This is a genomic window from Cobetia sp. MB87 (assembly GCF_011319755.1).
Taxonomy (GTDB): domain Bacteria; phylum Pseudomonadota; class Gammaproteobacteria; order Pseudomonadales; family Halomonadaceae; genus Cobetia.
The window spans coordinates 56,020-170,662 of sequence record NZ_VFBC01000003.1 but is presented as its reverse complement, the minus strand read 5'-3'; the positions used below and the strand labels follow the sequence as shown (position 1 = coordinate 170,662).

The following is a 114,643-nucleotide window of genomic DNA, read 5'->3' as shown; positions in this document are numbered from 1 at the left end:
GGTTGAGTGCCTGACGGGCCACGTCGCGTGCCTCGGCGTAGGCTTCCGGCTCGCGGATCCTGTCCGAGCGTCCGTCGCACCACCAGGAGAACTGACAGCTGCCGCTCTCGCCGCCCTGTTTGACCACGCCGCACAGGCTATCGGGGAAGCGCGGATCGGCGGCGCGGTTGATCACCACATTGACGATGCCCTGCATGCCGCTTCTGCCTTCGCCCTTGGCTTCCCAGTAGGCGGCGCGCGCCAGGCAGGTCAGCGGGTCATCCACCGGCCGCTGGCCATTGGGGTCGATCGCCTTGGCGCCGGCCTTGCTGAGCAGCAGGTTCCTGGGCACATCGCTCTCGCCTTGCACCAGCAGACTTTCCAGTCGTTCGGCCTTGACGGCTGCCTTGGCCGCGGTGGTCGGTGCGGCAGGCGCGTCTGAGGCGTGTGGCGCAGAGCAACCCGCGGCCAGCGTCAGGCCGAAGACCAGTACCAGATGACGAAGAGTACGTGCACTGCTGATGGCGTAGCGCCCCGTGTGAGTCAGTGGACGGCGCGATGTAAGGGGTAAACGCATGCAAGATACCTGTGAACGTGGCCTGGGAAGCGCAGCAAGGCGTGATGGCGCGCAGGGTCAATCCGGGTTGATCGCACACCTTTGGCTGGCGAGTCACTGACGGAGACTGAAGCGTTGGCCACCGGCTTCCTCGGTAGCGACAGTCGACGCGCAAGCGCATCAGTTTGCCTGACCCTGATCTTCGATGGTCCAGAGTGAGCTTCAACGCAACTCTGACGCTTTGCCGCGCAAAGGGTTCCGCAAGTGGCATCACGCGGTTGCGTGGCGATGACGCGGGCAATGCAGCATACCTGTCAGCGCATGATCAGGCTTGTCAGAGGCGGTCAGTTGGCTTGCTCCAGCGGGGCAGGTGAGCCGGCGCAGTGGATCAGATGCGCTGGCAGAAAGCGTCAAGGAGCTTGGTGAAAAGCATCAAATGATCTGCTGAAGTCCCCCGCGCCGATTTCCGGCCACGCAGCCTAGCATCTTCAGCGCGTCTCGTCCGTGCCATCCTCGGCTCATGCCGTTATCATGGCGGGCCAGCCTTGATGACCCTGTCAGGCGTCCCACTTCTTTTCTATCTGCGCTTCTGCGTGCTGCTGCTCTGCCTGTTGCCTGCGTCGCTGCCTCGAGAGTCCCCATGACCGAACCCGTCCGTCTTTCCAAGTTTCTGGCCCATCAGCAGGGCATCTCGCGCCGTGAGGCCGAGCATCTCATCGCCAAGGGGGTGGTTCGTGTCGCGGGCGAGATCGTGGAAGCGCCTTTCTTCAAGGTCACCGATGAGGAAGTCACCGTCGATGAGGGCGCCAGCATGGCCCCCATCGAGCCGATGACCCTGGTCTGGTATCAGCCGCCGGGCACGCCGCTGCCGGACCCGCTGACCCTGCGTGACGGTGCGCCGCGCAGTGCGCTGGACAACAGTGGTGCCGACTGGCTCAAGGTGCATTTCCTGTCTCAGCAGCCGCTGGCCGAGCTCGGCGAGGATGAATCCGGTCTCGCGGTGTGGTCACAGAATCGTGGTGTGATCCGCAAGCTCGGTGATGACCTGGACCAGCTGGAGCAGGAATACGTCGTCGAAGTGGAAGGGACGCTTGATGACGACGGCCTCAAGCGTATCGGCTTCGCGCTGTGCGCCGACATCCGCGGGCGCAAGCCCAAGGTCAGCATCAGCTGGCAGAGCGACACCCGTCTGCGCATCGCCATGAAGCGAGTGCCGGTGAGCGGTATCCGCGGTGCGGTCGAGGAGCAGGGCCTCAAGGTCATCGAGGTCCGTCGTCTGCGCCTGGGCGCGATTCTGCTGGGCCGCATGGCGCCGGGCGAGTGGCGCTTCCTGCCGGTCGACGTGCGCTTCTGATTGCCCCCGTGGGCATGGTTTCCTGGGACATGGTGCATCGGCTTGGCCCGTATCGCGGTGGCAGGCATACTGTGCCCATCGTGTTCCACGGCTTTTTTCGCTGACAGTTCAGACGCCTGCGCGCCACGTTCATCGCGCCGCGCAGGCCGTCACAGGAGTTTCAAGGTATGGAAGGTATCAAGCACATTGTCGCGGTCGCTTCCGGCAAGGGTGGCGTCGGCAAGTCCACCGTCACCGCCAATCTGGCGCTGGCATTGGCGGCGGAAGGTCTCAAGGTCGGCCTGCTGGACGCCGATATCTACGGCCCGAGTCAGGCGCAGATGTTCGGCGTGCCGACCGGCCAGCGTCCGGAAATGGCCGGTGAGCAGGTCTTCAGCCCCATCGAGGCGCACGGCATCAAGACCATGTCGATGGCTTATCTGGTCGACGTGAAGGACCCGATGGTCTGGCGTGGCCCGATGGTCGCCGGTGCCTTCCAGCAGCTGCTCAACCAGACTGCCTGGGGCGAGCTGGACGTGCTGCTGATCGACATGCCACCGGGCACCGGTGACATTCAGCTGACCCTGTCACAGAAGGTGCCGGTCTCCGGCGCTGTCATCGTCACCACGCCGCAGGACATCGCGCTGCTGGATGCCCAGAAGGGCATCGAGATGTTCCGCAAGGTCAAGGTGCCGGTGCTGGGCGTGGTCGAGAACATGAGCACGCATACCTGCAGCCAGTGTGGCCACAGTGAAGCGGTCTTCGGTGCCGGTGGCGGTGAGCGTATCGCCGAGGAATACCAGACTCGTCTGCTGGGCCAGCTGCCGCTGACCCTGAGCATTCGCGAGAATGCCGATGGCGGTCGTCCCAGCGTGATCGCGGAGCCGGACGGCGAAGTGGCCAAGTGCTTCCTCTCCATCGCGCGTCAGGTCATCGAGACGCTGGATACCGCCGGCGCGGATGAAGGCCCGAGCATCAGCTTCAGCTGAGCCCGGCGCGACAGTCACAAGCCGCGCGTCGCGAGGTTTCCAGCGACACAGCGGGCCGGTATCATGCTGGCCCGCGTTTCATGGCGCTCACGCGTCTCTCCCCATCAGTCAGTCAGGTACGCTCGATGAGCATCAAATCCGACAAGTGGATCCGTCGCATGGCCGAAAGCCACGACATGATCGAACCCTTTGAGCCCGATCAGGTGCGCTTTCACGATGAGCGCCGTGTGATTTCCTACGGCACCTCCAGCTACGGCTACGATGTGCGCTGCTCGGATGAGTTCAAGGTCTTCACCAACATCCATTCGGCGACGGTGGACCCCAAGCACTTCGACGAGAAGAGCTTCGTGGACGTGAAGGGCGACTCCTGCGTGATTCCGCCCAACTCCTTCGCGCTGGCCCGTACCATCGAGTACTTCCGCATTCCGCGTAACGTGCTGACCATCTGCCTGGGCAAGTCCACCTACGCGCGTTGCGGCATCATCGTCAACGTGACGCCGCTGGAGCCGGAGTGGGAAGGACACGTCACCCTCGAGTTCTCCAACACCACCAACCTGCCGGCGCGTATCTACGCCAATGAAGGCGTGGCGCAGATGCTGTTCCTCGAGTCCGATGAAGTCTGCGAGACCAGCTACAAGGATCGCGGCGGCAAGTATCAGGGCCAGCGTGGCGTGACACTGCCGCGTACCTGATACCCCTTGCTGCGCGCCTGGGGACTGCGTTTACGCAAGTGACCTGCGCGCGGCAAGACAAGAGTGTGGAAAGTCAGGAGCGCCTCCTTCGGGAGGCGCTTTTTTGTGCCTGCTCGTGGCGATGTGTGCCGAGCTGTGATGATGGTGGCAAGAGAGACGCCGGTGGCAAGTAGCGAGAACGTGGCACGCTTGCAAGGCGCTGAGTCTTAGCCGGAAGTTGAATAAAACATGTGATTCAATCACCTGTTTTATTGCCTATGCTTGTCTGCAGGCCACCCTCAGAGTGGCTGCAGGACGGATACCTCCCACAAGCAAGGGGCACGCCATGCCATCGCGTTCACATCGCGCTGTATTCCCTCCGGCCAGCGCCAGCGGTCTGGTCCAACGTTTCACCCTCAGCGGTCTCGCCCTCGCCATCAGCACCACCTTGCTGGCGACTCCCGCGCAGGCCTATTCCAATCTCTATCTCTTCGGCGACAGCCTGAGCGATTCCGGTCAGTTCCCCGATACCACCCTGGGCGGCCTCAACAGCCTGCGCTTCACCAACCGCAGCGGTCCGGATTACGAGAACTCGGCCTATGGCAGCGTCTCGACCCAGTTGCTGGCCACGGAACTGGGGCTGGCGGCAGAGCCTTCCACCTCGGTGATCTATCAATTGGCCGGCTTCAGTGACGGCACCAACTACGCGGTGGGCGGCTATACCACGGCGCAGATTCTGGCCTCGGTGACAGATGAGGATGGCTCCGAGGTGGTCATCCCCGCGGGCAGCCCGGGCGCGGGCACGGTGCTCAGGGTCGAGGATGGCTATCTGGTCAGCACCGGCGGCAGTGCCGACCCGGACGCCCTCTATTACGTCAATGGCGGTGGCAATGACTTCCTGCAGGGCGTGATCACCTCACCGGCCACGGCGGTCGCCTCCGCCGGCAATCTGGCCTCCGCGGTGGAGGCACTGGCAGCGGCGGGTGCCACCACTATCATGGTTTCCAACCTGCCGGATGTCGGCAGCACGCCGGCAGGTCAGTCGGCGGGTGCCGCGCAGGCGGCGGGGACCTCCGCGCTGGTAGGCGTCTTCAATGATGCGCTGGGCGAGCGACTGGCGGCACTGGATGGTGAGGTCAACATCATCCGGCTCGATACCGTCGGCATTCTCGAGGAGGTACTGGCATCGCCGGCCGAGTTCGGCTTTGCCAGCGACGTGCCGCTGACCCAGGTGTGCTTCTCCGACAGCTGCAACGTCACGCCCTACGGGCTGGGCGGCGCCGCGGAAGATCCCGACAAGCTGCTGTTCAATGATGGCGTGCACCCGACCACCGCTGGCCAGGAGATTCTGGCCGACTACGCCTATGCGATGCTCGCCGCGCCCTCGGTACTGGGGCTGGCGCCGCAGCTGGGCACGGGGGCGCTCAATGCCAGTCAGCGCTCGCTCTCCGATGAGCTGCGCCCCGGTGCGCAGAAGCAGCGCTCCGGCGATGGCGAGGACAAGGGCGTGCGCGTGTTCGCCATCGGCTCGGCCAGTGGCGGCACCGGCGATGGCGAGACTTCCAGCGGCCAGCAGGGCTTTGATAGCGAACAGCGCGGTGCGGCTGTCGGCGTGATGCTGCCGCTGGACAACGCGCTCGGCCAGGCCTGGGGCGGTGTTGCGGTCAGTCAGCGCAATGCGGACTTCGATGTCGATGATGGCAGTGAGCTTGAGCTGGAAGGGCAGGTGTTCAGTCTGTTCGCCCGTCAGCAGCTGGGCAGGTTTGGCGTCCAGGCGGTGGCCAGCTACGGCGACTTCGATTACGACCTCGACCGCCATGTCGCGCTGGGCCAGTCATCGCGCACCCTGTCCGGTGAGACCGATGGCGATGGCTTCAGCGCCGAGGCGCGTCTCGATTATCGCCTCACCGCCGCCGACTCGCTGTGGTACAACGCGCCCTTCGTGGCCTACCGCCACACCGAGTCCGACATCGATGGCTACACCGAATCCGGCTCTGCCGCCAACGCCCTGAGCGTCTCGGATCAGACGCTGCGCGATCGCCGGGTCGAGGCCGGTTTCATGGTCGACCGCGCCATCGCGGAAGGCTTCGGCCTCTATGGTGAGCTGGCCTACGGCAAGCGACTGGATGATGACGCCGACAGCGCCGAGGTGCGACTGGCGAGCCTGCCGACCAATGCCTACCGCGCCGAGGACCTCGATCGCGGCAGCGACAACTACCTGCGTGTCGACGGTGGCTGGCGCATGCAGCTGGGCCGCAATGCCATGCTGCATCTGGGCGCCGGCATCGAGACCTGGGATGAGGTGACGGCGCGCGGGGAGGTGGGGGTGAGTTACACCTTCTGAACGCGAAAGTCGCCGAGAGAGAAGTGAAGCTTTAGAAACAAGAAGCCCCCGCGACATTTGCATGTCGCGGGGGCTTCTGTTTTCAGCTCGCTGTCAGCGCGCTATCAACTTGCTATCAGCTCAGTCGGCCTTGCCAGCAAGGCAACGTCACTGATCAGTCTTCCTCGCCTTCCGGCAGCTCATCGCTGAGCTCTTCTTCCACATCGGCGTGGGAGAGGCGCAGGCCGCCCACCGGCAGATTGTGGCCGTCGAGCTTGGCCACTTCCCCGTCGAGCGTCAGGCGGCCTTCGAGGAACCAGCGCACCGCGATCGGGTAGATCAGGTGCTCACGCGTGTGCACGCGCTCCTTGAGGCTGGCTTCATCATCGCCTTCCAGCACGTTGGCGACGGCCTGGATCGCGACCGGGCCACCGTCGAGCTCCTCGGTGACGAAGTGCACGCTGGCGCCGTGTTCCTTCTCGCCGGCTTCCAGAACCTTGCGATGGGTATCAAGGCCCGGCCAGGCCGGCAGCAGTGACGGATGGATGTTCATCAGTCGGCCGAAGAAGCGCTGCACGAAGATCGGCGACAGGATGCGCATGAAGCCGGCCAGCACGATGAGGTCCGGTTCGTGGCGCTCGATCACCTTGATCAGGGCGCCATCGTAGTGCTCGCGGTTCTCGTACTCATCATGCGGCAGCACCACGGCATCGACGCCGGCTTCGCGCGCACGTACCAGGCCGTAGGCATCGGCCTTGTTGGAGATGACCGCGACCACATCACCGCCCAGCTCGTCGTGTTCCTGTGCTTCCAGCAGCGCCTGCAGATTGCTGCCGCTGCCGGAAATCAGTACCACGACGCGCGGGCGAACCGGTGCATCGTCTGCCTCGAAACCGTTGCCGAAGCCGCCGAGAGTGTCACCGTTGGAGGCGTTGGTATTCGGTTCGATCATGCGGACAGATTCTCCAGCTGGACCTGCTCTTCCATGCCGTTGCGGGCGCGGATGCTGCCGAGGGTGAAGACGGTCTCGCCCTGGGCTTCCAGGTGGGCGCGCGCGGCGGTGGCGTCGGACTCAGCGACCACCACGACCATGCCGACACCGCAGTTCAGCACGCGGTGCATCTCGTGTTCTTCGACGTTGCCCTGTTGCTGCAGCCAGTCGAAGACCGCCGGACGCTTCCAGCTGGCGACGTCGATCTCGGCGGTGCAGTCTTCCGGCAGCACGCGCGGGATGTTCTCGAGCAGGCCGCCACCGGTGATGTGGGACATGGCGTGCACGGACAGGCCGCTTTCCTTGAGCAGCGACAGCAGCGGCTTGACATAGATGCGCGTCGGCGCCATCAGGGCGTCAGCCAGCGGCTGGCCGTCGATTTCCTGCTCGAGCAGGGAGGCATCGGCGACTTCGAGAATCTTGCGGATCAGCGAGTAGCCGTTGGAGTGCGGGCCGGAGGAGGCCAGACCCAGAATCACGTCGCCTGCGCCGACCTTCTTGCCGTCGAGGATCTCGGACTTCTCGACCACACCGACGCAGAAGCCGGCCAGGTCGTAGTCGCTGCCCTCGTACATGCCCGGCATTTCAGCGGTCTCGCCGCCGACCAGCGCGCAGCCGGACTGCAGGCAGCCTTCGCCGATACCGGTGACGACGTCAGCGGCGATGTCGATGTCGAGCTTGCCGGTGGCGTAGTAATCGAGGAACTGCAGCGGCTCGGCGCCAGCGACCACCAGGTCATTGACGCACATGGCGACCAGATCGATGCCGATGGTGTCGTGACGGTTGAGGTCCATGGCCAGGCGCAGCTTGGTGCCCACGCCATCGGTACCGGTGACCAGCACGGGCTGGCGGTAGCCTGCCGGCAGTTCGCACAGGGCGCCGAAGCCACCCAGACCACCCATCACTTCCGGGCGGTGAGTGCGCTTGGCGACACCCTTGATGCGTTCGACGAGGGCGTTGCCTGCATCGATATCGACACCTGCATCCTTGTAGCTCAAGGAAGTCTTGCTGGGCGAGGAGTCCTGGGGGCGTTGCGTCATGTGAGGTTCCTGTCGGTGCGGCCTGGGCGGTGAGACACGATCGATCGCGGGAAAAGAAAGGCGGCCATTGTAGCATTGCGCTTCGCAGCTGACACTGTGCCGATTCACAAAACCGCATCAAAATGTGAAAAGTCCGCCACGCCAGTCATGGCAAGCCTTGTCGCACCTTGGGTGGCGCCGGGGAAGGCAATGTCAGACGCGTGAGCGGCGCGTGTCTTGTGGGTGACTCGGCGACAGGCAACAATGGGTGATGCGTGCGCCGTCGGCAGTCAGCCGTCACGAGTGCCCCACGGCTTGTCTCAAGGAGTGAAGATGCAGCGTAAATGGTGGTTGCTGGCCGCAGGTGTGGCCTTCCTCGGCCTGTTGGTGATGCTCGAACCGATTCTGATGCCGTTCTTCATCGGCATGATTCTCGCTTATCTGGGTGACCCGCTGGCCGATTGGCTGGAAGACAAGGGCCTGTCGCGCCATCTGGCGGTCACGCTGGTGTTCAGCGTGCTCTCGCTGGTGCTGTTGATCGCGCTGCTGGTGCTGGTGCCGCTGCTGGGGCGTCAGCTGGCGCAGTTGATCAGTTTCATGCCGATGGTCTTCAACTGGATACGCGAGACGGTGCTGCCGGAGATCCAGGCGTTCACCGGACTGGATTTCAGTGCCGACTTCGATCAGGTCCGCTCGCTGCTGCTGGGCAACTGGAAAGAGACCGGCACCTTCGCCGCAGCACTTCTGGGTACCGTCTCCAAGTCCGGGCTGGCGATGGCCATCTGGCTGGGCAATCTGGCGCTGATTCCCGTGGTCACCTTCTATCTGCTGCTGGACTGGGACCGCATGAAGGAGAAGCTGCAGGGCCTGCTGCCGCGCTATATGGAGCCCACCGCCACTCGTCTGGCGCATGACTGTGATGAGGTGCTGGGTGCCTTCCTGCGCGGGCAGCTGCTGGTGATGCTGAGTCTGGGCATCGTCTACGCAATCGGCCTGGCGATCATCGGACTCAAGTTTGCGCTGTTGATCGGCCTGGTGGCGGGGCTTGCCAGTATCGTGCCTTATCTGGGCGTCATCGTCGGGATCCTGATCGCGGCCACGGTGGCCTTCTTCCAGTTCGGCGAGTGGTGGGCGCTGCTGGCGGTCGGTGGAGTCTTCGCGCTCGGTCAGCTGCTGGAAGGCGTGGTGTTGCAGCCGCTGCTGCTGGGCGACAAGATCGGCCTGCATCCGGTCGCGGTCATCTTCGCGGTGATGGCGGGCGGCCAGCTGTTCGGCTTTACCGGCATTCTGCTGGCTCTGCCGGTGGCGGCCGTGATCATGGTGCTCTTGCGTTATCTGCATGATCGCTATAAAAACAGTACTTTATATGACCAACAGCGTGATTCTCGCCCCGCGGTGGCTGCCGATCAGCCAGCACCGCCGGCGGCAGAGGATACCCAGTGATCGAGAGACGAGATCACGGCAACAACAATCAGCATGACGGATGGCAATGACTCAGGGACAGATGGCACTCGGCGTCGGGGTACGTGACGCTGCGACCTTCGACAACTACCACTTCACCTCGACCTCGCTGGCGGAGGCCCTCAAGGGCCAACTTGCCGACGGCGGGGAGCCCTTCGTCTATCTGTGGGGCGGCGAGCAGAGTGGACGTAGCCACCTGTTGCAGGCGGCCTGCCATCTGGCGGGCGAGCAGGGCAAGCGTGCCTTCTATCTGCCGCTCAATGAGCTGGGCCATTTCCCGCCGCACATGCTCGAAGGGCTGGACGAGATGGACCTGGTCGCCATCGATGATCTGGATGTGGTGATCGGTCGCCAGCGTTGGGAAGAGGCGCTGTTCCACCTCTACAACCGCCTGCGCGATGGCGGGCGGCATCTGCTGGTCAGCGCCAGCTGCGCGCCCCGTCTGCTGCCCGTCATCCTGCCGGATCTCGCCTCGCGCCTCTCCTGGGGCGTCACCTTCCATCTCTCGGGGCTGGATGACGCCCAGCGCCTCGAAGCGCTCAAATTGCGTGCACGTGACCACGGCCTTGCATTGCCCGACGAAGTCGCCCGCTACATTCTGCATCGCGGGCCGCGTAGCCTGCCGGGCCTGTTCGCGGCGATGAGCGAACTCGACAACGCCTCGCTCTCCGCCCAGCGCAAGCTGACCATTCCCTTCGTCAAGCAGACGCTCGGCTGGTAGGCAGCGCCTGCGCGGGTCCGGTGGCCCACTCTTGCCTTCATCACGACCGCGGCACCGATATTGCAGTCTCTTTCTCATCATTTCTGTCTGAGGACACGCGGCATGAACAGGCTAGACAAGCATCGGGAGCGCATGCACAAGCAAGCCAACTCGATCGGCAATTTCCTGGTCGAAGGCTTCCACTATCTCGGCCTGTTCGCCATCGGCGGCGCGATTGCCATCGCCTCGGTATCGGCCTTCTTCGAGATGTTCGCCAAGGGCTCGGCCAGCGTCGATGACATCCTGCTGCTGTTCATCTATCTCGAACTCGGCGCGATGGTCGGTATTTACTTCAAGACCAACCACCTGCCGATCCGCTTTCTGCTCTACATCGCCATCACCGCGCTGACGCGCTACCTCATCGGCGACGTCTCCCATCACAAGGCCCCCGATATCGGCCTGCTCTACCTCTGCGGCGGCATCTTCTTCCTCGCCCTCTCGGTGCTCGCCGTGCGCTTCGCCTCCTACAAATACCCCTCCAGCCGCGCCATGGACCCGATGGGTGGCACGGTAGGGGACGAGGACTCGACGCGATAAGCCCGTGTTTTTTAGTAACTTCTAAAGTTAAAAGGCCGCGATCTCTCGCGGCCTTTTTTCATTCTCCATTCAGCGTCAGACACAACCTGCGGCTACCGCCGTGGTCGCGGTGTTCACCGAGCCAGATGCCTTGCCAGGTGCCGAGGGCGAGGCGGTTGACAATATAGTTGTGGTGAAAGCGAAAGACTATTTGTGACTGGACTTTTTATTTCTCTGATCTTAGATTCAAGAAACTGTTAGTGTGCTCACGCTTGAAAATGTGTTCTATGGATTATGCTCAAAGCGTTGAGCTGCTATCATTCTAGAAACGTTTAAAGTTTTTGGATTAAGCTGGCTGCTGTAATAAAACAACTCTAAGGTTTAAGGGATTAAACATGCCATCAAAAGTATTTATTAGTTACTCTCATAAAGATGAAAAGTTTAAAGATGAGCTGGTTGAGCATATATCAGGGTTGGTAAGGAACGGAGATATAACAGAGTGGAATGACCGAAAAATTATTCCCGCCTCCGATTGGTCGGCGGAAATATCTAGCCAGCTTTTAGATTCAGACTTGATATTATTTCTTGTCAGTTCATCTTTCTTGAGTTCTGACTACTGTATAGATATAGAAGCTAGCAAAGCTATTGAAATGCATGATGCTGGGCAGGCTCAACTTATACCAATTATTGTCCGCTCTACAGATTGGTCAAGCTCCCCTATAGCTAAATTCCAAGGCTTGCCTAAAGATGCTAAGCCTATTGACACATGGGGTAATTTAGATGAAGCTTGGTTAAATGTTGTTTCTGGTATACGAAAACATATTAATGAATTTGTTCCAAAAGCAGATAAGTCGCAAGCTTTTATTTCAAGTGATGAAGACGGCCTTGTTGTTAGTCCTTATATAAATGAATGGATCGAAGATACCGAAATCACTCTTACCCATCGAAATGTTAAAAAAGTCAAGCTCTCAGATGTGTATGTAGTACCAGATGTAGAGTTGTTAAACGAAAATAATAAAGAATTAAAGTCTTTTAGAAGTGCTGAGGATGTTATAAACGATTGCTCTCGCATTGTTATTTCTGGAGATGAGCAACAAGGGAAAACCTCATTGTTGAAGTATTACTATAAAAGCTTGCTGATTTGCTCAAACTTACCATTGATAATTAATGGTGAGGAAGTTAAAGATTCGAGCGTCCTAAGCTTGATTGCTAAAGAGTTAGCGCGTCAATATGAAGGCATAACTCTAGACAACTATTTGGAAACCCCTGACAAGGTTGTTATTATTGATAACCTTGATAAGGTTCCTTTGAATAAAAAATTCCGTGACAAGTTTATTTTTGAACTTTGTAGTATTTTCGAAAAATGCATATTTACAGTACAATCGTCATTTTCTTTGCTTATGGACGAGATCCCAGCCTTAGATGACTTTGACAAAATTGACATTCTGGTTTTTGGTAATAAAAAGCGCGAAGAATTAATTCGTAATTGGATCTCACTCGGTGTAATTGAGACCATATCGGATGAAGAGCTATACTCTAAATGTGACGAGCTGAAAGATGCTATTAACTCTGTAGTAAAGAAAAACATAGTTCCGCCAAAACCAATCTACATACTCATGCTTCTGCAGATGTTCGAGGCTAACTCTAAGCTGAGTCTAGAGCTTTCATCACACGGACATTGCTATCAACAGCTAATCTATCAAGCATTTTCTAATGCTAAAATACATGATAATGAATACGATAAATACTTAAATGTATTGACTGAGCTTGCTTGGAAAATCTTTATTAATGAAGGCGGGCTTAATAATCAGCAGCTGAGGGTATTTTTCAACGAATATTGTGATTTGTACTTGGATATAGAACAAGAAGTCGTAATGCCAAAATTGGTCAAGCACTCTATATTGTGCCACAAAGATCTCGGTATAGATTTTAAATATCCATATATATATTATTTTTTTGTGGGTAAGAAGATCTCTGAGGCGTATTCTGAATATGAAGAAGTTCAGCTTAAAGTAGACTATCTGCTTGATAACATGCATCGCGAGGATTGTGCGAATATACTGATATTTGTGACTCATCATACAAAAGAAACATGGGTCATAAATAAGATTCAAGATGTACTTTCAAACTTGTTTAGTGAGCATCTCTCGGCAACTCTTGATAGACGACAGCTTGCCTTCATGGATGACTTCATGCGTCAAATACCTGAGTTGATTATTGAGCAACGTGAGATACAGCGAGAAAGAGATGAGTATAATGAAAAGCTAGATAAACATGAAGTTACATCTGATGAAGAATTCCAAGATGAGTCGCCGGATCTTCTGGCAAACATCAATAAAACATTTAAGGGGATGGAGGTTGCTGGCCAGATAATTAGAAATAGACATGCATCTTTACGTAGGGACTCACTAACCCTATTGGCAGAGTCTGGAATCAATGCTGGGTTAAGATTCTTGAAATATTTTATTGTAATCTCAGACGCATCTAAAAAAGAAATTGTTAAGGTGATATCTAGTCACTTAGAAGAAAATCCTGAATTAAGTAATAGTCAGGTTGAAAAATTTGCGGAAAATGCATATCTTCATTTAACTTATGGGGTTATTAATGCTGTAGTCAGAAAGATATCTACTTCTGTCGGTTCTAAGGAAGCCATGCAAATATATAGAATGATTGAAGATCGAGAGCCCACACCCGCATTACACTTGTTGAAGTTGTCTATAGAGTTATATTTTTTCAAGAAGATTAATATTGATAGTATTGAGACTTGTATGACTAAATTAAGCGATAATACTGTCTGTGCTCGTATAGTTAAAGAGCTTGTTGTGCGCCATATTTATATGTTTCCGGTCAACTTTAAGGATAAGCAAAAATTGTCTTCATTGCTAAATATTTCTGTTAGAGGACAAAGCCAAATAGAAATGAAGCGAAAAAGAATAAGTTGAAGTATTAGTTTTAATGTAGATTTATATTGCTGTTTGAATGTGAGAGGGGGGATAGTCAGTCTATTCTCCACTCAGTGTCAGACACAGCCTGCGGCTGCCACCGTGGACGCGGTGTTCGCCGAGCCAGATGCCTTGCCAGGTGCCGAGGGCGAGACGATTGACGCCGCGGCGGGCTTCGACGGGCAGGGTGAGCTGAGTGCCGAGCAGGCTGGCGAGCACGTGGGCGGGCATGTCGTCATCGCCTTCAAGCGTGTGGCGGAAGTAGGGCAGGTTGCCGGGTACCAGGCGGCGCAGGAAGGCGTCCATGTCGTGGCGCACGTCGGGGTCGGCGTTTTCGTTGAGGGTTAGTGAGGCGGAGGTGTGCAGCAGCTGTACATGCAACAGGCCGACACTGACCGGCGGCATTTCGGCCAATGTCTGCTCCACCTCGTCACTGATGAGGTGAAAACCGCGCTTGCGGGCGGAGAGGGTGAGCGTGTCGCGTTGCCACATGAGAAGCCCTGCCTGTCGTTGATTCAGTACATGCTAAACATGACAAGCCAGAACGCAAAAGGCCAGCCCCTGAGGGCTGGCCTTTTTGCTGTGGGCTGCGCTGGTTCATCTCAAGCGAGAGGAGGGCGACAGCATGGCATCGCTGCCATCAACCGGTGGTGGTGGCGGCTTCGCTGACGGTGCGACGGGCGGCCTTGGCGGTGACGCGTTCCGGCTCTGTCTTGCCGATCTCGCGGGCGAGCCAGTCGGCGAGCATGCGCACGCGGGTCGGGATCGGGCCGCGCGGCAGCAGCATGCCGATCTCGACCGGCGGGATCTCGTCGCATTCCAGACGCTTGAAGGACTGGCCGTTGCGCTCGCTGAGCGTGTTGACCCAGTCGGTCGGCAGCACGGCGCGAATCAGGCCATCGGCCACGTAGTCGGTGAGGACTTCGAGGTCATCTGACTGGATGTGATTCGGGCGCGGGTCTTCCGGGTGACGCGAGAGGGAGGTGCCTGACACCAGCGGCTCCAGCTCGCCCCACGGCAGTTCTTCCGGGTTCTCGACGTGAGAGGCCGCGTAGGCCGCCTGATGCCAGTGGGTCAGCGGGCGGAAGACATGGGTGCTGCCGGCCAGATGCGGGAAGCCGATGACCAGGTGCGGCTGGTTCTCGAGAATCTCGCGGCCGTTGTGCCACAGCTTCAGCTTGATATCGACGCCTTCGTGTTCCGACAGGAAGCTGGTCAGCGCGTGACCCAGGAAGTGACGACCCAGCGACGGCGTGGCGTGGATACGGATGGTACCGGTGAGGTCTGACTGGCGGTCTTCGATGGCGCGGTGCGCTTCATCATCGAGATTGGCCATCGAGCGTGCGTAACGGTAAAGGGTCTCGCCGGCTTCTGACAGGCGAATGCCACGATGACCACGCTCGACCAGGCGGGTGCCGAAACGGCCCTCAAGGGCGTCGAGGCGACGGCTGACGGTGGACTTGGGCAGGCGCAGACGTTCTGCTGCGCGGGAGAGGCTGCCGAGGTCTGCGACCATCAGGAAGGTGTTATAGGCGTCGATATCGCTCATCGAATAGGTCCGGTTGTTCAGAGGGTCGGGGTGTGCCGTCAGGGAAACACCCACCTTGTACGGGCCAAACGGGCCCGTTGCAGCGCCAGTCGCTGCACAACGGATTGCCTGTCGATGACCGTGCCCCTCAGGCCGCAGGGGGATGCCCCCGGGCAAAGACGCGCTCATCGATCAACAACCGTCACTGCCGGCCGAGCACCTCAGCGCACGGCGACAGGTCTTGCATCTGCTGCAGATATCTTCAGGGCCGAGGCCATGAAGGGGCACTGTCCTGGCGTGACAGCAAGCGCCCTTAATCTGAGCACGCTAACTATATCACTCTGCCCGTAGTGTTGCATCCAAAGTCGCACACATTGCGCAAATCCGATCTCCGCAGGACGAAACCCTGCCGTGAAGCGAGAAATTTGCGTGGGCCAGCACTTGTCGAGGCATGTCGGCTAAGACGTCAGTGGCTGGCGATGGTTCCGTATCTGATGACAGACAGGTGATAAAAAAGCGAATCTGGTGGCTGCACGGGTGAAAAAATGTGCAAATCGGACCGTTCTTGGCAGTTCAGGCACCATCTGGCGCTGCAGAAGGCGAGAAGTGACGCGCATTGATTGCAGAAATTGCAGAGCGGCGTTGCAGGGAGTGTTGATGACGCAAATGTGCAAACGCGTGCATTATCTCGTTCGCAAAAAGAATCATTATTATTATTACTCTTGGGAACTCTCCGCTCATGACCGATCGCCTCTCTCCGTGCGTGGCAGCCAGCGCTTCCCGCGCCACTGCTTTCACTCCGCGTCCGCTGGTGGCAGCCATTGCGCTGCTGTGTGCCAGTACTGCCCATGCAGAGACGCTGCAGATGGACACGCTGCAGATCGAGGACGATCGCCTCAATGCCACGGCGGTCATCGATAGCGACGAGATCGCGCTGCATCAGGCGCATGATCTCAAGGATGTGTTCCGTGATACGCCGTCCGTCACCGTCGGGGGCACTACCGCCTCTTCCGAGAAGATCTACGTGCGTGGTCTGGAAGACACCAACCTCAACATCAGCGTCGATGGTGCCAGCCAGAACGGCTACCTGTTCCACCACAGCTCCAGCTTCAACATCGAGCCGGAACTGCTCAAGCGTGCTGAAGTGCAGGCCGGACCGGGCGCCGCCGACAATGGCCCCAACGCCCTGGGCGGCAGCATCAAGTTCGTCACCAAGGATGCCCAGGACATGCTCAAGCCGGGCCAGACCTTCGGTGGCATGGTCAAGGGCAGCACCGAGTCCGCGGCAGATGCCGTCAAGGGCACGCTCTCCGTCTACGGTGAAGTCGCGCCGAATGCGGGCCTGCTGTTCTCGACCAGCGCACGCAACAGCGATGACTACCGCACTGGCGGCGGTGATGAAGAAGAGGGCACCGGCGGCCATCAGCGCAGTTACTTCGGCAAGTTCAGCCTGCTGGATCAGGGGGCTCACAGCCTGCGCATCAGCGCCGAGCACAACGAGGACACCGGCATCTATTGCGTGCGCCCCAACATGGAGTGTCAGGAGTTCAACAATGCCAAGGTCGATACCGACCTGAGCCGTGACACCTATACCGCCAACTATGACTTTGATCCGGGCTCGCGCCTGGTCGACGTGCACACCAACGTCTTCCATACCAAGACCGAGCTGGAACGCACCACTGTCTCCACCGGCGCCGAGCTGAACGCCGATGTCGAGAGCTATGGCGGCGATCTGAACAACACCTTCCGTTTCGGCCCCGAGGACATGGACAACCGTCTGACGCTGGGTAGTGATTATGTCTACGACGAATCCAGCACCGGTGGCTTCGACGAGAAGGCGCGCAACCTCGCGCTCTACGCCCAGCACCGCATGACACTTGGCGCGGTGGACCTGTCCTTCGGCGCGCGTGTCGATGACTACAAGACCGAATACGCCAATGGCGAGACGCTGGATGACACCGATGTCAGCCCGAACGCGAGCCTCAACTGGCGTGTCGGCGGCGGTGTCGAGCTGTTCACCGGCTACTCCACTGCGGTACGCGGCAACAAGGGCCGTGAAGCCATCCTGGTCGATGGTGGTGTCGGTCCCGGCGAGAGTCTGGTGGTTGAGCCGGGGCTTGAGGCCGAGACCTCGCGCAGCACGGAAGTCGGCGCGCGCTGGAAGGGCAATGACCTCCTCACCCAGCGTGACCGCGCTGGCCTGGAAGTCACCTACTTCGATACCCACTTCGACAACTACATCACCGAAGAGAGTTCGGGCGGTGTGACCACCATCACCAACATGGAAGGTATCGTCACCAGCAAGGGTGTCGAGGCGCGTGCCACCTACGGCATCGGCGGCTGGGACATGACGCTGGGCTACCTGACCATGGACCTGGAAGACAATCAGGGCGAGACCGTGGTCGATGACATGGGCCTGGGCAACCAGACCGGTGATCGCTGGAGCCTGGACAACCGCTATACCTTCGCTGACCCGCAGATGACGATCGGCTGGACCGTGACCGCCTACGAGCGCCTCACCGACCTGCCGGATGATCAGAGCGAGCGCGCCGGTTACGCCACGCATGATGTCTACGCCAGCTGGGTGCCGCGTGACATGCAGGACCTGACCCTGACTGCCGGTATCTACAACCTGTTCGACAAGGAATACAGCGACCAGAACACCTACTTCCTGGAAACCAACAGCGCACGCGGCATCACGCCGGGCGCCATCACCAGCCCGGGGCGTGACGTGCGTCTGTCAGTGGCGTATCGCTTCTGATCAGAGGCTCTGAGCCAGCAAGTTCGCAATTGACAGGGTTTCATCGCCAGCTGTCGTGATCCAGGCTCGCAACGCAGGATGCTTCACTGGCAAGACCCTCGCAGCGCCATCGTGTTCTTCACGGTGGCGCTGTTTCGTTTGCGGGGCGCACAGAAGGGCTCTGCCAGCTCCTGCTGCCTGCGGCCACGCTGTGCTATCGATTCATCAGGCCAGGCCCGCTTGCTGCCTGCGTCTCGCGGCCGCGCTGTGCTATCGATTCATCGCACCAGGCCCGCCTGTTGCCTGCGTCTCGCAGGCGCGCTGTGCTACCATCGCGACCAAATGTCGGAGAGCGTCTGCGCGACTCTTCGCACTGCACTCACGTTCCCGCCACTGGCGGGTGATCGTTCGAATAAGGAAGGATGCATGGCGCTTCTGAAGATTTTTGTCGGCACGATGTATGGCGGTTCACTGGATGTGGCCGAGCAGGTGCAACCGTTGTTCGAGCAGGCCGGCTACACGGTCGAGGTGCTCGACCAGCCGACACTGGCCGACCTGACTGACGCGCGCCCTGATCTGGCGCTATTCGTCACTTCCACCACCGGCAGTGGCGATGTGCCGGGCAATCTGACCGGCTTCCTCAATGCGCTGTCTGCCGAGTCTCCGACGCTGGATTGGCTGCGTTATGGGCTGATCGCCCTGGGCGACAGCTCCTACGGCGAGACCTACTGCGGTGCGGGGCGTCATCTGGACGAGCGTCTGGCGGATCTGGGCGCGACACGCCACGGCGAGCGTCTCGAGATCGACGCCATGGAAACCTTCATGGCCGATGATGCGGCACTGCCGTGGGTCGAGAGCTGGATTCCGACCCTGCCGGCCACGGCCTGATCCTGCGGCGGTGGGCTGGCCCGCCGCCTGCTTCTTCTGTTGTCCGTTCTTTCATCGAGACTGCTTCACATGCCGAAACTGAATCCTGATCATCCGCGTGCCCGCAACCTGACGCCGCAGCGCGTCTCCGTGCTGGCGGGTCTGGCGGTGGTAATGGTCGCCAATATTCCGCGTTTCCTGATCAGCGGCGAGAATACGCGGCTGATGCTGATCGTCGGCTTTGCCGTCGCCGTCAGCGCGCTGGGCATCTATATCTATCGTCAGCTGTCAGAGACCGCCAAGGCCAAGGTGCCGACGATGATGCGTCGTCTGCTGGTCTGGCTGGTGGTGGGGCTGGCGGCGATGGCGGCCTTCAACTTCGCCGCGCCGATGCTCAACCGCCCTCAGGAGGGTGCGCTTGAGGTGTTGGTCGATGGTCTGACGCTGGGGCTGCTGGCGCATGTGATCAGCATGTGGATGCAGCGCCGTCGTGGTGAGGAAAGCTGAGCCTCGATTCTTGATGCCCTTGAGATCCTGTCAGCAAGATCATCCTTACCAACAAGAACGCCCCGATCAGCGATGATCGGGGCGTTCTTGTGATGGCTTGTGAAGTGACGGCACGCCTGGGCGTGCCATCAGCCGGCCATTACTTGCACAGGGTGTAGCAGGGCACGTAATCGCTGCCCGGCAGCTTCATGCGGCCCTGGGCGACGAAGGAGGTGAGCAGGGCGTCGAGACGCTCCATCAGCTCGGCCTCGGCGGTCAGGCGGAAGGGCCCGTCGCGCTCGATCTCCTCGATGCCTTCCTTCTTGACGTTGCCGGCGACGATGCCCGAGAAGGCGCGACGCAGGTTGGCCGCCAGTTCGTGTACCGGCTGGTTGCGGTGCAACGCCAGGCCCGACATGTTGGCGTGGGTCGGCGCGAAGGGCTGCTGGAAGTGCGGGGCGATATGCAGGCGCCAGTTGTAGTAGAAGGCATCCTGATGCTGGCGACGGAATTCCGCCACCTCGTCGATGCCACCGCGCATGGTGCGTGCCACCTCGACCGGATTGTCGATGATGATGGTGTAGCGCGAGCGCGCTTCCTCGCCCAGGGTGTAGGCGATGAACTCGTCGATCTGCCTGAAGTACTCGGCGCTGGACGCCGGGCCGGTGAAGATGACCGGGAACGGCAGCTCGCTGTTTTCCGGGTGCAGCAGAATACCGAGCAGATAGAGAATCTCTTCGGCGGTGCCCACGCCGCCCGGGAAGACGATGATGCCATGTGCAGTGCGCACGAAGGCTTCAAGGCGCTTCTCGATGTCCGGCATGATGATCAGTTCATTGACGATCGGGTTGGGCGATTCGGCGGCGATGATGCCCGGTTCCGAGATGCCCAGATAACGGCCCTGCTTGCGACGCTGCTTGGCGTGCGCGACGTTGGCCCCCTTCATCGGGCCCTTCATGGCGCCCGGGCCACACCCGGTGCAGATGTCGAGATCACGCAGGCCGAGGTGATAACCCACGTCCTTGGTGTACTCGTATTCCTCGCGGTTGATGGAGTGACCGCCCCAGCAGGTGACCAGACTCGGCTCACGCGAGGACTTCAGCGCCCCGGCGTTGCGCAGGATATGGAACACCGCATTGGTGGTGCCTTCAGTGGTCGTGAGATCGAAACGCGGAGTGTTCTGGATCTCGTTGGCCACGTAGACGATGTCACGCAACACGCTGGAGAGATGCTCGCGAATACCGCGGATCATCTTGCCGTCGACGAAGGCATCGCCGGGCGCATTGTCGAGCTTGAGGCGAATGCCGCGGTCCTGCTGCAGCACCTCGATCTCGAAATTCTTGTGTGCGTTGAGCACCGCGACGCTGTCATCGGTCTGGCTGCCGCAATTGAGCACGGCCAGCGCACAGCGGCGCAGGATGTCATGCAAGCCGTTGGAGGAGGTATCGCGCAGGCGATTGACCTCATCCTGGGAGAGCACTTCCAGGCTGCCTTCCGGCGAGATGATGGTCGAGACCAGCATGGAGCTGGCATCACGTGAATAGGTCGTCGCTTCGCTGGTGACAGAATTCATGACTGTCTTCCTTGTGTCAGGCGCCCACGGTGGTCTGGGCGCGTTTCCGGGCTTCTGCCCAGAGTTCAGCAATGCGCTCGCGGTCGTCCACGCTCATGCTGTCCTGGGCAAAGGCGTGCTGCATCCACTCTTCAAAGGTGGCGTCAAAGTCTTCCGCGACCACATCCTCGGGATCGTAATCGGCGTTTTCCAGCACCAGTTCCACCTGGGGAATCATGTACCCCAGCGGGAACAGGTCATTTTCGGCACACTCGCTTTCCATGGCGAGCAGCGCCTTGTGAATGGCTTCGCCGCGTGCAGCCAGAGCATCAGACATCTAAAGCATCTCGTGTTTCGGGCCAGTGTTGAGACCGGCCAGGACAGGGGTAAGCGCCGGGCCCTGGCGCGTCGCCGTGGCGTTGAACACGGCAGACGCAGCCAGGGTGGCAGCTGGCATTGTCCCTGATGCTAACACGCGAGAGTGGCGGGGCGCAGCGCTGCGCATGGCGGCCAGCTCTGGTAGAATCATGTGCTTTGCGGGTCGGTGGCACCTGTGCAGACATGGCAGTTGCGTCATGCAGGTCGTCGCCGGCAACACGATGCGCCGAGTCGCGTCCCCCGTTCGTGAGTGGTCAGTGCCTTCATGTTCAACGCCCAGTATTTTCGTACCTTCATCACACTGGTGGAGACCGGCAGCTTTACCCATACCGCGCGCAAGCTGGAGATGACCCAGCCCGGCGTCAGCCAGCATATTCGCAAGCTGGAGCAGTATCTGGGCCGCTCGCTGCTCAATCGCCAGGGACGCAAGTTCTCGCTGACCGCAGCGGGGCGTCGCTGCTATGACTACTCCATCAAGCTGTTCGCCGAGCACACCCAGTTCATGCACTCACTGGATGATGACTCCCCGGACAGCGGCGAATGCCGCGTGGCCAGTCCCTCAAGCGTCGGGCTGATGTTCTATCCGTTCACCCTGGGCTATCAGCAGCAGCATCCGGGACTGACGGTCAGCTACAGCTTCGCTTTCAATTCCGAGATCGTGCAGGACGTGCTGGCGGGTCGCTTCGACCTGGGTATCGTCACCGAGCCGGTCAAGCATCCGGATCTCAACTTCGAGCTGTGGCATCAGGAGCCGCTGTGCCTGGTGGTGCCCGCCGACTTCGCCGGCAACAGCCTCAACGAGCTGATGGCGCTGGGCTTCATGAATTACGCCGATGGCGTCAACAATGCCAGTGCCTTGTTGCGTGAGAACTTCTCCGGTGAATTCCGCTCCATGAGCCACTTCCCGCAGCAGGGCTTCACCAACGATATCGGCATGGTGCTGGACGCCGTGGCACGTGGTCTGGGCTTTACCGTCGTCTCGCGTACGGTGCTCGAGACCTCGCCGTGGCAGCGTCAGGTGCGCGAGATGCCGCTGACCGAAGCCGTCTACGAAAATCTTTATATCGTCACGCGTGACAATGCCGAGGTGCCACGCCGCTACGAGCAGCTGCTGGGCGAATTCCGCCTGCAGCGTCGCAACACGCTCTACGGCTACGCCGATGCGCCGGAAAGCTTCGACAACATGGACTTCGACAGCATGGTGTAACGCCTCGCGTCATCATCTGCACTTCCCGAAAGCCCGCTCCTCATGAGCGGGCTTTTTCGTGTCTTGCCGTCGCCATTGGCGCCACGCGCAGCGTCGCCCTTTATGCACCGTCTGGTTCCAGCCGCTGCCGCTGCCTTGCGACCAAGGCCTGATGCGGGGGCGGCGTGCTGCGTGGGATGCTGAAAGCCAGCGCCTGGTTCTTGAAGACCTGGTTATTACAGACCTGGCTATTTCAGGCTTGGCTATGCTTGATCTGATAAGCATCTTGCCAGCCCCTTGCTTGCTTATTTCGTGGTGTCTTGCCCTTCAGGAGGTTCTGCCGTCGTGTCTTCATCCGGTTCTCGCTCCAGTGTCACGCCTCATGCCCAGGCGGTCTTTGCAGAGCATGTGCCAGCCTCCGCAGCTGCCGAGGCATCAGCCACGCCTGCCGCAACAGCTGCATCCAGTGAGGTGTTCTCGCTGCTGGCGCGCATGGAGGTCGGCGAGCTGACCCCGGAGCAACACGCCGAGATCGCGCGTCGCTGTCGCTGGACTGACTGGCAGTCTCGACAGATGAGTGCCAGCCAGGCCGCCGAATTGATTCACGATGGTATGACGGTGGGCATGAGCGGCTTCACGCGGGCGGGGGAGGCCAAGGCCCTGCCGCTGGCGCTGGTCGAGAAGGCGCGTCGCGAGCCGTTCTCCATCACGCTGATGACCGGTGCCTCGCTGGGCAATGACCTCGATGGCCAGATGGCGGATGCCCACATGCTGGCGCGGCGCATGCCGTTTCAGGTCGACCCGGTGCTGCGGCGTGCGATCAACGCCGGTGAAGTGATGTTCATGGACCAGCACCTGTCCGAGACGGTTGAGCTGTTGCGCAACCACCAACTGAGCGACATGGACATCGCGGTGATCGAGGCCAGCGCCATCACTGCCGATGGCGGCATCGTGCCGACCACCTCGGTGGGCAATTCGGCCAGCTACGCGATTCTCGCCGACAAGGTGATCATCGAGCTCAACCTCGAATCGCCGGCAGCGCTTGAAGGGCTGCACGACATCTACATTCCGCAGATGCGCCCCAGCCGGCAGCCGATTCCGGTGGTCGCACCGGATTCGCGCATCGGCACGCCCTATATCCCGATTGACCCTGCCAGGATTGCCGCCATCGTGCTGACGCGTGGCAGTGATAGTCCCTCGACCTGTACGCCCCCCGATGACGATACCCGTCGGATGGCGGATCACCTGGTCGAGCTGCTCAAGCAGGAAGTCGCGCTGGGGCGTCTGACACCGGCATTGCTGCCGCTGCAGGCGGGCATCGGCAGCATGGCCAACGCGGTGATGAGTGGCTTGAAGGAAGGGCCCTTCGAGCACCTGACCATGTACTCGGAGGTACTGCAGGATTCCACCTTCGATCTGCTGGATGCCGGCAAGCTCGATTTCGCCTCCGGCTCCTCCATCACCGTCACCGAGGAGCGTGGCCGCACGCTGTGGAAGGACCTCGAGCGCTATCGTGACCGCCTGATCCTGCGCCCGCAGGAGCTGTCCAATCATCCGGGCATCGTGCGACGGCTCGGCGTGATCGCGGTCAATACCGCGCTTGAGTTCGACATCTATGGCAACGTCAATTCCACCCACGTCTGCGGCACGCGGATGATGAACGGCATCGGCGGTTCCGGCGATTTCGCGCGCAATGCCCAGCTGTCGGTGTTCATCACCAAGTCATTGGCCAAGGGGGGTGATATCTCGAGCGTGGTGCCGTTCGCCAGCCACGTGGACCACACCGAGCACGATGTCGATATCCTGGTCACCGAGCATGGGCTGGCGGATCTGCGCGGTCTGGCGCCACGCGAGCGGGCGGTGCAGGTAATCGAGAACTGTTCGGACCCGAGCTATCGTCCTGCGCTGCGCGCCTATTTCGAGGAGGCGTGTCAGCGTGGTGGCCACACGCCACATTGTCTGGAGCAGGCGCTGAGCTGGCATCGCGAGGTAGAGGTGAAGGGACACATGCGTGCCATGCGCACGGCAGCCGAGCCAAGCCCAGGTCTTGCAGCAGCGGCCCCGTCGCTGCCGAACGCCACTGCCTGATGCACATCAGCCAGAGCGCTCTCAGACAGGACACTCTCAATAAGAACACTTGGGAGAGACAACCAGTAGCGACAACCAGGACGAGCGCTGGCAGGCGGCCTACTGATCGAGGCCGTTTTCCAGGCGCTCGTCTTCGCATTCCGGGCTGCCCATCTCGTAATCGCGGCACAGCTGCGGGCGCCGGTCGTAGATGGTGCACATTAGCGTCTCGCGGTCGACGGCGGCACACCAGCCATCGTCGAGGCGGCGCATGACTTCGCCGCCCCATTCATCCTCGTCGATCAGGTAGTCCGGCACGCCGGTATCGGTGAGCAGGATGACCTCTAGCCGGCAGCAGCAGGCCTGGCAGTTGCTGCAGGTGATCTCGGGGTTCACAGGTATCATATCGCCGCCATGGAACGGCGATACGTCGGTAATCGGAATATTCATCAGGTCAGGATCAGCCACAGTGAGTCAGGCGCCAACATCGGCACGCTTCAGCCGGAAGTGAAACACACTCACGCACGGATTACTTGTAGACCTTGTCGATGCCATCCCAGTACGCCTCGGGGTCCCGATCACTGGTCATGTCGTAGAGCTGATAACGGCGGTTGAGGCGTGCGCCACCATCACGGGTCAGCGGTGCCCAGGCAAAGCCGGTGCTGCCCTTGCTGGAGGTGGTGAAGAAGGCATCCAGCGGGATGCTGACGTAGAGCCCCTTGTCGAAACTACCCTCGCCGTAGTCATCGCCGGCATCGGTCATGGTCGCCCAGGCGCCGACACTGACCCCGTTGGAGAAGCTGCGCGACAGGTCCAGCGTCGCGCCGACATCGCCGGCCAGATAGCGCCCCACCGAGCCCTTGACCAGCACATCGTGCCAGCCGGACTGCCAGTAGGCAGTGGCGTGACCGGTGGTGACCGAGTAGTCACGCAGGCCGAATTGCTGGTCGAACTCGCGCTGGCGGACGCGGTTGATGTCCAGCCCCAGCGCCAGCGAGCTGTTCATTGGGCGATAGAGCAGCTCGGCGCCGACCCCGGCATACATCATCTCGAGAATGCCGCCGTAGGCCTGGGCGTACCAGTCGCGCCCGAACTGGTGGGTGCGGTTGTACTGCAGGCTGGTGATGCCCAGGTCGGTTTCCTTGATGTATTCCCCGACATAGGTGCGCACGCGCGGCAACTCGGAGTCGGCGATGTACTCGTAGCTGTCGAAGTTGTCGGCGAGCTGATAGGTCGCCACGCCGGTGAACCAGCCATTGCGGTCTGTACGCCACAGGGCGTCCAGCTGCAGGTTGAGCTGATAGAGGTAGCCATCGGGGCCGCCGAAGTTCTGCTTGAGGCTCGGCGAGAAGCCCCAGCTGAAGCCGAACGGCTCGCGTGCCAGCTTGACACCATCCCCTGACGCCTGACGTGCCGCATCATCGGCGCCATTGGGCGAGCTGGCACGGGGCGAGGCAGCATGGGCGGTGATGGAGTGCTCGTATTCGGCGCCGAAGCGACGGTCATTGGCGGCGGCCACGAAGGGCTGACGCGGATGACCGTCTTCGCGCAGCGCCAGACCATTGCTGCTCAGGCGATAGCGGAAGGTGGTGATATCGGCGGGCAGACGGTTGTGCAGCACGCGGTTGGCGCGGCCTTCGGCCTGCAGATCATCACGGAAGCGCGTCGCCTCGGCCTCGACGATCAAGGTGTCGCCCTCGACCCGCAACTGTAACACCTCAAGGCCGCTCTGGGCACGCAGGGTATCGGCCAGCGCGTCCCAGTCGACCTCGGCAAGACGCGGGAGCTTTTCTGCCTGGGAGCCATCAGTCGTACCCGGCTCGAGCGGGGAATCCGCGGGCGCGCCGCCGAACGAGCTGAGTGTCAGCAGGGTGCCTTGTTGTTCAGTGGAGGGCTCTTGACCTACTGACGGCTCTTCATGGGCCGACGGCTCTGCCGCCACGCCTGCCGGTTGGGCGGCGCTGGCGGTGTAGGCGGAGGATGCCGTGCCCGAGGAGGCGTCCGCATTGAGCGAGCGCACGCGGAAGGCCTCGGGTGTCTGGTCGTTGCGATAACGGCTGTGGGTGCTGGGGGCGACCGCTTCCGGTGTGCCGTCGTCCTTGGCCTGGGCAAGCCCGGCCAGATTGGTCGACAGCGATAGCCCCAGCATGGCGGTGTTACCTCGCTCCCAGCCGCCATGCAGCGACAGGTTGTCATTGACCTTGACGGTCGCGCCCAGATTGACCGGCGAGTCCTGTTCGATCTCCACCGTCAGTGGCTCGTCGGAATAGTCGTTGCCTTCGTATTCCAGCATCAGGGTCAGCGGGTCCCAGGGCGTCTGGTATTCGATGCCGCCGAAGACGGCCGGGCTGCCGCTGAACATGCTGCCGAGCTGGAAGTCACCGCCGTCATCGCTGGTCGAGTCGCTGCGCGTCTCGAGGCTGCTTCTCACCACTGCCAGCGGATTGCTGAAGTCGCCACGCGTGCCCAGATAGCCCCAGCCGAGGCCCAGACTGAAATCGAAGTCGCCGTAGCGCTTGCTGGCGACCAGATACTCGGAGCTGAACAGGCCCGTACCGCCGAGATCTCGCAGGCCCACCGCGACTTCGGGTTGATAGCGGCCTTCCTGCATCAGGCGGAACTTGGTGTCGAAGGATTTATCCAGGTAATCGCGGTCTGGGGCGGCCGCGCCATAGCTGACGGTCTCCACCGAGACATAGCGAAAGCCCAGCTCCATCCAGTCGAAGGGTGCCGCGTTGACGCTGAACCGCTTGTAGGGCTGGGTGCGGCTGTAGGTGAAGCTCAATTCGCCCTGGGGTGCAAAGCGCGCCGTGGGCGTCTGCATCAGACCCACACCACCGAAGTCGCTCTGGGATTCACCGGTCGCCGCATGGGCGATCTGCGCGCCCAGCAATCCACCCGCCATGCCGAGTGCCAGCCAGCCATTGCGTGCCAGGGCAGGGCGCTGCTCGGGGCTTGAGTGCGTAAGGTGATTGGCAGGGCGAAAAGGACTCGACATGGGCGTCTCGCATGCACGCAAGCCAGGGGCTCACGTACGTGAATAAGGGATTGGGTTCGCGGGGCAGGCGCAGTGTGCTGCGCCGGGGCATCCTCGACGGCTAGCGCGGCGGTGTCGAAAGCTTCGCGGCGTCCAGCTGCCAGCTCTGGCAGGCATGGCCCGGCAGGCGGCTGGCAAGCCAGGCCGGTAGCGCCTCGTTCACCCACTGCTGCGCGGTGTCGATGCCCGGCGTGCTGATCACCACGCTGGCGCCGGGGGCGACGGGGAGGTCGGCATCGCCGCTGGTCAGACGATTCCAGCTTGCCACCGGGCGGGTCAGTACCTGGCCCTGCGGCGTCACCAGGCTGACCTCGACGGCTGGCCCGATACCGCCGGCAGCGGCGCGCTCGTCGATCAGCGCGTCCAGACTGAGATTCGGCGTCCACTTGCGCTCGTGAACGCCGGTGGCGTCCAGAATCACCACGCTGCGCGGTGCCTGACAGGCACCGACCACCATGCCCGGAGCGATGCGGATCGCCTGCGGGCCATCGCGCATGTCGCGGCGCGGGTCGAGCTGACCCGGCAGGCGCGCCAGCACGGCGTCAGCATCAGGTGAGTGGGTGCCTGGCGCGCGGCCCTGCTCGACATAGGCCTGCCAGGCCTGCAATGCCTCGGCGTAACGCGCCTGAGAGCTATCTTCCTTCGCGCCGACGGCGTAGCGCGCCGCGATCAGTTCGAGCTCGGCGCTGACGCGGTTGGCCCGCGCGGCCATCTGCTGGCGGACCAGCGGCGTGCTGACGAAGCTGTAGCGCCAATCCAGCGCTTGGGATGGCGTGAGGCTATCCCATTGCGCCTGCAGCACCTGACTGGCCAGCGGCGTACTCGCGGCGCTGAACGGCAGCGGGGTGTCATCAGCGCTCGACAGGGGCGCGGCCAGCAGTGTGCTCAGCCCGAGTGGCAGCAGGATGGCGGCCCTGTTCAGACGGGCCAGCGATGAGAAGACGGGAATCACCATGCCTTGGCGACCTCCCAACCGAACCGCGGGCCATCGGGCCAGGCCGTCATGTCGGCCGCCCAGATGCGATTCTCGTCGCGCCACAGGTCATTGCGTGTGGTGCTGCCGTCGTCCCAGTTCAGAATCTCGCGGCAGTGCTGCAGCGGCAGTTTTGCCAGCGGCAACGAATAGGGGGCGGCGGCCTCGCATTCGAGTCGCGCCGTGGCCTCGTGTACCTGCATCACGGCGACGTCGTCCTGGCGCTGGCTGCCGGTGGAGGCGGCATCCTGACGCTCCAGCCGACGCGGGTAGGGGGACAGCGCACTGACACTGACCTGATAGGTCGTGCCACTGGCCATCAACCAGGCCGGACGCGCCAGAGCGCGCCCGGTAGTACTTTGCTCACGCCTGTCCGCCACATCACGCGCAAAGCCTGAAGTGGCGGACAGGACGCCATCACGCAATTCGAGGATGCCGCGGTCGCGACTCTCGAAACGCGCGATGCGCCCATTGCCTTCAAGCGTCGCCAGCACGACCAGCGCGGTGCTGTTGGCATGCTTCAGCTTGAGAGAGGCATAGGGCAGCTCGCTGGCACGTGTGGCGTCAAACTCGTCCTTGCCCATCACGTCACCAAGCGAACTCGAGACGATCTGGGCACAGCCGGAAAGCGACACCAGACACGCAAGGGTGCCGAATGCCGCCAACGACCTGCTGCGCAGGGCACGGGAGACCACCGAGGTGGCCGCCGTGCCCCGCGCAGGGCTTGAGAACGTGAAGCGTTGCGTCGCACGTGCCGTCTTCATCAGCGAGTCCCGGTTGAACCAGTGGTGCCGGTTGTTCCGGTGGTACCGGTACCACCGCCGACGGTGCCGGTGGCCGCACCGGCAGCGACGCTGCCGCTGCTGGCGCTCGGCGTCACACTGCCGGTGGCATTCTGGCTGGCAGTGCCGGTGCCGGCTGCGCTACCTGTCGGCACAGTACCGGTGGTGCCGGTGGTGCCGGTGGTGCCGGTGGTGCCGGTGGTGCCAGTCGTACCAGTGGTGCCGGTCGTGCCGGTAGTCCCAGTCGTACCGGTAGTCCCAGTCGTGCCGGTAGTCCCAGTCGTGCCGGTAGTACCAGTCGTGCCGGTGGTGCCAGTCGTGCCGGTGGTGCCGGTCGCACCCTGAGGTGCTTCTTCTTCCGCGATGGCATTGCCAGCGAGAAGCAGGGCACCTGTCAGGCCGATGATGGCTCCGAGATGTGTCTTGCGCATGGATAACTCTCCTTGATGAGCATTGTCGGCGGTCAGCCGACCAGGAAGGGATGTCAGACCACGACGTGATGACTCAAGGACTGAGGCATCGGCGTCGAGGCTGCCAGCAGATGCTGGCGATCATCCAACCTGCTGCTGAAGATATCGATAGAGGAGAAGAGCGCCGTCCCTGACGCCATCCCTGGCATCCTCCGTGGCGCGACCTCGTCCTGAGGTGTTCCTGTCATGCCCATATTCCCTGGTCATGTGCTTGCCGACATTCATCGTTGCGCCTCGCTGTCTGCGCCTGACAGTCCTGTCAGGTGTCAGCCGCTGAGTGGTTGATGCAGGAAGTCCTTCTCCGCACAGACATGAAGCCGATGAGTCACGGCAAAGCGAGGCTCATGTTAACGAGAATATGTGAACTGTCTAGCGGGAAGCCTTGCGTATTATTCGCGTTGATCGCTTGAGGATTATTTATGTAAAAAAGAGTAATTGGGGTGTGGATGATTGGCGACGTGACTGTCGATGATCCACCGAGCGCTACGCCAGACGGGTTCCGCATGGCGACTGGAATCTTGCGCTTGAGTGTGTCGCATTGCCGACGAAATGGGGGTTGGGGTGTCTGTCATCGGCAACGCGTCTTTCGTGGAAGTGGCGACATCGAGCGTACTTGAGGCGCTACAAACCAATGTTTTTATTGGATTTTTGTAACAGAGCGCTGATTGGCGGGAGGCGTGTATCAGGTAAAATGCACGGCAGACAGGGTTTGGTCACCTTGTCAAAAACGCCACGAATGGCGTGAACCAATGCTTGTCGATACCACGGCATTGGTGTTCACGATTCATCGGCAAATCTTCTGGCAGCTCCATGGGTCGTGGGGTGTGGTCGAAAGAGGTGTGCCGAATTTCGGTAAAAAAACTACAGAAAGTTCGCTCTGCAATGGCGCTGAAGATATTGCCCAAATGACAGCAAGAGTGGCATGAAGGCCGCCATGCAGAGAGTGGTGTCAGAGCCGCAAGTGGAAAGCACATTGAATGCACCTACCGTCTGAGCATCGTCGATTGCGGTTCAGGGGCGTGTTCTGAGCATCTTGAACGATGCGCCTACATTCTGACTGGGGATGACGGCGGGATATGACAAGCCATGTGCATGATTCATATGGCGGAAATATCGCTGTAAGCGTTGCGGATCACACTGGTGCAGCGTGGATGAGATCGCAGCAGTCAGTCGCAAATCGCCAGTCGCAAGACGCCGAGACCGCCAGGGTCCGGTATCCAAATGCACGAGGGTCCACCCTCGGCAGCCGCGTGAACGCCAGGCAAGGCCGGCGACACGCATGACGCAGCAGGAACTGAAGACGTTATCGAATCCATCCCGGCGGCCATGTGCGGCGGGGGAAGGCGCGATGATCATGGCACTGGGGTGCCGGGTCGTCGGGCCTGTCGACTCAACGGACTTCAGATGAAAAATGCACTGATAGCACGACTTCTGGGCGCCAGCTTGAGCATCGGCGCCCTCACCGGGCTCGCCGGGTGCGTCTTCGCCCCCGGTGGCAACATCGACTACGACACCAGCGCTGCGCCGGTGGACGACATCGTCGATGTGGAGCCCATCACCTTTGGCCTGATCAAGGCCCAGGCGCGCGCAGACGCCGAATCACGCCAGTCCAATGGCGATGACAGGCAGCGTCGTGAGCTTGAAAAGGCGCTGACCCAGGAGCTCAACAGCAGCACGCGCGCCAGCCTGGCACCGGACTATCAGTACCGTGTCGGCCCCGGCGACATCCTGACCATCATCGTCTATGACCATCCCGAGCTGACCTTGCCGACGGGTTCCGAGCGCAGTGCGCAGGAAGCCGGCAACGTCGTGCACGCCGATGGCACGCTGTTCTATCCCTATGTCGGTCGCGTCAAGGTCAGTGGCATGACGCTGGACCAGATTCGCCGTGATCTCGGCGAGAAGTTGCAGCCCTACCTCAATGCGCCGCAGATCGACGTCAAGGTCGCCGCCTTCCGCAGTCAGAAGGTGCGGATCACCGGCGAGGTCCAGTCTCCCGGCGTGCAACCGATCAGCGATGTGCCGCTGAGCCTGCTGGATGCCATCGCGGCGGCGGGCGGTCTGTCCGAAGACGCCGATTGGCACAACGTGGTGCTCAAGCGCAATGGCGAAGAGACCACCATCTCCCTCTATGAGCTGCTGGCCGAGCGCAATGGCGCCACCGATGAGGCGGGCAATGACCGCCTGCTCAAGGATGGCGACACCCTCTACGTGCCGGATGTCGGTACCCAGAAGGTGTTCGTGATGGGCGAGGTGGACAAGTCCATCAGCCTGCCGCTGGGCAGAAGCCCGATCTCGCTGACCGATGCCATCGCGCGTGCCGGCGGCATCAAGGAAAACTCCGCCGATGCGTCGGGCATCTTCGTCATCCGTCGTGATCGTGAAGACCCCGAGAAGCTGGCCACCGTCTATCAGCTGGATGCGCGCAATTCCACGGCGCTGATTCTGGGCGCGGACTTCGGTCTCAAGCCGCAGGACGTCGTCTATGTCACCGCCGCACCGGTCTCGCGCTGGAATCGTGTGATCACCCAGCTGCTGCCGACGGTGAGTTCCATCTACTACAGCACCGAAATCCAGGACAACCTCGATACCCTCGGCCAGTAAGGCGAGGGGTCGTCAAGGCGTCCCTGCCCGGCACCGCCGTGGCCGGGCAGGACACCAGGAGAGTGACCCAACGATGTCGAACCGCAATTCCCACACCACGCGTCAGGCCTCGGCCAGCGAGTCGTCAAGCGTGCCCGCGCGCACCAGTCTTGATCTCGGCCGCATGCTGGGCCAGCTGTATGACAGCCGTCTGACGCTGGCGCTGATCACCGGCACCTTCACCGTGCTGGCGGTGCTCTACGCGCTGCTGGCCACTCCGATCTACAAGGCCGATGCGCTGGTGCAGGTCGAGGAGGGCGGCGGCAACATGAACCCGCTGCGTGATGTCTCCAGCCTGCTGCGTGGCGAGGCGCCACCGTCCGAGTCCGAGATCCAGATCATCACCTCTCGTCTGGTGCTGGGCGAGACGGTCAAGAAGGAACAGCTGGATCTGGTGGTCAAGCCCTATCAGTACCCGCTGATCGGCACCTTCCTGCGCACCCACGAATTCGCGCGTCCGAGCTGGCTTGCCGGTTCCAGCATGGTCTGGGCTGGCGAGTCGATCGACGTGGACAGTCTCGAAGTGCCGGCGGCCTGGGACGATGTGCCGCTGACGCTCGTGTCGCTGGGAGAGGGCGGTGAGTACGAATTGCAGTACGACGGCGATGCGCTGGGCACCGGTGTGGTCGGTGAAGCCTCACGCTTTGATGGCCCGCTGGGCGAGGTGACGCTCAAGGTCAACGCATTGGACGCGGCCAGGGGCGCTGAATTCACGCTGATGCATCAGTCGACTCTGGAAGCGACCAACGCGCTGCGTTCGCGCTTCGCGGTGGCCGAGATGGGCAAGGAAACCGGTGTGCTGGGCCTGGCGCTGGTCGGCGAAGACCCGCTGCGCACCCAGCAGACCCTGCAGCGCATCACCGATACCTACAAGCAGCAGAACATCGAGCGTCAGTCCGCCGAAGCCGAGAAGTCGCTCGAGTTTCTCAAGAAGCAGGTGCCGACGGTGCGTGAGCGCCTCGAAGTGGCCGAGAACCGTCTCAATGCCTATCGCGGCAAGAGCGATAGCGTGAATCTGGATCTCGAGACCAAGTCGGTGCTCGAGCAGCTGGTCAATATCGACAATCAGATCAACGAGACCCAGCTGGAAGAGGCGGAGCTGTCCGGCAAGTTCAATCCCAGTCACCCCAATTACGTGGCGCTGCGCAAGAAGCGTGCGGACCTGCAGCAGACCCGCAAGGAGCTGGAGAAGCAGGTCGGTGACCTGCCGGACACCCAGCAGGAAATCCTGCGTCTGGAGCGTGAAGTCGAGGTCAATCAGCAGATCTACGTGCAGCTGCTCAACAAGACCCAGGAAATGAACATCGCCCAGGCCAGCACCATCGGCAATATCCGCATTCTGGACGAGGCTGTCGCACAGCCGCATCCGATCAGCCCGCGCAAGGCGATGATCGTGGTGATCGCGACCCTGCTGGGCGGCATGCTCGGGGTGGTCTTCGTGCTACTGCGCTCCATGCTGCATCGCGGTATCGAGACGCCCTCGGAGCTGTCTGATCTGGGCCTCAACGTCCACGCGACCCTGCCGCTCTCCGAAGAGCAGGCACGCCTCAACCGTCGTCTGGCGCGTGGCTTCAAGCGCTTCACTGGGCGTGGTGTCGCCACCGCGTCCAATGACAATGTCGCGCCGGGGCTGCTGGCGATTCGCAATCCGGCGGATCTCTCCATCGAGGGCCTGCGCGGTCTGCGCACCAGCCTGCACTTCGCGATGATGGAAGCCCCCGACAATCGCCTGATGATCTGTGGCCCCAGCCCGGGCATCGGCAAGAGCTTCGTGTCCGCCAACCTGGCCGCCGTCTGCGCCCAGGCCGGCAATCGGGTACTGGTCATCGATGCCGACATGCGCCGTGGCCATGTCCACCAGAGCATGGCTGGCGTACAGCACAACGACGCCGCGCCGGGCCTGAGCGACTTCCTGCTCGGCAAGGCCGACCGCGACAGCATCGTGCGTGGCATCACCGATCCGAGTCTGGCGATGTCCGAGCCCGCCTCTGCGGCGCTTGGCGAAGGTATGGCCGCCAATGGCGCGCCGAGCAACCTGTGCTACGTGGCGCGTGGTACCTCGCCCTCCAATCCGTCGGAGCTGCTGCTGCAGTCACGCTTCAGCGACCTGCTGTCGTGGGCCAGCGCCAACTTCGACATGGTCATCGTCGATACGCCGCCGATCCTGGCCGTCACCGATGCCGCCATCGTCGGCAAGCAGTGTGGTGTCAGCGTGATGGTGACGCGCTTCATGCATAACTCGCCCAAGGAAATCGAAGCGGCGCTGGAGCGCTTCGCCTCCAGTGGCGTGCAGGTCGATGGCGCGATTCTCAATGCGGTCGAGCGCAAGGCCACCACGACCTACAGCTATGGCTACAGCTATCACGATTATCAGTACCAGGGTGGTGCCAAGGGTTAGCAGCCACTTGCAAAAGAGCCCGCGAACCCGATGTCTGAGACTGCGTGCCTCGTTGGCAGTGGGGATCGGCAGTCGAGGCGAGAGCCGAGGCACTACGGGTGAAGCATCGGGTAGCACGCCGTCGAGCGACGGCACCAGCGGCTCCGAGCGTGATGAACGGAACCACAACACGAACGCAAGCCAAGGGGGTAACGGCATATGAATACCACGACGAACCATGCAAGCTCCGGGCTGGAAGGGCGTCAGCGCCACTCCCGCATGTACGAGCGACTGATGTTCAACTCGCTGTGTCAGGCCATCGTCGGTCTGATTCTGGCAGTGGGTGTCCCGCTGCTGCTGATCAATGGCCTGCGCCCGTGGGTCAGCGAGATGCGCATGCACAGTGTCATCGCCGCCAGCGGCGGTTTCCTGCTCGCATTGCAGGCGATTCGTCACATGTCGCGCTACCCCGGCGCCAAGGCCTTCGCCTACGTGCTGCCGGCCATCACCATCAGCTATCTGCTGGCGATGAGCGTGCTGATCGCGCTGGATCTGCGCTTCAGCCGCATCGTGCTCGGCAGCTCCTGGCTGGCGGCGATGCTGATCTGCTCCATCGGCTTCTGGGCCGAGCAGCGCACCCGCATCCGCAAGCTGGCCGTGGTGCCCTTCGGTGACTATCGCAGCCTGTTCACCACCCGTGGGGCACGCTGGAACCTGATGCGCGCGCCGGACCTGGGCGAAGAGCGCTACAACGGCGTGGTCGCCGACCTGGAAGCCGAGATGCCGGCAGAATGGCAGCGTTTCCTGGCCAACTGCGTGCTGCATCGCATTCCGGTCTATGACGCCAGCGAAGTCCGCGAGTCGCTGACCGGGCGTGTCGAGCTCGATCAGGTGCGTGAGAACAGCTTCGGTCAGCTGGCCCCCAACAGTGAATATGAGCTGTTCAAGCGTCTGTTCGACATGCTGGCCGTGCTCGCCGTGGCACCGTTCGTGCTGCCGATCTGCCTGGTGACCGCCGTGCTGATCCGTCTCGATTCGCCGGGTGGCGTCTTCTTCGTCCAGGAGCGTGTCGGCCAGGGCGGTCGTCCGTATCGCATGTTCAAGTTCCGCAGCATGTGCCACGACAGCGAGAAGACCGGCGCCCAGTTCGCTCAGGCCAATGACATGCGCGTGACCCGCATCGGTCGCGTGATCCGCAAGACCCGCATCGATGAGCTGCCGCAGTTCATCAACGTGCTCAAGGGCGAGATGAGCCTGATCGGCCCGCGTCCGGAGCAGGTCAAGTTCGTGAATGAATTCGCCGAACAGATTCCGTTCTACAACTACCGTCACGTGGTCCGTCCGGGCATCACCGGCTGGGCGCAGGTCACTCAGGGCTATGCCTCTGACGCCGATGAGACCCGCGAGAAGCTCGAGCACGACTTCTACTACATCAAGCGTTTCTCCGTGTGGCTCGACCTGCTGATCGTCGGCCGTACCATCAAGACCATGCTGACCGGCTTCGGGGCACGCTGAGCATGCTGACCGTCAGTGGCTATTACGTCGGCTTCATGGCCCTGCTGGTGGCAATCCTGCCGCTGGCCGCCAACGAGCGCACCCGCCTGGTGGGTGCCTGGTTGGCCGGTGGGCTGTGTCTGGCGTTCATGGCATTGCGTTACGACGCAGGGTACGACTACTTCTCGTACCGCCAGATGGCCACCTGGCAGGTCGACCTGAGCTTTCTCGAGCCCGCACCTGCTGCCTTGGCACGCATGGCGCGGGCCTGGGGCGAGCCGCAGCTGTTCTTCATCATCACCGCCATCCTCTACGTGTCGTGCTTCGTCTCGGCACTGGTGATGAGCCGTCGCAATCTGGCCTGGTGTCTGCTGTTCTTCGTCTGCCTGCCGCTGATCTATCTGTCGGCCTTCGGGTTCGTGAAGCAGCACGTGGCGATTGCGCTGTTCATGTTGGCGATGGCGTGTCTGGAGCGTGGCATGCGGCTGCCCGCGCTGGTGCTGATGCTCGTCGGCACCAGCTTCCACTACACCCTGGCACTCTATCTGCCTCTGCTGGTGATCTATCCGCTGCTGCGCAGTGCCTACCCGTTCTGGCTCTACCTGGGGCTGCTGCCACTGTGTTTCGTGGCCGGGCCGCTGGCCAAGAGCATTCTCAGTGCGCTGGGCCTGTATGCGCATTATTTCGAGGATTTCTCCGGCGGTGGCGAGAAGCTCTACGTCATCTACCTGTTGATCTGCCTGGGCACCCTGGTGCTGTGGAAGCATTTCCGCCTGTCACTGGACCCCTGGGCCTTCAACCTGATGTTCATCGGCGTGGCGCTCTACACCCTGTTCATCACCTACGGTGAGCATGTGGCACGTGCCAGCTATTATTTCCTGCCGTTCGCCATCTTCGTCATCTGTGACGTGATCGAGCATTTTCGCGACAAGCTGTTGCCCAGCCTGATCAGCGGCATGCTGATGATGGCGCTGTTCTTCATGTCGCTGAAGGTGGCGGCCGGCAATCAGGACCACGATTTCTTGAACAACTACGAGTTCTATTTCCTGAGCGATGAAGCGCTGGTCGTCGGCAACGGAGGCCAGTCATGAGCGAAGCGCTGATCTTCTCGCTGTTCAATCTGATGGCGCGCGGCCTGTCCTCCGCCGCGGGCCTGCTGCTGGCGCGTGCCGTGGCACCGGAGGCCTTCGGTGAATACGCCCTGGCCCTCAACTACGCGGTATTGCTGGGCGTACTGGCGCGCATGGGTGGCAACGAGGTGTTGCTGGTCACCCGCGATGGCGCCAGTGGCGCGGCGCTGCGCCGCTGGATGGGCGTCGGTATCTCGCTGTATGCCTTGCTGGCGATCGGCTTCGCCGTCGGCATCGCGCCGCTGCTGGGCCTGTCGGCCTTCATCTTCGCCTTCTGTGCGCTGCGCGCCGCGGCGGAGCAGGTCGGTCTGCAGATGATCAACTCACGCCTGCAGCGTCAGGAACGCCTGGGGCGCGTCAATCTGATGACGGTGCTGATCTCGCTGGCGGTGGCGATCGCGGTCGCCTGCGCCGCGGGCCCGGCGCTCTACCATCAGGGCGTCGCGCTTGTGACCGGCGCCGAGTTCAGCGCTGACCTGACCACCCCCGCCGGCATGTTCGGCCTGGCGCCGGTGCCGACCTTCGTGATGGTCAGCGCTATCGCGCTGGTCATCGTGATGCTGCTGGGCATGTGGTTGTCACATGATGCAGCGGCAGATGCTCAGGCGGTCGATAGCGACGCCGCGAGCCAGCGCCGCCTGCCATCCAAGGCGGACTTCGCGCGTGGACGGGGGTTCCTCTACAACAACCTGATGTCGTTCGCCTACCTGCAGGCGTGGGTGATTCTGGCTGGGCTGGCGTTTGCGCCCGCTCAGGTGGCCAGTGTCTCGGTGGTGACCTCCATCGTGTTCGCGCTCTATGTCTTCCCCACCAGTCTGTATCGCTACTACCTGCCCAAGCTGACCCACGGCGATGCGCGCCTCAAGGAGTACCTGGTCATTGCCAGCGGCTTCGCGCTGCCGGTGGCGGGAGGGCTGGCGCTGATCGCGCCGTGGCTGGCGGAACACTTCCTGAGCGGCGCCTACCCGCGTCTGACCCTGACGCTGCGCGCCTTCGCGCTGGTCTATCTGGTGCACGCCTTCGTCACCTGCGCCTTCACGCGCCTGGCGGCGCTGCGCCTCAACGGCAAGCGTCTGCTGTGCCAGAGCACCGGCGCCACCTTGGTGGTCGGCGGCGGGCTTGCGATCGCGGCACTCAATCACTCGCTGGGCAGCGCGTCCGGCGACACCGGCAGCCTTCTGGGCGTCGATCTCTACAGCCTCTTCCTGTGTGTGCCGGTTGCTGCCGAAGTGGTGATGCTGGCGATGGCGATCCTCTTCCAGCCATCACTCTCCCGCAGTGGCAAGGCACACGAAGACAACGCTGCGGCGAGTGCCTGAGCCTGACAAGGCCTCACACGCAGCAGGAATCGGAAGGTCAGCACCTGCGCCTTCCGGTTGATGACATGACGGCGATGCCAGGCGTTTGGACACAGCCTCAGGCATCGCGCGTTCCGAATCGCGACATTACGGACAGAAGGACGAACAGCATGGCCAAGATATGCATGACGCACGGATGGCATGACGACAACAAGGGCGACTCCGCCATCCTGATGGGCACCATCGACTTTCTCGATCAGCTGATCGATGCCGAACAGGGCCGCAGCGATGTCTCCGGTGCCGGTGTGGCCAAGGCCGAAGGCCACCGCATCGACATCCTGCCCATCGACGATCAGGTGTTCGCCACCGAGCGCGGACCCTTCCGCCATATCCGTCGCCGCTACCGTGAACGCCTCACCGTCGGCCAGCCGCTGATGCCGCCGATGCGTGACAAGCTGCGCTTCGTGACCTCGCTGCTCGGCCTGGGCGCCAAGATGATGTTCGGCAAGCAGGGCAAGAGTGGCAACGACATCATCGACGCCGCGGACCTGGTGGTCGTGAAGGGCGGTCATATCTTCCACAACGGCAGCTTCAAGAAGACGTTGTCCTCATGGCTGGCGCTGATCGGTTATCTGGCGCCGGTGATGCTGGCCCGCAAGGCCGGCAAGCGCGTCTTGCTGCTGGGTCACTCCTTCGGCCCGTTCAAGACCCCGGCCCAGGAGCGCTTCTTCCTGCGCACCCTGAGCGACTGCCTGGTGGTCTCGCGTGAGGAGATCACCCACGCCATGACCCAGAAGGCCGACCCCAAGCTGCCACATGCGCTGCTGGGCACCGACATGGCCTTCGCCATGGCGCCGCGCCCGAGTGACGAGCACGGTGAGGTCAAGGCGCCGAATGGCGTGGCCTCGCCGTACGCCGTGATCACCCTGCGCGACTGGTGGGGCCTGGATCAGCAAGCCTTCGCCGAACGTGTCGAGGTGCTGTCGCGCTCACTGCTGGAATCCCGCGAGCGTCTGGGCATCGAGCGCCTGCTGGTGGTACCGCATGTGCTGGGCCCGACCGATATCGAGAATGACCAGCGCATCTCCCAGCTGGTCTTCGATCACCTGCAGAAGGCATTGGCTGCCGCTGACGGCGGTGAAGACCTGGCCAAGCGCATCGAGCTGGTGCAGGGCGACCCGAGCCCGGATGCGCTGGTTGATCTCTACCGCGATGCCCAATTCCTGGTCGGCACGCGCTTCCACTCGGTCATCTTCGCGCTGATGTCCGGCACGCCGGTCTACGCGCTGTCCTACTGCGGGCCCAAGGCGCCGGGCATCATGCGTGACTTCGGACTCGGCGACAGCGTCCAGGACATCGAGAACTTCGACCCGGCGCGCATCGTGGCCGATATCGAGGCGCTGGTCGCCGACAAGGCCTTCCCGGCGCTGGCCGAGCGCGTCATCGCCGAGAAGCTGGCGATCACCGCCGACATCACGCGTGACTTCCTGCGTCGTGCACCGGGACGTGCCGGCGTCTGGGGCCAGCGTGAACTGAAGCTCAACGATGCTGCCTTCCCGACGCCGGCGACACCCAGGTCAACCACCCCTGAGGCGGCCGCTGACACGGCGTCCGCTGCCGTGGCCGCAGATGCACCGGCCTCGGAGCACGACACGGCGGACAACGAGCCTGTCGTGCGAGGAGCCTGATATGACACATGTCGCTCTGTTGATTCAGGACATCAGCGCCTGTGGTGGCGTCGAGAAGGTGATGCATGGTCTGGCGCGGGACCTGAGCGCCAGCCACCGGGTCACGCTGGTCTCGGTGCGCGAAGGCGAGCCCTACTGGGGGCGTCTGGAGGGTGTCGAATATCGCACCCTCGGGCTGCCGGCCACCGGCACGCGCCAGAACTTCCGCCATTGGGTGACGCATCTGCGTCGCCTGATGCTGGAGGAGCGGATCGAGGTGATGGTCAGTGGCTACTTCGCCTTCCATCTGGCGGCGCAGCTGGCGGCACGCGGCACCGGTGGCGTCGATGCCGAGGGGCGCCCGCGTCCGCGCACGCGCATCATCGCCCAGGAGCACAGCGCCTATCATCACGATCGCCGTGCCAAACGCATCGTCAAGCAGCTGGCCTATCGCCACCTCGATGTGCTGCAGGTGCTCAATGAGGTCGATGCCGAATGCTGGCGTCGCCGCGGCCTCACGCCGACGGTGATCCCCAATTATCTGGATGACCAGCGGGCGGACGAGGCACGCAGCGGCTGCGAGCATCAGGTCGATGTGGTGATGGTCGGGCGTCTGGCGCCGATCAAGCGTCTCGATCTGGCGATTCGTGCCTTCGCGGATTCCGGCTATCGTCGCGGTCGCCTGGTGGTGGTCGGCGACGGCCCGGAGCGTGAACGTCTGCTGGCGCTGTGCAACGAGCTGGGCCTGCGTGCCTTCCAGGGCGCCAACGACAGCACGGTGCCTGCCGGCACTCAGGTGCTGTTCACCGGCGCGCTCAGGGATGTCTCCCCCGAGCTGCGGCGTGCACGCCTGCTGCTGCTGACCTCGGAGCGCGAATGCCTGCCGATGAACGTGATCGAGGCCAAGCGTGAGGGACTGCCGTGCCTGTCGCGCCCGGTGCGTTCCGGCCCGCTGGCGCTGATCGAGCATGGCCGCGACGGGATGCTCAGCGCGGAGGCGGATGGCAGTGAGGATGCCGCCATCATCGCGGAGCTTGCCCACGAGCTGGCGCGCCTCGAGTTCGATGACGAGCTTCTGCTGCGCCTCTCGAACGGTGCCTGGCAGAGCTTTGACCGCTATAGCGCGCACGCGGTGTTGCCGCAATACCAGCGTCTGATCTCGCGTCTCGCGCCGCCAACGCCCGGCGATGCGCTGGATAGCGAGCAGGCGCGTCAGGACTCATCCGCAGACACGCGCCCAGACACATACTCGCGTCGCGTTCAGCGACAGCCGCTTGAGGAGAAGGCCCATGGCTGATGTCTCCGTCATCATGCCCAACTACGGCTATGACCGCCGCCTGCATGCCGCCGTCGATTCGGTACTGGCCCAGAGCGAGCCGGTACGCGAGATCCTGATCAGCGACGATGCCTCGCCGGATGGCGCCGCCAGTCGTCTGCGTGACGACTTCGCGGCGCTGGACACCGCTGGCGTCGAGATCCGCGTGCTGGAAACCGACACCAACGGTGGCCCGGGCCGGGCGCGCAACCGTGCCATCGCCGAGGCCAAGGGCCGCTACATCGCCTTTCTGGATGCCGACGATGCCTGGCTGCCCGAGAAGATCGAACGCCAGATCGCCTTCATGCAGGACACCGGCGCCGGGCTTTCCTACACCGGCTACGAGATGGTCGATGAGCAGGGCGAGCACGTCTCGTACTTCGCGCCGCCCGAGCGCCTGACGCGTGACGACATGCTGCGCTCCAACTCCATCGGCTGCCTGACCGCCATCTATGACGCCGGTCGCTACGGGCGCTTCTACATGCCGACGATCCGCAAGCGTCAGGACCTGGCGCTGTGGCTGATCATCATCGGTCAGCTGGGCCCGGCGCAGGGCATGCCGGAACCGCTGGCGCGCTATACGCGTCGCGAGAGCAGCGTGTCATCCAACAAGTTCAAGGCCGCCGCCTATCAGTGGCGCCTGTATCGTGAGGTGCTGGGGATGGATGTGATCAGCGCCAGTCGCAACTTTGTCCATTACGCGGTGAACGGTTATGCAAAACATCGTTGAACAGGATGTCGCGGCGTCCGCGACACCTTCCACCGGGTCCACGGCGGCTTCCCGCCACGCCGATGCAAGCGCGCAGCCGACCCTCGATTCACGCCCGCGTGTGCTGGTCGGCGCACGCCAGGTGGATGACAGCGCGCGTCGCCAGGTGCCGGAGCTGACCTTCCTGATCTCGACGCTGGATGACGGCCTTTACAGCGTGCCGCGTCATGATGCGCTGCCCGGGGCGCGTTTCCTGATCGTGCATCAGCTGTCAGACCCCGCGCGCCGCGAGCAATATCGCGAGTACGCGCTGGCCAATTTCGATAGCCGTTTCGAGTACCTGGCGATCGACGGGCGAGGGCTGTCGAAGAGTCGCAACACGGCGCTGGCCGCCTGTGCCACGCGTTACGCCTATGTGCTGGATGACGATATCGAGCTGCATCCCCAGGCTGTCGCGCTGGTGATGGAAGCCTTCACCTGCACCGAAGCGGCCGCGATCAGCTTCCCCCACGTCAAGGCCTTCCCGCTGCATGAGCGGGACCCGGATCGGCCCGCGCCGCCGGTGTCCTTCAAGACCCACAGCCTGATGTCACTGGCGCGCGTGCGCTCGGTGGACATGGCGCTGGATCTCTGCCAGTTCCATGCACGCTTCGATGAACAGTTCGGGTTGGGCACCGATCAACCCTCCGGCGAGGAGTTCATCGTGCTGAGTGATGCGCGTCGTCAGGGCGCGCGTCTGATGCGTGCCAATCTGGGCATCGTCGCTCATGCGGGGGTCACCTCCGGCAGCGACTTCTACAGCACGCCGGCCAAGGCGCGCACCAAGGGGCGCATGTTTGCCCGCGCCACCGGCAGTCGTTTCTCGCCGTTGTCATTGGCCTTTTTCCTGCGCAAGGCGCCGGTCGCCATGAAGCATGGCCACCTGGCGACCTTCGCGAAGCATTACTTTCGCTGATGGCCGCCGCACCGCTGATGGCTTTCATTGGCTGATGGCTCTCATTGGCTGATGGCTCTCATTGGCTGATGGCTCTCATCTGATGACGGCTCTAGCGCGAAGGCATGGCCATCCATGAGGTGGCCATTGCCGCTCGGGTAGTCAATTGATCGAGCGGCATATGAGGGAGGTTGCGACAGGCAAGATCAGAAAGATAAGTCACAAGTTATCTAGGGTCATGTTTTGGATCATATTGCGCCCGACAGGATGACTTTTCACGAAGTTGCTTTATAACAGAGCCACACTTCGGGTAGCGATGACTGCCCGTCACTGACTCAAGCAGCGCGTCTTATCTCTGCGAGCTAACTGCAGTCTACCTGCAATCACCCTGCGAGCCGCCTGGCCCGTGGGTTGGGCAACCTCGCGCCGCTGTCACGAAATATCGCGGTTCAATGGGGGTTGAGTTCCTTGCACAGGACATTGTCGGCATTTCATTTTCGGCAAAGAAAGGCGAGATATTCCGCCTGCGAAGACATCTCTTGAGAGAGAGCCGAGAGAGAGCCGAGAGAGCAGGAATTGATGGCGAAATGCCATTGGAGTCCGCCTCGATTGTCGCTGGAAAGCCGTCAGATGTGCCCAGGATTCAGCCGTCATTATCTCGTTTCACTTCAAGTATCACGACACGATCTGGCGACAAGGCCAGCAAGGATGACATCAATGAAGATCACGATTTTTGGAAGCGGTTATGTCGGTCTGGTCACGGGCACCTGCCTGGCCGACGTCGGCCACGACGTAGTGTGCATGGATGTGGACGCCGCCAAGATCGAGGGTCTCAAGCAGGGCGAGATTCCCATCTATGAGCCGGGCCTGGAAGGCATGTTGCTGCGCAACGTGGAAGCCGGTCGCCTGGGCTTCACCACCGACGCGCGTGAAGCCGTCGAACATGGCGTGCTGCAGTTCATCGCCGTGGGCACGCCGCCGGACGAAGACGGCAGTGCCGACCTCAAGTACGTGCTGTCCGTCGCCACCACCATCGGCGAGCACATGAATGACTACAAGGTCATCATCGACAAGTCCACCGTGCCGGTGGGCACGGCGGACCGCGTCAAGGCGCGGGTCAAGGACGTGCTCAAGGACCGTGGTGCCAGCGTCGATTTCGATGTCTGCTCCAACCCGGAATTCCTCAAGGAAGGTGCGGCACTGGACGACTTCACGCGTGGCGCGCGCATCGTGGTCGGCACCGATTCCGAAGCCGTGCGTGAGCGCATGCGTGAATGCTACGCCCCCTACAACCGCAACCATGAAAAGCTGATGTTCATGGACGTGCGTGCTGCCGAGCTGACTAAGTACGCCGCCAACGCGATGCTGGCGACCAAGATCAGCTTCATGAACGAGATCTCCAATCTGGCCGAGCGCCTGGGGGCGGACATCGAGGAAGTGCGTCGCGGCATCGGCAGTGACCCGCGCATCGGCTACCACTTCATCTATCCGGGCTGTGGCTATGGTGGCTCCTGCTTCCCGAAGGATGTCCAGGCGCTGGCGCGTACCGCCAGTCAGATCGGCTATGAAGCCGAGCTGCTGACCGCCGTGGAATCCGTCAACAAGCGCCAGAAGGTCACGCTGTTCGACAAGCTGTCGCGGGCCTTCGATGGCGACCTCAAGGGCAAGACCATCGCCGTCTGGGGGTTGGCCTTCAAGCCCAACACTGACGACATGCGCGATGCGCCGAGCCGCACGCTGATGGAAGCGCTGTGGGCGGCGGGCGCGACCGTGCAGGCCTATGACCCGGAAGCCATGAAGGAATGCCGCCGCATCTACGGCGAGCGCGATGAGCTGGTGCTGGTCGCGGACCGTCAGCAGGCCGTCAAGGGCGCCGATGCACTGGTGATCTGCACCGAGTGGAAGGAATTCCGCACCCTGGATGGCGAGTGGCTGAAGTCCCAGCTCGGCTTCCCGGTGGTGGTCGATGGCCGCAACCTGTTCGAGCCCGCCGCCATGAAGGCCGCTGGCCTGATGTATTACGCGGTCGGCCGCGGCGACACCCTGCTGCTGAATCAGGCTTGAGCTTGCGGCCTGGCATCACAGCCCAGGCGTCATTGCTCAAGTGCCAGTGCTCAAGCGTCAATGCTCAGACATCAAGGCTCAAGCCGGCATTGAACGTCGCTGGAAGATTCAGCACGCGTACCTGATCTGCGTACGCACTCCCTGAAAGACATCCATTCAGTCATGCCACCCTCTCTCATGAGGGTGGCATGCAGTAGAGGAATTTCTCATGTGTGGCATCGTTGCCGGTCTGGCTCAGCGTGATATCAGCAAGATTCTCATCGAGGGGCTGCATCGCCTCGAATACCGCGGTTATGACTCCGCCGGCGTGGCGGTCATCGACCCCGCCGGCGAGCTGCGTCGCGCCCGCGCGGTTGGCAAGGTGCGTGCGCTGGAAGACGAGCTGCGCGAGGCGCCGCTGTCCGGCGCCATCGGCGTGGCGCACACCCGTTGGGCGACCCATGGGCGTCCTGCCCAGCACAATGCGCACCCGCATCTCTCCAGTGAGCGGGTCGCCGTGGTGCACAACGGCATCATCGAGAACCACGAAGTGCTGCGCGGCGAGCTGGAAGCCGCTGGCTATGTCTTCACGTCCGAGACCGACACCGAGGTGGTCGCGCACCTCGTCGATCGCGAACTGTGCAGCGGCCTGGCACTGCCCCAGGCCGTCAATGCGGTCACCGCGCGTCTCGATGGCGCTTTCGCGCTGGCGGTGATGGAGCAGCGCAACCCCGAACTGCTGGTCGGTGCTCGCCAGGGCAGCCCGCTGGTGGTCGGCGTCGGGATCGATGAGCACTTCATCGCCTCCGATCCGCTGGCGCTGCTGCCGGTCACCGATCGCTTCATCTATCTCGATGAAGGCGACATGGTCGCCATCAGCCCGAGCGGCATCCAGGTGCTGGAACGTACCGGCGACCGCGATGAGCTGACACCGGTCACGCGTGAAGTGGTGCGTTACGAACACAGCGTCGAAGCTGCCGGCAAGGGCGAGTATCGCCACTTCATGATGAAGGAGATCATGGAGCAGCCGCGTGTGCTGTCGCGCACGCTGGCCGAGCGACTGGACCCGAAAGGCGTGCGTCTGGAGGCCTTCGATGTCTCGCGCCATTCCTTCCTCGCCGCCAGCGCTGGCAACGAGAGCGGCGCCGAGAAAGGCAAGCAGGTCGTGGATGTGGCGCGTCTGACACAGCTGTTCGCCGATGTGCGTCAGGTACAGATCATTGCCTGTGGTACCAGCTATCACGCCGGCATGGTGGCGCGTTACTGGCTGGAAGAGGTCGCGGGCATTCCGGCCCAGGTCGAGGTGGCCTCGGAATTCCGTTATCGCGAGCGCGTCGCGGCGCCGGGCACGCTGTTCCTGACGCTGTCCCAGTCCGGCGAGACCGCCGATACACTGGCGGCGCTGCGCGACATCCAGAAGCTCAACCGTGAAGGCCCGCAGGCCGGTCACTATCTGGCAAGCCTTGCCATCTGCAACGTGGCCGGAAGTTCGCTGGTGCGTGAATCCGACCTGTCACTGCTGACCCATGCCGGGCCGGAAATCGGTGTCGCCTCTACCAAGGCCTTCACCACCCAGTTGGTAGCGCTGATGCTGACCACCCTGGCGCTGCGTCAGGCCAGGAGCGACGGTCAGACGGATGACCTGCTGAGCCGTCAGCTGCTGATGCGCCTCAAGGACCTGCCGCATGTGATCGAGCAATCCCTGGCGCTGGATGGGGAAATCGCGCAGCTGGCGGAGAAGTTCATGCATCGTCACCATACCCTGTTCCTCGGGCGTGGCAGCCAGTATCCCATCGCCATGGAAGGGGCGCTCAAGCTCAAGGAAATCTCCTATATCCACGCCGAAGCCTACGCGGCAGGTGAGCTCAAGCACGGCCCGCTGGCGTTGATCGACGAAGACATGCCGGTGGTGGCGGTCGCGCCGATGGACGACCTGATGGAGAAGCTGAAGTCCAACCTGCAGGAAGTTCGCGCCCGCGGCGGCCAGCTGTTCGTGTTCGCGGACCCGGAAGTCAGCCTCAAGGCCGGTGAAGGGGTTCACGTCGTCACCGTGCCGGGCGTGTGCCGCTTCCTCGCACCGATCGTCTACGCGGTGCCGCTGCAGCTGCTCTCCTATCACGTCGCCGTGCTCAAGGGCACTGATGTCGATCAGCCGCGCAACCTGGCCAAGAGTGTCACGGTGGAGTGATCGACTGCGTTTGAGGCCATGAAGTAGACACCATGCAGAAGACAAAAGGGACTGCCCATGGGCAGTCCCTTTTTTGTTGCAGGCTATATCGAGCGCCTTGTCGCGAGCTTTCTCGAGAACTGGATCTCTGGAAATGCTCGTCAGCGCTTCACATGAGCCAGCAGACGCTGCCAGCAGCGCATCATCGGTGACTGGCGATGCGCGTCGGCGTCTGGTTCGGACTCGCCATCAGAGTCTTCATCAGTCTCTTCATCAATGGCTGGGCCGGAATGGCGAATGCAGAAGCGCTCCCCTGACGGTGCCATCATCCAGCGCGAGCTGCCCGCCGGGAGACGTCCCGCCTGCACATCCTCATCGAGCTTTCTGCCCGCCGCCTTGATGGCCTCAAGCGTGCTCTCTGACAGTTCGATGAAGCCTGCATCGTCAGCGGGATCAGCCGCATCCTGTGCGGGTGGAGGCTGAGACATCAGACCAGGCCCTTGATGATCAGATTGACACTCGAGACCAGCAGAATGGCATAGGCGACCTGACGCAGTCGATTGTCACTCAAGGGCGGCGGGAAGCGGCGCGCCAGCTCGGTGAAGAGCATCACGACGAGGGCGCCCGACAGACCCACGAGCAGCAGCTGGGGCAGGGTGTCGCCGATACGCCCCGGGGCCGCGATGCTGAGGCCCATGCGCACGATGCCGGTGACGATGAAGACACCGAACAGCGTGCAGCGAATGGCGATCAGGGTCATCGGCTGACGATAGAGCACGACCACCAGAGGCGGGCCATTGGCCGCGAACAGCCCCCCCATCAGGCCTGACAGCACACCCGCAGTATGAAAGTGCCAGCGTGGCGATGTCGTGGCACGCGGGCCCGGTTGAGCCAGCAGGGCGAGACAGGCGATCAGGATGACGATGCCCAGCAACATGCCCAACAGCGGGGCTCTCTCGCTACCCAGCCAGACCGCCAGGAAATAGCCCACTGGCAACATTGGCAGGCTGGTGACAAGCAGGCGGCGTGCCAGACGCGGATTGATCTCTCGCCAGTGCCCGCGCATGGCCATCCCGTTGTTGAACAGGCCCAGCAGGGTACACAGCAACGCGGCGCTCTCGATGGGCAGCACGTCGAGGGTCGCCAGCAGGCCCATCACGATCAATCCGAAGGCAAAACCGGTCAGGGTCTGGATATAGCTGGCGAGTGCCAGACTCATCATGATGGCGACAAGTTGCCAAGGCTCCATGAGGTCTCCGTGGGCAGAGGGATAGAACGACAGGGTACGGCGTCTCTGGCTCCATCATGTGCGACGCCGTGGCGTTGGCAGGCAAGGAAGCTTGAGAGTAGGGCCGTGTGCGTGCGGGCAGGCCGACCAATGCCTGCCATCATAGCCTGCATCGCGCTCTGGCAGTATGACACTCGTGCAAGGTGCTCACGTTGATGTGCATCACATCGGATAGCGAGCATGATGGTTTTGGTCGCGCTGGCTCAATTGGCTCAGTGGGCGGGGCGTATTTCAGTAGTCACTGATTGTCAGTGTCTGGCATGAGTTGCCGGAGGATTGGCGCATAAACGCTCATGATTTCGGCTTTTGGCAACAGCGCAGCTTGTTTGGGCTGGGGGGGATTATTAGTCTGTGGTCAACGGCGGGGCAGGAAGTGTCGCCATTTGCTGCCACTTCCTGTCACCACCTTTCTCACGAGCGGTCATCTCTCCAGTGTCCACTCCTCAGGGCGACGTCGCTCACCTGTCATCTTCAGGGCAGGTTCAGCTTCTGTCAGATGATCGGGTATCAAGCACTAAAATATAAGAAATTGCGAATAAAAGTCAGTCGCAAGAACTGACCCACTCTTCAGTGCAGTGTGTGCTCTGCTTCGCGGGCGCTGGTCGGCTGTGCTGGTCAATGACAGTGAACAATAAAGAAGGCAGGGCATGGAACGCTATACAGGGAAGTCGCCTTACTTTTCCATCGTGACGCCAAATCACAATTCAGGGGATGGTCTTGCGCGCTGTATCAACAGCTTGCGTGACAACCAGGCATCCTATGAACATATCATCATTGATGATTGCTCGACGGATGATGGATTCCTGTGGGCTGAGCGACAGGCGCAGCAGCAAATGGAGCAGCAATCCTCAGTGTCCACGCCGCCCGGCGAGATGCCTGACATCCCCGGGCGGCTGGTGCTGCGCCGCAACTCCCGCAACATGGGGCCGGGCGGCACGCGCAATCATGGTCTGAGCCTGGTTGCCGGCCGCTATGTGCTGTTCTGTGATGCCGATGATCATTTCGCGCCCGGCGCGCTGGATATTCTGCAGGCCCGCATCGAGGCGTTCGACTCGCCCGAGGCGGTGGTCTTCCGTTATTGCCTGCAGGGCCCCAAGGGCGATCATGACAGCCTGGCGTTCTGCCAGCAGGCCGAGGAACGCCCGCTGGCCCGGGCCTTTCGTGACTTCATGCATGACACCATCGTGTCGTCCCCCTGGGGCAAGGCGATCCGCGCCGATCTGGCCTGCTCGCTGAGCTTCCCTGATCTGCCCGTGTCGCAGGATGGCCTCTATAACCTGGATCTGTTCGGGCGCGCGGAGCGCGTGCTGTATCTGCCCGAGGTGCTGTATTACTTCGACAAGCGCAGCGATGGTTCTCTGACGCGCAAGCCGTTCAGCAACCAGGAGCTGGACAAGTTCCACCGCAGCTGGCGGGTCTTCGCGGAGCATTATCGTGAGCATTTCGCCGCGACGCACGGCATGGCCCTGCTGGAAATCCGCGGCCTGCGTTTCGTCGGCGTCAGCTTCATCATGCGTCAGGCGATCAACAAGACGGCGGATGATTCGCGAGTGCGCAAGGTCGTGCTCGATCAGGTGCGACAAGCGTCCTGGTCATCTCTGCGCCAGCTCTCGCTGAAGGAGCAGGCGCTGTTGATGAGCTATGCAGTGAGCCCGGCCTTGTCCCGGCAACTTGTCCGCCGGAGCCAATACGCCTCATGAGCACTCACAGACATATCCTGTTCTATACCGGTGCCCAGTCACGCACCGGCGGCACCGAGCGTGCCTGCGCCGATACCGCCAACATGCTGGCCGCCAGTGGCGATTATCAGGTCGAGATCCTCAGCGAATATGGCCCGGCGGAGAGTCCCTATCCGCTGCATGACGATATCGTGCACGAATCACTCTATCCCGAGCGCTCGCATCTGGGCGCCGTGCGTGGCCTGTGGCTGTTCCTGCGTCTGCTGTGGGTGGTGCTGCGCAAGCGCCCGGATGTGGTGGTGGTGGTCGAAAGCATCGGCTTCCTGCCCTTCCTGCTGCCGACGCTGCTCTGTCGCCGCACGCGCTACCTGTGCTGGGAGCACTTCAATGCCACCTCGGATCTCGGCGTTGCCCGTCGTGATACGGCGCGGCGTCTGGCGGCGCATCGCGCCGACCGCATCGTGGTGCTGTCGCATGAAGATCGCCAGTACTGGGAGCGGCTGCATCCAGCGGCGCGTGAGCGACTCAGCGTGGTGCCCAACCTCAATCCGCTGGAGCATGTCGTCGCCGAGCGCCAGACGTTCCAGGGGCGTGGTGGCAGTGCTGAGCAAGTGGCGGAGTCACGCGGCGCCAAATCGCCCAAGGTGGCGGTGGCCGTCGGTCGCCTCGAACCGCAGAAGGGCTTCGATCTGCTGCTCGAGGCCTGGGCGGCGTTGCCTGAGGCGACCCGTGATGGCTGGGTCTTGCGTATCGTCGGCGAGGGGGCACAGCGTGGCGCCCTGATGGCGCAGGCCGAGCGCCTGAAGATCACCCATCAGCTGCAGATGCCGGGCCAATGCCGGGACATTCGGCGCGAATACGCCGCGGCGGACCTGTTCGTGCTTTCGTCGCGCTTCGAGGGCTTTGGCTTGGTGCTGGTCGAGGCGCTGAGCTGTGGTGTGCCCTGTGTCAGCTTCGCGTGCCCGGCCGGGCCAGGCGAGATCATCAAGCATGGCGTCAATGGCTATCTGGTCGCGCAGGGCGATGTAGACGCCATGACCCGTCAGCTTGATGAGGTGCTGGGGGATGAGGCGGTGCTCGAGAGGCTGCGCGCCAATGTGGATTACGGGCTGGACCGTTTCTCCCGCAATACCGTCGAAGCCAGCTGGCGCACGGTACTTGAGGGCCTGGAAGCCCCGGCGCTGTTGAAGGTGATCTGAGCGGCTGGCCGCCGTGTTGGCGCCTGGATGACGGTGGCAGGCAATACCGATAGTGGACAGACAAGTGAGGGCAGCCGCCCTCACTTTTTTCATGAACGACAGCAGGAGGCTATCGCCGTGAGAATCATGCATGTCATCTCGACTCCCGCCTCTGGCGGCGCCGAGGTCTACGTCAAGGACCTGAGTCTGGCGATGGTGGCCGCTGGCCACAGTGTGCATATCACCTTTCTGGAAACCGCCGCGGAATGTGGCCGTGACCTCGAATACGAGCATCGCTTTCTGAGCCAGCTGAGTGCCGGCAATGTCAGCTACTCGTTTCTGGGCATCGAGACACGCCGCCGCCCGTGGCGAGGCGCGACGAGGCTGCGCAGGGAAGTGACGCGCTTCGCGCCGGACGTGGTGCACTGCCACCTGTATTACGCGTTGATGTTCGCCTTTGGGTTGCCGCGTCAATTGCCGGTGATGATGACGGTGCACAGTATCGAACTGGGCGCACCGGCCTGGATGTTCCGGCTATTTGATCGGCGTGTGGCGGCCTACGTCGGTATCTGTCGCGCCTGCACCGACAAGCTGGCACCGATTGCGGCGCGTCCGGTGGTGCAGATCGACAACGCCGTCTCCGGGGCGCGCCTCAAGGCCAGTGGTTGGCGGGAGGCGAATCAGCAGGCTCCGGTGCAGCTGGCGGCGATCGGACGTCTGACCGATGCCAAGCAATACCCCCTGATGCTGGAAAGCTGCGCCAGACTCAAGGCGCAGGGCCTGGCGTTCACGCTCAGGATTGCCGGGGAGGGGCCACACAAGGCGCAGTTGGTGGCGCAGATCGAGGCGCTCGGGCTCAATGATGAGGTCAGCTTGCTGGGCAATATCTCGGATGTAGCAGGCCTTTTGGCCAGCGCCGATGCCTTCATCATGTCATCCGCCTGGGAGGGCCTGCCGATCTCGCTGCTAGAGGCGACGCTCAGTGGCCTGCCGGTACTGGTCACCGATGTCGGCGGTTGTGCCGAGGTGGTGCATCGGGTCGGCAACGGCCTGGTGGTCGACCAGCACACGCCCGTGCGCTACGCCGAGGCATTGGGTCGACTGGTGGGGGATGCTGAATTGCGGCGTGCCTTCGCCCGCAACGCGCGCCGCTATGGGGCGAGTTACCATATCGATACCGCTCTCAGTGGGCATCTGGCGCTGTATGGCAGCCACCAGCCAGCGCAGGACACCTCAGGGCTGGAGGTGACGCCCTGAATGTCCGCAGCGGACACCCAAGTGACGGAAAGGCATGTTCAGGAAAGGCATGTTCAGGAAAGCCGGCCACGTTGAGCAGGTCATGAACGCAATTGGAAAGGCCAGGGGGTGCCGCTGACACCACCCCCTGGCCTTTTCGTCTTTCAGGAGTTGATCGGGGCGTATCCGGGCACCTGCGTGGCATGTGTGAGGTGTGTGCAAAGTGAGGTTGGGGTTTCTCATTCTGCAAAGATGAGTCAGATGGTGAGTTGCTGCTGAATTAAAGTAGTTTGATTTCGCAATTTGCATTAGATGCGCTAAGGGTAATCTGCCGTCTGTCAGGTACCCGATTGCCAATGATGAGGATTAGGGGAAGCAGCTTAAAGTTACCACCGCCAGTACAATCGTCTCGACGACATGACAAGTCCTTGCTGTTGAAGTCAATTGATTTATTATCAGCCCTGTTGAAGAGGGGGACAGTAATGTCGCTTATTGGCGAATCAAATGTCGTCGGTAAAGCGCCAGGTGCTCTTCGCTGCGACGTGCGTCATGTGCAGATCTGTCGAGGTCGTCGGACATGGCCAAGGGAGACAGCATGCGCACATACGCAAGAGTCGAGCGACACAAAAGCAGGACGGGCCTCGCAGATGGCCAGTCAGGCGGGGTGAGGTACCGCTCCAGCGTGCGACACCGGGGTTGGCGAAATGCCTCATGAGAAGGCATCAAGTCCGGGGGGCAAGTCTGGAGTCAGGGCATTGCCGCCGAGTGGTCAGTCAGACCCGAGCTTGCCGGAAGACGTGCAGGATAGTGCGTCAGATCAGGCAGAGAATGTCAGTAAATTATTGTATTAAATGGATTTGATATATCAGGTGTGATTGACGAAGCCGTCGGTGCCTCACGCGAAAGCGGCGTGTTCCTGGCCTATCGGGACTCTAGGCGCTCGCCTCATTCGAGGTCGCGCGCTGCCTGCCAGGTCGGGCAGGTTGCGCAGGCACATTCGGGCAATCGAGCGTTGCACCTCTATCATCGCGCCTCTCCATGGAATGCATGCGGGCATGAATTCTCATCCCGTTCTGACGCTGCCGTGGCAGCTGACTCGCCAACGAGATCGTCAGGTCTCACCTGCTTGAAGAGGCTGCACAAACCTTCAGTCGACTGTGGCCTCTGACAGGTTCAATCAACCAGACGCTTGAACTGAAATGTCAATAAAAGTGCAAGAAACAAGTCATCAATAGTGTTGGTGCGATCAAGCTTATAAGTATCGGTTAATAAAATGAGTCATATTGTCTTGATTGATGAGAAAGTCGATCAATGCAATATGTTTCGTGTGTTAGATGACTGGTAGTGAATTACTAAAATACTAATAAACGTTCCATTTCGGAGTTCGGTCATGGGCATGTGTCATGGACACATGCCTGACGTGTGTCCGCGGATATCGCAGGGGTATCGAAGGGCAGGCGTGACCACTCCATGACAGATGACAGGTACGCCAACAGGGCGCCGCTATCGGCAGCAGGGGAGAACGCCAGTTCCTCAGGGCGGTAGCGTGCCGAAACAGCGCCTGGCGGTAGCGGTCAGGATCACAGGGGAAGAGACAGGATATGGATATACCGGTCAGAACGACGCTCCGGGCGTTCTCATTTGCCGCCGTGATATTGGCGATGAGCGGGTGTGCCTTCGCACCCGGTGGGCACATGGATTATGAAGCCGAGGTCGCGCCGCTGACCGACCAGGTGGAAGTCACGCCGATCACCCCCGGGCTGATCTCCAACTATCGTGCGCGCCCCGCCCGGACCGCTCCCGCGCCGCCCGAGCTGGTCGATGACATCAAGCAGTATGTCTACCGCGTGGGCGGCGGCGACATTCTGGCCATCAATCTGAGCACGCCGCTGGACCTGGCCCAGGAAAGCGGTGTGCAGCGTCAGACGGTCGAGGCGCTGACCTACATCGTCCAGCCGGATGGCACGCTGTTCTACCCCTATGTCGGGCGCATCAACATTCGCGACATGACGGTGGATGAGGTGCGCGCCGCTCTGGTCGCGGGGCTGTCCCGTTATATCACCGAGCCGCAGGTCAATGTCTCGGTGGCGCAATTCCGCTCCAAGCGCGTCTATCTGAGCGGCGCCGTGACCGAGCCGGGCTTCGTGCCGGTCACGGATGTTCCGCTGACCTTGATCGATGCCATCAGTGCCAGCGGCGGCGTCACGGCACTGGCCAACACCCACAACATCACGCTGACGCGCGACGGCCAGCAGGAGCACCTGAGTCTCTATCAGCTGCTGCAGCAGGGCGACATGCGTCAGAACCGTCTGCTCAAGGATGGCGACGTGATCAATGTGCCGGTGGCGGAAGACCAGAACGTCTTCGTGCTCGGTCAGGTACTCAAGCCCGGCAACATGCCGGTGGGCAATGAACGCCTGAGCCTCACCGATGCGCTGTCGCGGGCCGGCGGGGTCGATGAGGACCGCGCCAATCCGTCAGGCGTCTTCGTGGTGCGTGAAAATTCGCCGGAGTCCGACAAGCTGGCCACGGTCTTCATTCTCGATATCTCGGATGCGACCTCGCTAATGCTGGGCGCGCGCTTCCCGCTGCAACCGCGTGATGTGGTCTATGTGACCGCCGCGCCGGTCAGCCGCTGGAACCGTGTGCTGAGTCAGCTATTGCCGTCCGTGACCAGCACCGGGGCCTTCGTCTCGGTCATCGATGACATCGAGGATTGAGGTCATGTCCCACTCCCGCATGGCAGGTCGCGTCGCGACCTGCCGTATCACCTGCCTGCCGGGCCTGAATCGTTTACTCAAGGCGGCGTCATGAATCAGTACACCTCTCCCATGCCATCCTCTTCTGCACAGCCTGGCAAGGACACCACGCGCCGACTCGATTTCAGCACCATTCTCGCCTTGCTCTGGCATCGACGCTGGTGGCTGATCGGCAGCACGCTGCTGTTCACCCTGCTGGGTATCTATCTCGTCGGTAGCCAGCAACGCATCTACCTGGCCGATTCCCTGATCCAGATTGAGGACAAGGGCGGCAGCGCCAGCCTGTTGGGGCCGCTGGCCGGTCAGGCGACCGGCAGTGATGAGAGCAGCACCAGCGATGAGCTGGAAATTCTCGCCTCACGACTGGTATTGGGCCAGGCCGTGGAACGCGAGCGCCTCAATATCGTGGTCTCTCCGGTGCGCTACCCGGTCATCGGTGACTGGCTCTCCAACCGCCATCTGCGCCTGCCGGCAAGCCTCGGCGGCCAGGATTACGCCTGGGGCGATGACACCCTCAAGGTCACCACACTTGAGCTCGGCGGCCCGTGGCAGCAGCAGACGCTGACCCTCGAGGCACTGGGCGATGAGCGCTACCGACTGCTGGATGCCGAGGGGCAGCCGATCGTCGATGGCAAGGTGGGCGAGAACGCGCTGGCGGAGGGCATCAAGGTCTTCGTGCGCGAGTTGTCAGCCGAACCCGGTGCACGCTTCACCCTGACCAGCATCTCGGACCTGAGCGCCATCAATTCGCTCAAGTCGCGCTTCACCGCCGTGCGCAATGGCACCGACACCGGGGTGGTCACGCTGAGCCTGTCCGGCAGTGACCAGGCCGCCATCGTCAATACCCTGGACACCATCACCAATGTCTTCCTGCAGCAGAACATCGAGCGGGAATCTGCCGAGGCTGACAATCAGCTGGGCTTTCTGGGCGACCAGATCCCGACACTGCGTGGCCAGCTCGATGAGGCCGAATCGGCACTCAACGACTATCGTCGCCGTCGCGACTCGGTCGATCTGACCGCCGAGAGTCAGCAGGTGATGGAGAATCTCGTCGGACTGGACAATCAGCTGACCGAGATCAAGCTGCGCCTGGCCGAGCTGTCCCGTGCCTACACCAGCGAGCACCCGGCCTATCGGGCACTGGTGGCACGCCGTGATTCTCTCAATCAGGAGAAGGCGCGCGTGCAGAAGCAGGCCGAGCAACTGCCGGCCGCCCAGCGCGAGGCGCTCAACCTGAATCGCAATGTCACCGTCAGCCAGGAAATCTATGTCGCGCTGCTCAACAAGCGCGAGGAAGTGCGTCTCAAGAAGGCCGGCACCGTCGGCAACGTGCGCATCCTGGATCCGGCGGTTCTGCAGCCAGTGCCCATCTCGCCGAAGACGTCCCTGATGCTGGCCGTGTTCTGCATGATCGGCCTGATGCTGGGCGCGCTGGCCGCACTGCTGCGTCATGCGATGCGCAAGGGCATCGATACCGCCGAGCAGATAGAAGCGCTGGACCTGCCCGTCTACGCCACGGTGCCGCTGTCACCGCAGCAGCACAACATGATGCGCCGCGTGCGCCTCAAGGGCGAGAAGGGCGGTCGCGAGATCTATCAGGGGGTGCTGGCTACCTCCCAGCCGTCGGACATCAGTATCGAGGCCCTGCGCAGCCTGCGCACCAGTCTGCATTTCGCTCTGCTCGACAACCGCCGCAAGTCAGTGATGTTCACCGGGCCGAGCCCGGGCATCGGCAAGAGTTTCGTCAGTCTCAATCTGGCGGCGGTCAGTGCCGAGGCCGGTCAGCGCGTGCTGCTGATCGATGCCGACATGCGCCGTGGTCACCTGCATCACGCCTTCCAGCGTACCTCCGAGCAAGGCGGTCTGTCGGATGTGCTCAGCGGTGCCAGCCCGCTGGACAGCGTGCTGTATCACTCGCGCATCGACAATCTTGATTTCCTGGGCCGTGGTGTCGCACCGCCCAACCCGTCGGAGCTGTTGATGCAGCCCAATTTCGCCGAGCTGCTGGAGCAACTCGGTGAGCGTTACGACCTGATCATCATCGACACGCCACCGGTACTGGCCGTGACCGAAGCGTTGATCATCGGTCGTCACGTCGGCGCCAGTCTGATGGTGGCGCGCTTTGGCATGAACCAGGTGCGCGAACTCGAGCATGCGCGCAAGAAGCTCGAGAACAATGGCATTCACGTCAAGGGCGCCATCCTGAATGCCATCGAACCGCAAGCCGGCGACAAGCATGGCTACGGCTATTACAACTACAGCTACGCCTGACATCGTCTCGCTTGGCAGCTCTCATGACGCTTGAATCACGGAGGAGGTAAGCACGATGAGCGGTATACCCTTGTCGATGGAGCACCAGCGGCGTTACTCGCATCACTACGAGCGCTTGCTGGCCAGCAAGCGCTTGCAGCTGATCTTCGGGATGCTGGTGGTGGTCATCGCGCCGGCTCTCTACCAGGCAGGGTTGAACCAGCTGATGCAGGGTGACACCCACTGGTGGCTGACCAGCGATGATCAGTGGCATGCCCTGCTGGGTACCGGCGTGGCGTACACCCTGTCGGTGACGGCGGTCAATCGCCTGTCCCGCCTGCCGGGCACGCGCTCCTACCTCTATGTCGTACCGGCGATCGTCATCTCCTACCTGACCTTGATGATGGTGCTGGGGGTGCTGGGGCTTGAGTATTCGCGTCACCAGGTCGGTCTGTCCTTCCTGCTCGCGGTGAGCCTGTGTACGGCCTACTACTACATCGACACCCGGGTGCGCCGGATGCGCTTCGCGGTAGTGCCCTACGGCAAGGCACCGAGTCTGTGTACCCGCCCGGGCGTCGAGTGGCTGTCGTTGCGCGGGCCGGACCTGGTCGGCCTGCCGCGTATCGATGGCGTGGTGGCGGACCTGCGCGGTGAGCTGCCCAGCGAGTGGGAGAGCTTCCTGGCCGACTGCACCATCCACCGCATTCCGGTCTATCACGCCACCCATGCCCACGAGATGATCACCGGTCGCGTACTGCTCGATCACCTCTATGCCAACGAGTTCGGCTCGCTGACGCCGCGGGAAGACTATGAGGTCATCAAGCGCTGGATGGACTTCACCGTCGCCGCGCTCATGCTGCCGCTGCTGGCGCCCGTCATGTTGCTGACGGCGCTGGCGATACGCCTCGACAGTCCCGGGCCGGTGATCTTCCGCCAGCCGCGGATGGGCTTTCATTGCCGCCCCTTCACCGTCTACAAGTTCCGCAGCATGTACGACGGCATGAAGGGCGCGGGCTTCACCCAGGAAGGCAGTGACCCGCGCATCACGCGAGTCGGGCGCTTCATCCGCAAGTGCCGTCTCGATGAGCTGCCCCAGCTGTTCAACGTGCTCAAGGGCGACATGAGCCTGATCGGCCCGCGCCCCGAGTCGATGAACCTGGCCGACTGGTATCGCAAGGACGTGCCGTTCTTCCACTACCGCCATGTCGTGCGTCCGGGCATCACCGGTTGGGCGCAGGTCGAGCAGGGCTACGCCGCTGAAGTGGAAGGCATGATCCGCAAGCTGGAATACGACTTCTTCTACATCAAGCACTTTTCCTTCTGGCTCGATCTGCTGGTGGTGATCCGCACCATCAAGATCGTGATCAGCGGCAACGGCTCGCGTTGAACGGCCTGAACCATCTGTAGACGAGTGTCTCCGCAGGCGAGTGTGCGGCCATTCTCTGAAACGTGTACCGAGTCGCTGCCCGAGGAACCCGGCAGCGAAAGCGCTGCATCGAGCACTCGCCTGCTCCCAGAGCCAACCTTCATATGATGTACGAAAGGAGTCGATATCATGATCACGGTGACGCGTCCCTACTTCCCGGAGCGGGAAAATTTCGACCGCTATGTGGATTCCATCTTCGAGGGGCGCTGGTTGACCAATCACGGCCCGCTCGAGCAGGAGCTCACGCGGCGCCTGGAAACCTACCTGGGTGTCGAGAACCTGCTGCTGGTCAGCAATGGCACCCTGGCGCTGCAGATCGCCTATCGCGCGCTGGGCATCGCCCAGATGCCGGGCCAGTACGAATCGGCGGAGGTCATCACCACGCCCTTCACCTTCATCGCCACCGCCAGCAGCCTGAAGTGGGAGGGCATGCAGCCGGTGTTCACTGACATTGACCCCGACACCCTGTGCCTGGACCCCGCGCGCATCGCGTCGGCCATCACGCCACGCACCCGTGCCATCGTGCCGGTGCACGTGTTCGGCAATGCCTGTGATGTCGAGGCCATCGATGCGCTGGGCGAGGCGCATGATCTCAAGGTCATCTATGACGGTGCCCATGCCTTCGGCGTGACCTATCGCGGCAACAGCTTGCTGTCACATGGCGATGCCAGCACCCTGAGCTTTCATGCCACCAAGCTGTTCCACAGCATCGAAGGCGGCGCGATCATCTTCAAGCGCAAGGAAGACCTGGAGCGTGCCCGCAAGTTGATCAATTTCGGCATCACCGGCCCGGAGTGCATCGAGGAGCTGGGCATCAATGCCAAGATGAACGAATTCCAGGCGGCGATGGGGCTGTGCGTGCTGGATGAGATCGAAGGCAATCTGGAAAGCCGGGCGCTGGTCTGGCATGCCTATGCCCAGGCGCTGCGCGGCAATGTCCAGCTGCAGACCCGCCAGACCGGCGCCAGCCTGAATTACGCCTACTTCCCGATCATTCTCGAAAGCGAAAGCATGCTGCTCGAGGTGATGCAGCGTCTGCAGCAGGAAGGCTATCTGGCACGGCGTTACTTCTGCCCGTCGCTGGAATCGCTGTCCTTCCTCGGCCGGCCCGCCGCCGAATTGCAGGACGAGGGTGTCGTCACCCCGCAGATCGTGCATTCCACCGATATCGCCAGTCGTATCCTGTGCCTGCCGCTCTACTCGGGGCTTGAGGTCAGCGAGATCCTCGGCGCGGTGCGCGTCATCGTCAATCGCCACGTCAAGGCCGCGTGATCATGAACATCGCGATCATGCAGCCCTATCTGTTCCCGCATATCGGCTATTTCCAGTTGATGCATGCCTGTGACGAGTTTCTCGTCTATGACGACGTCGCCTTCATTCCGCGTGGCTATATCAATCGCAACAATGTGCTGCTGGGCGGCAAGGCGCATCGCTTCACGCTGTCGGTGCCCAAGGCGTCGCCCAATCGCCTGATCAGCGAACTCGTCTTCGGCCCGACACCGGACAGCCTGCTGACCACGCTGCATCACGCCTATGCCAGGGCACCGTATTACGCACAGGTCATGCCGCTGCTGCAGTCGGTGTTTCAGCATGAAGATCGCCGCATCGGGGCGCTGTGCAAGTACAGCTTCGAGCGGGTGTGTGACTACCTGGGACTGGAGTGTCGCTTTCTGCTCACCAGCGAGCTTGAGCACGACCGCAGTCTCAAGGCTCAGGACCGCCTGATCGAGATGTCACTGATGCGCGGGGCCGAGGGTTACATCAACAGCATCGGCGGCCGCAAGCTCTACCAGGCGGCCCCCTTTGCGGCCAAAGGCATCACGCTGTCATTCCTCGCAAGCCAGCCGAGTGGCTATCGCCAGACTCCGCTTGATTCGCGTGGCGAGGCGGGGGCTGACATGCACCGCTCAGGGCGTCAAGCGCAGTTCGTTGCCGGCCTGTCGATCATCGACATGCTGATGTGGTGCTCACCGGGCGAGGTGCGCGACAGACTCGCCGAGTACCAGCTGCTGCCGGAAGACCCGGAGTTGCTGCGCGCCACGGGCATTGCCACTGGTGAGGTGGCCCCTGTAGCGGGGCCGCTGGCGCGCAATGTCGCGGCCTACTCGCAACAGGGGAGCCTCGCCTCGTGTCACTGAGCAACAAGACCGCCATCGGCATTCTGTGGAATTTCTCCGATCAGCTATTGCGGCGTGGCATGGCCAGTCTGGTCACGCTGCTGCTGGCGCGGCTGCTGGTGCCGGAAGATTTCGGGTTGCTGGCGATGGTGCTGGTCTTTCTGACCATCGCCTCGGCCATGATGGATTCCGGTCTTCAGCAAGCCATTCTGCGCATGCCGACCCTCGGGCCGCGTGATGCCAGCACCGCCTTCTTCAGCAATATCGCCTTCGGGGTGCTGGCCTACGGCCTGCTGTATGCCAGCGCTCCCCTGATCGCCGACTTCTATGCCGAGCCACGCCTGATCGTGCTGGTGCGTATCGGCGGCATCGTGGTGCTGATCAATTCCTTCGAGGTCATTCAGGGCGCGATGCTCAACCGCGCGCTGGATTTTCGCACGCGCATGAAGGCTGGCATTCCCGGCAGCGTGGTGTCGGGCGGGGTGGCAGTGCTGCTGGGCTGGCTGGGCTTCGGGGTCTGGGCGCTGGTGGGGCAGATGCTGACGGCAGCGCTGGTCACTACCGCCCTGATGTGGTGGTGGGGGAGCTGGCGGCCGCGGCTGGAATTCGATGTGGTGTCATTCAAGGCGATGTTCCGCTTCGGCTACAAGATGTTCCTGTCGCGCATGCTGGATGTGCTGTTCGTCAATCTCTATGTGCTGCTGATCGCCAAGCTGTTCTCCGCGTCGGTGGCGGGGCTGTTCTTCTTCGCCGAGCGTCTCAAGGAGCTGGTGATCAATCAGCTGGTGACGGCAGTACAGAACGTGACCTTCCCAGCGCTGGCGAGCATCCAGGAGGATCCGGTGCGCCTCAAGAGTGCCTATCGTCAGATCCTTCAGGTCATGGTCTATCTGCTGTTCCCGGCGATGCTGTTGCTGGCGGCGCTGGCCGAGCCGCTGTTCCTGACGCTGTTGCCCGAGCGGTGGCTGGCAGCGGTGCCCTATCTGCAGCTGATGTGCATCGCGGCGGTCATGTATCCCCTGAGCACGCTCAATCTCAATGTGCTCAACGTCAAGGGGCGCTCGGACCTGTTCCTCGGGCTCGAGATCATCAAGAAGGTATTGATCTGTGCGGTGCTGGCGGTGACCTGGCGCCATGGCGTGATGGCGATCCTGATCGGGCAGATCGTGGTGGCGGTGGTGTCCTACATCCCCAATGCCTGGTTCTCGCGGGAGTTGATCAACTACAGCATCCGCGAGCAGCTGGCCGACTTTCTGCCGGCTCTGCTGCTGGCCACTGCGGTGGCGGGCACGACCTGGTGGGCCGTGCCTGCACTGTTGGCCATCTGGCCGGCGCCGGTGGTGCTGGTGGTATCAGGCCTGCTGGCAGGGGCGGCCTATCTGTTGCTGTCCTGCTGGCTGCGCTTCGCGGCCTGGCAGTTCGGCGCAGGCTGGATCCAGGAGCGTCTTTCACAACGGAAAGTGGGGAATACTGCATGTTAGAACTGAGTTATGCCCGGGCACTCGCGACGCCCCTCATGGATGGCACCCCGCAGTCAGGCCCCTTGCCTGTGCCGCCGGCGCCCGCCGAGGAAGCCGCCATCATGGCCGAGTGGGAGGGCGATCGCAGCGCCCCACGCGTCTCGGTGATGTGCTTCGCCTTCAATCATGGCGACTACATTCGCATGGCGCTGGATGGCTTTCTGATGCAGCGCACGCGCTTTCCGTTCGAGATCGTCGTGCATGACGATGTCTCCACGGATGGCACGCGGGAAATCATCGAGGAATATGCGGCCCGTTACCCGAACATCGTGCGGCCGATCCTGCAGGAGGTGAACCAGTACTCTCAGCATATCTGGCCGATCACCTTCTGCATGCCAGTGATGCGCGGCGACATCATTGCCTATTGCGAAGGCGATGATTACTGGATCAAACCCGACAAGCTGGCCCGTCAGGTTGCCTTGTTCGACGCCTATCCCGAGGCGACGGTCTGTTTCCACCCGGCGCTGGAGTTCAATGAAGCGACCGGCCAGCATTCGCTCATCTGCCGCTATGCCGATAGCGTGAAGAAGATCTCTGCCGAGGCGGTGATCGGGCTGCGCGGCGCCTCCATTCCGTCACCGGCCTTCAGCTTCCGACGCGTCGACGCCACCGTCGATGCAATGATGGCGTCCTATCGCGGCGCCCCGATCATGGACTTCTTCCTGCAGTCCTACATGGCACTGCAGGGCGAGACGCTCTATTACGAAGATGCTGCCTGCGTCTATCGCCGCAACGCCAAGGGTTCCTGGACATCGCAGCAACAGGAAAGCGAGGCCGAACAGCGCTATCAGCGCGACATGATCTCGGCCATCGACGTCTTTCATGCCAACACCCGACACATGCCGCATTCCGACAGCCTGTACATCCCGCTCTATCACTATTTCAAGCAGTACGTGATGGCGCCCGCTAGCCCCATGCAGCGCCTGGCCAACTTCCGCCAGGGTGTCGCGCTGCTCTCGCATATGGACCGCAGTCGGCTGCTGCGTCTCGTGCGCCAGGATGTGATGACCCGATTGATAGGGACTCGTCGCCGTCGTGTGTCATCCGACCGCGCAGTGCAGGAGCGTAAAAGCGCCTGAATGCCCCTGTTATCGGGGATGATGAGGGCAAGAGAAGCGTTTGATGACAGGACGTCGTCAATGACATCAAAACAGCGCTGCAACACACAAAGCGCGAAGGAAATCGGCCTTGGGCCGCCGTGAGTCGCAAGGGGACCGCAACATGAATTATCGCAGTTATGCCGACCTGAGTTCGGATATCGCCAGGCAGTTGTCGCGCCTGCAGGCCGGGAATTTCGATCTGATCGTCGGGATCCCGCGCAGTGGAATGGTGCCGGCCTACATGATCAGCGCCATGCTCAATCGGGCCTGCACGGATCTCGACACCTTCATCGCCAATGGCTCGCCCGGCAAGGGTATGACGCGCAAGGTCCGGGGGGCGGCGCAGAGCGCCTGGGAAAATCAGCGTGTGCTGCTGGTCGACGACAGCTTCAACAGTGGGGCCTCGCTCAAGGCCTCCCTGGCGCGTATTCCGCAAGATTGCCCCTGTGAGATCACCACCTGTGTCATCTATGCCAACCCGGCGCCGGTGGTGGGGGTGGACATGTATCTGGTCGAACTGGAGCATCCACGCGCCTTCCAGTGGAATCTGTTTCATCATCCGGCGCTGGCCGATAGCTGCCTGGATATCGATGGCGTGCTGTGCCTCGACCCGACGCCTGAACAGAATGATGACGGCCCGCGCTATCGCGACTTCCTGACCAACGCGGCGCCCCTGCATATCCCGACCTACCGTGTGCACTCGCTGGTCACCAATCGTCTGGAAAAATATCGTCCCGAGACGACCGACTGGCTGGCCCGTCACGGTGTCGAGTATGAGCATCTGATCATGCTTGATCTGCCCAGCAAGGAAGAGCGCCTGCGCCAGAATCGTCATTCGAGTCACAAGGCGGATTATTACCGTGACTCGGGCTGTCGCCTGTTCATCGAAAGTGAGGTGGGGCAGGCCACCAACATCACGCGCATGACCGGCAAGCCCGTCTATTGCGTGGATGCCCACCAGATGATGACTCCCGAGTGGGCGTCGATGTCAGCGCAGAAGAAGGGCCAGGTACTGGTGTGCACGTTCAAGCGCATGGCGCGCCGGGTCGTCACATGGTTGCCGGCACCGCTGGCTCGCCAGGCGCGCAGTGTCTATCAGCGACTGGCCTGAACGTAGAGAAGGAAGTGGGGCTGACGATGACCGTCATGCGCAGATGACATGGCGGTCATCGTGAATTGTCTCGATCGAGCCTGGCTCAAGGCAAACACTGGCGAAGGAGTGGCAATGAAGACGCATCGGATGGCGCTTTTGGTCGTGGCACGACAGATGACCCTCGAGACTCGCCAGATGCTGGCGTTGGCGGCAGGGCTTACGCGCCTGGGGCATGAGGTGGATCTCATCGTGCCCCAGGCCCATGAGGAGTTGATCGAATGTCTTGCACACGGGGTGCGGCTGGTAGAGCTGGGCGTGCACAGTGAGTTGACGGGCGTGCTGGCCCTGACGCGCTATCTGGCGCGTCATCGTCCGTGTGTCCTGATGTCCAGCGGTCTGGAAGCCAATCTCAATGCGCTCAAGGCACGCCGTCTGGATCGTTGGCGCGTGCCGGTGATTGCGCATCATGCCGTGACGCCGGCCAGTGAACTGGTGGCGGCGGGCAGCAAGGCGCGGGGCCTGAGGCGCAGAATGGCGCTCAAGTATCCGCATGCGGCACTGGTGCTGGTCGTAAGCGATGAAGCCGGCTGCCAGGCACGCCACGAGGGTGGAATCGAGGCCGCGCGCGTCGTGACGCTGCCGTTGGCCCCTGATGAGGAGACGGGCGCGCTGAGCGAGCATCAATTGATGCAGTGCCTGTCACTGATGCTGTCGGCAGCCGAGGTCGAGGGCGCGTCACCCTTCTCGTCTCAAAGCTGGCAAGTCAGCAGTGGGGAAGCTGCGGCCAGCCTCGCGCAGCCTTCGTCGTCCCTCGACACCTCTGGCGTGGTGAGTCGCCAGGCCATCAGCGCTGATACCGGCGCGTCCGCGCCCCTCATGTCATCCGCCAATCTGCAGGCCGAACTGGCCAACAGCGGCGCGCGAGAATAAGTCTTTTCATGGAACACATTCTGCTCGACCTGCCCAACCTGCTCGTCTGTCTGGTACTGGTGATGGTGGGCTTTCTGCGTGGCTGGGTGACACGCAATGTCGCGATCATCCTGAGTCTCAGCAGTGCAGTGCCGTACCTGTTGAACAATGTGCTGTTCGATGCCGAGTACATGCCGGACCAATTCCGCTACTGGGAGCAGGTATTGGCCATGCGCAGCATGGACTGGGGGGCGATGGACCACTCCCTGACCGTCTCGGTCTCGTCGGGATTTCTGGCGCTGTTGCCGTTGCCGCTGGCGGAAACCATCACCAGCCTGGGCTTCTTCAACAAGTTCCTCTATATCGGCGCGCTGATGGTGCTGATTCGCCGCGGCATCATCTCCCATGCGGTACTGCTGTTCGTGCTGTGCTACCCGAGCCTGGTGCTCTACAGCTCACTGAGCCTGCGCGACACCCTGGTGACAGGCTTCATGCTGGGCAGCTTCCTGCTGGCCATCGAGCGTCGGCCGATGTGGGCGCTGATCTTCCTGTTGCCGTTATGGATCATCAAGTTCCAGAACGCTCTGATCATGTTGATCTTCCTCGGCATCTATCTCCTCTACGACGTCAGCCGTCAGGGCCTGTCGACCAAGCGATTCTGCTGGTTGCTGGTCGGGCTGGCCGCAAGTGTACTGGTCATCTATCCGCTGGCGGTGGACCAGATCAACTTCTTCCGCGCGGCCATGTATCTGGAGGATGGCGGCAAGATAGAGGATGTGGAGGTCATCCAGGGCTTCGGGGACTTCGTGGTGACGGGGATTCAGGGGGCGCTGTACTTCCTGATCAAACCGCTGCCCTGGGAAGCCGCCAATGCGCTGCAGCTGATCCAGTCGGGAGAGAACCTGCTCGTGGTCGCCTTCCTTGTCTGGCTGACCCTCAAGTGCTGGCAGGTCCAGCGCGAGAAGACGCTCTTCTGGCTGTTGTATCTGATCGGCGCCTTCACCATCTATGGACTCGTCGTCTTCAACTACGGCACCGCGGTGCGCTATCGCTTCCCGTTCCTGGTCATCTATGTGGTGTGCATGGCGCATGACACAGGACTGGTGCGTCTGTGGCAGCAGCAACGCCGGCCTGCGTTGCTGGACTGAGCTGGTGGACCGAGCTGCCGGCCCGAGCCACGACGTCTTTCCTTTCGTGCTGATGTCGCTTCTCGCTCGTTTCTCTTGTTGTTTGTTTCTCTTATCGAAGGTCTCTCTTCCGGATACTTCCGGTCGCGCGCGCTCAAGCTCGCGCGATGTTCTTCTTCGCATGACACGCAAGGAATGCCCCATGCCAACACGTGACGCCCGGCCCTCCACGGTGGTGCTGGTCTCCAACTCGTCGTTCTTTCTCTACAACTTCCATCGCGGCGTCATCGAAGGGCTGCGTGACTCGGGCTATCGCGTGGTGTGTCTTGCGCCCACCGATGCGCATAGCAAGTTCCTGGTGGATGAGCTCAAGGTCGAGCATCGTGCGCTGGGCATGGAAGGCAAGGGCACCTCGCTGGTCGGGGAGGGCAAGAGCCTGCTGGCATTGTTGGGGACATTGCTGAAACTCAAGCCGCGCTATGTTCTCAACTTCACCATCAAGGCCAATGTCTATTCGGGACTGGCCTGTCGGCTGCTCAAGATTCCCTATACCAACAATGTCTCGGGGTTGGGCACCGCCTTCATACACGACAGCTGGCTGTTCCGTCGGGTACGGGCGCTGTATGGCTTCGCCAACCGTGGCGCGCGTTGCGTGTTCTTCGAGAACCGCGATGACCAACGCCTGTTCATGCGCCTCGGATTGCAGAAGTCCACGCCGTCTGTCGTGCTGCCCGGCGCCGGTATCGACCCGCAACGCTTCGCCTTTGCGCCGCAACCACAGACGCCACCACTGACCTTCGTGATGGTTGCTCGCCTGATCGGCGACAAGGGGGTGCGGGAGTACGTGTCGGCGGCCGAGCGTCTGCATGAGCGTTACCCGCAGGCACGCTTCTGGTTGATCGGCCCGTCAGGAATCAGCAATCGCACCGCGATCAGCGATGAGGAAATCGCTGCCTGGCGCGAGCGCGGCGTATTGCACTACCTGGGCGAACAGCGGGATGTGCGTCCCTTCCTGGCCGAGGCCAATGTGCTGGTGCTGCCGTCGTATCGGGAGGGCATGCCGCGCACGGTACTGGAGGCGGCCTCGATGGGGCGTCCGGCGATCGTCAGTGATGTGCCGGGGTGTCGCAGCTCAGTCAAGCCTGGCGTCACTGGCTGGCTGTGCGAAGCGGCCGATGTCGAGTCCCTGGAGCAGCAGATGCAGGGCTGTCTGGACATGCCGCAAGCGGCGTTGATCGAAGCGGGGCAGGCGGCACGTGTGCGCATCGAGCGTGAATTCGATCAGCAGATCGTGGTGCGTGCCTATCTGGGCTGTCTGCAGCACACACTGGATATCGAGTTGCGTAAGTCAGTACTCGCTACTGCATGAGACAGGTCGCTAACACATTGACACCGTTGGATTTTTGTCAGGAAGATGAAGAAAATCGTTCTCGACAGTTGGGCAAATATCAGGAACTGCTGCTGGATTTAACGCGCATAATGGCCCCGCGAGTGAGAGTGACAGGCGCCTGCCTGGAGAGCTCAATCGGTCGGGACAGTGCTTCTTCTTGCCATGACACACCGCGTGTCGCTGAACAGGCCGTCTCGCTGGAACGCGATCGATCGTTATCAAAGGGAAGGATGCCCGTGAATACCATCAACAGAGAGCAGAATGTCGTCATGAGTGGATATCGTTTCTGCGCCCAATGCGGGGGCGCCAGCGTACATCGCGTAAAACGCCATTGGTGGCAGCGACTGGCCGGCAAGGCGCCGCTCTATCACTGTGAAGACTGCGGCATCATTCATCGCGTCTCGACTGAAGCCATCACTGCCAGCCGGACGAGCAAGCAGGACGCTGAGTCGTCACACTCGATTGCTGGCCGCTGATCCTGTTGGCAGGTGCCAGCATTGAGCTATTGAGCTATTGAGCCAGTGAGCTGATGAGCTGACAAGACGAGCCTGGCGCGCCGGCATTGGATTTACCTTTTCATCCCCCATGCCATGGCGCGCGTTACAGGCCCACCTCGACTCAGTGCGAAGCGTGCCTCTCAAAAGGCGGGATGGGCAAGACACGTTGAGCCGTCATTCCGCATGACGCCTGGCAGTGTCCGTTCAGCGCTCGGGCCGCTTGTCACTTCCGCATCGCAAGATCGCTTCCCGTACCAGCTCCCCGAGCCCGGTTTCCAGGCACGCCCCTCTTGCCGTTCTGTCTTGCCGTTCTGTCTTGCCGACGTATCGTCCTTCTGACGAACCGTCCTTCATAAAAGTGCCTGACGCATTTTTCTTCCTGAAGCGGTCAAGACGTGCTGCCTGGCGGTAGTCCTGCTTTCAGCAAGCTGACACGAGCGTTCTGTGCGTTCGATCTGCACTGGATCGTCCCGCTTCATGTCATACCCCCTATCTCCCGCCATCGACCCTCGTCGGTGGCGGGTTTTTTCTGCGCCGCAGTTGAGCATTCCGATCAAGCAAGGCGTTATCGCGCCTGCGGACGGGTACCTCGCGGCGAGCATTTCCCTTTGGAGCGCATGAGCCAATGAAGATTCTGTTTGTCGTCGGTAATCTTTCCAGCGACGGAGGCACGGAACGTGTCACATGCGAAATTGCCAGCGGACTGGCGCGCTCGGGCCATGACGTGATGATCGCGAGTCTGTTCGGGCCTGCGACCAGCTCGTTTGCCCTGGAGGACAGCATCACGACCTGTTGCCTGAATCTGAAGGAGGCCAGAGGCGGGGCCCGACGGTCGCTGGGCATCAGTTCGGCGCTGCTGACCAAGGTTCGTCACCAACAGGCCGATGTAGTGGTACTGGTGGATTCGATCCTGTTCGCCTTCTGTGCGCCGTGGGCCCCGTTCCAGCGCGCGCGGATCATCTGCTGGGAGCATTTCAACCTCGCCACCGATCATGGTTCACGCCTGCGTTCGGTAGGGCGCTCGACCGCCGTGCGCCTGGCCGATGCCATCGTGGTGCTCACCGAGCGGGATGCCGAGGCCTGGCGAGCGCGCTATCGCATCCGCGACAAGGTCGGCGCGATCTGGAATCCGGTGCCGCACTTCCCCAAGTCCAGCGAAGAGGGCGCAGCGTCGCGTACCGTGCTTGCTGTCGGCCGCCTGACGAAGCAGAAGGGCTTCGATGTACTGCTGAACGCCTGGCACAAGGTCGTGTCGGTCCATCCTGACTGGCGACTGCGCATCGTCGGCTGGGGAGAGGATGAAAATGACCTCAAGGCCCAGGCCTGGACGTTGGGCCTGAGTGACAGCGTCGTCTTCGTGGGCCGCACCTCACAGGTGGAAAAGGAGTATCAACGCGCGGCGCTGTACGTGATGAGCTCACGCTGGGAGGGGCTGCCGATGACCCTGCTGGAAGCGCAATCCTTCGGCTTGCCGGTGGTCTCGACAGATTGTGAGACAGGGCCGGCCGAAATCCTGGCCGGCGGCAGCGGTGTGCTGGTGGATGTCGAGGACGATGAGGCACTGGCGCGCGAGATCCGTGACCTGATCACGGATGAAGCCCGCCGCCGCGAGATGTCCTTGCTGGCGCGCGAGAATGCCACGCGCTTTGATGCGGACACCCTGTGCGGCGAGTGGCAGCAGTTGCTGGAGCGCCTGACCTCCGGTCGAACCCGCATCGCGGATGCCTCGTGATATGACGCCCTGACATCAGAGCTGGAGCCTAGTATCAACATGGTATCAAAAACGGGCTGGAGAGCAGGGCGTGATCCATTCTGGTGAGCCTTTGGCTAAACATTCGCTGACTAGGCGTCCAGTCACGCCTGCCAATGTCACCCCGATATGCTGATGGCCAAAGGCATGGATCACGCGTGGCTCATTGGGTGATGGGCCGATCACCGGTATGGAATCGGGCAGGGTGGGACGAAAGCCCAGCCAGCGCCGGGCCACCGGCGCGTCAATTCCCAGCACCTTGCGTACCCGGGTTTCCAGATAGTCGAAACGGGCCGGGTTGGCCGGCCCCGCAAGCGAACTCAGCTCCACGGTGCCGGCCACGCGCAGGCGTGTGCCTTCGGTGCCCTGCAATGGCGTCATGTAGAAGGCGCTTTCCACCGGGCAGGTGGGGCGATTGAGCGGCGAGTGCTCGAGATCGAATTCGATGTGGTAGCCACGCTCGGTATCCAGCGGAATCCTGTCGCCGATCTGGCGGGCGAGATGTGCCGACCAGGCCCCGGCTGCCAGCACCACGCGGTCCGCCCTGAGTCGTCGGCCGTCGGCGTACTCCAGCAGCATGCCGGAGGCCTGAGAGCTCAGGCGGATGACTTCGGCGGTGACGAGCCGGCCCTCCTCGCGTAGCGGAGCGGCCAGGGTGTCGATGAACACCTGCGGGTCATCCAGATGGCAGGAGGAGGGGAATAGCACGCCGCCGGCGGTATGGCCTTCCATGGCAGGTTCCAGCGCGATCAGCTCGTCCGCTGTCAGCACCTGCTGATGGATGCCGAGCTGGTCACGCAGCCGGATGTCACCCTGCGCGGCCTGCAGGTTCTCGGCCTTGCCATAGGCATAAAGGCAGCCCTTGCGCTGAATCATCGCGGCCGCCGCCGGGGCATCGTCCAGCAGCGGCTGATAGTCCGTGTAGGTATGGCTGAGTAGACGCGCCAGCATCTCGCTGTTGGCCCGAAAGCGCGTGGCATTGCACTGGCCCATGAATCGCATCAGCCAGGGCGAGAGCCTCGGCAGGCATTTCCAGTCGATGACGAAGGGCGAGTCAGGCGATAACAGCAGTGAAGGCATGCTACGCCAGATCTCGGGGCGGGCGATGGGCAGGCAGCCATAATCCGCCAGGGTACTGGCATTGCCGAAGGAGGTGCCGCTGGCGATGCCCTCGCGCTCGATCATCGTCACCTCATGGCCGCTGCGCCGCAGCCACAGGGCGCAGGCGACACCGACGGCGCCCGCGCCGATCACGGCCACTTCCGTGTGTTCGCTATCACTCATCGAATGCTCACCATGTTGTCTTGTCGTTGTTGTCGGGGAGTTTGCGCCGCAATGCATCGCGCCCCGGAGTCAGCCGGGGCGCAGATTGGGGTCTGTCGAGCATGCCTCGCGGGGATTGGCTCGGCAAGGGCGTCATGCGTCTCGCCAGCGTGTCCGTCAGGTCGATGGGCGCAAGGCGATGAGCGACTTGCGGCGAACGGTTCAGGAGCCGCTCGGCTCCTCGAAGGGCAGCGGGATGTCATCGCCACGCCGCACGGCGAAGACATTCAGCGTCATCGCCACCAGGGCGTAGTAACCCAGTATGCCAACCAGCTCGACCACCACGGACTCACCGAACATCTCGACGGCCTCTGAATAGAGGTCGTCGTCAATGCGGCGATGTTCGTAGAGGCTCTTGGTGAAGCGATGGATCAGACGCTCATCGTCTTGTTCAAACGCGGGTTCACGCTCCTCGCGCAGTGCCGTGATGACGTCCGGCGAGAGACCGGCCTGCTCGGCGATCGGCGCGTGGATCTGCCATTCCGCCTGGGACTTCCACCACACCGCCGTGGTGAGAATCGCCAGCTCGCTCAGGCGCAGCTCAAGGCCGGTAGCGTAGCGGCAGAAGGCGCCGAGGCGCTGGGCGTGATTGGCAAGCTCCGGACTGTGGACCCAGGCCAGAAAGGGGCCGTCGAGATTGCCGCGGGGACCGCCGAGAATCTCGGCGATCACCTCGCGTTGGGCTGCACTCATGCTGGCCTCATCCAGTTCGGTCAGGCGCGATGTGATCGCCATGAAAGTCACTCCATTCAAATCCATTCAAATCCATTCAAGGATCGTGGGTAGGCAATGCGCCTGCAGCTGAGCCGTCACAGGCTGGCAAGGGTGGTGTCGATGGCACGCCCCAGCCTGTCGGTGATCTCGTCCAGATGCGACTCCTGCAGAATGAACGGCGGTGCCAGCAGGATGTGATCGCCCTGGCGGCCATCCAGGGTGCCGCCCATCGGGTAACACATCAGGCCTTCGGCCATGGCGGCCTTCTTGAGACGCGCGTGAAGCTTGAGTGCAGGGTCGAAGGGCAGCTTGGTGTCGCGATCCGCCACCAGCTCAAGCCCCTGGAAGAGACCGCGACCGCGGATGTCGCCGATGTGAGGATGGTTCGCGAAGCGCTCGCCCAGGCGTGACTGCAGTCCCTCGCCGAGGACGTTGACACGTGTGAGCAGGTCGCGGGCTTCGATGGTCTGCTGGACCGCCAGCGCTGCGGCACAGGCGGTGGCATGGCCGATGTAGGTATGGCCGTGCTGGAAGAAGCCGGAGCCATTGGCGATGGCATCACGGATGCGCTTGCTGACCAGGGTCGCGCCGATCGACTGGTAGCCGGCGCCCAGGCCCTTGGCGATGGTGATCAGGTCCGCCGTGACACCTTCCTGCTCGGCGGCGAACAGGCTGCCGGTACGCCCCATGCCGCACATCACCTCGTCGAGAATCAGCAGCACGCCGTAGCGATCACAGACCTCACGGATGCGCGTGAAGTAGCCCGGCACCGCCGTGACGGCCCCCAGGGTGGCACCCACGACGGGTTCTGCCACGAAGGCCATCACGTTCTCGGCGCCCAGGCGCAGGATTTCCTCTTCAAGCTCGGCGGCGAGACGCACCCCCATCGCCTCGGGCGTCTCGTCGGGCTGCTGGTCCCGGTAGGCGTAGCAGGGGCTGACGTGGCTGACGTTGATCAACAGCGGCTCGAACTGCTGACGGCGCCAGGCATTGCCGCCGGTAGCCAGCGCGCCCAGCGTATTGCCGTGATAACTCTGGCGCCGCGCGATCAGATGCTTGCGCTGGGGCTGGCCGATCTCGACGAAATACTGGCGGGCCAGCTTGAGTGCCGCCTCGACCGCTTCCGAGCCACCGGAGACGAAGTAGACGGATTCGAGCCCCTCGGGAGCGCTCTCGATGAGGAAGTCGGCCAGCTGCTCCATTGGCTCGCTGGTGAAGAACGAGGTATGCGCATAGGCTAGCTGGCTGACCTGGTGCTTGATGGCCTGTGCCACTGTCTCGTCGCTGTGCCCCAGGCAGGACACGGCAGCGCCACCGCTGGCATCCAGATAACGGCGACCCTCTCGATCGACGATGTAAGGGCCATCACCCTTCACGGCGGTGGGATACTCCTGATTGAGGTTGCGATGCAGTACGTGGCTCATGCGGGCTCCGAGGGGCAGGGGTACGAGGTCATTATGCAAATATGTAGTGCATTTATGGTTTGTGCAATCAATGATTGCGTGTAATCGCCTGTGCCTTCGGACTCGACCGGTCAGAGATGCTACCGTTGCCGCCATCTGTCCCTTGCCAAGGAGGCATTCCATGCCCCCATCCTCCCAAGCCCCCGGGCCCGCATCCCCTGATTCGCCGCCGGAAACCCTGGAAGGGTTGAAACAGCTGCTGGTGGCGATCGATCGCCGTGAAGTGGAGATCCGCCTCGGCGCGAGTTCCCGACGCGTGCTGGCCGTGCTGATCGAATCGCCGCAGCGCACGGCGGTATCTTCCATCAGCCAGCTGGCGGAATTGACCGGTGTGAATGCCTCGACCTTTTCGCGTCTGGCCCAGCGGCTGGGTTACGAGGGCTTCAGCCGGTTTCAGGATGTCTTCCGTCAGGCAGTGACGGACGGCGAGCACTTCTACAGCCAGCAGGCGGCGCGACTCTCGTCACGTGATGCCGACAGTGGTGCCATGGCACAGCTGGCACGACTGGGGCGTCAGGAAAGCGCCAACATTCTCGGCATGCTCGAGAGGGTGGACGCCGCGGACTTCGAGGCCGCGACCACCTTGCTGGCCGAGGCACCGCGCGTGCGCCTGCATGGCATGCGTCAGTTCAATTCTCTGGCACTGTTCATGGCCTATGGACTTGGCATGCTGCGCCCGGACGTGGCGCCGCTGGATGCCAGTCGTCAGGGCGTGGCGGATGCGCTGGCCCAGCTGACGGCCGGTGACGTGCTGGTGGTGGCCAGCTGCTTCCCCTATACCCCAAGCGTGGTGGCCTGCGCCGAGGTGGCGGTGAAGCGCGGCGTCGCGGTGATCGCGTTGACCGACTCGTCCAGCTCTCCGCTGGAGCCGCTGGCGCGCCACAGTTTCCATGTGCCCAATCACAGCCTCTTCTACAGCAACAGCATGAGCGCCTTCATGTTCCTCGCCGAAGGACTGCTCAGCGAGGTGGCCAGCAAGCTGGGGGATGCCGGGGTGGCCTCGCTCAAGCAGCGCGAGGCGATCATCACGGAGCTGGGAGGCACACGTCGCTGATCCGGCGCCGATGCACTTGTCCCATCTCACGCGGCATGACTGGGCGGGCGCACCAATTGGCAGCATCTGTCTGCTCGCATCCGTTCGCGAATGACTGAAAGCGCGCCAAACTGGTGCGAGGGGTGTCGCCGCGGCGATGTTCACTCTCGCCGTCTAGGGGTGTCAGTCATGCAGACACGTCTCGCAGCGTGGGGCTTGCAGGCCTATGCAGGACCAAAGAGGGGCCTGAAGAAATTGGCGTGATTCCTGCAAACCGACTGAGATGAAATGACATCTGTCAGTGCAAGGAATTTCCCATGAGCCGCGAGTACCGTTATACCCTGGGCAGTCAGATCCATCGTTTCGCCAGTCTGGCGGAGCTGATGGCCAAGGCGACGCCCGCCCGCTCCGGAGATCGCCTTGCTGGCGTGATCGCGGAAACCGCCGAGGAGCGAGTCGTCGCTCAGCTGTGTCTGGCGGAGTTGCCTCTCAAGACCTTCCTCGAAGACGTGCTGATTCCCTACGAACAGGACGACATCACCCGCTTGATCATCGATGAGCATGATCCGGTGGCGTTCCTGCCGATCGCCCATCTCACCGTCGGTGACTTCCGCAACTGGCTGCTGAGTGACCTCGCGACGCCGGCGGTGCTGGCGCAGGTGCGTGCCGGCATCACCCCGGAAATGGCCGCGGCGGTCAGCAAGCTGATGCGCAATCAGGACCTGATTCTGGTCGCGAAGAAGTGCGAGGTGGTCACGGCCTTTCGCAATACCATCGGCAAGAGTGGCCATCTCTCGACCCGCCTGCAGCCCAACCATCCCACCGATGATGTCACCGGCATCGCTGCCAGCATTCTCGATGGCCTGCTCTACGGCAACGGCGACGCCGTGATCGGCATCAATCCGGCCACCGACAACGTGGCCCAGAGCATCAAGCTGATGCGTCTGATGGATGAGGTGATCCAGAAATACGAAATCCCCACCCAGTCCTGCGTGCTCACCCACGTCACCAACACCATTGAATGCATCGAGCAGGGCGCCCCGGTGGATCTTGTCTTCCAGTCCATCGGCGGCACCCAGGCCACCAACGAGAGCTTCGGCGTCGAGCTTTCCGTGCTGGCGGAGGCCCAGCAGGCCGCGCTGTCGCTCAAGCGCGGCACGGTGGGCGACAACGTGATGTATTTCGAGACCGGCCAGGGCAGTGCGCTGTCCGCCGATGCCCATCACGGCCTGGACCAGCAGACCTGCGAGGCGCGCGCCTATGCGGTGGCCCGCAAGTACTCGCCGTTGCTGGTGAACACCGTGGTCGGCTTCATCGGTCCCGAGTATCTGTTCAATGGCAAGGAGATCATCCGCGCAGGGCTTGAGGACCATTTCTGCGGCAAGCTGCTGGGGCTGCCGATGGGCTGCGACATCTGCTACACCAATCATGCCGATGCCGACCAGAACGACATGGATACCCTGCTGACGCTGCTCGGGGTGGCGGGCTGCAACTTCATCATGGGCATCCCCGGCTCCGATGACATCATGCTCAACTATCAGACCACCTCCTTCCACGATGCCCTCTATGCCCGGCGGGTGCTGGGCCTGGGCCCGGCACCGGAGTTCGCCGCCTGGCTCGAGGAGATGCAGATCTTCACCGATGTCGCCCAGCAGAAGCTGCCCGCTGACATGCCGTCCTGCTTTGCCGATTCCCTGCGTCAGGTATCCGGAGGTGAGGCATGAGCCACGACTCCTCCCCCAGTGATGCGCCATCCGCGGCTCGCGAGGGCCAGCAGGGAAAGGCTGTCAGCGAATCGCCCGCCATCGTCACGCCCAATGCCTGGCAGTTGCTGGGGCAGTTCACGGATGCGCGCATCGGCCTGGGCCGCGCCGGCATCAGCCTGCCGACCAACCGCTCGCTGGAATTTCAGCTGGCGCACGCCCGCGCGCAGGACGCCGTCCATCTGCCACTGGAGATTCCCCGACTGATCGAGGATCTCCAGCAGCTGCCTGCCCTCGAGAACGCCCCAGACATCCAGCATCTGCACAGTCGCGCCGTGGATCGCACCACCTATCTGCAACGCCCCGACTACGGGCGACGGCTCGATGAGGATTCGCGTCAGCAGCTGTCCGCCCTCGACGCACAGCCTGCCGATCTGGCCATCGTGATCGTCGATGGGCTGTCGTCTCTGGCGGTGCAGAACAACGCCGCGCCCTTCATCGCGGCATTGCTGGAAACGCTTGCCGAGGATGGTCCGGATGCCTGGACGCTGACACCGATCAGCGTGGTGGAGCAGGGACGGGTCGCGATCGGCGATGAGGTCGGTGAACTGCTCAAGGCGCGGGCGGTGCTGGTGATGGTCGGCGAGCGCCCCGGTCTCAGTTCTCCGGACAGCCTCGGCCTCTATCTCACCTGGCAGCCGCGCGTCGGCCTCAGTGATGCCAGCCGCAACTGCATCTCCAACGTGCGCCCGGCTGGGCTCGACTTCGCGATGGCTGCCCAGCGTCTGCATTACCTGCTGCGCGAGGCCCGCAAGCTCGGTCTCACCGGGGTGGGGCTCAAGGACAGAAGTGGCGACGACTCGCTGGAGAGCGGGGGCGGTATCCAGAACTTCCTGCTGTCCTGACGGGATGGCAGCGCATCAGCGGGAATCTCCCGATCCAACAATGACAATGCTTGACGGCAACAAGGCGGCACCATGACTCGCGACACGAATCACGACATGAATCACGACACCAACGAGCAGGACTATCTGGCCAGACGCCAGTTGAAGAAGGGCACGGCGGGCTGGATTCTGCTGGCGGGACTTGGGGTCTCCTATGTGATCTCCGGCGATTTCGCCGGCTGGAATTTCGGTATCGCGGAGGCGGGCTGGGGCGGCTTCGCGATCGCGGCGCTACTGATGGGCATCATGTATCTGGCGCTGGTGCTGTCGTTGGCGGAAATGTCAGCGGCCATTCCCGCCGCCGGCGGCGGATACAGCTTCGCGCGCCAGGCCATGGGGCCTGCAGGCGGCTATCTCACCGGCCTTGCGGTATTGATCGAATATGCGCTGGCACCTGCGGCCATCGTCATCTTCATCGGCAGCGCGGTGGAGTCGTTGCTGGGCATCAATGGCCCGATCATCTACGCCATCTTCTACCTGGTGTTCATCGGCATCCACCTGGCGGGGGTCGGCGAGGCGCTCAAGGTGATGATGGTGATCAGCGGCCTGGCGGTGTTCGCGATCATCGCCACCGCGGTCGCGCTGATCGGTGATTTCGACAGCAGCCGCCTGTTCGACATCGCGCCGACGGATGCCTGGGGCGCCAGCGATTTCATGCCCAATGGCTGGTATGGCATCTGGGCCGCGCTACCCTTCGGCATGTGGCTGTTCCTGGCCGTGGAAGGGGTGCCGCTGGCGGCAGAGGAATCGCGCAATCCGGCTCGTGATGTTCCGCGTGGCATCATCGGCGCCATGCTGTTTCTGATGTTCACCGCCGTGCTCGTCGTCTTCCTGCTGGCCGGTGCCGCCGGTGCTGAGGCGATCGGCAGCAGTGCCGTGCCGCTGGTGGATGCGCTGAACGCGACCGGCAGTGAAGGGCTGGCGACGCTGGTCAACGTGCTGGCATTGGCCGGGCTGGTGGCCTCGTTCTTCTCGATCATCTACGGCTACAGCCGTCTGGTGTTCGCGCTGTCACGGGCCGGCTATCTGCCCAAGACGCTGTCGCTGACCAGCAAGCGCAAGGCGCCGACCTGGGCGCTGGTGGTGCCGGGCATCTTCGGCTTCCTGGTCTCGCTGACCGGTGAAGGCGATCTGATCCTGGGCATGGCGGTGGTGGGGGCGACAGTCTCCTACGCACTGATGGCTGCCAGTCATATCCTGTTGCGCCTGCGCCAACCGCAGATGGCGCGTCCCTACCGCACGCCGGGTGGCATCGTGACCTCCGCCATCGCGCTGGTGCTGTCGCTGATCGCGCTGACCGGGGTCTATGCCTTTGACCCGCGTGCCTTCAACTACACTCTGGTACTGTTCGTGGTGGGCATCGCCTACTACGCCATCTTCAGTCGCCATCAGCTGGTGGCGAAGACCGCCGAGGAAGAGTTCGCGCTGGTGGCCAATGCCGAGAGTGATCTTGCGGCCAGCTGATCCGCTCAGGCAGAACCTTTAGCAAAGACGACAACGCCCGCCATGGCTGACCATGGCGGGCGTTGTCGTCTCTATCTGATGGGCAGGATCAGATCAGAATGGGTATTGCGCCAGAAATTGCTGAGCGGCAGCGGCGGGGTCTTCGGCACTGCACAGCGCCGAGACCACGGCGAGGCCATCCGTGCCGCTGCTCATGACGTCTCCCGCATTGGTCAGCGAGATACCGCCGATAGCCACCGTCGGCAGCGGGCTTGAGCGCACCAGCTGAGTGAGTCCTTCGATGCCCAGCGGTGCGGCGTGATCGGGCTTGGTCGCGGTGGCATAGACCGGGCCGAGGCCGAGGTAGTCGATGCGCTCGACATCGACGGCCTTGAGCTGCTCAAGCGTCTGGACCGACAGGCCGATCAGCACGTCATCGCCCAGCCGGCGGCGCGCCTCGATCGGGTCGCCATCGCTCTGGCCGATGTGCAGGCCATCGGCGCCACTGGCCAGCGCGACCTCGATACGGTCATTGATGATCAGCGGCACCTCGTACTCGTCCAGCAACTCCTTGAGGCGGATGGCCTGGGCGATCATCTCCTCGTCGCTGGCGTGCTTGTCGCGCAGCTGCACGACACTGACGCCGCCGCGCACGGCGGCCATCACGGTGGCTTCCAGGCCGCGCTCGGCGCACAGCGCAGGGTCGGTGACCAGGTAAAGGGATAGATCAAGTGACATCGGTCAGCTCCAGACGAGAGGCAAGCAGGGGGGAATCGGCGTCGAGAGTATACAGGGCATCCAGGAAACGTGGCACGAAGCTGCCCGGGCCCTCTACTGACTGGCCCGCCGTCTCACCGGCTTCGGCGTAGCAGGCCAGCGCGGCGGCGGTGGCCTGCAAGGTGTCGTCATGTCCGTCGAGTGAGGCGGCGAGGAAGGCGGCGACCACGCTGCTCAGCGCGCAGCCCATGGCGGTGACGCGCCCCATCAAGGCATGACCACCGCGGACACGAATCACGCGCTTGCCATCAGTGACGACATCGATGGCGCCGGTCATCGCCACCACGCAGTTCTGCGTGCGCGCCAGAGAGATGGCGGCGCGGCTGGCGCGGTCCACTGCATCTTCACTGTCATCGCCACTATCGACGCCGCGACTCTGGCTGGTTTCACCGGCCAGTGCGAGTACCTCGGAGGCATTGGCGCGAATCACGCTGGGGTGATGCTCCAGCAATACGCGGCAGGCATAGTGGCGCAGGCGCGAGGCACCGATGCCGACGGGGTCCAGCACCCAGAGTTTACCCTCACGTTGGGCATACATCGCCGCCAGCTGCATTGCCTCGATCCAGCTTTGGGAGAGGGTGCCGATATTGATCGACAGCGCCGCGCTGATGGTGGATATGTCCTGTGCTTCTTCCTGTGCATGCGCCATCAAGGGGGAGGCACCAATGGCCAGCAGAGTGTTGGCGGTCGGCGTCATGGCGACATGGTTGGTGATGTTGTGCACCAGTGGCGCTGTCTGGCGCAGGTGATGGAGCAGGCTGCCGGGAGAAAGGGATGACGATGGGGTCATGGGATCTCGTGACTGGAGAAAGGAAGCATCAGCGTTCGAGAGTAAAAGCTGGTGCAGAAAGGTCAAGTGGCAAGGCCAGGTGCTGACGGTGGCGTCGCGCGGTAGCTCTCGGTCTCCATCAAGAGTCGCGCATTGGATAATAAATAATATCGTTGTTCTATAAACCTTGACGACAAGTCCATAAGATACAGTCTCTTACGGTCTTTTGTGTACGAGTCATCAGTCAAGGGTCATGCAGTGATACAGACAGGTCATCTCGGTAGCGCCAGCAATCTGGTCATCAAGAACTCGATCAACAAGAACACTTTCGACAAGAACAGCACATGCGTCTCTCATCATGCGCGCCGCTGGCTGGGGAGTGTCGGCAAGAAGGTACTGCTGGCACTGTCGGTCCCGGTCTTGCTGGGCGGTGCTGCCGCCAGCCAGGCAAATGCAGTGATTGCCAGCTGGAACCTGAAACATGCCGGCTGGAACAACGGCAAGCATCTCGAACAGGTCGCGGCAGTGGCCAGCCACATGGACCTGATAGGGTTGCAGGAGGTGATGAAGGAGGAGGTCGTCACCGAGCTTGAACATCAGCTGGAAGCGCTGACCGGCGATGAGTGGGACAGTCTGGTCAGCCATGCGGTCGGGCGCAGCACCTATACCGAGCGTTACGCCTATCTGTATCGCGACAAGACGATCGCCTATCAGGGCGGGGCTACCGTCTACCTTGATCCGCAGGATGTGTTCTCGCGCGAGCCGCTTCTCGCGACCTTCATAGAGAAGGACACTGGCCGGGCCTTCAGCGCCGCCAACGTGCACATCGTCTATGGCGACAGCAAGGCGGATCGCTCGCCGGAAATCCGCGCACTGGCCGATATCTATGACCTGATGAAGGAAATCTCGCCCGGCACCCCGGCGATCATCATGGGCGACTTCAACATGGCTCCGACCGAGCCTGCCTGGGGAGACCTGCGCGCCCTCGGCCTGCGTCCGTTGATCACCGAGGGTGCGACGACACTCTCCAAGACCGATGGCCGCTATGCCTCGCTCTACGACAACATCTGGTATGTGCCGAGTGAATGGCCCAAGGCCAACGGCGACGTGTTCCGCTTCCCGGATTATCTGGGCATCAGTCATGAGACAGCGCGCGCAGATGTCTCGGATCACGCCCCGATCTATCTGTCAGTCACAGGCAAGGCGCTGGCGATGTTGCCGCTTGAGGGTGGCAAGCCGCAGGCTGCCGGGGCAGAGATCGCCTCGCGAAGTGCCTCAGGCAACACCAGCTCGGCGAGCCAGACATGCATCGACCTCAACACCGCCAATGCCGATCAGCTGGATCAGCTGCCCAATATCGGCCCGGCGCGCGCCGCCGACATCATCCGTCAGCGTCCGTGGAGTTCCAGCGGCCAGCTGACCCGTATCAGCGGGATTGGCAAGGGCACGCTGAGCGAGATCGTCGCCAGCGGAATGCTGTGCAGCTGAGCGGCGTCTTGAAGACATCTTGAGCCACTGCCTGGCCCACAAGAATGAGGCCCGATCATCACGAATATTGCGTGATGATCGGGCCTGGTCGTTTTACAGGGTCTTGTCGTCTTGCAGGGCCTTGCCTCATTCAAGACACTTCAGGCGTATCAGGTCAGATACTTGGCAAACCACTCAAGCGTTCTGTCCCAGGCAAGCTTGGCGGCTTCCTCGTCATAGCGTGGGGTCGAGTCGTTGTGGAAGCCGTGGTGGGTGCCGGGGTAGATATAGGCCTCGTAGACCTTGTCGTGCTCCTTGAGCGCGGCTTCATAGGCGGGCCAGCCGGCATTGACGCGCTCGTCATGCTCGGCGTACTGCAGCAGCAGCGGCGCCTGGATGGCTGCGACTTCCTCGGCGCGTGGCTGGCGGCCGTAGAAGGGCACGGCGCAGGCCAGTTCCGGATAGGCGACGGCGGCTGCATTGGAGACGCCCCCGCCGTAGCAGAAGCCGGTGATGCCGATCTTGCCGGTGGTGCGATTCTCGGCCATCAGGTATTCGATGGCGGCAAAGAAGTCGTTCATCAGCTTTTCGGGGTCGATCTGCGCCTGCAGCTCCTTGCCCTTGGGGTCATTGCCCGGATAGCCGCCCACCGAGCTGAGTCCATCCGGTGCCAGGGCGATGTAGCCGGCCTTGGCCACCCGCCGTGCGACATCCTCGATGTAGGGGTTGAGGCCACGGTTCTCGTGCACCACCACCACGCCGGGCAGCAGGCCGGTCATGTTGGCAGGGCGCACCATGTAGGCGCGTACCTCGCCGTGACCCTCGGGGGAGGGATAGGTGATGTATTCGGCGACGATGTCGGGGTCGGTGAACTCGACCTGAGAAGCCAGCGCGTAGTTGGGGCTGAGGCTTGCCAGAATCGAGGTGGCCGTCATGCCCGCGACGGCAAAGGCCGCCGCGCGATCGAGAAACTGGCGGCGGGTGATCTGGCCATGCACATAGCCGTCGTACAGCTCCAGCAACTCGGGGGCAAAATCCTTTGCAGTGAGGCGGGTCATGTCAGACTCCTGGGCAAGAGAAGGGACGAGCGAATCTTGAACATAGCAATCCGCCATGACGCTACCAAGTTTTTGCCGTCTTGTTCGCTGAGTCTGTCATTTCCCGAGCTGCTCATTTCCTGAGCCTGACGGTTGAATGGACGTGAGCCGGGACGCGCATATTGCCAGTCGCGGCCGTGTGCATTGTGACTGCAGGCGTCAATCATTATCATCTGCGCATTCCTCATGCTGGCAGGCGTGTTCCATGACCTGTCGTGACAGCCGCTGGCTGGCCTTTCTGGCCTGCATGCTTCTTCCCTCTCCCGATTGGCAGACCTTGCTGGTGATTGAAAAAAGTCCGATGTCTCCCCCCGCGCACGCTCAAGCCTCAGCGCCTGATTCGTCGCCCACGCTCGCCCAGCAATACCGACGCTTCGCCTGGAAACGCGTGGTGATACTCACTGCACTGGGGCTGGCGCTATTGCTGGCCATCTTCGGCGACATCATGACCGGCCCGGCGGATCTCGCGTTGAGCGATCTGCTGGGGGAACTGTTCAGTCCCGGCTCCCACGGCCCCATCAATGAAGCCATCGTCTGGCAGATTCGCCTGCCGACCGCCGTGATGGCGGCGCTGGTCGGTGCCGCGCTGGGGCTTGCGGGTGCCGAGATGCAGACCGTACTCAACAACGCCCTGGCCAGCCCCTTCACGTTGGGCGTGGGCGCAGCGGCGACGCTTGGCGCCTCGCTGGTCATCATCATGGATGTCGCCTTGCCGGGGCTGCCGCCAAGCTACACCATCGCGCTGATGGCCTTCGTGTTCGCGGCGCTGTCGATTCTGGCCATCGATGCCGTGGCATCGCTGTATGGCGCCAGTCGCGAGGTCATCGTGCTGTTCGGCATCGCGCTGGTCTTCGTGCTCAATGCCGTCAATGCGCTGGTGCAGTTCGTGGCCAGTCCCGATGCGCTGCAACAGCTGGTGTTCTGGACCATGGGCAGCCTCTCGGAAGCCTCGTGGGAGCGGGTCGCGATCATTGCGAGCGTATTGGTCGTCTGCCTGCCCTTCGCCATGCGGCGTGCCTGGGCGCTGACGGCGCTGCGTGCCGGGGAAGACCATGCGCGCAGCTTCGGCGTGCCGGTCACTCGCCTGCGTCGCACGGCACTGTTGCGCGTCAGCCTGCTGGCGGCAGTAGCGGTGGCCTTCGTCGGCACCATCGGTTTCATCGGCCTGGTCGGGCCACACATGGCGCGTCTGGCGCTGGGGGAAGACCATCGCTTCTATCTGCCTGGCAGTGCGCTGGCGGGGGCGCTGGTGCTGTCGCTGGCCGCCACGGCCAGTGAGTCGCTGGTGCCCGGGCTGGTGCTGCCGGTGGGGATCGTGACGTCCCTGATCGGCATTCCGTGCTTCCTCGCCTTGCTGCTCGGTCAGCGCAGGGGGCAGGCATGAATCATCACGTCTTTGATTCGCAAGCATCCTTGAAGATCTCGCAGCTGACCACCGGCTATCAGCGTCGGCTGATCTTCGATCGTCTCGATCTGCCTGCGTTACCGGCGGGTTCACTGGTCGGGGTACTCGGGCCGAATGCGGTGGGCAAGTCGACCTTCCTCAAGGCGATTGCCGGCATGCGTCCGGCCAAGGGCGAGATCCACCTCGGCGAGCTTGAGCTGTCGTCGCTGCACGGGGCGAACCGCATGCGCCATGTCGGTTATCTGCCGCAGACGCTGCCGCAGCCGACCAGCCTGGTGGCCTACGAAGCCGTGGCCAGCGCCTGTCGCGCGGCGCGTGCCGAGCTGAGCCGCGAGGCCACGGATTCGCTGGTCGAGCAGGTCTTTGCACGTCTCTCGCTGCATTCGCTGGCCTTTCGGCGCATGGATACGCTCTCCGGTGGACAGCGTCAGATGGTCGGTCTCGCCCAGGCGCTGGTGCGCCAGCCGCAACTGCTGCTGCTCGATGAGCCGACCAGCGCGCTGGACCTGCGCTGGCAGCTGGCCTTGATCGAAGGCGTGCGCGGCGTGGTGCAGGAGCAGCAGGCCATCTGCCTGATCGCACTGCATGACATCAATCTGGCGCTGCGTTTCTGCGATCAGATCATCCTGTTCGCGCCCTCCGGCCTGCTGGCCACCGGGGCACCGCGGGAGGTGATCACCGCCGACCATCTGCGTGAGGCCTACGGCATCGAGGCGCGGATCGAGAGCTGCTCGCTGGGCCATCCGGTGGTGCTCACCGACCGCGTCGCTGATTCGGCCCAGGCGGATATCGGTCAGATCACCCGTGATCTCGGAGTCCGTCGATGAACGTAGGGGCGATGACGACGATGCGGCGTGGTGGCAGGCACTGGGCCGGGGGTTGCCTGCTGGCGTTCACGAGTCTCTTCGCGGCGGGGCTCGCAAGTGCCTCGGACAGCGCCGCCCGTGAGACCGAGCCGGTTGCCAAGGTGCCTTTCGCTACTGAACAGGCTCAGGCCAGCTTCCCGCGTCAGGTGACGGATCTCGCCGGGCGCAAGGTTATGCTTGAGGCCTCACCACAGCGCATCTTCCTGGCCCAGCCGCGCCAGTTGTATGCGCTGCTGACGCTGCTGGATGCGCCACTCGAGCGTATCGTCGGCTGGGCCTATCCCCTGTCGGTGTTTGATCCCGCGATGACCGAGCGTCTCGAGGCGCGCTGGCCGCAACTTGCCACGCTGCCAGCGCTGAGTCGCGCCTCGACGCCGAGCCTCGAGGGCGAGGCGCTGCTGGCGCTGACGCCGGACCTGGTGCTGTTCGATCTCTCTCAGCGTTCGCGTATCGAAGGGTCGCCGCTGGCAGCACTGCTGGACGAGGTCGGCACTCCCTACTTGTATGTCGAGTTCAATCATCATCCGCTGCAGGATGCCCCGGTCAGCGTGCGCCTGCTGGGCGAGGTGCTCGGTGTTGAAGCGCGTGCCCGCGAGGTGGATGACACCATGGCGGCGCATCTGGCGCTGATTGACGAACGTCTGGCGACGATAGCCGAACGGCCGCGCGTGCTGATCAACATCGCACCGGGCGTGAAGGTGGATTGCTGCCGTACCAATCTGCACAACGGCGTGGCGGACCTGGTCACGCGGGCCGGTGGGCGCAATCTGGCCGCTGAACTGGCGCCGGTCAGCGGTGCCACTCTCAGCAAGGAGTGGGTGCTGGCACACCCGCCCGAGGCGATTCTCAATACCGGTGGCCAGTGGGCCAAGGGCGATGGCCTGCGCGCCGGCATCGGTATCTCGGGTGAGGATATCCAGCACGATCTGGCGCGCATGGTGCAGACACTGCCCGGCTGGCAGTCGCTGGATGCCGTCAAGCAGGGCCGGGTGATGGCGCTATGGCATGGCTTCCATCAAGGGCCCTATGCCATCGTCGCGCTGGAGGCCATCGCGCGCTGGCTGCACCCGGAGACCTTTGCCGATCTCGACCCCATGGCCACCTTTGCCTGGCTGATGAATGACCCGACGCTTTCACTCAGCACCGGCCACTTCTGGGGACAGCTGGCCATCGACGAGGGAGACCAGAGGCGCCGAGTGAGTCTGTCGACAGCCTGGCGTCAAGGTTCGGAAGTCGTATTTCCTGATTGAGGCTTTCCTGAAACGATGGAGTCATCGTGATCACCTGACTCGTACGTCAGGCCCGTGGGGGAGTCTGCATGTCCGAACCCGATGACCATGGACCGGCCTCGACGATCAGCCCGGTGCGCAGTGCGCAGCTGGTGGCGATCGTCCTGGCGCTGATCGAGCTGTTCCAGGGAGATTGGCAGGGCGCCCTGCTGCTGGGCGGGACAGGTTGGGTGATCGGACTTTTCAAGCATCCGCGCTGATGGGCGGCGCGAGTGGTACGTCTTTTCCGTGACAGGAAATCAGGGGGTAATGTGGCCAAGACACGCATGGTGACCCAGTTCGGCATGGGCACTTCCATTCGCAGCCAGAACTACACCGAGGCGGCGGCCCGCGGGATTCGAGATGCCCTGTGGCACAACTCCCTGAATGTGGCGGATGCCTTCGGCTTTCCCAAGGAGGCGATGCTGATCGAGGTTGAGATCGGCGTGCAGCAGCCCGACAAGGTCGACAGTGACGCCCTGCTGGGCATCTTTCCCTATGGTCAGCCCAGTGTGCGCGTGGTCAAGGGCGGGCTGGACGTCGCCAAGCCGGATGGCAGCGGGGTCAGCGTGATCGCCAATGTCGCCATCATCGTGTCATTCGACATGGCGGCCACCGGCGTGGCGGCCGCCGGTGCGGCGGCCACTTCTTCCACGGCCGGGCAGTTGGCAGGAGGTCAATCATGAGCGAGCAACGCATCATTCTCGAGATGGGCACCGGCAATGACCTCTACGGTCAGGACTACACCAAGGCGGCCTGCCGTGCGGTGCAGGACGCCCTGCATCACTCCTCCATCGTGATGTTCCAGTCACTCGGCATCGATCACCAGCAGATGCGCGTCGAGGTCACCATCGGCGTGCAGCAACCCGACGCCGTCGATGTGGATGTCGTGACACGAGAGCTGCCGCGTGGGCGCGCCGAAGTGACGGTCGTGCATGGCGGTCTCGACGTGCATGACGAAGCCAATGGCCAGACGCATGTCGTGGCCTCGGCCGCCATCGCCGCCATGCTCGATATCGATCACGACGCCTGGCAGCTGTGTCAGTCGTAGGCGAGCGCGCTGTCTGAGGTCGTGTCGGTCAACAAGGAAAGCCCCTGTGCGTCAGTGACGTACGGGGGCTTTTCGGTTCAGGCCAGGTGGCGCAGGTGCTGACTCCGGACTCGTGTGGCGACATGGGGATGGCAGCTCTGGTGGCCATGATACGTGCCAGAGTTGCATGGCCCGGAAGTTGCCAGCGCAATCACCTGTTGGGCTGGTGTCGAATCAGGACTGCTGCTGGGTCGTGACATGGGCGATCACGGACATGCCGATGCGTACCTTGTCGAAGTCGGGCTGGTTCGGGTCGAACACGATCTTGACCGGCATGCGCTGGGTGATCTTGGTGAAGTTGCCGGTGGCGTTCTCGCTGGCCACTGCCGAGAAGGCGCTGCTGGAGGCCGGCGCGATGCTGTCGACATGGCCAGTGAAGGTCTTGCCCGGCAGGCTATCCAGCGACATCTCGACCGGTTGGCCCGGCGCCATCTCGGCCATCTGGGTCTCGAGATAGTTGGCGATGACATAGGCTTCCTTGTGCGGCACGATGGCCAGCAGCGAATCACCCGGTTGCACGTAGGCGCCGACACGCAGTGAGCGCTGGGTGACGATGCCATCCTTCGGCGCACGAACGACGGTATAGCCAGCGTTCAATTCCGCCTGCTCGAGCGCTGCACGTGAGCGTTCGACCTCGGCCAGGGCTTCCACGCGCTGGGCTTCAAGGACGCCGATCTGCTTTTCCGCCGAGCGCTGAGCCGCCCGGGCCTGCACGAGATTGGCTTCCCGGATGCCCTGCTGTTCATCGGCCTTTTCCTTGTCCTGTTGGGAAGCGGCGTTGGTCATGCGCAAGCTGCGGTAACGCTTGGCATCATTGCGCGCATAACGCAGCGAGGCCTGGGTGGACTTCACTTCGGCGATGGACTGCTGCACGACGGCGTGCTGACGCTCGATGTTGGCATCCAGATCACCGACCGCCGCCTGCTGGGCGGCGAGATCGGCCTGGGCGGAGTGCAGGGACGCCTGGTAATCGCGGTCATCCAGCGTGGCCACAATCTGGCCTGCCTTGACCACTTCGTTGTCTTCCACCAGCACCTTGTCGATCTGGCCCGCGACGCGTGTGGTCACCATCACGCTATCGGCGCGCACATAGGCATTGTTGGTGGCTTCGCGGCCATCGTGGCCCTTCCAGTAGAGGCCCGCGTAGGTTGCGACCAGCAGAAGCGCCAGAACGCTCAGCAACAGGGTGGTACGTGTCTTGTTCATGTCGGTGTCGTATCTCGTCGTCTATGTCGCAGAGGGAAGTCGTTGGAGGTTGCTTAGCTGGAGGGTGCTTAGCTGGCGGCTGGCGTCGGTTGTGGGGGATAGGCGCGGATCGGCAGCACCATGACCAGTATCAGCAGCGCCATCACGAAGGGGATGATGGCGAGGTAGGCATCCGCATAGCTCATCACGGAGGCCTGCTCGGAGATGCGCGTGGTGATATCGCTTGCCGCATCGACCTGGATGAGTCTGGCGGGCTGATTGCCCTGCAGGCCGAGTGCCTCGCCCAGGCGGGTGGTGTGCAGGGCTTCACGCGTGACGAGGAAGCTGCCATAGACGGTGGAGGCCACCACCGTGAACAGGGCGCGCAGTGAGTTGACCATCGCGGTGGCGAAGGGGCCGTCCAGCGGACTGATGGCGCCGGTAGCATTCATTAGCAGTGGTACCACCACCATCGGCTGGCCCAGGGTGTTGAGCACCTCGATGAGATAGAAGTTGTCACGATTCCAGTCGCTGGTGAGCTGCGAGCCCAGCAGGCAGCTGATCAGGATCAACACCAGGCCCGTGGCCATCACATAGCGGCTGTCGACGCTCCTGCGATTGATCAGTGTCGCCACCAGCGGTGCCAGCAGCAGCTGCGGCAGAGCCATGGTCAGCATCACCGGGAACAGCTGCATGGGGCGATAGCCCTGTACCTCGCCCAGGAAGGCGGCGGGAATGGTGCCGGCGGCCAGGGTCAGGAACATGAAGGTACACAGGGTAAGAATGCCGAAGGCGAAGTTGCGATGGGCCAGGAGCTGCAGCTTGTAGAGCGGCAACGGGTGGAACCATTCGTGGATCAGGAAGGCGGCGAAGGCCAGTCCGCCCGTGCCCAGCAGGGCGATGATCACGGGGGAGTTGCCCCAGTCGAGACGCTCGCCCTGGGTCATGCCGGCCACCAGTGCGCAGAGACCGGTAACGCCCAGCAAGGCACCGAGCCAGTCGAATTGCTTGCAGCGCTCCAGCTTGAGCGGGTCCTGTGGCAGTCCCCAGGACACCAGTGCCGCCGCGATGAGACACATCGGCGCGGTTTCCCAGAACACCAGATTCCAGTCGCCCAGGTCGCCATAGAGCGCGGCCAGCGGTGCCGACAGATAAGGGCCGAAGGTGGCCGTCATCGCATAGGCCGACAGGCCATAGAGCTTGCTGTGCCACGGCAGAAAGCGCAGCGCCGACATCATCAACAACGGCAGGATGCTGCCGGACGCCAGGCCCTGGGCAACGCGCAGTCCCGCCATCAGCGGAAAGCTGTCGGCCAGTGGCACCAGCAGTGAGAACACGGCCAGTGACAGGCAGGCACCGATGGCGAAGCGGCGCAGGCTGAAGGTCACGGCCAGCCAGCCGGCCAGCAGCATCATCGAGACTTCAGCAGCGCTGTAGAGGGTGGTCAGCCAACTGCCTTCATCATGGGAAAAGCCGAAATGACCGATCACATCCGTCAGCACCGTCTGAGTGACTCGCTCGCCGACACCGGACATCAGCGAGGCGAGCAGGATACCCACGAGGCCGAGAGCGATTCGTAGGTTGAAGGGTTGAGCAGCAGCCACTGGCAGGTTCTCGCGTCTGACGGAAAGGACAGGAAGATATCGCGGCAGGTGTTTCGTTATACGGTACACTGTACCATTCAGTGGTTTTGTTGGGCAAGTAGTTAGCTTGTTAAGGAGATGTGTCTTGACCACACGTGAGGGTGGTGGCGTACAGGTCGTGGCCAGGGTCGCGGCGATTCTCAAGAGCCTGGAAGGCAATGAGCGGGGCATGAGTCTGGGGGAGATCGCTCAGCGCAGTGAGTTGCCGCGTTCCACCGTCAAACGGCTGGTGGACGCGCTGGCGCAGGAGGACCTGCTGGAGATTCATGGGCATGGCGGTATCCGGCTGGGGTCTGCCTTGATGCGACTAGCGCGCCATAGTCAGCTCGACATCACTACGCACGCCAAGTCATTTCTGGAAGCCTTGAGTGTCACCACCGAGGAGACGGTGGTGCTCTGCAGCCTGAGCGGCAACGAGTTGCTGATACTGCACTCCGTATTGTCCCCGCAGCCCCTGCGGGTATCGCCGATGGCCGGTAATTTCCTGTCCTTGCATGCGACTGCCAGCGGCAAGGTGCTGCTCTCGCATCTCGAGGACGAGCAGGTGGAGCGCCTGCTGGGCACGGATCTCACGGCTTATACGGACAAGACCGCGAGCATGTCCGAGCTACTTGAGCAGCTGGCGGAGATTCGTCGCTGCGGATACGCGTACGACGCCGGTGAGCACACCCGTGGGGTCGCAGCCATCGCCATGGGGCTCGAGACCAGTCAGGGGCATTACGCCATCTCGGTACTGGGGCCGGAGTGGCGCATTACCGGCCGGCATGCCGAGATCAAGACGGCTCTCGGCCAGACTCGTGACGAGATGCTCAAGGCCTTTCGTTCACTCAAGTGAGTCTGTCCCAGCAAGGCCGTCGGACTGTCATGTGCGGCGGCAGATCGAACGGCGAGAATGCGCAGAGCGCCAAGGTCGAAGAGGCGGCGAAGAAAGAGCGAACACGAAGCCAGGCACGGCAACGCCGCCCGTCCGAATGGGCGGGCGGCGTGTTGTCATGGGGCAGCACTCAGAGACAGAGCTGAGAATCTGAGCCTGGAAAGGGAGTTAGAGAGAGTCCAGAAAGAGAGCTCAGCGGCTTGTGCTCTCAGGTCTCTCTGGCCGCGATCAACTGGTCTGCCAGGGTCATCAGTTCCGCGGCGATGAAGTCCGGGGTCGGCACATTCTCGGCCGGCAGCACGGCATTGTGCGGGCGCGTCAGCAGGGCGCCCTGCATGCCGGCGGCCTGGGCACCGATGGTGTCCCACACATGGCAGGCGATCATGCACATGTCGCCCAGCTCGACCTCGAGCTGCTCGGCCACATGCTGATAGGTGGCTGGCGCCGGCTTGAACTGCTTGACGCTGTCGACGCTGAAATGCTGCTCGAAGGCGTCGCTGATGCCGGCTTTCTCCAGCGGTGTCGGTGAGGCACCCGCGGGGGAGTTGGTCAGGGTCACCAGGCGGAAACCGGCCTGCTTCAAGCGCTCGAGCGCCGGTGCAACGTCGGGATGGGCCGGCATCTCGGCCATGCGCGACTTGAGCTCATCGATATCACTGTCCTTGAGCATGACCTGATGGATGTCGGCGACCATCTTGAGAGCGCCCACGCCGAGCGCACCGAAGGGAGTGTAGCGCCCGGAGAGCGTCATGGTCTGCGAGTACAGCACCAGCTGCGCGAACCATTCACGTAGTACGCCGTCATCGCCGAACACGCGTGTGAACAGCGGTGAAAGGGTGGTGATGTCGAGCAGGGTCTCATTGACGTCGAATACCAGTACGTCAGGAAAGGTCGTGTCAGACATGGTGGCTCCCGGGAGGATTTCAGGTAGAGGAAGGGCGCGAAGCGAGGTGGCAGACCGACGGGGACGCCAGGGGTTCAGCGCCAGCGGATCAGCGTCAAGACGTCCGAACTGGCAAGCTCACGCCATTCCCTTCATGGCGTCAGACTACCTGTTGTTGAACGATTGCTCAAATCATGGCCGGTGGCAGTGCGATGACACCTGTCAAAGGCCGGAAATGGTACCGGCGGCCGTAGCGCCTGCTGCGGTCGATATTTTCATGATCAAATGTTGTACAAATATTGAATTTGCGCCATATTGCGTCGCAGAAGGGCTGAATAAACCAAGAAAACAGCAGGGGGAAGGGGCAATGAGCAATATCGCTATCTGGATGGGGCTTGGTTTGGCCGTCACCTTTGTACTGTTGGCGACTGGCGTCTTCGACAGGCTACTGACCCGTATCGAGCAGGATGATCCGGCGCGCAGGATGAAATGATCTGCTGGCGATCACGGTCGAATGGATTCTCGCAAGACCCACCCTCCAGGGTGGGTTTTTTCATGCCCGTTTGGCGAGGAAGTCTGCTGAGTAAGCGTGTCTTGTCGTTACGCGAATCTGAAGCTGGCTCTCCATGAGGCCAGAAAATGTAGCCTTGGGTATCGCTGTGTAACTATCGCGATGTGATTTGCTATCGGGATGTTCGTCGCGGCCAGGGTGGCTGGCAACTCGAGATCAGATCAACGTATTGAACACGCCAGCAAGTTACCCCTCGTTACCATTTCGAGAGATGATCCCGGCAAGAGAGAGTTGTACAGAAATCACATCACAGGTAGCGTGAGTTGGGTGGGTTTTACACAGCATGGGCGATGTTCACACCCGTAATGATTGACTGAACGTGTGTGATCATCGCCGTGAATTCCATCAGTGTGACGCCAGGGAATCGAATCATGGAAGAGAAAGCCAACGCCGTTCTATCCTGCCCGGTATGTAACTGCCTGAGCATGGATTACCAGTATCATGAGCGCGCTGATGATTACCTGGTGCACTGTGGTGATTGCGCCGAGTTCATTGGCACCCGGTCATTGTTGCAACGTGAGCTTGCAGTGCAGAAGGCACGGATTGCCTTGCTCAGTCCACAACTCGCCAGTCAGAGTCTTTACCGTCGTGTGCGCAGCATGCCCGTCATTCATTGAGGCTCAAGAGTAGGGCTTTCGCTGAATTCGCCCGGCAACGGTCATCGTGTGTCGTTGCGAAGGCCTTTCGAGATGTCTCGAGCGTATATGTCAGATACAGCAAGGCCCCGCCATGGCGGGGCCTTGCTGTATCTGACGTTGGCGGCCGTGCTCAGTTCTGGTAAGCGCCGGCGGCGTAGGTCATTTCATAGCTGTGGCTGTAGACCTCGAGGATGTTGCCGAACGGGTCTTCCATGTAGACCATGCGGAACGGCTTCTCGCCCGGGAAGTACTCGCGTACCGGCATGCGCTGCTTGCCGCCGGCGGCGACGATGCGCTCAGCCAGACCTTCGACATCCGGGTCCTGGACGCAGAAGTGGAAGATGCCGGTCTTCCAGTACTCGAAGTTGTTTTCCGGCGTCTCGTGGTTCGGGAATTCGAAGATCTCGACACCGATACGGTCGCCGGTGGACAGGTGGGCGATGCGGAAGCTGCCCCAGCCCGGACCGAAGACATCGCTGCACATCACGCCGATGGCGGAGTCATCTTCGGTAATGGTGGTCGGCTCCATCACCACGTACCAGCCCAGTACTTCGGTGTAGAACTTGACCGCGGCTTCCACATCACCGACGGACAGGCCGATGTGGGAGAAGGTGCGCGGATACGGTGTGTTCTTTTCGTTGCTCATGAGTCACCTCGATATGTGAGTCGTGAAGGAATGGCTCGGTCACTGCCTGCGTGACGTTGGATGCCATCTTGGGCGTCATGAGCAATAATGAAAACTACGTAGCTGTTATGATAATGATAAGACTTGCTTATGGCGATATGTACTCACCCTTCCAGTCTTGCTGACGCTGCCATTCTGATCCTGTCCACTGGCTCTGCCCCCTGACTCTTCTCTCCAGGAGCTTGAATGCTGCAACCCCAATGGCTTCGCACCTTCCGCACTCTGGTGAGTGTCGGCAACTTCACGCGCACCGCGGAGCGGCTCGATCTGACCCAGGCCGCCGTCAGTCAGCATGTACGCCAGCTGGAAACCCGGCTTGGCACGCTGTTGATCCGCCATCCGCGCAAGATCGAGCTGACGCCGGCCGGCCATGCACTGCTGGATTTCGCGCGCGAGATGGAAACCGCCGAGCAGCGCCTGGCCCAGCGTCTGGCGGGCAATGAAGACAGTCATGGCGACATTCGGTTGATCACGCCGGGCAGCATCGGCCTGGCGATCTATCCGCGCTTGCTGGCGCTTCAGCAGGCGTCACCGGGCCTCAATGTCCACCATCGTTTCGCGCCGACGCGCGAGGTGGTGGAGGCCGTGCTGGAGAATCGCTTCGAGCTGGGAATCGTCACGCTCAAGCCCGATGACCCGCGCCTGAGCGTGACGGAATGGGCGCGTGAACCCCTCGAGCTGGTAGTGCCGGCGGGGGTCGAGATCCATGACTGGGGGGATCTCGAGACACTGGGCTTCATCGATCACCCGGATGGTCAGGACATGGCATCGCGCCTGTTGAGTCGGCGCTTCCCGGGCAATCCGGGCATCAGCTCACTGCCGCGCAGTGGCTCCACCAACCAGATCAGCCTGATTCTGGAGCCGGTCGCCCGAGGGCTGGGCTTCAGCGTCGTGCCGCGTCATGCCCGTGAGGCCTTCCAGAATCCTCAGGCCATCAAGGTGGTGGCACCCGCAGATGGGGATGTCGAGGTGGTGGATACGCTGTGGTGGATCACGCGGGCGGAGTGGCCGCTGTCAGCGCGCGCCAGACGGGTACAGCGCGATCTTCAGGCCGGTCTCTGAGACCTGATGAGTGAGGAGGGCGGGCGTCAGGCGTCAGGCAATGTCAGACCGGAAAATTCGCGTGTCAGCCAGCGGGTGATGGGTTGGATCACGGCGCTGTTGGGATGGCGGACACTCATGCGATAGCCATGACGGTCACGCGAGATATGCGGCGTCAGGGCGATCAGCGAGCCGTTGTCGAGCAGGTCCTGGATGACGTGGCTCCAACCCAGCGCGACTCCCTGATGATTGACGGCGGCGTTCAGCGTCAGCGGGAAGTTGTTGAAGGGGAAGGCCTTGTCCAGACGCGGTGCCGGCAGTCCGGCATGACGACACCAGGTGGCCCAGTCCAGCCAGCGGCTATCGCGCATGTCCAGATGCAGCAGAGTGATGCGCGACAGTGCCTCGGCATCCAGCCCTTTCTCCAGACCATGACGCCGCGCGTAATCCGGGGAGCAGACCGGAAAGGCGCGCTCCGCGACCACCAGCGTATCACGATGGTCGCCCGTCAGCGGCGGGCCGAAGCGGATCGCGATATCGGCCTGCTGCATCTGCGGGTCTTCATCGCGATCGATCGGCAGCAGCGTGAAGTGACACTCCGGAAAGGCCTGCTCCAATCGCTCCAGCCGCGGGCGCAGCCAGACGTGGGCGAAGCCGGCACCCGCGGCGATGGTGATTCGCGGTGTCGGCTTGTGCACCTTGCGACGTGCTTCGTCCACGGCGCTGCAGACCTGGCCAAGTCCGCCTGCCAGTTCGGCATGGAAGCTCTCGCCATAGTGGTTGAGTATCAGCCTGCCGCCCTGACGATCGAACAGCGGATGGCCCAGGTGCTCCTCCAGCGCGCGGATGCGCTGGGAGATGGTGGGCTGGGTGGTATCCAGCTCATTGGCCGCAGCCGTCATCGAGCCCAGGCGAACCGTCACGTCAAAGGCGACCAGCCCGCGCAGGGAGGGCAGGTCATCCAGGCTACTGGCGGTATCGTCTGGCGCAGGGGAGCGTGTCTTTCGGGCCGGCACGGGAGTCCTCGCTGTGATGCACTGTCGCGGCGACCCTGTCCTGGAATATCCGGGCCTGCATGAGGCTTCACGCCGTACACCGTGGATATCAGGCAAGAGCGCCACCTTGTATAGGCGGCACTTATACGCGACGCAGCGAGTGACATCAACGCCCAGTCCGGCGGATCAGGCCGCGAGGTCGCACCTGAGCCTGACCAGGGTCGCACCGGATCCTGTTGGAGGCCGTTCCTGAGCTTACCGAGTGCCGCACTCGGCAATTCGAGCATGCCAGGCCGCGATGCTCTCGTCGGGATACTCGGCGTGATGGGCATCACGCGCCTCGTGTGCGACTTCCACCCAGTTGGCCTTGCTGTCGAGCATGATGTGGACATGCTCCGGTGGCACGGGCAGCGGGGTGTCGATCGCCCCCGCCTGCGGGTGGATCAGCTCTGGCCAGCGGGCATCGTAGAGCCACAGTGCACTGCCGCAGCGCTTGCAGAAATGTCGTTCCGCCGGGCTTTCGACGCCGTCGATCACCGTGTGATAGATCGAGATGTGCTCGCGGCCTTCCACCTTGAGGGTGCCGGCGTCGCCCGCGAGGTTGATCGCGTAGCCACCGCTGCCTGCCGTCTTGCGACAGATCGAGCAATAGCAGCGCTGGTACGGGTAGGGATGCGACGAGTCAAGCTGGAATGTGACGGCCTGGCAGTGGCACGATCCTTCAAGCTGCATGAGACATTCTCCTTGTGATGCTTGGGCAAGGGCGCTGGCAAGGCTGGGAGCTGAGAGCTGAGAGCTGAGAGCTGGGGCTGGGGCTGGGGCTGAGAGGATGACTCGATCCAGAGGCAGACTGATCGCTCCGTCACTTGCCGCTCTGCCTACCCGGCCGGAGCTTCTCACATCGCCAGCGCATAGACATAGGCCTCGAGTTCCCGATTGTCATCGAGAATGACGGTGGTCAGGGTGCGCTGATAGATGGGGCCCTCGAAGTCATCGAGAGCATCCCAATGCTCGGGCAATTGCGCTGAGGAAAACACGTGGCCGCGTATCACCTGGCCCGTGTTGTCGACCACCAGTCCAGGGAAGTTGTGCTCATCGCCATGATCGGTGTTTTCCAGTCGACCGCGTAGATAGGCCGAGCTCCATTCGCCATCGATATTGGCGATGACATGTTCGTTGAGGCCGCCGGGGCCCAGTGGACCGTAGATGAAGAGATGTTCCATGCGTCTGCCTGTCGGTTGGGGAAGGGGGAATCCGCGAGGGAAAGACGGCCGTATCGGCACCGTCTTCATTGACGCTGACGTTAGCCAATGATGATGAAGGTTGAGTGGCGAGGTTCAACCCCTTGATGACGTGGGGCGCTCAACGCAACGCCCACAAACCAGATTGCCCCCACTGGGCGGGCCAGTGAGGGCAATGGTCAAGCGGGGGAGCGGAGCAGGTCAGGCGCGTTTCACGCCCCCGCCTTCACAGGCTCAGACGCGGCTGTCGAAACCGCCGGCGGGCTCTTCGCCGATCACGTCCGGATCGAAGGGCTTGCGCGCGAAGACGCGACGCAGTGCAGGCTCGAAGTGCTCCAGCGGCGGGGTCGGATAGTCGGGATCGAAGGCCGCCTGATCGTAACGCTCACAGAAGTCCACGCACTTCTGATACCAGGGATGGTCCTTGTAGATCTCGCGCTCGTTACGGTCCTCGCCGTAGAAGTGGCCGTAGTAGTACTTCTGGAACAGTCCGTGGTGATGGATGATCCAGGTGACCTCGGCACGTACGTAGGGACGCACGATGGAAGCGGCCAGCTGCGAGTGGTTGTAGGGTGCCAGCTCGTCACCCAGGTCATGCAGGAGGGTTGCGACGACCAGGTCATCATCGCCGCCGTCGGCTTCGGCACGTGCCGCTGATTGCAGGGAATGCTCCAGACGGCTGACCTTGTAGCCGCTCAGGCCATCATCGAGCTTGCGCAAGGCAAGCTTCAGGCGCTCCACCAGCCCTTCATTGAACTGATCTTCAAGACGCTCGAGCAGCGCATAGTCTTCCGCGGTGCCGTCCTTCATCTGGATGAATGAAACCTGATCCATTACGCCATTTCCTCACGGTTTTCTTGTTGTGCCTGCTGCTGACGCTGACGCATCAGGGTAGTGGCGAAGCGCTCACGCGGGCCGTCGCTGTCCATGTAGCAGCCCTGCAGGTGGCGATGCCCTTCATTGGTGTCAAATGCCGTACGACCATGCAGTACACGGGTATTGTCGAACATCATCAGCTCACCGGACTCGAGCTGGAAGCGAATCTCGTTGGCCGGGTCCTGGAACAGCTGTCCAAGACGCTGGCGAGCCTGATGGTAGCGGCGCGTGTTCTCCAGCGACATGTGCGGCAGATGATCAAGACGCGGGCTGTAGTTGACGCCGATCGGCTCACCATCGGCGCTCTCACGGATCACGCAGCGACGGGTGGTCAGCTCGGTACCGGCATCCAGGAAGCGGAAGCCCACCGGGGTGGTGCGCAGCAGTTCATAGCCTTCCGGCATCTCGGCCTTGAGCTGCTTGAGCGCATTGAGGCTGTCGACCAGCGTGGACAGACCGCCAGTGGTCTCGTTGACCAGGCAATGCAACATCTGGATGCCCGGCACCGGATCACGATACGGATTATCGGTGTGCGGTCCAAGCGCCACGCTGCGATATGCGAGATCGTTGCCGGTCGGGCGCGAATACACCTCGAAGTAGCTGCCGAAGTTGGTGTCCTTCACGTAACCGAAGTGACCGGCCACTTCCAAAATGCGCTCCGGATCGGTCGGCACGTTCTGCACGATGATGTAGCCAAAGCGCAGATAGGCCTCCAGTGCCTTCTGGAAGTCTTCATTGTTGCCCATCTTCTCCCAGTCGACGCGCTGCGCCTGCTGATCGATGCCCGCATCCCAGCTCTCGGCCTCGGGGAACGGCGTGATGCCCTGCAGCTCATGCGCCAGCAGGGTGAGGTCATACACCTCGCAATGCCCGTCACTGAAAGTGAATTCCACATGCGTCTCATCGACCGGGCGCGCCGCGGTCAACTCGAGATTGACGTCGATGGCATGCGAATCGAACAAACGCTGGGTGGTGACCTCATCGAGCTGCTCCGGGTCCTGGGTGCGCTCGCGCAGCCACAGCGGGCTGACCGGCTCATGGCCTTCGGCAGTGATCAGGTTCAGTGACAGCGGCGACTCGCTCAGGGTCAGCGGCAGCGCGTCGGCCAGGGCATTGGTCAGGGACATGCAGGCATCTCTCCATTAGCACGGTTGTATATCGTGGCCATTATGGGAGCGAGGCATGGGACCTAAGTAGGGGGTGAGTGTTATCGGAGGACATGCATTTTTCTTATGGGATTGAGGGGGGAAGGCTCGCGGCCGTTGCACGACCGTCATTTCGCTGGGGGTAGGGACTGCCTATATATGCTAAATGGATGATTTATAAATTGTTTTGGCTTTTTTGTTACCATCGTCGCGTACAAGGCGGATGGCGGTGACGAATTGGCCCTAAATCTGCAAAGCGAATCAGTGACACCTGCCGTCAGTGAGCCAGTCGTGCCCTCGGAGTCGCATGGGGCAAGGAGGATCACTGTTCTTGATAACTGGCATTTTGCATGCTCATCCAAATCGATAAATAACTGCTATCTCGCTTTGCTAAGCTAAGCAGATTCCCGCATCGACCGGCTTCCGTCGTGCCTGACGACTCTGACCTTGTTGCACTGATCTTTCGGGCTCTGATGCTTCGAGCTTTGATCATCAGGCGTGCGTCGCGGTGTGGAATCTGTGCAGAACACAATAAAAGCAAGGAGATCTCGCTTGGAACTGATCCAGTATGCTCTGGACAATCTGGAGCTCTTGACCACACGCACGCTTGAGCACATCTCGCTGGTCGGGGTGGCGGTGGGGATTGCCACCCTGACGGGCGTGCCCATCGGTATCGCGATCACCAAGAACGAGCGAGCCGCCAAGACCGTTTTGTATATCGCCTCGATCATCGTGACGATTCCTTCCATCGCGCTGTTCGGCATCATGATTCCGATCCTGTCGTTGATCGGGCAGGGCATTGGTTATGTGCCGGCCGTGATTGCCGTGTTGCTGTATTCGCAGCTGCCGATCATTCGCAACACCTACACCGCGATCAACAATGTCGATCCGGCGCTGCGTGAAGCCGCTAGAGGCGTAGGCATGAGTCAGAACCAGCGCCTGTGGATGGTGGAGATTCCGCTGGCGGTACCGATCATCATGGCCGGTGTACGCACCGCCGTGGTGCTGAATATCGGGGTGATGGCGATTGCGGCCTATATCGGTGCCGGGGGGCTTGGCACCTTCATCAGCCGTGGCATTTCCCAGTCAGATCCACGTCAGCTGATTGTTGGGGCGGTGGCGGTCAGCGTGCTGGCCATCCTCGTCGACTATGCATTGTTGGCGCTGCAGAAGCGCCTAACGCCCAAGGGCATGGACCGCACGACAGCGGCCGCCGCCTGACGGGTCATTCGCGCGCCATTCTGCCAACACGACAAGGAACGCTTCATGATCGAACTCGACAACCTGACAAAAGTCTTCGATACCCCGAAAGGCGCCGTGACGGCGGCTGACCATATCAGCATGAAGGTCCCGAGTGGTGAGATCTGCATCCTGCTCGGCCCCTCCGGCTGCGGCAAGACCACCAGCCTCAAGATGATCAATCGCATCATTCGCCCGACTTCCGGGCGAGTACTGATCAACGGTGAAGATACTACCAACCTCAATACCCAGGACCTGCGCCGCAATATCGGCTACGTGATTCAGCAGATCGGTCTGTTCCCGAACATGACCATCGAGGAGAACATCACGGTGGTGCCCAAGCTGCTGGGTTGGGACAAGACCCGCTATCGCGAACGTGCGCGCGAGCTGATGCGAATGATCGCGCTGGAGCCTGATGCGTTTCTCAAGCGTTATCCGAGTGAACTGTCCGGTGGCCAGCAACAGCGTATCGGCGTTGCGCGTGCTCTGGCGGCAGATCCGCCCGTGATGCTGATGGATGAGCCCTTCGGCGCGATCGACCCAATCAATCGTGCGGTGATCCAGGATGAGTTCCTCAAGATGCAGCAGGACCTCAAGAAGACCATCATGTTCGTCAGTCACGATATCGATGAGGCGATCAAGATGGGCGATCGCATCGCCATCTTCCGCGGCGGCAAGCTGGTGCAGTATTCACCGCCCGATGAATTGCTGGCCGCGCCGAAGAACGAGTTCGTCGAATCCTTCCTGGGCGAGGATCGTGCCCTGAAGCGCCTCAATCTGGTCAAGGTGCGTGATCTGGCCAGCGAAGGTATCGGCATGGTCACGCCCGATGACACTCTGACCACGGCGCTCGAGCGCATTGAATCCTATGGCTACCAGAACAGCATCGTGATGGTGAACGACAAGCGTCAGCCGGTCGGGATCATCAGTGCTGCCATCGCACGCACCTCCAGGGGCCATTGCCGTGATCACTTCCAGAGCGTGCCTGTCGTGGTCACCCTGGATGATGACCTGCGCAAGGTCGCCTCACTGATGTTCGCCAACGACATGACCTGGATGCCGTGCGTCGATGATGAGGGACGGATCGTCGGGCAGATCACGCAGCGCGCCATCACCCACCATCTGGGGTCTCGCTATCGGGCGCATTCAGGTGGCGGGGCTGCGGGCCAGCAGGCTGAGATGTCCGCGACCACGCTGCACAAGGAGTAAGCCCATGCCGACACTCAAATTCATGGGCTTGCTGCAGCTGGTGGCCGTGGCCGCGATCTTCATGGCCGGGGTCTGGAGCCAATCGAGTGGCGTGATCGAAGAGTTCCTCTTCTATATACCTGACATCCAGTTCCTGACGGTACAGCACCTCTGGTTGACGGCACTCTCAGGTGGACTGGCGATCCTGGTCGCGGTCCCGCTGGGCATCATCCTGTCGCGACCGAGCATGACGCGCTACGCAGAATCCGCCATGCAGGTGCTCAACGTGGGCACCACCATCCCGACGCTGGCGGTGCTGGCCCTGTCGATGAGCTTTCTGGGCATCGGCACCGTGCCGGCGGTCTTCGGCTTGTTCGTCGCGACCCTGCTGCCCATCACCCGCAATACCTACACGGGGCTCAAGGGAGTATCACCGGCCCTGAAGGAAGCGGCGTCCGGCATTGGGATGTCGCCACTTCAGCGCCTGGTGCGGGTCGAACTGCCCAATGCGCTTTATGTGATGTTTGCCGGGATTCGTACTGCTCTGGCGATCAATGTCGGTACGGTACCGTTGGCTTTCCTGATCGGCGCCGGTGGGCTGGGGGAGCTGATCTTTACCGGGATCGATCTCTATGACCCCATCATGATGCTGTCCGGTGCCATTCCCACGGCGCTGCTGGCGATCGGGGTGGATGTGCTGGTGGCCTTGGTGGCCTTCCTCGTGGTGCCGCGGGGCGTCAACCCGGCGCGGGCATGAACGAATACCCACGAGCCGGCCCGCTCGGCGCGTGGTGACAGACTGCAATACCTGAACAATAACAACCAGCTGGACCGACTTTTCACAGGATAGGAGAACACCATGAAGACCTTGACGACTCTGCTGACCGGCGCGGCACTGGCCGCTTCCCTCTCGACGGCGCACGCCGAAGAGATCGTGGTGGGGGGCAAGAACTTCACTGAACAACAGATTCTGGCGAGCATGACAGGGCAGTATCTGGAAAGCCTGGGCTATGACGTGGAAGAACGCTCCGGCATGGGCTCTGCCGTACTCCGTCAGGCGCAGGAAAACGGCCAGATCGATCTCTATTGGGAATACACAGGCACCTCACTGATCAACTACAACGATGTCAGTGAGCGCCTGAGTCCGGTAGACACCTATGCCCGCGTCAAGGAGCTGGACGCCGAGAAGGGCCTGGTGTGGCTGGAGCCGTCTGCGGCCAACAATACCTACGCACTGGCGATGCGTGAGTCGGATGCCCAGGAGCGCGGTATCGCCTCATTGTCGGACCTCGCGCAGGCGGTCAACGACGACAAGGGGCTGTCCTTCGCGCTGAACGCCGAATTCTACGCGCGCGATGATGGCTGGCGTCCGCTGCAGAAAGCCTATGACTTCCGTGTCGGCCGCGCCGACGTCAAGCGCATGGATTCCGGTCTGGTCTACCAGGCACTGCGTGATGGTCAGGTCGATGTCGGCCTGGTGTTCGCTACCGATGGCCGTATTCCGGCCTTCGATTTCACGGTGCTCGAGGACGACAAGGGCTACTTCCCGGCCTACGCCCTGACGCCGGTGGTGCGTGAGGAGTCGCTCAAGGCCAATCCGGAACTCGAGTCGCAGATGAATGCGCTGTCCGCCAAGCTCAATGACGACACCATGGCGAGTCTGAACGCACAGGTCGATGTCGAGAAGAAGACCATCGAGCAGGTCGCCGAGGACTTCCTGAAGGAGCATGGCCTCAAGTGACCTTCAGGTACGCCTGATCCTCTGACAGCGAGGCTCAGGGGCCATGCCAGCACGACAAGGCCGCCTGCGGGCGGTCTTGTCGTCTCTGGCGGCCGCGTCTGCCTCGCTCGCATTTGCTGCCATCCCGTTGGTCATTTCCGTGTCTGCCAAATTGGAGAAGTCCCATGTCTGCTCCGGATTGTCTGCCTCACGCTATACCCACCTCTCATGCACCTGCCGAGGATCGCCTGGCGCCTGCGCCGCTGTCCCTGATCCATGAATATGATCTCACCCGTCTCAGTGCAGAGCAGCTGCACCAGGCCAAGCGCTGCCTGCTGGATCTGCTGGGCGTCGCGGCAGGTGCGACGCGGACTCCCCTGGCCGCCAAGGCGGCTCGCTATGTCACGCGTCAGCACGGTGGCGACTTGCCGCTGTTGTTCGCCAGCGGTACGGCCTCTTCCAGTGGTGTCGCCCTGCAGGGTGGCTGGTTGATCGATGCGCTGGATGCCCACGATGGCCAGGTGCTGACCAAGGGGCATGCGGGGGTGGCCTTGTTGCCCGGCCTGCTGGCACTCCCGGAAACTAGGCAGCTCAGCGGGCATGCGTTTCTGGCGCTGCTGGCCTATGGCTATGAAGTCGCCACGCGTGCGGGCATCGCCTTGCATGCCCAGAGCCCCGATTACCATACGTCGGGGGCCTGGAATGCGCTGGGCGTGGCCGCAGTGACTGCGCGTCTGCGCGGCTTTGATCGTGAAACGATGCACCACGCGCTGGGCATCGCCGAGTTCTATGGGCCGCGCAGCCAGATGATGCGCTGCATCGATCACCCCACCATGCTCAAGGACGGCTCCGGCTGGGGGGCGATGACCGGCATCTCGGCGGCGTTGCTGGCGGAAGATGGCTTCACTGGAGCTCCGGCATTGACGGTCACGGCGCCGGAGGTCGCCGCGCTGTGGCAGGACCTCGGCCAGCGTCACTATCTGTTCGAGCAGTATTTCAAGGCCTATCCGGTGTGTCGCTGGGCGCAGCCGGCAGTCGAGGCGGTACTGTCATTGGCGGACACCGCTCGTGAGCCTGACGACATCACGCGTATCGAGATCATCACCTTCCATGAGGGCAAGCGGCTGCATGTCACACACCCTGATACCACGGAGCAGGCGCAGTACAGTCTGCCGTGGTCGGTCGCCTGTGCCCTGGGGCGGGGCAGCGTGGATGTGGAAGGTGTCTGCGATGCCCTTGACGATGACGACCTCAAGGCGCTGGCGAGCAAGGTGATGATCGAGGAGGATGCCACATTCAATGCCCGTTTCCCTGCCGAGCGCTGGGCCCGTGCGCGAATCGTGCTGAAAAGTGGTGAGGTGCTGGAAAGCACAGACCACGAGGCGCTGGGCAATCCGGACAAGCCTTTGAGTGATGCTCAGGTGCTGGCCAAGTATCAGGCCCTGGCGGAGCCAGTGCTGGGAGATCGCGCGGCCAGGTTGCGTGATGTCGTGATGGATCTGGAATCACGGCCGGTCTCCGAGCTACTGGCGCTGCTGGGCGCACCGGCTTGAATAGGGCGGCCGCGGCTGACATTCTGCGCGGCGCTTGATTCTCATTGGTCTGCTTCCCGGCCTTGGCCCTGGCCTTTCGCCTGGTTTTCTACCTGTCCCTGTCCCTGACCCTGACCCAGGCTTCTGCTGTTCGTTGCCTTATTTTCCATGACCGAGACTTGCCCATGCACCATCAAGATCATCTGCGCGTTGGCGCGGCCCAGATCAACGCCACCCTCGGCGATATTGAGGCCAACCTGGAACGTCATCTCGACATCATCCATCAGGCGCGGGATGTCGATCTGGACCTGCTGGTCTTCCCGGAGCTGTCGCTGACGGGCTATGGCATGGGCAGCCGGGTCATTGATCTGGCCTTTCCGCCGCATGACCCGCGTTTGCTGATGCTCGCGCGTGCCGCGGGCGACATGCAGCTGGTAGTGGGCTTTGTCGAGGAGGCCAGTCCGGGGGAGTACTACAACGCCCTGGCGATTCTGCAGCATGGCGCGCTGCAGGCCGTGCATCGCAAGCTGAATCTGCCGACCTACGGCGGGCTGGAGGAGGGCAAGCTGTTCACCCACGGCAGCGACCTGACCCAGAACGATGTGCGTGAAGGCTGGTCAGCCACCTCGCTGATCTGCGCGGACCTGTGGAATCCGGGCCTGGTGCACGCCGCCATGCTCGCGCGTCCCACCGTGCTGTGCGCGCCGATCAATTCGGCCTCGGGCATCGTCAGCGATGATTTCTCCAACGAGCAGAACTGGGCGATCAACCTCCAGTTCTACGCCATGACCTACGGCACGCCGGTCATCATGGCCAATCGCTTCGGGCCGGAAGGCGGCAGTCATTTCTGGGGCGGGTCGCGAATTCTAGGCCCGCGCGGGGAGACGCTGGCCCAGGCGGAAGACCGCGAGATGCTGATACATGCCGAGCTGTCGCGCACCGCGATCGCCAAGGCCCGCTTCGAGCTGCCGACGCACCGCGACGCCGATACGCCGCTGGTCCGTGACCTGATGCTGGGCTATCGCTGAGCGATTGGTGTTGAGCAATTAAGCCTGTCGAACAACAAGACGCCCGCGCCAGAATTCTGGCGCGGGCGTCTTGTTTGTACCGCGGGCGTCTTGTTTACGTCGCGACTCAGGATGGGAAGCTGAATTGAGCGGCTTCCTGCGCACTGCGCTGCGGCCAGCGCTGGGACACGCTCTTGCGCCGGGTATAGAAGCGTACCGCGTCGGGGCCATAGGCGTGCAGATCACCGAACAGCGAGTCCTTCCAGCCGCCGAAGCTGTGGAAGGCCACCGGTACCGGCAAGGGCACGTTGATGCCGACCATGCCGACCTCGATCTGGTCGGCGAAGCGGCGTCCGGCCTCGCCATCGCGTGTGAACAGGCAGGTGCCGTTGCCGTACTGGTGGTCATTGATCAGCGCGATGGCATCCTCGAAGCTTGCCACGCGCACCACACAGAGTACCGGACCGAAGATCTCGTCACGGTAGATGCTCATGTCCGGTGTGACGCGATCGAACAGCGTTGCGCCCAGGAAGAAACCGGGTGAGCTCTCGACCAGCGGGTGAGTGCGACCATCCACGACCAGCTGGGCGCCAGCGCTGGCGCCTGCCTCGATATAGCCGGCGACCTTGTCGCGCTGCGAGGCATTGATCAGGGCACCCATGTCGTGCCCGGGTTCGGTGCCCGGGCCGATGCTCATGGCGCGTGCCTGAGGCGCGAGTCGTTCGATCAGGGCATCCGCGGTGTCATCCCCTACGCAGACGGCCACCGAGATGGCCATGCAGCGCTCGCCCGCGCTGCCGAAGGCCGCGCCGATCAAGGTGCTGGCGGCATTGTCGAGATCAGCATCCGGCAATACCACGGCGTGATTCTTGGCACCTCCCAACGCCTGGATCCGCTTGCCCTGACGGGTTCCCCCCTCGTAGAGACTCCGCGCCACGGGCGTCGAGCCGACGAAGCTCATCGCCTTGACCTCCGGAGCCGCGATCAGCGCCTCGACGGCTTCGCGATCGCCATGCACCACGCTGAAGAGTCCATCGGGCAGTCCGGCTTCGCGCAGCAGATGGGCCATCTTGTTGGCCGCCGACGGGCTCTGCTCCGACGGCTTGAGGATGAAGGCATTGCCGCAGGCCAGCGCCATGGGGAACATCCACAGGGGCACCATGGCCGGGAAGTTGAACGGCGTGACACCGGCCACGATGCCCAACGGTTGATGGTTGGACCAGGTGTCGATGCTCGGCCCGGCATTGTGGGAATACTCGCCCTTGAGCAGCTCCGGCACGCCGCAGGCATATTCGACGTTCTCGATGCCGCGCTTGAGTTCGCCCATGGCATCGTCGAGCACCTTGCCGTGTTCTTCACTGATCAGGGCGCAGATTTCCTGAGCATCCCGTTCCAGCAATGTCTTGAAGCGATACATGACCTGAGCGCGCTTGGCGGGCGGCATGGCGCGCCAGGCGGGTAGGGCATCCCTGGCGGCCACTATCGCGCGTTGCACGATGGTGGCATCGGCCAGTGGCAGACGGCGCACGGCTTGCGCGGTAGCCGGATTGAGCACATCCAGGGTGCGTTCGCCAGTCACGGCGTCACCGCCAATCAGGTGAGTCAGGGTATCCATCGGTCTGTTTTCAGCCTTGTGTTAAGTCGCAGAGAATGTGGTGGGGAAAGTCGCTGTCTTGAGCTTGAGGTTGCCGTGAGCCTGGATTGACCTGTGCTCAGAATTGACGCCCCAGCAGTGCCTCATCGAAGGGATAGCGCGAGATCTTCTCGATGCCGGTCTCGGTGATCAGCACCTCTTCCTCCAGCTTGACCCCATCGGCCGCACCGACTTCGCCGATATAGCTTTCCACCGAGACGACCATGCCGGGTTCCAGCACGCCATCCTTGGAGAAGCGATCAAAGTCCATGTGGTGCGCGACCAGCGGTGTCTCGCCATGCATGCCGACGCCGTGGATGATCGAGGGGTAACGGCGATCAAGGAAACGCTCGGGAATCTTCCAGGCGCTCTCGGCGATTTCGCGATAGCTGATGCCGGGCTTGAGGATCGACATGTTGTGGTGCACCTGCTCGTGCGCCATCTGGTACAGACTCTGCTGATAGGCGGTCGGTCGGCCCGGCCCGACATGGAAGGTGCGTGAGAAGTCGGAGTAGTAGCCGTGGCAGCCGATGGTGTCGGTATCCAGCGCGACCAGCTCGCCGGGGCGAATCACGCGGTCGCTGGCCTCGTTGAACCATGGATTGGTGCGCGGCCCGGACGACAGCAGGCGGGTCTCGATGAACTCACCGCCCTGGCGGATGACATCGCCGTACATGATGGCGAACAGCTCATTTTCGGTGACGCCGGGCTTGATGGCGGCTTCCACGGCGGCAACCGCGGCCTCGCTTCCAGCCATCGACTGGGCCAGGCAGGCAATTTCCTCAGGCGTCTTGAGGCGGCGGCAATGCAGGGTGTCCTGCATACAGTCGAAGACCTCCAGTCCCTGGGCTTCCAGCGAGCGCGCCAGATTCAAGGTGCAGCGATCCAGCCCGACCTTGCGATTGCCGCCACCATGTTCCTCGACCAGCTGGGCAATCTCGATGCCGAACGGGTCGCTCGAGAGGTTGTCGCGCTGGTTGACGGCGGACCACACCACCTTGGACGTGCGCGCCTCATCGATGGTTTCAAGCCAGGTCGAGACGTGGGCGCTACCGGGGTATTCGAACAGGATCACCGGCCCCTCGAGGGGCACATAGATGTAGCGGGTGGAGTTGCGCAGGAAGTAGCCGAACATGTTGCGCGAGCCGGTGGCATAACGCTGGTTGTTGGGATCAAACAGCACCACGGCGGCGTAGCCCTGCTCCGCCATCATGGCGCGCAGGCGAGCTAGACGACCACCGCGCAGCTGCACAGGATCAAAGGCCGTGGGAATGCTGTCGCCATTGGCCATTGGCGCGGACGGCACGATCGGGAAACTTGCGGGTTCACTGTCGGTCAGGCGTTCAAAGTCGACGATGCTCATGGGTAGTCTGGGCTCACGGTCTGATGAAGAAGGGCAGAAAAAGCGCTGGGCAAAGGTGAATCACGTACGTCTTCTGGCGCGTCAGTCCGCCAGGTTGTCGCTGCGCTGCATGCCTTCCTTGAGCAGGCGCTCGTGGATAGGCGCCATGCGGCCGAAGATTCGCTGGGCGCGCTCAGGGCGACCGATGAAGCCGGGCTCCTTGGCGTAAGCGAAGATCACGGTATGGCGTTCTCGCTCACCACGAACCGGGGTGACGCGATGCAGGGAGTAGCGGCCGAAGAAGATCTGCAGGTCGCCCGGCTTCAGGTCGATGGCGGTCAGGCGCGAGCGATCTCCGTCGAGCACCTTCTCGACGCCTTCGAAGTTCTCGCCCTCGGGACTGCGGATACCGGCGGCGTACTCAAATCGGCCACCCGCATCGGACTTGCGGGTCATCATGGTGACGATGAATTCGTTGGTGTCGTAGTGCCAGGGATGCTGGCAGCCATCGCGCAGCACGTTGACGACCAGGTCCGCGAGCGGGTCGGCATATTGGTGAATATCGTCCATGCCGACGACACTGGCGATGAAGTGCTGGAAATCGGGATGCGTGTAGACCTGGCGAATCAGGGTGTCCGAGCCGATCCGGTCGCCCGCCACGAAACCGTTGGTGCGATCATCGAAGCGATTGCGCGGATGCGATGCAGGCAGTGAGTCATCACCGTCGCTGTTGTAGGGGTTGGTGACGGTCTGGTTATAGTGCGCCAGCGGTGAAAGGCGTTCCGTTTCCTGCTCCAGACGTGCCAACGCCTCCTGAGGCACGAAGCCCTCCAGCACGACGCAGCCATCCTGCGCGAGCTGTTCGCGACATTGGCGCATCAGTTCGCGACCCCGCGCTTCTGTCAGTCGATGGATGGGGTAGTGTTCAAGATCTATCAGCCCATCGAGAGAGGTATCACTGTCCTGCTGCTGGATTGCGTTCATGCCCGGCCTCCTGTTCCCTGATCGCTAAATAACGTAGGAATAGGTTAGAGGGCGTGTTTTGATAATAGAAATGAATGGTCAAGATCAAATGCATTGCGAGGGCTCATAGATCATGGATACCGACCTGCTTCGTGCCTTTGTCACCGTGGCCGAATGTGAAGGGTTCAGCGCCGCCGGCAAGGTGCTGCATCGCACCCAGTCTGCCGTCAGCCTGCAGATCAAGCGGCTGGAGGATCAGATGGGCGGAGCGCTGTTGTCCCGCACCAGCCGTCGGGTAGAACTCACGGCGTCGGGAGGGCGGTTGCTGCCCTATGCGCGGCACATTCTCAAGCTGCAGGATGAGGCGCGGCAGGTGCTCGGGGTCGATCGCAAGAATGAGCTCATCCGGCTGGGCACGTCGGAAGAACAGGCCAGTACCTACCTGCCCGAATTGCTGTCGCGCTTCGCCGCGGACCACCCCGAAGTGCGTCTCGAAGTGACCTGCAAGATCAGCGCGTCGCTGGTGCATGATTTTCAGGAAGGCTTGCTGGACGCCGTGCTGGTGGTGCGTCACGGGCCGACCCAGACCGGGCGGCTGTTGGGGCGCGAGCGCATGGTGTGGGTGGTCGCCGAAGACCAATCCCTTGCAGACTGGGAGGTACTGCCGCTCGCGCTCAATCCGGAAGGCTGCATCTTCCGCGCGCATGCCTTCGCCGCCTTGGGGCGGGATGATCGACAGTGGGATGTGCGTTACTCGAGCCAGTCACCGACGGGCATCAATCTGCCGGTGAAGGCCGGACTGGCACTGACCGTCAAGACACCGCGCAGCGTACCCTCCGGCTGTCGTATCGTCGGCGATGACGAAGGCTTGCCGCCGCTTGGCCATGTGGAAATCGAGCTTCATCGCTCGCCGGGCCATGTCAGTGATGCGCTGAGTGACTTCTGCGATCACCTGGAAGCCATCGTCACCGGCAAGGGCAAGCTTGAGAAGGTCGAGGCATTGGAGGCGTGTTCTCAGGAAAGTCCAGAGGTCAGCCCTCAGGCTGGCGTTGAGCCAGATATCGCGACAGCGCGCGAGACAGCGACCGCTGGTTGAGCAGTAGTGCCATGCCAGCGTTGCGAGCAGGTTGAGATGGTGAGCCTGGCGGGATATCGATTCATGGATTTGACCCGGAGACATATCAGCCAATGGGCGATGTAGCACCCGGCGTGGCTTGCGGCGTGTATGGCCTACGCGCCCCCAGAATGCCCGAGCGCTGGATGATCTCGGGCACGAAGGCTTCCTGACGATGCGCCATGATATGCACGCCGCTGACACCCTCGATCTCCCGTAATTGCTGGATCATCTCGATGCAGATATCACGGCCCTCCGCCTTTTGATTCTTGGCGCCCTTGAGGCGTTCGATCACCTGGTCCGGGATATGCACGCCGGGGACGTGTCGACGCATCCACTCGGCGGTGCGTGCCGAGGCCAGTGGGCCGACGCCGGGCAGGATGAAGCATTTCTCCACCAAGCCCAGATCACGGGCGCGATGCATGAAGTCCTGAAAGCGCGGCAGGTCGAAACAGTACTGTGTCTGGATGAACTGGGCGCCGGCGGCAATCTTCTTGGCCAGTCGATGAGGGCGAAACGCGAAGGGCGGGGCGAAGGGGTTGGCGGCGGCGCCCAGGAATACCTGAGGTGCTGAGGTCAGTGACCGGCCGCTTGCGAAGGCGTGCTTGTCACGCAGTCCGGCGACGATTTCCAGCAGCGACAGGGAATCGAGATCGAACACCGGCTTGGCCTCGGGGTGATCCCCGACCTGCACACCATCGCCAGTCAGACACAGCAGGTTGCGGATGCCCAGCGCCGAGGCCCCCAGCACATCGCCCTGGATGGCGATGCGGTTTCTGTCACGACAGGAGATCTGCATCACCGTTTCATGGCCTTCGCGGGCCAGCAGGGCACACATCGCCATGCTCGACATGTGGCAGTTGGCGCCCGAGCCATCGGTGGCGTTCATGGCATCCACATGGCCGGCAAACAGCTTCGCGCGCGCATGGACGTCCTGTGGATCGGCCGAGTCGGGCGGTGCCAGCTCAGCGGTGACGGCAAACTGACCGCTTCTGAGCACTCGCTCCAGGTGACCGACGTTGCCATCTCGCTCGGCAGGTGGCGCCTGGGTGTCGTCCGGGATAGTGAGTCTGGAGGTCATTTCAGGCTCTCTCGACGCTCAGCGGCTTGCCGAGCCACGCGCAGCCAGGATGAAGTGCCCTGCAGGCGATGGTCCACTGGCAACTGCACAATCTGGAGCGCGTCGCTGTTCTTCATCCGCTGGCTGCCTTCCCAGGCTTCCACCCAGACACAGCGCTTGTCGGGCTCGACTTCACAGTTGCCGTTCTGCATGACACCGCCGCAGGGGCCGTTGCGCAGGTTCTTGGGGCAGTTCATTGAGCAGGACATGCCGGTCGAACTCAGAATGCACTGGCCACACATCTGACAGTCAAACAGCAAGCCCTTGCAGGCTTGCTCCAGCCTGGCGACGGGCTTCTCGGCGCGTGCGTAACCGACGGACTTCCACAACGGCTGCAGTTTGATGATCACCGGCTCGACGGCCTGATAGGTGAGCTCCAGCAGTCGCGCGTGACGTGCGGCCCACAGACGAATCGAATACACGCATGCCTCCTGTCAAAACCTGGCGGGGGTAACGCCCTGGGCGTTTCAAAGCGCTATCTTCGCATGGCCGCTACCCGAGCCGACATCCCGTGGGCGACAGCGTCACTATCGAAAGGCGCAGGCCAAGGCGCAGGAGACGGGCCATGAAGGACTCATTGTTCGGCGGCGAGACTTTCAATGATGAAGCTCTCCATGGCCTGCGCCGCCGGCGACAGACTTGAGACCTTGCGGCTCGCGACTCACGGGGACCTTGGCCAGCGGGATGAAGCGCAGACGCTTGTATTCTTCGGGGAACGACTGTCGTGATGCTGGTGATGGAGTGACCGTCACTTTTGCATCGTGCCTTCCCCACCTTCTCTATTGATGTATCAGAGTGCTGCCATTGATTTCGGGATAATTTTTGTCTGCACCAGTCAAGGTCATGCTTTTGACTGGTAATCTCCTCATTGCGCCATCCTGGGGGGAGTTTTGTGCACGATATTCAGTAATTCACCTGTTTGGTGCAAATGGCTGGCTGGCATATTTTTGATTGCGCATATTTGGTGCGGCTTATATTCAAAACGATATCGAGATTTCCTTTTGGCTGAACGATGGCAACGCACGGCACCGATGTTTCGTGCGATTGCCTGCTTTGCTGGCACATCAATTGCACTACCTCAGTCGGGATAACAAGTACAACAAGACACGAGGGAATGTCGTGAACAAGAAAATCGCTGCCGCAATGCTGTCCGCCTGTGTCGGTTTCTCGCTGGCCAATGTCGCCCAGGCGGAAGAGGGGCCGATCAAGGTCGGCATCCTGCATTCACTGTCCGGCACCATGGCGATCAGTGAATCGACACTGAAAGACACCATGTTGATGCTGATCGAGAAACAGAACGAGAAGGGCGGGCTGCTGGGACGCAAGCTGGAGCCCGTCGTGGTCGACCCGGCCTCCAACTGGCCGCTGTTCGCCGAGAAGGCACGTGAGCTGCTGGCGCAGGACAAGGTCGACGTGATCTTCGGCAACTGGACGTCCGTCTCGCGCAAGTCGGTGCTGCCGGTGGTCGAGGAGCTCAACGGCCTGTTGTTCTATCCAGTGCAGTATGAGGGCGAGGAGTCCTCGGAGAATGTCTTCTATACCGGGGCGGCGCCCAATCAGCAGGCGATTCCGGCAGTGGATTATCTGATGAACGACGTGGGCGTGGAGCGCTGGGTGCTGGCAGGCACGGACTATGTCTATCCGCGTACCACCAACAAGATCCTGGCCGCCTACCTCAAGTCTCACGGTGTGGCCGACGAGGATGTGATGGTCAATTACACGCCCTTCGGTCATTCCAACTGGCAGTCCATCGTCTCGGACATCAAGTCCTTCGGCAGCGCCGGCAAGAAGACGGCCGTGGTGTCCACCATCAACGGCGATGCCAATGTGCCGTTCTATCGCGAGCTGGCCAACCAGGGCATCGATGCCGAGGACATTCCGGTGGTGGCCTTCTCGGTGGGCGAGCAGGAGCTATCGGGCATCGATACCGCACCGCTGGTCGGG

At 62.1% G+C, this 114,643-nt stretch carries 98 protein-coding genes and 1 pseudogene (2 of these 99 running past the window's edge); 64 read left to right on the top strand and 35 right to left on the bottom strand.

Going from position 1 to position 114,643, the window contains the following annotated elements:
• Positions 1–556: the 5' portion of a cell wall hydrolase gene (locus tag CDPAHKCJ_RS02280; RefSeq protein WP_166018526.1), read on the bottom strand. It extends 122 nt beyond the left edge of the window; only the first 556 of its 678 coding nucleotides appear in the window; it begins with the start codon at positions 554–556; the stop codon falls past the left edge of the window.
• A 619-nt stretch (positions 557–1,175) separates the two neighbouring features.
• On the opposite strand from CDPAHKCJ_RS02280, the gene CDPAHKCJ_RS02275 reads away from it, so the two are divergent.
• From CDPAHKCJ_RS02275 to CDPAHKCJ_RS02260, 4 genes are all read left to right on the top strand, one after another.
• Positions 1,176–1,889 carry an RNA pseudouridine synthase gene (locus CDPAHKCJ_RS02275; RefSeq protein WP_166018524.1) on the top strand — a complete coding sequence of 238 codons (714 nt, stop codon included), beginning with the start codon at positions 1,176–1,178 and terminating at the stop codon, positions 1,887–1,889.
• 131 nt (positions 1,890–2,020) lie between these two features.
• Entirely contained in the window at positions 2,021–2,857 is an 837-nt protein-coding gene (gene apbC / locus CDPAHKCJ_RS02270) for an iron-sulfur cluster carrier protein ApbC (RefSeq protein ID WP_267906767.1), read from the top strand.
• 125 nt (positions 2,858–2,982) lie between these two features.
• Entirely contained in the window at positions 2,983–3,549 is a 567-nt protein-coding gene (gene dcd / locus CDPAHKCJ_RS02265; protein WP_043334107.1) for a dCTP deaminase, read from the top strand.
• A 325-nt stretch (positions 3,550–3,874) separates the two neighbouring features.
• Complete coding sequence (locus CDPAHKCJ_RS02260) at positions 3,875–5,872, top strand: autotransporter domain-containing protein (RefSeq protein ID WP_166018519.1); 1,998 nt, start codon at positions 3,875–3,877, stop codon at positions 5,870–5,872.
• A 154-nt stretch (positions 5,873–6,026) separates the two neighbouring features.
• Here the strand turns inward: CDPAHKCJ_RS02260 and purN are convergent, their stop codons facing one another.
• Positions 6,027–6,803: a phosphoribosylglycinamide formyltransferase gene (gene purN, locus CDPAHKCJ_RS02255; protein WP_166018517.1), complete on the bottom strand. Its 777-nt coding sequence runs from the start codon at positions 6,801–6,803 to the stop codon at positions 6,027–6,029.
• A complete protein-coding gene (gene purM / locus CDPAHKCJ_RS02250; RefSeq protein ID WP_054556274.1) occupies positions 6,800–7,882 on the bottom strand; it encodes a phosphoribosylformylglycinamidine cyclo-ligase in 1,083 nt (360 codons plus the stop codon). The genes purN and purM overlap by 4 nt, the downstream gene beginning before the upstream one ends.
• A 312-nt stretch (positions 7,883–8,194) precedes the next feature.
• Between purM and CDPAHKCJ_RS02245 the strand changes: the two genes are divergently transcribed.
• The 3 genes from CDPAHKCJ_RS02245 (at position 8,195) to CDPAHKCJ_RS02235 (ending at position 10,619) form a co-directional block, all read left to right on the top strand.
• Positions 8,195–9,304, top strand: a complete 1,110-nt coding sequence (locus tag CDPAHKCJ_RS02245) for an AI-2E family transporter (protein WP_166018515.1) — start codon at positions 8,195–8,197, stop codon at positions 9,302–9,304.
• A 40-nt stretch (positions 9,305–9,344) separates the two neighbouring features.
• A complete protein-coding gene (gene hda / locus CDPAHKCJ_RS02240) occupies positions 9,345–10,043 on the top strand; it encodes a DnaA regulatory inactivator Hda (protein WP_043334111.1) in 699 nt (232 codons plus the stop codon).
• A gap of 132 nt (positions 10,044–10,175) precedes the next feature.
• Positions 10,176–10,619: a phosphate-starvation-inducible PsiE family protein gene (locus CDPAHKCJ_RS02235; protein ID WP_240916616.1), complete on the top strand. Its 444-nt coding sequence runs from the start codon at positions 10,176–10,178 to the stop codon at positions 10,617–10,619.
• Positions 10,620–10,677: 58 nt separating this feature from the next.
• On the opposite strand, the pseudogene CDPAHKCJ_RS13295 reads toward CDPAHKCJ_RS02235, so the two are convergent.
• Positions 10,678–10,773, bottom strand: a pseudogene (locus tag CDPAHKCJ_RS13295) (YjbQ family protein); the annotation flags it as partial.
• A gap of 220 nt (positions 10,774–10,993) precedes the next feature.
• On the opposite strand from CDPAHKCJ_RS13295, the gene CDPAHKCJ_RS02230 reads away from it, so the two are divergent.
• Positions 10,994–13,540 carry a TIR domain-containing protein gene (locus tag CDPAHKCJ_RS02230; protein ID WP_166018513.1) on the top strand — a complete coding sequence of 849 codons (2,547 nt, stop codon included), beginning with the start codon at positions 10,994–10,996 and terminating at the stop codon, positions 13,538–13,540.
• Positions 13,541–13,600: 60 nt separating this feature from the next.
• Here the strand turns inward: CDPAHKCJ_RS02230 and CDPAHKCJ_RS02225 are convergent, their stop codons facing one another.
• Both CDPAHKCJ_RS02225 and CDPAHKCJ_RS02220 read right to left on the bottom strand, forming a co-directional pair.
• Complete coding sequence (locus CDPAHKCJ_RS02225; RefSeq protein ID WP_166018510.1) at positions 13,601–14,032, bottom strand: secondary thiamine-phosphate synthase enzyme YjbQ; 432 nt, start codon at positions 14,030–14,032, stop codon at positions 13,601–13,603.
• 148 nt (positions 14,033–14,180) lie between these two features.
• Positions 14,181–15,089 carry a LysR family transcriptional regulator gene (locus CDPAHKCJ_RS02220; RefSeq protein ID WP_200017282.1) on the bottom strand — a complete coding sequence of 303 codons (909 nt, stop codon included), beginning with the start codon at positions 15,087–15,089 and terminating at the stop codon, positions 14,181–14,183.
• Between the two features lie 718 nt (positions 15,090–15,807).
• On the opposite strand from CDPAHKCJ_RS02220, the gene CDPAHKCJ_RS02215 reads away from it, so the two are divergent.
• The 3 genes from CDPAHKCJ_RS02215 (at position 15,808) to CDPAHKCJ_RS02205 (ending at position 19,182) form a co-directional block, all read left to right on the top strand.
• Positions 15,808–17,829 carry a TonB-dependent receptor gene (locus tag CDPAHKCJ_RS02215; RefSeq protein ID WP_166018506.1) on the top strand — a complete coding sequence of 674 codons (2,022 nt, stop codon included), beginning with the start codon at positions 15,808–15,810 and terminating at the stop codon, positions 17,827–17,829.
• Positions 17,830–18,234: 405 nt separating this feature from the next.
• Positions 18,235–18,696 carry a flavodoxin domain-containing protein gene (locus CDPAHKCJ_RS02210; RefSeq protein WP_166018479.1) on the top strand — a complete coding sequence of 154 codons (462 nt, stop codon included), beginning with the start codon at positions 18,235–18,237 and terminating at the stop codon, positions 18,694–18,696.
• 69 nt (positions 18,697–18,765) lie between these two features.
• Positions 18,766–19,182, top strand: coding sequence for a hypothetical protein (locus CDPAHKCJ_RS02205; RefSeq protein WP_166018476.1), 417 nt, complete (start codon positions 18,766–18,768; stop codon positions 19,180–19,182).
• A gap of 139 nt (positions 19,183–19,321) precedes the next feature.
• Here the strand turns inward: CDPAHKCJ_RS02205 and ppnN are convergent, their stop codons facing one another.
• Both ppnN and CDPAHKCJ_RS02195 read right to left on the bottom strand, forming a co-directional pair.
• Positions 19,322–20,734 (bottom strand): nucleotide 5'-monophosphate nucleosidase PpnN, encoded by a 1,413-nt coding sequence (ppnN, locus tag CDPAHKCJ_RS02200; protein WP_277343427.1) that lies wholly within the window; start codon positions 20,732–20,734, stop codon positions 19,322–19,324.
• Positions 20,735–20,750: 16 nt separating this feature from the next.
• The gene (locus CDPAHKCJ_RS02195) at positions 20,751–21,050 is read right to left on the bottom strand and encodes a hypothetical protein (RefSeq protein WP_166018474.1); all 300 of its coding nucleotides are present in this window, start codon (positions 21,048–21,050) and stop codon (positions 20,751–20,753) included.
• A 306-nt stretch (positions 21,051–21,356) separates the two neighbouring features.
• On the opposite strand from CDPAHKCJ_RS02195, the gene CDPAHKCJ_RS02190 reads away from it, so the two are divergent.
• Together CDPAHKCJ_RS02190 and CDPAHKCJ_RS02185 are read left to right on the top strand one after the other, a co-directional pair.
• Entirely contained in the window at positions 21,357–22,298 is a 942-nt protein-coding gene (locus tag CDPAHKCJ_RS02190) for a LysR family transcriptional regulator (protein ID WP_166018472.1), read from the top strand.
• A gap of 471 nt (positions 22,299–22,769) precedes the next feature.
• The gene (locus CDPAHKCJ_RS02185; RefSeq protein ID WP_166018599.1) at positions 22,770–24,365 is read left to right on the top strand and encodes an acetyl-CoA hydrolase/transferase family protein; all 1,596 of its coding nucleotides are present in this window, start codon (positions 22,770–22,772) and stop codon (positions 24,363–24,365) included.
• Between the two features lie 99 nt (positions 24,366–24,464).
• Here CDPAHKCJ_RS02185 and CDPAHKCJ_RS02180 read toward each other — a convergent pair whose 3' ends face one another.
• The 5 genes from CDPAHKCJ_RS02180 to CDPAHKCJ_RS02160 all read right to left on the bottom strand — a co-directional run bounded on the left by CDPAHKCJ_RS02180 (position 24,465) and on the right by CDPAHKCJ_RS02160 (position 29,567).
• On the bottom strand, positions 24,465–24,749 hold the full coding sequence (locus CDPAHKCJ_RS02180) for a YkgJ family cysteine cluster protein (protein ID WP_205700765.1): 285 nt from the start codon (positions 24,747–24,749) through the stop codon (positions 24,465–24,467).
• A 124-nt stretch (positions 24,750–24,873) separates the two neighbouring features.
• Complete coding sequence (locus CDPAHKCJ_RS02175; RefSeq protein ID WP_166018468.1) at positions 24,874–27,342, bottom strand: YjbH domain-containing protein; 2,469 nt, start codon at positions 27,340–27,342, stop codon at positions 24,874–24,876.
• 100 nt (positions 27,343–27,442) lie between these two features.
• Entirely contained in the window at positions 27,443–28,336 is an 894-nt protein-coding gene (locus tag CDPAHKCJ_RS02170; protein ID WP_166018466.1) for a hypothetical protein, read from the bottom strand.
• Positions 28,330–29,118: a YjbF family lipoprotein gene (locus CDPAHKCJ_RS02165; RefSeq protein WP_166018464.1), complete on the bottom strand. Its 789-nt coding sequence runs from the start codon at positions 29,116–29,118 to the stop codon at positions 28,330–28,332. The genes CDPAHKCJ_RS02170 and CDPAHKCJ_RS02165 overlap by 7 nt, the downstream gene beginning before the upstream one ends.
• Entirely contained in the window at positions 29,118–29,567 is a 450-nt protein-coding gene (locus CDPAHKCJ_RS02160) for a hypothetical protein (RefSeq protein WP_166018462.1), read from the bottom strand. The genes CDPAHKCJ_RS02165 and CDPAHKCJ_RS02160 overlap by 1 nt, the downstream gene beginning before the upstream one ends.
• Positions 29,568–30,355: 788 nt before the next feature.
• Here CDPAHKCJ_RS02160 and CDPAHKCJ_RS02155 point away from each other — a divergent pair.
• The 12 genes from CDPAHKCJ_RS02155 to glmS all read left to right on the top strand — a co-directional run bounded on the left by CDPAHKCJ_RS02155 (position 30,356) and on the right by glmS (position 47,404).
• Positions 30,356–30,532: a hypothetical protein gene (locus CDPAHKCJ_RS02155; RefSeq protein WP_166018460.1), complete on the top strand. Its 177-nt coding sequence runs from the start codon at positions 30,356–30,358 to the stop codon at positions 30,530–30,532.
• 478 nt (positions 30,533–31,010) lie between these two features.
• A complete protein-coding gene (locus CDPAHKCJ_RS02150; RefSeq protein WP_166018459.1) occupies positions 31,011–32,210 on the top strand; it encodes a polysaccharide export protein in 1,200 nt (399 codons plus the stop codon).
• 73 nt (positions 32,211–32,283) lie between these two features.
• A complete protein-coding gene (locus tag CDPAHKCJ_RS02145) occupies positions 32,284–34,647 on the top strand; it encodes a polysaccharide biosynthesis tyrosine autokinase (RefSeq protein WP_166018456.1) in 2,364 nt (787 codons plus the stop codon).
• Positions 34,648–34,845: 198 nt separating this feature from the next.
• On the top strand, positions 34,846–36,141 hold the full coding sequence (locus tag CDPAHKCJ_RS13320) for a sugar transferase (protein ID WP_054556262.1): 1,296 nt from the start codon (positions 34,846–34,848) through the stop codon (positions 36,139–36,141).
• Positions 36,142–36,143: 2 nt separating this feature from the next.
• Positions 36,144–37,211, top strand: a complete 1,068-nt coding sequence (locus CDPAHKCJ_RS02135; protein WP_166018454.1) for an EpsG family protein — start codon at positions 36,144–36,146, stop codon at positions 37,209–37,211.
• On the top strand, positions 37,208–38,569 hold the full coding sequence (locus tag CDPAHKCJ_RS02130; protein ID WP_166018452.1) for a hypothetical protein: 1,362 nt from the start codon (positions 37,208–37,210) through the stop codon (positions 38,567–38,569). Before CDPAHKCJ_RS02135 ends, CDPAHKCJ_RS02130 begins: the two co-directional genes overlap by 4 nt.
• Positions 38,570–38,718: 149 nt before the next feature.
• Positions 38,719–40,236, top strand: coding sequence for a polysaccharide pyruvyl transferase family protein (locus CDPAHKCJ_RS02125; RefSeq protein WP_166018450.1), 1,518 nt, complete (start codon positions 38,719–38,721; stop codon positions 40,234–40,236).
• 1 nt (position 40,237) lies between these two features.
• Complete coding sequence (locus CDPAHKCJ_RS02120; protein ID WP_166018448.1) at positions 40,238–41,512, top strand: glycosyltransferase; 1,275 nt, start codon at positions 40,238–40,240, stop codon at positions 41,510–41,512.
• Positions 41,505–42,260, top strand: a complete 756-nt coding sequence (locus tag CDPAHKCJ_RS02115; RefSeq protein WP_043334128.1) for a glycosyltransferase family 2 protein — start codon at positions 41,505–41,507, stop codon at positions 42,258–42,260. The genes CDPAHKCJ_RS02120 and CDPAHKCJ_RS02115 overlap by 8 nt, the downstream gene beginning before the upstream one ends.
• On the top strand, positions 42,244–43,194 hold the full coding sequence (locus CDPAHKCJ_RS02110) for a glycosyltransferase family A protein (protein ID WP_166018446.1): 951 nt from the start codon (positions 42,244–42,246) through the stop codon (positions 43,192–43,194). Before CDPAHKCJ_RS02115 ends, CDPAHKCJ_RS02110 begins: the two co-directional genes overlap by 17 nt.
• 696 nt (positions 43,195–43,890) lie before the next feature.
• Positions 43,891–45,237 carry a UDP-glucose/GDP-mannose dehydrogenase family protein gene (locus tag CDPAHKCJ_RS02105; RefSeq protein ID WP_166018444.1) on the top strand — a complete coding sequence of 449 codons (1,347 nt, stop codon included), beginning with the start codon at positions 43,891–43,893 and terminating at the stop codon, positions 45,235–45,237.
• Between the two features lie 208 nt (positions 45,238–45,445).
• Positions 45,446–47,404 (top strand): glutamine--fructose-6-phosphate transaminase (isomerizing), encoded by a 1,959-nt coding sequence (gene glmS, locus CDPAHKCJ_RS02100; protein ID WP_166018442.1) that lies wholly within the window; start codon positions 45,446–45,448, stop codon positions 47,402–47,404.
• 140 nt (positions 47,405–47,544) lie between these two features.
• On the opposite strand, the gene CDPAHKCJ_RS02095 is transcribed toward glmS, so the two are convergent.
• Entirely contained in the window at positions 47,545–47,871 is a 327-nt protein-coding gene (locus CDPAHKCJ_RS02095) for a hypothetical protein (RefSeq protein WP_166018440.1), read from the bottom strand.
• Positions 47,871–48,632, bottom strand: coding sequence for a sulfite exporter TauE/SafE family protein (locus tag CDPAHKCJ_RS02090; protein ID WP_166018438.1), 762 nt, complete (start codon positions 48,630–48,632; stop codon positions 47,871–47,873). Before CDPAHKCJ_RS02090 ends, CDPAHKCJ_RS02095 begins: the two co-directional genes overlap by 1 nt.
• A gap of 686 nt (positions 48,633–49,318) precedes the next feature.
• Here CDPAHKCJ_RS02090 and CDPAHKCJ_RS02085 point away from each other — a divergent pair.
• The 16 genes from CDPAHKCJ_RS02085 to CDPAHKCJ_RS02010 all read left to right on the top strand — a co-directional run bounded on the left by CDPAHKCJ_RS02085 (position 49,319) and on the right by CDPAHKCJ_RS02010 (position 70,684).
• The gene (locus tag CDPAHKCJ_RS02085) at positions 49,319–50,371 is read left to right on the top strand and encodes a glycosyltransferase family 2 protein (RefSeq protein ID WP_166018436.1); all 1,053 of its coding nucleotides are present in this window, start codon (positions 49,319–49,321) and stop codon (positions 50,369–50,371) included.
• A complete protein-coding gene (locus tag CDPAHKCJ_RS02080; RefSeq protein ID WP_166018434.1) occupies positions 50,368–51,549 on the top strand; it encodes a glycosyltransferase family 4 protein in 1,182 nt (393 codons plus the stop codon). Before CDPAHKCJ_RS02085 ends, CDPAHKCJ_RS02080 begins: the two co-directional genes overlap by 4 nt.
• A 126-nt stretch (positions 51,550–51,675) precedes the next feature.
• Positions 51,676–52,785, top strand: coding sequence for a glycosyltransferase (locus CDPAHKCJ_RS02075; RefSeq protein WP_240916631.1), 1,110 nt, complete (start codon positions 51,676–51,678; stop codon positions 52,783–52,785).
• A gap of 1,580 nt (positions 52,786–54,365) precedes the next feature.
• Positions 54,366–55,484 (top strand): polysaccharide export protein, encoded by a 1,119-nt coding sequence (locus CDPAHKCJ_RS02070; RefSeq protein WP_166018430.1) that lies wholly within the window; start codon positions 54,366–54,368, stop codon positions 55,482–55,484.
• A 90-nt stretch (positions 55,485–55,574) separates the two neighbouring features.
• Positions 55,575–57,794, top strand: coding sequence for a polysaccharide biosynthesis tyrosine autokinase (locus tag CDPAHKCJ_RS02065; protein ID WP_166018428.1), 2,220 nt, complete (start codon positions 55,575–55,577; stop codon positions 57,792–57,794).
• A 55-nt stretch (positions 57,795–57,849) separates the two neighbouring features.
• On the top strand, positions 57,850–59,160 hold the full coding sequence (locus CDPAHKCJ_RS02060) for an exopolysaccharide biosynthesis polyprenyl glycosylphosphotransferase (protein WP_240916615.1): 1,311 nt from the start codon (positions 57,850–57,852) through the stop codon (positions 59,158–59,160).
• Positions 59,161–59,328: 168 nt separating this feature from the next.
• Complete coding sequence (locus CDPAHKCJ_RS02055; RefSeq protein WP_166018426.1) at positions 59,329–60,471, top strand: DegT/DnrJ/EryC1/StrS family aminotransferase; 1,143 nt, start codon at positions 59,329–59,331, stop codon at positions 60,469–60,471.
• A 2-nt stretch (positions 60,472–60,473) separates the two neighbouring features.
• Positions 60,474–61,337: a WbqC family protein gene (locus CDPAHKCJ_RS02050; RefSeq protein WP_166018424.1), complete on the top strand. Its 864-nt coding sequence runs from the start codon at positions 60,474–60,476 to the stop codon at positions 61,335–61,337.
• Entirely contained in the window at positions 61,328–62,797 is a 1,470-nt protein-coding gene (locus CDPAHKCJ_RS02045) for a lipopolysaccharide biosynthesis protein (protein WP_166018422.1), read from the top strand. Before CDPAHKCJ_RS02050 ends, CDPAHKCJ_RS02045 begins: the two co-directional genes overlap by 10 nt.
• Positions 62,791–63,915 carry a glycosyltransferase gene (locus CDPAHKCJ_RS02040; protein WP_166018420.1) on the top strand — a complete coding sequence of 375 codons (1,125 nt, stop codon included), beginning with the start codon at positions 62,791–62,793 and terminating at the stop codon, positions 63,913–63,915. The genes CDPAHKCJ_RS02045 and CDPAHKCJ_RS02040 overlap by 7 nt, the downstream gene beginning before the upstream one ends.
• 142 nt (positions 63,916–64,057) lie before the next feature.
• Positions 64,058–65,047 (top strand): phosphoribosyltransferase family protein, encoded by a 990-nt coding sequence (locus tag CDPAHKCJ_RS02035; RefSeq protein ID WP_166018418.1) that lies wholly within the window; start codon positions 64,058–64,060, stop codon positions 65,045–65,047.
• A gap of 114 nt (positions 65,048–65,161) precedes the next feature.
• A complete protein-coding gene (locus tag CDPAHKCJ_RS02030) occupies positions 65,162–65,959 on the top strand; it encodes a glycosyltransferase (protein ID WP_166018416.1) in 798 nt (265 codons plus the stop codon).
• Between the two features lie 8 nt (positions 65,960–65,967).
• Positions 65,968–67,086 (top strand): hypothetical protein, encoded by a 1,119-nt coding sequence (locus CDPAHKCJ_RS02025; RefSeq protein WP_052384903.1) that lies wholly within the window; start codon positions 65,968–65,970, stop codon positions 67,084–67,086.
• 181 nt (positions 67,087–67,267) lie between these two features.
• Positions 67,268–68,434, top strand: coding sequence for a glycosyltransferase family 4 protein (locus CDPAHKCJ_RS02020; protein WP_166018415.1), 1,167 nt, complete (start codon positions 67,268–67,270; stop codon positions 68,432–68,434).
• Positions 68,431–68,931 (top strand): hypothetical protein, encoded by a 501-nt coding sequence (locus tag CDPAHKCJ_RS02015; protein WP_166018413.1) that lies wholly within the window; start codon positions 68,431–68,433, stop codon positions 68,929–68,931. Before CDPAHKCJ_RS02020 ends, CDPAHKCJ_RS02015 begins: the two co-directional genes overlap by 4 nt.
• 646 nt (positions 68,932–69,577) lie before the next feature.
• On the top strand, positions 69,578–70,684 hold the full coding sequence (locus CDPAHKCJ_RS02010) for a glycosyltransferase family 4 protein (RefSeq protein WP_166018411.1): 1,107 nt from the start codon (positions 69,578–69,580) through the stop codon (positions 70,682–70,684).
• 45 nt (positions 70,685–70,729) lie between these two features.
• On the opposite strand, the gene CDPAHKCJ_RS02005 is transcribed toward CDPAHKCJ_RS02010, so the two are convergent.
• From CDPAHKCJ_RS02005 to CDPAHKCJ_RS01995, 3 genes are all read right to left on the bottom strand, one after another.
• Positions 70,730–71,986 (bottom strand): FAD-dependent oxidoreductase, encoded by a 1,257-nt coding sequence (locus CDPAHKCJ_RS02005; protein ID WP_166018409.1) that lies wholly within the window; start codon positions 71,984–71,986, stop codon positions 70,730–70,732.
• A gap of 201 nt (positions 71,987–72,187) precedes the next feature.
• Complete coding sequence (locus CDPAHKCJ_RS02000; RefSeq protein WP_166018407.1) at positions 72,188–72,760, bottom strand: carboxymuconolactone decarboxylase family protein; 573 nt, start codon at positions 72,758–72,760, stop codon at positions 72,188–72,190.
• A 74-nt stretch (positions 72,761–72,834) separates the two neighbouring features.
• Entirely contained in the window at positions 72,835–74,163 is a 1,329-nt protein-coding gene (locus CDPAHKCJ_RS01995) for an aspartate aminotransferase family protein (protein WP_166018406.1), read from the bottom strand.
• Between the two features lie 160 nt (positions 74,164–74,323).
• Here CDPAHKCJ_RS01995 and CDPAHKCJ_RS01990 point away from each other — a divergent pair, with 160 nt between their 5' ends.
• The 4 genes from CDPAHKCJ_RS01990 (at position 74,324) to eat (ending at position 79,346) form a co-directional block, all read left to right on the top strand.
• Entirely contained in the window at positions 74,324–75,256 is a 933-nt protein-coding gene (locus tag CDPAHKCJ_RS01990; RefSeq protein ID WP_166018404.1) for a MurR/RpiR family transcriptional regulator, read from the top strand.
• A 296-nt stretch (positions 75,257–75,552) separates the two neighbouring features.
• Positions 75,553–76,959: an ethanolamine ammonia-lyase subunit EutB gene (locus tag CDPAHKCJ_RS01985; protein WP_166018402.1), complete on the top strand. Its 1,407-nt coding sequence runs from the start codon at positions 75,553–75,555 to the stop codon at positions 76,957–76,959.
• Positions 76,956–77,843, top strand: coding sequence for an ethanolamine ammonia-lyase subunit EutC (eutC, locus tag CDPAHKCJ_RS01980; RefSeq protein WP_166018400.1), 888 nt, complete (start codon positions 76,956–76,958; stop codon positions 77,841–77,843). The genes CDPAHKCJ_RS01985 and eutC overlap by 4 nt, the downstream gene beginning before the upstream one ends.
• 72 nt (positions 77,844–77,915) lie before the next feature.
• Positions 77,916–79,346, top strand: a complete 1,431-nt coding sequence (gene eat, locus CDPAHKCJ_RS01975) for an ethanolamine permease (RefSeq protein ID WP_240916614.1) — start codon at positions 77,916–77,918, stop codon at positions 79,344–79,346.
• Between the two features lie 93 nt (positions 79,347–79,439).
• On the opposite strand, the gene thiE is transcribed toward eat, so the two are convergent.
• Positions 79,440–80,063 carry a thiamine phosphate synthase gene (thiE, locus tag CDPAHKCJ_RS01970; protein ID WP_166018397.1) on the bottom strand — a complete coding sequence of 208 codons (624 nt, stop codon included), beginning with the start codon at positions 80,061–80,063 and terminating at the stop codon, positions 79,440–79,442.
• Positions 80,053–80,892: a hydroxyethylthiazole kinase gene (gene thiM / locus CDPAHKCJ_RS01965; protein ID WP_166018395.1), complete on the bottom strand. Its 840-nt coding sequence runs from the start codon at positions 80,890–80,892 to the stop codon at positions 80,053–80,055. The genes thiE and thiM overlap by 11 nt, the downstream gene beginning before the upstream one ends.
• A 237-nt stretch (positions 80,893–81,129) precedes the next feature.
• Here thiM and CDPAHKCJ_RS01960 point away from each other — a divergent pair, with 237 nt between their 5' ends.
• A complete protein-coding gene (locus tag CDPAHKCJ_RS01960) occupies positions 81,130–82,359 on the top strand; it encodes an endonuclease/exonuclease/phosphatase family protein (RefSeq protein ID WP_346773885.1) in 1,230 nt (409 codons plus the stop codon).
• Positions 82,360–82,508: 149 nt separating this feature from the next.
• Here CDPAHKCJ_RS01960 and yghX read toward each other — a convergent pair whose 3' ends face one another.
• Entirely contained in the window at positions 82,509–83,396 is an 888-nt protein-coding gene (gene yghX / locus CDPAHKCJ_RS01955; protein ID WP_166018393.1) for a YghX family hydrolase, read from the bottom strand.
• Between the two features lie 427 nt (positions 83,397–83,823).
• On the opposite strand from yghX, the gene CDPAHKCJ_RS01950 reads away from it, so the two are divergent.
• The 6 genes from CDPAHKCJ_RS01950 (at position 83,824) to CDPAHKCJ_RS01925 (ending at position 88,025) form a co-directional block, all read left to right on the top strand.
• The gene (locus CDPAHKCJ_RS01950) at positions 83,824–84,819 is read left to right on the top strand and encodes an iron ABC transporter permease (RefSeq protein WP_346773884.1); all 996 of its coding nucleotides are present in this window, start codon (positions 83,824–83,826) and stop codon (positions 84,817–84,819) included.
• Positions 84,816–85,667, top strand: a complete 852-nt coding sequence (locus CDPAHKCJ_RS01945; RefSeq protein ID WP_166018389.1) for an ABC transporter ATP-binding protein — start codon at positions 84,816–84,818, stop codon at positions 85,665–85,667. The genes CDPAHKCJ_RS01950 and CDPAHKCJ_RS01945 overlap by 4 nt, the downstream gene beginning before the upstream one ends.
• An 11-nt stretch (positions 85,668–85,678) precedes the next feature.
• Positions 85,679–86,956: an ABC transporter substrate-binding protein gene (locus tag CDPAHKCJ_RS01940; RefSeq protein ID WP_240916613.1), complete on the top strand. Its 1,278-nt coding sequence runs from the start codon at positions 85,679–85,681 to the stop codon at positions 86,954–86,956.
• Between the two features lie 68 nt (positions 86,957–87,024).
• Entirely contained in the window at positions 87,025–87,195 is a 171-nt protein-coding gene (locus CDPAHKCJ_RS01935; RefSeq protein WP_166018387.1) for a hypothetical protein, read from the top strand.
• A gap of 51 nt (positions 87,196–87,246) precedes the next feature.
• The gene (locus CDPAHKCJ_RS01930) at positions 87,247–87,660 is read left to right on the top strand and encodes a Lin0512 family protein (RefSeq protein ID WP_166018385.1); all 414 of its coding nucleotides are present in this window, start codon (positions 87,247–87,249) and stop codon (positions 87,658–87,660) included.
• The gene (locus CDPAHKCJ_RS01925) at positions 87,657–88,025 is read left to right on the top strand and encodes a Lin0512 family protein (protein ID WP_166018383.1); all 369 of its coding nucleotides are present in this window, start codon (positions 87,657–87,659) and stop codon (positions 88,023–88,025) included. The genes CDPAHKCJ_RS01930 and CDPAHKCJ_RS01925 overlap by 4 nt, the downstream gene beginning before the upstream one ends.
• 213 nt (positions 88,026–88,238) lie before the next feature.
• Here the strand turns inward: CDPAHKCJ_RS01925 and CDPAHKCJ_RS01920 are convergent, their stop codons facing one another.
• Positions 88,239–89,270, bottom strand: a complete 1,032-nt coding sequence (locus CDPAHKCJ_RS01920; RefSeq protein ID WP_166018381.1) for an HlyD family secretion protein — start codon at positions 89,268–89,270, stop codon at positions 88,239–88,241.
• A gap of 68 nt (positions 89,271–89,338) precedes the next feature.
• Positions 89,339–90,853: an MFS transporter gene (locus CDPAHKCJ_RS01915; protein ID WP_205700764.1), complete on the bottom strand. Its 1,515-nt coding sequence runs from the start codon at positions 90,851–90,853 to the stop codon at positions 89,339–89,341.
• A gap of 124 nt (positions 90,854–90,977) precedes the next feature.
• Here CDPAHKCJ_RS01915 and CDPAHKCJ_RS01910 point away from each other — a divergent pair, with 124 nt between their 5' ends.
• A complete protein-coding gene (locus CDPAHKCJ_RS01910) occupies positions 90,978–91,727 on the top strand; it encodes an IclR family transcriptional regulator (RefSeq protein ID WP_200017237.1) in 750 nt (249 codons plus the stop codon).
• Between the two features lie 247 nt (positions 91,728–91,974).
• Here CDPAHKCJ_RS01910 and CDPAHKCJ_RS01905 read toward each other — a convergent pair whose 3' ends face one another.
• Positions 91,975–92,670: a haloacid dehalogenase type II gene (locus CDPAHKCJ_RS01905; RefSeq protein WP_166018378.1), complete on the bottom strand. Its 696-nt coding sequence runs from the start codon at positions 92,668–92,670 to the stop codon at positions 91,975–91,977.
• A gap of 133 nt (positions 92,671–92,803) precedes the next feature.
• Between CDPAHKCJ_RS01905 and CDPAHKCJ_RS01900 the strand changes: the two genes are divergently transcribed.
• Positions 92,804–93,142: a hypothetical protein gene (locus CDPAHKCJ_RS01900; protein WP_166018376.1), complete on the top strand. Its 339-nt coding sequence runs from the start codon at positions 92,804–92,806 to the stop codon at positions 93,140–93,142.
• 449 nt (positions 93,143–93,591) lie between these two features.
• Complete coding sequence (locus CDPAHKCJ_RS01895) at positions 93,592–93,837, top strand: hypothetical protein (protein ID WP_166018374.1); 246 nt, start codon at positions 93,592–93,594, stop codon at positions 93,835–93,837.
• Positions 93,838–93,988: 151 nt separating this feature from the next.
• On the opposite strand, the gene CDPAHKCJ_RS01890 is transcribed toward CDPAHKCJ_RS01895, so the two are convergent.
• Positions 93,989–94,504 carry a lactoylglutathione lyase family protein gene (locus CDPAHKCJ_RS01890; protein WP_043333918.1) on the bottom strand — a complete coding sequence of 172 codons (516 nt, stop codon included), beginning with the start codon at positions 94,502–94,504 and terminating at the stop codon, positions 93,989–93,991.
• 225 nt (positions 94,505–94,729) lie between these two features.
• Between CDPAHKCJ_RS01890 and CDPAHKCJ_RS01885 the strand changes: the two genes are divergently transcribed.
• A complete protein-coding gene (locus tag CDPAHKCJ_RS01885; RefSeq protein ID WP_166018372.1) occupies positions 94,730–95,605 on the top strand; it encodes a LysR family transcriptional regulator in 876 nt (291 codons plus the stop codon).
• A gap of 26 nt (positions 95,606–95,631) precedes the next feature.
• Here the strand turns inward: CDPAHKCJ_RS01885 and CDPAHKCJ_RS01880 are convergent, their stop codons facing one another.
• From CDPAHKCJ_RS01880 to CDPAHKCJ_RS01860, 5 genes are all read right to left on the bottom strand, one after another.
• Positions 95,632–96,600 carry a LysR substrate-binding domain-containing protein gene (locus CDPAHKCJ_RS01880; protein WP_166018370.1) on the bottom strand — a complete coding sequence of 323 codons (969 nt, stop codon included), beginning with the start codon at positions 96,598–96,600 and terminating at the stop codon, positions 95,632–95,634.
• 234 nt (positions 96,601–96,834) lie between these two features.
• On the bottom strand, positions 96,835–97,311 hold the full coding sequence (locus CDPAHKCJ_RS01875; protein WP_166018368.1) for a GFA family protein: 477 nt from the start codon (positions 97,309–97,311) through the stop codon (positions 96,835–96,837).
• A gap of 164 nt (positions 97,312–97,475) precedes the next feature.
• Positions 97,476–97,802 (bottom strand): gamma-glutamylcyclotransferase family protein, encoded by a 327-nt coding sequence (locus CDPAHKCJ_RS01870; protein WP_166018366.1) that lies wholly within the window; start codon positions 97,800–97,802, stop codon positions 97,476–97,478.
• 252 nt (positions 97,803–98,054) lie between these two features.
• On the bottom strand, positions 98,055–98,654 hold the full coding sequence (locus CDPAHKCJ_RS01865) for an HD domain-containing protein (RefSeq protein WP_166018364.1): 600 nt from the start codon (positions 98,652–98,654) through the stop codon (positions 98,055–98,057).
• Positions 98,654–99,823, bottom strand: coding sequence for a TauD/TfdA family dioxygenase (locus CDPAHKCJ_RS01860; RefSeq protein ID WP_166018362.1), 1,170 nt, complete (start codon positions 99,821–99,823; stop codon positions 98,654–98,656). Before CDPAHKCJ_RS01860 ends, CDPAHKCJ_RS01865 begins: the two co-directional genes overlap by 1 nt.
• Positions 99,824–100,393: 570 nt before the next feature.
• Between CDPAHKCJ_RS01860 and CDPAHKCJ_RS01855 the strand changes: the two genes are divergently transcribed.
• The 6 genes from CDPAHKCJ_RS01855 to CDPAHKCJ_RS01830 all read left to right on the top strand — a co-directional run bounded on the left by CDPAHKCJ_RS01855 (position 100,394) and on the right by CDPAHKCJ_RS01830 (position 106,548).
• Positions 100,394–101,062, top strand: a complete 669-nt coding sequence (locus CDPAHKCJ_RS01855; protein WP_107336399.1) for an ABC transporter permease — start codon at positions 100,394–100,396, stop codon at positions 101,060–101,062.
• A gap of 45 nt (positions 101,063–101,107) precedes the next feature.
• Positions 101,108–102,289: an ABC transporter ATP-binding protein gene (locus CDPAHKCJ_RS01850; RefSeq protein ID WP_166018360.1), complete on the top strand. Its 1,182-nt coding sequence runs from the start codon at positions 101,108–101,110 to the stop codon at positions 102,287–102,289.
• Between the two features lie 4 nt (positions 102,290–102,293).
• Positions 102,294–103,025, top strand: a complete 732-nt coding sequence (locus CDPAHKCJ_RS01845; protein ID WP_166018358.1) for an ABC transporter permease — start codon at positions 102,294–102,296, stop codon at positions 103,023–103,025.
• Between the two features lie 102 nt (positions 103,026–103,127).
• Positions 103,128–104,009 (top strand): glycine betaine ABC transporter substrate-binding protein, encoded by an 882-nt coding sequence (locus tag CDPAHKCJ_RS01840; RefSeq protein ID WP_166018356.1) that lies wholly within the window; start codon positions 103,128–103,130, stop codon positions 104,007–104,009.
• A gap of 164 nt (positions 104,010–104,173) precedes the next feature.
• The gene (locus CDPAHKCJ_RS01835) at positions 104,174–105,541 is read left to right on the top strand and encodes an MmgE/PrpD family protein (RefSeq protein ID WP_166018354.1); all 1,368 of its coding nucleotides are present in this window, start codon (positions 104,174–104,176) and stop codon (positions 105,539–105,541) included.
• A 164-nt stretch (positions 105,542–105,705) separates the two neighbouring features.
• A complete protein-coding gene (locus CDPAHKCJ_RS01830; RefSeq protein WP_131432377.1) occupies positions 105,706–106,548 on the top strand; it encodes a nitrilase-related carbon-nitrogen hydrolase in 843 nt (280 codons plus the stop codon).
• Between the two features lie 106 nt (positions 106,549–106,654).
• Here the strand turns inward: CDPAHKCJ_RS01830 and CDPAHKCJ_RS01825 are convergent, their stop codons facing one another.
• The 3 genes from CDPAHKCJ_RS01825 to CDPAHKCJ_RS01815 form a co-directional block, all read right to left on the bottom strand.
• Positions 106,655–108,142, bottom strand: a complete 1,488-nt coding sequence (locus tag CDPAHKCJ_RS01825; RefSeq protein ID WP_166018352.1) for a CoA-acylating methylmalonate-semialdehyde dehydrogenase — start codon at positions 108,140–108,142, stop codon at positions 106,655–106,657.
• 97 nt (positions 108,143–108,239) lie between these two features.
• The gene (locus CDPAHKCJ_RS01820; protein ID WP_166018350.1) at positions 108,240–109,523 is read right to left on the bottom strand and encodes a Xaa-Pro peptidase family protein; all 1,284 of its coding nucleotides are present in this window, start codon (positions 109,521–109,523) and stop codon (positions 108,240–108,242) included.
• An 81-nt stretch (positions 109,524–109,604) separates the two neighbouring features.
• Complete coding sequence (locus tag CDPAHKCJ_RS01815; RefSeq protein WP_166018348.1) at positions 109,605–110,486, bottom strand: phytanoyl-CoA dioxygenase family protein; 882 nt, start codon at positions 110,484–110,486, stop codon at positions 109,605–109,607.
• Between the two features lie 112 nt (positions 110,487–110,598).
• Between CDPAHKCJ_RS01815 and CDPAHKCJ_RS01810 the strand changes: the two genes are divergently transcribed.
• Positions 110,599–111,561 (top strand): LysR family transcriptional regulator, encoded by a 963-nt coding sequence (locus CDPAHKCJ_RS01810; RefSeq protein WP_166018346.1) that lies wholly within the window; start codon positions 110,599–110,601, stop codon positions 111,559–111,561.
• 85 nt (positions 111,562–111,646) lie between these two features.
• Here the strand turns inward: CDPAHKCJ_RS01810 and CDPAHKCJ_RS01805 are convergent, their stop codons facing one another.
• Both CDPAHKCJ_RS01805 and CDPAHKCJ_RS01800 read right to left on the bottom strand, forming a co-directional pair.
• A complete protein-coding gene (locus CDPAHKCJ_RS01805; RefSeq protein WP_166018344.1) occupies positions 111,647–112,660 on the bottom strand; it encodes a methylenetetrahydrofolate reductase in 1,014 nt (337 codons plus the stop codon).
• On the bottom strand, positions 112,657–113,121 hold the full coding sequence (locus CDPAHKCJ_RS01800; RefSeq protein WP_166018342.1) for a methylenetetrahydrofolate reductase C-terminal domain-containing protein: 465 nt from the start codon (positions 113,119–113,121) through the stop codon (positions 112,657–112,659). The genes CDPAHKCJ_RS01805 and CDPAHKCJ_RS01800 overlap by 4 nt, the downstream gene beginning before the upstream one ends.
• A gap of 721 nt (positions 113,122–113,842) precedes the next feature.
• Here CDPAHKCJ_RS01800 and urtA point away from each other — a divergent pair.
• A protein-coding gene (gene urtA, locus CDPAHKCJ_RS01795; RefSeq protein WP_084208274.1) for an urea ABC transporter substrate-binding protein crosses the window boundary here: on the top strand, positions 113,843–114,643 show its 5' portion. It continues 474 nt past the right edge of the window; 801 of the gene's 1,275 nt are visible here — the first part of the coding sequence; its start codon is at positions 113,843–113,845; its stop codon lies off the right edge, out of view.

Excerpts from the sequence above, each read along its gene's own strand:
- CDPAHKCJ_RS01890 (WP_043333918.1), bottom strand. The coding sequence starts at position 94,504 with ATGAGCAACGAAAAGAACACACCGTATCCGCGCACCTTCTCCCACATC.
- CDPAHKCJ_RS02180 (WP_205700765.1), bottom strand. The coding sequence starts at position 24,749 with ATGATACCTGTGAACCCCGAGATCACCTGCAGCAACTGCCAGGCCTGC.
- CDPAHKCJ_RS02195 (WP_166018474.1), bottom strand. The coding sequence starts at position 21,050 with ATGTCTGATGCTCTGGCTGCACGCGGCGAAGCCATTCACAAGGCGCTG.
- CDPAHKCJ_RS01860 (WP_166018362.1), bottom strand. The coding sequence starts at position 99,823 with ATGTCCCTGACCAATGCCCTGGCCGACGCGCTGCCGCTGACCCTGAGC.
- purM (WP_054556274.1), bottom strand. The coding sequence starts at position 7,882 with ATGACGCAACGCCCCCAGGACTCCTCGCCCAGCAAGACTTCCTTGAGC.
- CDPAHKCJ_RS02110 (WP_166018446.1), top strand. The coding sequence starts at position 42,244 with ATGCAAAACATCGTTGAACAGGATGTCGCGGCGTCCGCGACACCTTCC.
- CDPAHKCJ_RS01830 (WP_131432377.1), top strand. The coding sequence starts at position 105,706 with ATGCACCATCAAGATCATCTGCGCGTTGGCGCGGCCCAGATCAACGCC.
- CDPAHKCJ_RS01985 (WP_166018402.1), top strand. The coding sequence starts at position 75,553 with ATGAGCCGCGAGTACCGTTATACCCTGGGCAGTCAGATCCATCGTTTC.
- hda (WP_043334111.1), top strand. The coding sequence starts at position 9,345 with ATGGCAATGACTCAGGGACAGATGGCACTCGGCGTCGGGGTACGTGAC.
- dcd (WP_043334107.1), top strand. The coding sequence starts at position 2,983 with ATGAGCATCAAATCCGACAAGTGGATCCGTCGCATGGCCGAAAGCCAC.
- CDPAHKCJ_RS02085 (WP_166018436.1), top strand. The coding sequence starts at position 49,319 with ATGGAACGCTATACAGGGAAGTCGCCTTACTTTTCCATCGTGACGCCA.
- CDPAHKCJ_RS02245 (WP_166018515.1), top strand. The coding sequence starts at position 8,195 with ATGCAGCGTAAATGGTGGTTGCTGGCCGCAGGTGTGGCCTTCCTCGGC.
- CDPAHKCJ_RS02070 (WP_166018430.1), top strand. The coding sequence starts at position 54,366 with ATGGATATACCGGTCAGAACGACGCTCCGGGCGTTCTCATTTGCCGCC.
- CDPAHKCJ_RS02165 (WP_166018464.1), bottom strand. The coding sequence starts at position 29,118 with ATGAAGACGGCACGTGCGACGCAACGCTTCACGTTCTCAAGCCCTGCG.
- thiE (WP_166018397.1), bottom strand. The coding sequence starts at position 80,063 with ATGTCACTTGATCTATCCCTTTACCTGGTCACCGACCCTGCGCTGTGC.
- CDPAHKCJ_RS02030 (WP_166018416.1), top strand. The coding sequence starts at position 65,162 with ATGAAGACGCATCGGATGGCGCTTTTGGTCGTGGCACGACAGATGACC.
- CDPAHKCJ_RS01835 (WP_166018354.1), top strand. The coding sequence starts at position 104,174 with ATGTCTGCTCCGGATTGTCTGCCTCACGCTATACCCACCTCTCATGCA.
- CDPAHKCJ_RS01805 (WP_166018344.1), bottom strand. The coding sequence starts at position 112,660 with ATGACCTCCAGACTCACTATCCCGGACGACACCCAGGCGCCACCTGCC.
- CDPAHKCJ_RS02260 (WP_166018519.1), top strand. The coding sequence starts at position 3,875 with ATGCCATCGCGTTCACATCGCGCTGTATTCCCTCCGGCCAGCGCCAGC.
- CDPAHKCJ_RS01885 (WP_166018372.1), top strand. The coding sequence starts at position 94,730 with ATGCTGCAACCCCAATGGCTTCGCACCTTCCGCACTCTGGTGAGTGTC.
- CDPAHKCJ_RS01990 (WP_166018404.1), top strand. The coding sequence starts at position 74,324 with ATGCCCCCATCCTCCCAAGCCCCCGGGCCCGCATCCCCTGATTCGCCG.
- CDPAHKCJ_RS02060 (WP_240916615.1), top strand. The coding sequence starts at position 57,850 with ATGAGCGGTATACCCTTGTCGATGGAGCACCAGCGGCGTTACTCGCAT.
- CDPAHKCJ_RS02220 (WP_200017282.1), bottom strand. The coding sequence starts at position 15,089 with ATGAGCGATATCGACGCCTATAACACCTTCCTGATGGTCGCAGACCTC.
- CDPAHKCJ_RS01905 (WP_166018378.1), bottom strand. The coding sequence starts at position 92,670 with ATGTCTGACACGACCTTTCCTGACGTACTGGTATTCGACGTCAATGAG.
- CDPAHKCJ_RS02005 (WP_166018409.1), bottom strand. The coding sequence starts at position 71,986 with ATGAGTGATAGCGAACACACGGAAGTGGCCGTGATCGGCGCGGGCGCC.
- CDPAHKCJ_RS02035 (WP_166018418.1), top strand. The coding sequence starts at position 64,058 with ATGAATTATCGCAGTTATGCCGACCTGAGTTCGGATATCGCCAGGCAG.
- CDPAHKCJ_RS01935 (WP_166018387.1), top strand. The coding sequence starts at position 87,025 with ATGTCCGAACCCGATGACCATGGACCGGCCTCGACGATCAGCCCGGTG.
- CDPAHKCJ_RS02000 (WP_166018407.1), bottom strand. The coding sequence starts at position 72,760 with ATGGCGATCACATCGCGCCTGACCGAACTGGATGAGGCCAGCATGAGT.
- CDPAHKCJ_RS01995 (WP_166018406.1), bottom strand. The coding sequence starts at position 74,163 with ATGAGCCACGTACTGCATCGCAACCTCAATCAGGAGTATCCCACCGCC.
- CDPAHKCJ_RS02225 (WP_166018510.1), bottom strand. The coding sequence starts at position 14,032 with ATGTGGCAACGCGACACGCTCACCCTCTCCGCCCGCAAGCGCGGTTTT.
- CDPAHKCJ_RS02135 (WP_166018454.1), top strand. The coding sequence starts at position 36,144 with ATGCTGACCGTCAGTGGCTATTACGTCGGCTTCATGGCCCTGCTGGTG.
- CDPAHKCJ_RS02125 (WP_166018450.1), top strand. The coding sequence starts at position 38,719 with ATGGCCAAGATATGCATGACGCACGGATGGCATGACGACAACAAGGGC.
- CDPAHKCJ_RS01895 (WP_166018374.1), top strand. The coding sequence starts at position 93,592 with ATGGAAGAGAAAGCCAACGCCGTTCTATCCTGCCCGGTATGTAACTGC.
- CDPAHKCJ_RS02150 (WP_166018459.1), top strand. The coding sequence starts at position 31,011 with ATGAAAAATGCACTGATAGCACGACTTCTGGGCGCCAGCTTGAGCATC.
- CDPAHKCJ_RS02020 (WP_166018415.1), top strand. The coding sequence starts at position 67,268 with ATGCCAACACGTGACGCCCGGCCCTCCACGGTGGTGCTGGTCTCCAAC.
- CDPAHKCJ_RS02210 (WP_166018479.1), top strand. The coding sequence starts at position 18,235 with ATGGCGCTTCTGAAGATTTTTGTCGGCACGATGTATGGCGGTTCACTG.
- CDPAHKCJ_RS02115 (WP_043334128.1), top strand. The coding sequence starts at position 41,505 with ATGGCTGATGTCTCCGTCATCATGCCCAACTACGGCTATGACCGCCGC.
- CDPAHKCJ_RS02010 (WP_166018411.1), top strand. The coding sequence starts at position 69,578 with ATGAAGATTCTGTTTGTCGTCGGTAATCTTTCCAGCGACGGAGGCACG.
- CDPAHKCJ_RS01845 (WP_166018358.1), top strand. The coding sequence starts at position 102,294 with ATGCCGACACTCAAATTCATGGGCTTGCTGCAGCTGGTGGCCGTGGCC.
- ppnN (WP_277343427.1), bottom strand. The coding sequence starts at position 20,734 with ATGAATTCTGTCACCAGCGAAGCGACGACCTATTCACGTGATGCCAGC.
- CDPAHKCJ_RS01940 (WP_240916613.1), top strand. The coding sequence starts at position 85,679 with ATGACGACGATGCGGCGTGGTGGCAGGCACTGGGCCGGGGGTTGCCTG.
- CDPAHKCJ_RS01840 (WP_166018356.1), top strand. The coding sequence starts at position 103,128 with ATGAAGACCTTGACGACTCTGCTGACCGGCGCGGCACTGGCCGCTTCC.
- CDPAHKCJ_RS02160 (WP_166018462.1), bottom strand. The coding sequence starts at position 29,567 with ATGCGCAAGACACATCTCGGAGCCATCATCGGCCTGACAGGTGCCCTG.
- CDPAHKCJ_RS01815 (WP_166018348.1), bottom strand. The coding sequence starts at position 110,486 with ATGAACGCAATCCAGCAGCAGGACAGTGATACCTCTCTCGATGGGCTG.
- eutC (WP_166018400.1), top strand. The coding sequence starts at position 76,956 with ATGAGCCACGACTCCTCCCCCAGTGATGCGCCATCCGCGGCTCGCGAG.
- CDPAHKCJ_RS01810 (WP_166018346.1), top strand. The coding sequence starts at position 110,599 with ATGGATACCGACCTGCTTCGTGCCTTTGTCACCGTGGCCGAATGTGAA.
- CDPAHKCJ_RS02095 (WP_166018440.1), bottom strand. The coding sequence starts at position 47,871 with ATGTCTCAGCCTCCACCCGCACAGGATGCGGCTGATCCCGCTGACGAT.
- CDPAHKCJ_RS02230 (WP_166018513.1), top strand. The coding sequence starts at position 10,994 with ATGCCATCAAAAGTATTTATTAGTTACTCTCATAAAGATGAAAAGTTT.
- CDPAHKCJ_RS02050 (WP_166018424.1), top strand. The coding sequence starts at position 60,474 with ATGAACATCGCGATCATGCAGCCCTATCTGTTCCCGCATATCGGCTAT.
- CDPAHKCJ_RS02055 (WP_166018426.1), top strand. The coding sequence starts at position 59,329 with ATGATCACGGTGACGCGTCCCTACTTCCCGGAGCGGGAAAATTTCGAC.
- CDPAHKCJ_RS01870 (WP_166018366.1), bottom strand. The coding sequence starts at position 97,802 with ATGGAACATCTCTTCATCTACGGTCCACTGGGCCCCGGCGGCCTCAAC.
- CDPAHKCJ_RS02015 (WP_166018413.1), top strand. The coding sequence starts at position 68,431 with ATGAGACAGGTCGCTAACACATTGACACCGTTGGATTTTTGTCAGGAA.
- CDPAHKCJ_RS02145 (WP_166018456.1), top strand. The coding sequence starts at position 32,284 with ATGTCGAACCGCAATTCCCACACCACGCGTCAGGCCTCGGCCAGCGAG.
- CDPAHKCJ_RS01875 (WP_166018368.1), bottom strand. The coding sequence starts at position 97,311 with ATGCAGCTTGAAGGATCGTGCCACTGCCAGGCCGTCACATTCCAGCTT.
- CDPAHKCJ_RS02040 (WP_166018420.1), top strand. The coding sequence starts at position 62,791 with ATGTTAGAACTGAGTTATGCCCGGGCACTCGCGACGCCCCTCATGGAT.
- CDPAHKCJ_RS02120 (WP_166018448.1), top strand. The coding sequence starts at position 40,238 with ATGACACATGTCGCTCTGTTGATTCAGGACATCAGCGCCTGTGGTGGC.
- thiM (WP_166018395.1), bottom strand. The coding sequence starts at position 80,892 with ATGACCCCATCGTCATCCCTTTCTCCCGGCAGCCTGCTCCATCACCTG.
- CDPAHKCJ_RS02080 (WP_166018434.1), top strand. The coding sequence starts at position 50,368 with ATGAGCACTCACAGACATATCCTGTTCTATACCGGTGCCCAGTCACGC.
- CDPAHKCJ_RS02170 (WP_166018466.1), bottom strand. The coding sequence starts at position 28,336 with ATGGTGATTCCCGTCTTCTCATCGCTGGCCCGTCTGAACAGGGCCGCC.
- glmS (WP_166018442.1), top strand. The coding sequence starts at position 45,446 with ATGTGTGGCATCGTTGCCGGTCTGGCTCAGCGTGATATCAGCAAGATT.
- CDPAHKCJ_RS02185 (WP_166018599.1), top strand. The coding sequence starts at position 22,770 with ATGGAGGTCGGCGAGCTGACCCCGGAGCAACACGCCGAGATCGCGCGT.
- CDPAHKCJ_RS01825 (WP_166018352.1), bottom strand. The coding sequence starts at position 108,142 with ATGGATACCCTGACTCACCTGATTGGCGGTGACGCCGTGACTGGCGAA.
- CDPAHKCJ_RS01850 (WP_166018360.1), top strand. The coding sequence starts at position 101,108 with ATGATCGAACTCGACAACCTGACAAAAGTCTTCGATACCCCGAAAGGC.
- CDPAHKCJ_RS02175 (WP_166018468.1), bottom strand. The coding sequence starts at position 27,342 with ATGTCGAGTCCTTTTCGCCCTGCCAATCACCTTACGCACTCAAGCCCC.
- CDPAHKCJ_RS02205 (WP_166018476.1), top strand. The coding sequence starts at position 18,766 with ATGCCGAAACTGAATCCTGATCATCCGCGTGCCCGCAACCTGACGCCG.
- CDPAHKCJ_RS02075 (WP_240916631.1), top strand. The coding sequence starts at position 51,676 with ATGCATGTCATCTCGACTCCCGCCTCTGGCGGCGCCGAGGTCTACGTC.
- CDPAHKCJ_RS02155 (WP_166018460.1), top strand. The coding sequence starts at position 30,356 with ATGCTTGTCGATACCACGGCATTGGTGTTCACGATTCATCGGCAAATC.
- CDPAHKCJ_RS01820 (WP_166018350.1), bottom strand. The coding sequence starts at position 109,523 with ATGAGCATCGTCGACTTTGAACGCCTGACCGACAGTGAACCCGCAAGT.
- CDPAHKCJ_RS02130 (WP_166018452.1), top strand. The coding sequence starts at position 37,208 with ATGAGCGAAGCGCTGATCTTCTCGCTGTTCAATCTGATGGCGCGCGGC.
- CDPAHKCJ_RS02215 (WP_166018506.1), top strand. The coding sequence starts at position 15,808 with ATGACCGATCGCCTCTCTCCGTGCGTGGCAGCCAGCGCTTCCCGCGCC.
- CDPAHKCJ_RS01865 (WP_166018364.1), bottom strand. The coding sequence starts at position 98,654 with ATGGATCAGGTTTCATTCATCCAGATGAAGGACGGCACCGCGGAAGAC.
- purN (WP_166018517.1), bottom strand. The coding sequence starts at position 6,803 with ATGATCGAACCGAATACCAACGCCTCCAACGGTGACACTCTCGGCGGC.
- CDPAHKCJ_RS02190 (WP_166018472.1), top strand. The coding sequence starts at position 21,357 with ATGTTCAACGCCCAGTATTTTCGTACCTTCATCACACTGGTGGAGACC.
- CDPAHKCJ_RS02090 (WP_166018438.1), bottom strand. The coding sequence starts at position 48,632 with ATGGAGCCTTGGCAACTTGTCGCCATCATGATGAGTCTGGCACTCGCC.
- CDPAHKCJ_RS13320 (WP_054556262.1), top strand. The coding sequence starts at position 34,846 with ATGAATACCACGACGAACCATGCAAGCTCCGGGCTGGAAGGGCGTCAG.
- eat (WP_240916614.1), top strand. The coding sequence starts at position 77,916 with ATGACTCGCGACACGAATCACGACATGAATCACGACACCAACGAGCAG.
- CDPAHKCJ_RS01920 (WP_166018381.1), bottom strand. The coding sequence starts at position 89,270 with ATGAACAAGACACGTACCACCCTGTTGCTGAGCGTTCTGGCGCTTCTG.
- yghX (WP_166018393.1), bottom strand. The coding sequence starts at position 83,396 with ATGACCCGCCTCACTGCAAAGGATTTTGCCCCCGAGTTGCTGGAGCTG.
- CDPAHKCJ_RS01900 (WP_166018376.1), top strand. The coding sequence starts at position 92,804 with ATGGCGTCAGACTACCTGTTGTTGAACGATTGCTCAAATCATGGCCGG.
- CDPAHKCJ_RS02065 (WP_166018428.1), top strand. The coding sequence starts at position 55,575 with ATGAATCAGTACACCTCTCCCATGCCATCCTCTTCTGCACAGCCTGGC.
- CDPAHKCJ_RS01925 (WP_166018383.1), top strand. The coding sequence starts at position 87,657 with ATGAGCGAGCAACGCATCATTCTCGAGATGGGCACCGGCAATGACCTC.
- CDPAHKCJ_RS02235 (WP_240916616.1), top strand. The coding sequence starts at position 10,176 with ATGCACAAGCAAGCCAACTCGATCGGCAATTTCCTGGTCGAAGGCTTC.
- CDPAHKCJ_RS02025 (WP_052384903.1), top strand. The coding sequence starts at position 65,968 with ATGGAACACATTCTGCTCGACCTGCCCAACCTGCTCGTCTGTCTGGTA.
- CDPAHKCJ_RS02105 (WP_166018444.1), top strand. The coding sequence starts at position 43,891 with ATGAAGATCACGATTTTTGGAAGCGGTTATGTCGGTCTGGTCACGGGC.
- CDPAHKCJ_RS01945 (WP_166018389.1), top strand. The coding sequence starts at position 84,816 with ATGAATCATCACGTCTTTGATTCGCAAGCATCCTTGAAGATCTCGCAG.
- CDPAHKCJ_RS02275 (WP_166018524.1), top strand. The coding sequence starts at position 1,176 with ATGACCGAACCCGTCCGTCTTTCCAAGTTTCTGGCCCATCAGCAGGGC.